Source organism: Opitutia bacterium ISCC 52 (assembly GCA_014529675.2).
In the GTDB taxonomy this organism is placed as follows: domain Bacteria; phylum Verrucomicrobiota; class Verrucomicrobiia; order Opitutales; family UBA2995; genus UBA2995.
This window is the reverse complement of sequence record CP076040.1, coordinates 1,557,131-1,672,473: the sequence shown is the minus strand read 5'-3', so window position 1 is coordinate 1,672,473 and position 115,343 is coordinate 1,557,131. Positions and strand designations below refer to the sequence as shown.

Annotated in this window: 85 protein-coding genes and 2 pseudogenes (2 of these 87 running past the window's edge); 42 read left to right on the top strand and 45 right to left on the bottom strand. The window is 47.8% G+C overall.

All coding sequences use genetic code 11. The features are described from left to right. Together GA003_07215 and GA003_07210 are read left to right on the top strand one after the other, a co-directional pair. Positions 1-449, top strand: partial view of a c-type cytochrome gene (locus tag GA003_07215; GenBank protein QXD29748.1) — the final stretch only. The gene continues 3,811 nt to the left of window position 1, outside the view; the window shows 449 of its 4,260 coding nt (coding positions 3,812-4,260); its start codon lies off the left edge, out of view; its stop codon occupies positions 447-449. Next, positions 401-643, top strand: coding sequence for an amidohydrolase family protein (locus GA003_07210; GenBank protein ID QXD30365.1), 243 nt, complete (start codon positions 401-403; stop codon positions 641-643). The genes GA003_07215 and GA003_07210 overlap by 49 nt, the downstream gene beginning before the upstream one ends. A gap of 322 nt (positions 644-965) precedes the next feature. Here the strand turns inward: GA003_07210 and GA003_07205 are convergent, their stop codons facing one another. Beyond that, positions 966-1,955 (bottom strand): transposase, encoded by a 990-nt coding sequence (locus tag GA003_07205; GenBank protein ID QXD29747.1) that lies wholly within the window; start codon positions 1,953-1,955, stop codon positions 966-968. 350 nt (positions 1,956-2,305) lie between these two features. On the opposite strand from GA003_07205, the gene GA003_07200 reads away from it, so the two are divergent. Continuing rightward, positions 2,306-2,773, top strand: coding sequence for a hypothetical protein (locus tag GA003_07200; protein ID QXD29746.1), 468 nt, complete (start codon positions 2,306-2,308; stop codon positions 2,771-2,773). A gap of 29 nt (positions 2,774-2,802) precedes the next feature. Here GA003_07200 and GA003_07195 read toward each other — a convergent pair whose 3' ends face one another. Together GA003_07195 and GA003_07190 are read right to left on the bottom strand one after the other, a co-directional pair. Then, complete coding sequence (locus tag GA003_07195; GenBank protein ID QXD29745.1) at positions 2,803-3,822, bottom strand: zinc-binding alcohol dehydrogenase family protein; 1,020 nt, start codon at positions 3,820-3,822, stop codon at positions 2,803-2,805. Continuing rightward, the gene (locus tag GA003_07190) at positions 3,819-4,790 is read right to left on the bottom strand and encodes an aldo/keto reductase (GenBank protein QXD29744.1); all 972 of its coding nucleotides are present in this window, start codon (positions 4,788-4,790) and stop codon (positions 3,819-3,821) included. Before GA003_07190 ends, GA003_07195 begins: the two co-directional genes overlap by 4 nt. 464 nt (positions 4,791-5,254) lie before the next feature. Here GA003_07190 and GA003_07185 point away from each other — a divergent pair, with 464 nt between their 5' ends. The 8 genes and pseudogenes from GA003_07185 to GA003_07150 all read left to right on the top strand — a co-directional run bounded on the left by GA003_07185 (position 5,255) and on the right by GA003_07150 (position 13,241). Continuing rightward, on the top strand, positions 5,255-6,631 hold the full coding sequence (locus GA003_07185; GenBank protein ID QXD29743.1) for a sulfatase-like hydrolase/transferase: 1,377 nt from the start codon (positions 5,255-5,257) through the stop codon (positions 6,629-6,631). Between the two features lie 161 nt (positions 6,632-6,792). Further along, positions 6,793-7,416 (top strand): DJ-1/PfpI family protein, encoded by a 624-nt coding sequence (locus tag GA003_07180; GenBank protein QXD29742.1) that lies wholly within the window; start codon positions 6,793-6,795, stop codon positions 7,414-7,416. 387 nt (positions 7,417-7,803) lie between these two features. Continuing rightward, positions 7,804-8,193: pseudogene (locus GA003_07175) on the top strand (Dabb family protein). After that, positions 8,176-8,529, top strand: coding sequence for a Dabb family protein (locus GA003_07170; protein QXD30364.1), 354 nt, complete (start codon positions 8,176-8,178; stop codon positions 8,527-8,529). Before GA003_07175 ends, GA003_07170 begins: the two are co-directional and overlap by 18 nt. A gap of 38 nt (positions 8,530-8,567) precedes the next feature. Then, positions 8,568-10,094 carry a sulfatase-like hydrolase/transferase gene (locus GA003_07165; GenBank protein QXD29741.1) on the top strand — a complete coding sequence of 509 codons (1,527 nt, stop codon included), beginning with the start codon at positions 8,568-8,570 and terminating at the stop codon, positions 10,092-10,094. Between the two features lie 206 nt (positions 10,095-10,300). Continuing rightward, positions 10,301-10,771 (top strand): (2Fe-2S)-binding protein, encoded by a 471-nt coding sequence (locus tag GA003_07160; GenBank protein ID QXD29740.1) that lies wholly within the window; start codon positions 10,301-10,303, stop codon positions 10,769-10,771. Beyond that, positions 10,768-13,062, top strand: a complete 2,295-nt coding sequence (locus tag GA003_07155; GenBank protein ID QXD29739.1) for a molybdopterin-dependent oxidoreductase — start codon at positions 10,768-10,770, stop codon at positions 13,060-13,062. Before GA003_07160 ends, GA003_07155 begins: the two co-directional genes overlap by 4 nt. Positions 13,063-13,064: 2 nt before the next feature. Further along, on the top strand, positions 13,065-13,241 hold the full coding sequence (locus GA003_07150) for a CPXCG motif-containing cysteine-rich protein (protein ID QXD29738.1): 177 nt from the start codon (positions 13,065-13,067) through the stop codon (positions 13,239-13,241). A 318-nt stretch (positions 13,242-13,559) separates the two neighbouring features. On the opposite strand, the gene GA003_07145 is transcribed toward GA003_07150, so the two are convergent. Then, positions 13,560-14,282: a spermidine synthase gene (locus GA003_07145; protein ID QXD29737.1), complete on the bottom strand. Its 723-nt coding sequence runs from the start codon at positions 14,280-14,282 to the stop codon at positions 13,560-13,562. A 99-nt stretch (positions 14,283-14,381) separates the two neighbouring features. On the opposite strand from GA003_07145, the gene GA003_07140 reads away from it, so the two are divergent. Next, a complete protein-coding gene (locus GA003_07140; protein ID QXD29736.1) occupies positions 14,382-17,168 on the top strand; it encodes a DUF1080 domain-containing protein in 2,787 nt (928 codons plus the stop codon). A gap of 307 nt (positions 17,169-17,475) precedes the next feature. On the opposite strand, the gene GA003_07135 is transcribed toward GA003_07140, so the two are convergent. Beyond that, the gene (locus GA003_07135; GenBank protein QXD29735.1) at positions 17,476-17,925 is read right to left on the bottom strand and encodes an azurin; all 450 of its coding nucleotides are present in this window, start codon (positions 17,923-17,925) and stop codon (positions 17,476-17,478) included. Positions 17,926-18,020: 95 nt separating this feature from the next. Next, positions 18,021-18,671 carry an NAD(P)H-dependent oxidoreductase gene (locus GA003_07130; protein QXD29734.1) on the bottom strand — a complete coding sequence of 217 codons (651 nt, stop codon included), beginning with the start codon at positions 18,669-18,671 and terminating at the stop codon, positions 18,021-18,023. 502 nt (positions 18,672-19,173) lie between these two features. Between GA003_07130 and GA003_07125 the strand changes: the two genes are divergently transcribed. Genes GA003_07125 through GA003_07115 form a run of 3 tightly spaced genes read left to right on the top strand, consistent with a single transcriptional unit; the run spans position 19,174 to position 20,285 of the window. Further along, positions 19,174-19,551: a hypothetical protein gene (locus GA003_07125; GenBank protein ID QXD29733.1), complete on the top strand. Its 378-nt coding sequence runs from the start codon at positions 19,174-19,176 to the stop codon at positions 19,549-19,551. Beyond that, positions 19,552-19,974 carry a hypothetical protein gene (locus GA003_07120; GenBank protein ID QXD30363.1) on the top strand — a complete coding sequence of 141 codons (423 nt, stop codon included), beginning with the start codon at positions 19,552-19,554 and terminating at the stop codon, positions 19,972-19,974. Then, the gene (locus tag GA003_07115) at positions 19,863-20,285 is read left to right on the top strand and encodes a hypothetical protein (protein QXD30362.1); all 423 of its coding nucleotides are present in this window, start codon (positions 19,863-19,865) and stop codon (positions 20,283-20,285) included. The genes GA003_07120 and GA003_07115 overlap by 112 nt, the downstream gene beginning before the upstream one ends. A gap of 815 nt (positions 20,286-21,100) precedes the next feature. Here GA003_07115 and GA003_07110 read toward each other — a convergent pair. Further along, positions 21,101-21,715, bottom strand: coding sequence for an ABC transporter ATP-binding protein (locus tag GA003_07110; protein QXD30361.1), 615 nt, complete (start codon positions 21,713-21,715; stop codon positions 21,101-21,103). 189 nt (positions 21,716-21,904) lie between these two features. Between GA003_07110 and GA003_07105 the strand changes: the two genes are divergently transcribed. The 7 genes and pseudogenes from GA003_07105 to GA003_07075 all read left to right on the top strand — a co-directional run bounded on the left by GA003_07105 (position 21,905) and on the right by GA003_07075 (position 24,856). Next, on the top strand, positions 21,905-22,150 hold the full coding sequence (locus GA003_07105; protein ID QXD29732.1) for a GNAT family N-acetyltransferase: 246 nt from the start codon (positions 21,905-21,907) through the stop codon (positions 22,148-22,150). Positions 22,151-22,198: 48 nt separating this feature from the next. Next, on the top strand, positions 22,199-22,501 hold the full coding sequence (locus tag GA003_07100) for a GNAT family N-acetyltransferase (protein QXD29731.1): 303 nt from the start codon (positions 22,199-22,201) through the stop codon (positions 22,499-22,501). A 4-nt stretch (positions 22,502-22,505) separates the two neighbouring features. Beyond that, complete coding sequence (locus tag GA003_07095) at positions 22,506-22,949, top strand: hypothetical protein (protein QXD29730.1); 444 nt, start codon at positions 22,506-22,508, stop codon at positions 22,947-22,949. Positions 22,950-23,031: 82 nt separating this feature from the next. After that, positions 23,032-23,352 (top strand): hypothetical protein, encoded by a 321-nt coding sequence (locus GA003_07090; protein ID QXD29729.1) that lies wholly within the window; start codon positions 23,032-23,034, stop codon positions 23,350-23,352. A gap of 26 nt (positions 23,353-23,378) precedes the next feature. Beyond that, positions 23,379-23,792, top strand: a complete 414-nt coding sequence (locus GA003_07085) for a serine/threonine-protein phosphatase (GenBank protein ID QXD29728.1) — start codon at positions 23,379-23,381, stop codon at positions 23,790-23,792. 57 nt (positions 23,793-23,849) lie between these two features. Beyond that, positions 23,850-24,155 (top strand): molecular chaperone DnaJ, encoded by a 306-nt coding sequence (locus tag GA003_07080; protein QXD29727.1) that lies wholly within the window; start codon positions 23,850-23,852, stop codon positions 24,153-24,155. A gap of 38 nt (positions 24,156-24,193) precedes the next feature. Further along, positions 24,194-24,856: pseudogene (locus tag GA003_07075) on the top strand (nitroreductase family protein). A gap of 6 nt (positions 24,857-24,862) precedes the next feature. Here the strand turns inward: GA003_07075 and GA003_07070 are convergent. Together GA003_07070 and GA003_07065 are read right to left on the bottom strand one after the other, a co-directional pair. After that, positions 24,863-25,744, bottom strand: a complete 882-nt coding sequence (locus GA003_07070) for an NTP transferase domain-containing protein (protein QXD29726.1) — start codon at positions 25,742-25,744, stop codon at positions 24,863-24,865. Between the two features lie 91 nt (positions 25,745-25,835). Further along, complete coding sequence (locus GA003_07065; protein QXD29725.1) at positions 25,836-27,002, bottom strand: class I SAM-dependent RNA methyltransferase; 1,167 nt, start codon at positions 27,000-27,002, stop codon at positions 25,836-25,838. A 217-nt stretch (positions 27,003-27,219) separates the two neighbouring features. Between GA003_07065 and GA003_07060 the strand changes: the two genes are divergently transcribed. From GA003_07060 to GA003_07045, 4 genes are read left to right on the top strand one after another with little or no spacing between them, the layout of a single operon-like run. Continuing rightward, a complete protein-coding gene (locus GA003_07060) occupies positions 27,220-28,377 on the top strand; it encodes a DUF3570 domain-containing protein (GenBank protein QXD29724.1) in 1,158 nt (385 codons plus the stop codon). Continuing rightward, positions 28,368-29,360 carry an FAD:protein FMN transferase gene (locus GA003_07055; protein ID QXD29723.1) on the top strand — a complete coding sequence of 331 codons (993 nt, stop codon included), beginning with the start codon at positions 28,368-28,370 and terminating at the stop codon, positions 29,358-29,360. The genes GA003_07060 and GA003_07055 overlap by 10 nt, the downstream gene beginning before the upstream one ends. 58 nt (positions 29,361-29,418) lie before the next feature. Continuing rightward, positions 29,419-29,841, top strand: coding sequence for a redoxin domain-containing protein (locus GA003_07050; GenBank protein ID QXD29722.1), 423 nt, complete (start codon positions 29,419-29,421; stop codon positions 29,839-29,841). Between the two features lie 2 nt (positions 29,842-29,843). Beyond that, on the top strand, positions 29,844-30,065 hold the full coding sequence (locus GA003_07045; protein QXD29721.1) for a DUF4266 domain-containing protein: 222 nt from the start codon (positions 29,844-29,846) through the stop codon (positions 30,063-30,065). Between the two features lie 388 nt (positions 30,066-30,453). Here the strand turns inward: GA003_07045 and GA003_07040 are convergent, their stop codons facing one another. The 7 genes from GA003_07040 to GA003_07010 all read right to left on the bottom strand — a co-directional run bounded on the left by GA003_07040 (position 30,454) and on the right by GA003_07010 (position 49,895). Next, complete coding sequence (locus tag GA003_07040) at positions 30,454-33,678, bottom strand: efflux RND transporter permease subunit (protein QXD29720.1); 3,225 nt, start codon at positions 33,676-33,678, stop codon at positions 30,454-30,456. Between the two features lie 132 nt (positions 33,679-33,810). Further along, positions 33,811-37,044 (bottom strand): efflux RND transporter permease subunit, encoded by a 3,234-nt coding sequence (locus tag GA003_07035; GenBank protein ID QXD29719.1) that lies wholly within the window; start codon positions 37,042-37,044, stop codon positions 33,811-33,813. 50 nt (positions 37,045-37,094) lie between these two features. Next, positions 37,095-40,316, bottom strand: coding sequence for an efflux RND transporter permease subunit (locus tag GA003_07030; GenBank protein ID QXD29718.1), 3,222 nt, complete (start codon positions 40,314-40,316; stop codon positions 37,095-37,097). 134 nt (positions 40,317-40,450) lie between these two features. After that, complete coding sequence (locus tag GA003_07025) at positions 40,451-43,684, bottom strand: efflux RND transporter permease subunit (GenBank protein ID QXD29717.1); 3,234 nt, start codon at positions 43,682-43,684, stop codon at positions 40,451-40,453. 43 nt (positions 43,685-43,727) lie between these two features. After that, the gene (locus GA003_07020; protein ID QXD29716.1) at positions 43,728-46,946 is read right to left on the bottom strand and encodes an efflux RND transporter permease subunit; all 3,219 of its coding nucleotides are present in this window, start codon (positions 46,944-46,946) and stop codon (positions 43,728-43,730) included. Between the two features lie 105 nt (positions 46,947-47,051). Continuing rightward, positions 47,052-48,500: an efflux RND transporter periplasmic adaptor subunit gene (locus tag GA003_07015; protein QXD29715.1), complete on the bottom strand. Its 1,449-nt coding sequence runs from the start codon at positions 48,498-48,500 to the stop codon at positions 47,052-47,054. Positions 48,501-48,506: 6 nt separating this feature from the next. Next, complete coding sequence (locus GA003_07010) at positions 48,507-49,895, bottom strand: efflux transporter outer membrane subunit (protein QXD29714.1); 1,389 nt, start codon at positions 49,893-49,895, stop codon at positions 48,507-48,509. Between the two features lie 345 nt (positions 49,896-50,240). On the opposite strand from GA003_07010, the gene GA003_07005 reads away from it, so the two are divergent. Together GA003_07005 and GA003_07000 are read left to right on the top strand one after the other, a co-directional pair. After that, complete coding sequence (locus GA003_07005) at positions 50,241-50,918, top strand: hypothetical protein (protein QXD29713.1); 678 nt, start codon at positions 50,241-50,243, stop codon at positions 50,916-50,918. Positions 50,919-50,936: 18 nt separating this feature from the next. Beyond that, complete coding sequence (locus tag GA003_07000; GenBank protein QXD29712.1) at positions 50,937-51,755, top strand: class I SAM-dependent methyltransferase; 819 nt, start codon at positions 50,937-50,939, stop codon at positions 51,753-51,755. A 1-nt stretch (position 51,756) separates the two neighbouring features. Here the strand turns inward: GA003_07000 and GA003_06995 are convergent, their stop codons facing one another. From GA003_06995 to GA003_06975, 5 genes are all read right to left on the bottom strand, one after another. Then, a complete protein-coding gene (locus tag GA003_06995) occupies positions 51,757-52,863 on the bottom strand; it encodes a fatty acid desaturase (protein ID QXD29711.1) in 1,107 nt (368 codons plus the stop codon). A gap of 328 nt (positions 52,864-53,191) precedes the next feature. After that, a complete protein-coding gene (locus GA003_06990; GenBank protein ID QXD29710.1) occupies positions 53,192-54,646 on the bottom strand; it encodes a sulfatase-like hydrolase/transferase in 1,455 nt (484 codons plus the stop codon). A gap of 69 nt (positions 54,647-54,715) precedes the next feature. Beyond that, positions 54,716-55,678, bottom strand: coding sequence for a mannonate dehydratase (locus tag GA003_06985; protein ID QXD30360.1), 963 nt, complete (start codon positions 55,676-55,678; stop codon positions 54,716-54,718). Positions 55,679-56,315: 637 nt separating this feature from the next. Continuing rightward, the gene (locus tag GA003_06980) at positions 56,316-57,635 is read right to left on the bottom strand and encodes a hypothetical protein (GenBank protein QXD29709.1); all 1,320 of its coding nucleotides are present in this window, start codon (positions 57,633-57,635) and stop codon (positions 56,316-56,318) included. 129 nt (positions 57,636-57,764) lie between these two features. Further along, positions 57,765-58,775, bottom strand: a complete 1,011-nt coding sequence (locus GA003_06975) for a glutamine synthetase beta-grasp domain-containing protein (GenBank protein QXD29708.1) — start codon at positions 58,773-58,775, stop codon at positions 57,765-57,767. A gap of 188 nt (positions 58,776-58,963) precedes the next feature. Between GA003_06975 and GA003_06970 the strand changes: the two genes are divergently transcribed. From GA003_06970 to GA003_06950, 5 genes are all read left to right on the top strand, one after another. Continuing rightward, positions 58,964-59,410 carry a serine/threonine protein phosphatase gene (locus GA003_06970; GenBank protein QXD29707.1) on the top strand — a complete coding sequence of 149 codons (447 nt, stop codon included), beginning with the start codon at positions 58,964-58,966 and terminating at the stop codon, positions 59,408-59,410. Further along, entirely contained in the window at positions 59,403-60,218 is an 816-nt protein-coding gene (locus tag GA003_06965; GenBank protein QXD29706.1) for a protein phosphatase 2C domain-containing protein, read from the top strand. Before GA003_06970 ends, GA003_06965 begins: the two co-directional genes overlap by 8 nt. Positions 60,219-60,260: 42 nt before the next feature. Continuing rightward, a complete protein-coding gene (locus GA003_06960) occupies positions 60,261-60,995 on the top strand; it encodes a Bax inhibitor-1/YccA family protein (protein ID QXD29705.1) in 735 nt (244 codons plus the stop codon). Between the two features lie 5 nt (positions 60,996-61,000). Continuing rightward, positions 61,001-63,130, top strand: coding sequence for a PQQ-binding-like beta-propeller repeat protein (locus tag GA003_06955; protein QXD29704.1), 2,130 nt, complete (start codon positions 61,001-61,003; stop codon positions 63,128-63,130). 187 nt (positions 63,131-63,317) lie between these two features. Then, positions 63,318-63,665, top strand: coding sequence for an RNA-binding protein (locus GA003_06950; GenBank protein QXD29703.1), 348 nt, complete (start codon positions 63,318-63,320; stop codon positions 63,663-63,665). A 56-nt stretch (positions 63,666-63,721) separates the two neighbouring features. Here GA003_06950 and aroE read toward each other — a convergent pair whose 3' ends face one another. From aroE to GA003_06930, 4 genes are all read right to left on the bottom strand, one after another. Next, positions 63,722-64,582, bottom strand: coding sequence for a shikimate dehydrogenase (gene aroE / locus GA003_06945; protein ID QXD29702.1), 861 nt, complete (start codon positions 64,580-64,582; stop codon positions 63,722-63,724). Positions 64,583-64,634: 52 nt separating this feature from the next. Next, entirely contained in the window at positions 64,635-66,266 is a 1,632-nt protein-coding gene (locus GA003_06940) for an ATP-binding cassette domain-containing protein (protein ID QXD29701.1), read from the bottom strand. A gap of 69 nt (positions 66,267-66,335) precedes the next feature. Beyond that, positions 66,336-66,680, bottom strand: a complete 345-nt coding sequence (locus GA003_06935; protein QXD29700.1) for a biopolymer transporter ExbD — start codon at positions 66,678-66,680, stop codon at positions 66,336-66,338. A gap of 354 nt (positions 66,681-67,034) precedes the next feature. Next, positions 67,035-67,355, bottom strand: coding sequence for a response regulator (locus tag GA003_06930; GenBank protein ID QXD29699.1), 321 nt, complete (start codon positions 67,353-67,355; stop codon positions 67,035-67,037). Positions 67,356-67,558: 203 nt separating this feature from the next. On the opposite strand from GA003_06930, the gene GA003_06925 reads away from it, so the two are divergent. Next, positions 67,559-67,876: an SRPBCC domain-containing protein gene (locus GA003_06925; GenBank protein ID QXD29698.1), complete on the top strand. Its 318-nt coding sequence runs from the start codon at positions 67,559-67,561 to the stop codon at positions 67,874-67,876. 32 nt (positions 67,877-67,908) lie between these two features. Here the strand turns inward: GA003_06925 and GA003_06920 are convergent, their stop codons facing one another. Further along, positions 67,909-69,585: a dihydroxy-acid dehydratase gene (locus GA003_06920; protein ID QXD29697.1), complete on the bottom strand. Its 1,677-nt coding sequence runs from the start codon at positions 69,583-69,585 to the stop codon at positions 67,909-67,911. Positions 69,586-69,758: 173 nt separating this feature from the next. Then, the gene (locus GA003_06915) at positions 69,759-71,192 is read right to left on the bottom strand and encodes a GntP family permease (protein ID QXD29696.1); all 1,434 of its coding nucleotides are present in this window, start codon (positions 71,190-71,192) and stop codon (positions 69,759-69,761) included. Positions 71,193-71,415: 223 nt separating this feature from the next. Here GA003_06915 and GA003_06910 point away from each other — a divergent pair, with 223 nt between their 5' ends. The 4 genes from GA003_06910 to GA003_06895 are packed head-to-tail and all read left to right on the top strand — an operon-like array spanning position 71,416 to position 76,130. Continuing rightward, on the top strand, positions 71,416-72,801 hold the full coding sequence (locus tag GA003_06910) for a TolC family protein (GenBank protein QXD29695.1): 1,386 nt from the start codon (positions 71,416-71,418) through the stop codon (positions 72,799-72,801). Positions 72,802-72,806: 5 nt separating this feature from the next. Beyond that, positions 72,807-74,141 carry an efflux RND transporter periplasmic adaptor subunit gene (locus GA003_06905; protein ID QXD29694.1) on the top strand — a complete coding sequence of 445 codons (1,335 nt, stop codon included), beginning with the start codon at positions 72,807-72,809 and terminating at the stop codon, positions 74,139-74,141. 18 nt (positions 74,142-74,159) lie between these two features. Then, complete coding sequence (locus GA003_06900; GenBank protein QXD29693.1) at positions 74,160-74,900, top strand: ABC transporter ATP-binding protein; 741 nt, start codon at positions 74,160-74,162, stop codon at positions 74,898-74,900. Positions 74,901-74,909: 9 nt separating this feature from the next. After that, a complete protein-coding gene (locus GA003_06895) occupies positions 74,910-76,130 on the top strand; it encodes an ABC transporter permease (GenBank protein QXD29692.1) in 1,221 nt (406 codons plus the stop codon). A gap of 6 nt (positions 76,131-76,136) precedes the next feature. Here the strand turns inward: GA003_06895 and GA003_06890 are convergent, their stop codons facing one another. The 4 genes from GA003_06890 to GA003_06875 all read right to left on the bottom strand — a co-directional run bounded on the left by GA003_06890 (position 76,137) and on the right by GA003_06875 (position 85,270). After that, positions 76,137-76,427, bottom strand: coding sequence for a YiiD C-terminal domain-containing protein (locus GA003_06890; GenBank protein QXD29691.1), 291 nt, complete (start codon positions 76,425-76,427; stop codon positions 76,137-76,139). Between the two features lie 193 nt (positions 76,428-76,620). Further along, on the bottom strand, positions 76,621-78,084 hold the full coding sequence (locus GA003_06885; GenBank protein ID QXD29690.1) for a sulfatase: 1,464 nt from the start codon (positions 78,082-78,084) through the stop codon (positions 76,621-76,623). A gap of 7 nt (positions 78,085-78,091) precedes the next feature. Beyond that, a complete protein-coding gene (locus GA003_06880; GenBank protein ID QXD29689.1) occupies positions 78,092-79,375 on the bottom strand; it encodes a xylosidase/arabinosidase in 1,284 nt (427 codons plus the stop codon). 51 nt (positions 79,376-79,426) lie between these two features. Beyond that, on the bottom strand, positions 79,427-85,270 hold the full coding sequence (locus GA003_06875; protein ID QXD29688.1) for a PKD domain-containing protein: 5,844 nt from the start codon (positions 85,268-85,270) through the stop codon (positions 79,427-79,429). 190 nt (positions 85,271-85,460) lie between these two features. Here GA003_06875 and GA003_06870 point away from each other — a divergent pair, with 190 nt between their 5' ends. Continuing rightward, on the top strand, positions 85,461-86,654 hold the full coding sequence (locus tag GA003_06870; protein ID QXD29687.1) for a Gfo/Idh/MocA family oxidoreductase: 1,194 nt from the start codon (positions 85,461-85,463) through the stop codon (positions 86,652-86,654). A 5-nt stretch (positions 86,655-86,659) separates the two neighbouring features. Here GA003_06870 and GA003_06865 read toward each other — a convergent pair whose 3' ends face one another. From GA003_06865 to GA003_06850, 4 genes are all read right to left on the bottom strand, one after another. Beyond that, on the bottom strand, positions 86,660-87,946 hold the full coding sequence (locus GA003_06865; GenBank protein QXD29686.1) for a response regulator: 1,287 nt from the start codon (positions 87,944-87,946) through the stop codon (positions 86,660-86,662). Continuing rightward, a complete protein-coding gene (locus GA003_06860; protein ID QXD29685.1) occupies positions 87,943-88,986 on the bottom strand; it encodes a HAMP domain-containing protein in 1,044 nt (347 codons plus the stop codon). Before GA003_06860 ends, GA003_06865 begins: the two co-directional genes overlap by 4 nt. A gap of 150 nt (positions 88,987-89,136) precedes the next feature. Beyond that, entirely contained in the window at positions 89,137-90,498 is a 1,362-nt protein-coding gene (locus tag GA003_06855; protein ID QXD29684.1) for a DUF1552 domain-containing protein, read from the bottom strand. Position 90,499: 1 nt separating this feature from the next. Continuing rightward, entirely contained in the window at positions 90,500-93,811 is a 3,312-nt protein-coding gene (locus GA003_06850) for a DUF1592 domain-containing protein (GenBank protein QXD29683.1), read from the bottom strand. A gap of 260 nt (positions 93,812-94,071) precedes the next feature. Here GA003_06850 and GA003_06845 point away from each other — a divergent pair, with 260 nt between their 5' ends. From GA003_06845 to GA003_06835, 3 genes are read left to right on the top strand one after another with little or no spacing between them, the layout of a single operon-like run. Continuing rightward, positions 94,072-96,720, top strand: coding sequence for a PQQ-dependent sugar dehydrogenase (locus GA003_06845; protein QXD29682.1), 2,649 nt, complete (start codon positions 94,072-94,074; stop codon positions 96,718-96,720). A gap of 21 nt (positions 96,721-96,741) precedes the next feature. Then, on the top strand, positions 96,742-97,779 hold the full coding sequence (locus GA003_06840) for a cyclase family protein (GenBank protein QXD29681.1): 1,038 nt from the start codon (positions 96,742-96,744) through the stop codon (positions 97,777-97,779). Positions 97,780-97,786: 7 nt separating this feature from the next. Next, positions 97,787-99,220, top strand: a complete 1,434-nt coding sequence (locus GA003_06835) for a sulfatase (protein ID QXD29680.1) — start codon at positions 97,787-97,789, stop codon at positions 99,218-99,220. A 16-nt stretch (positions 99,221-99,236) separates the two neighbouring features. On the opposite strand, the gene GA003_06830 is transcribed toward GA003_06835, so the two are convergent. From GA003_06830 to GA003_06785, 10 genes are all read right to left on the bottom strand, one after another. Further along, the gene (locus GA003_06830) at positions 99,237-100,787 is read right to left on the bottom strand and encodes a sulfatase-like hydrolase/transferase (GenBank protein QXD29679.1); all 1,551 of its coding nucleotides are present in this window, start codon (positions 100,785-100,787) and stop codon (positions 99,237-99,239) included. Positions 100,788-100,845: 58 nt separating this feature from the next. Further along, positions 100,846-102,414 carry an arylsulfatase gene (locus GA003_06825; protein ID QXD29678.1) on the bottom strand — a complete coding sequence of 523 codons (1,569 nt, stop codon included), beginning with the start codon at positions 102,412-102,414 and terminating at the stop codon, positions 100,846-100,848. Between the two features lie 112 nt (positions 102,415-102,526). After that, positions 102,527-103,471 (bottom strand): RraA family protein, encoded by a 945-nt coding sequence (locus GA003_06820; protein QXD29677.1) that lies wholly within the window; start codon positions 103,469-103,471, stop codon positions 102,527-102,529. Between the two features lie 30 nt (positions 103,472-103,501). Continuing rightward, positions 103,502-104,734 carry a mandelate racemase gene (locus GA003_06815; protein ID QXD29676.1) on the bottom strand — a complete coding sequence of 411 codons (1,233 nt, stop codon included), beginning with the start codon at positions 104,732-104,734 and terminating at the stop codon, positions 103,502-103,504. Then, on the bottom strand, positions 104,731-106,227 hold the full coding sequence (locus GA003_06810) for a tripartite tricarboxylate transporter permease (GenBank protein QXD29675.1): 1,497 nt from the start codon (positions 106,225-106,227) through the stop codon (positions 104,731-104,733). The genes GA003_06815 and GA003_06810 overlap by 4 nt, the downstream gene beginning before the upstream one ends. Positions 106,228-106,436: 209 nt before the next feature. Then, a complete protein-coding gene (locus GA003_06805; GenBank protein ID QXD29674.1) occupies positions 106,437-107,768 on the bottom strand; it encodes a tripartite tricarboxylate transporter TctB family protein in 1,332 nt (443 codons plus the stop codon). An 18-nt stretch (positions 107,769-107,786) separates the two neighbouring features. Further along, positions 107,787-108,788 carry a hypothetical protein gene (locus tag GA003_06800; GenBank protein ID QXD29673.1) on the bottom strand — a complete coding sequence of 334 codons (1,002 nt, stop codon included), beginning with the start codon at positions 108,786-108,788 and terminating at the stop codon, positions 107,787-107,789. Positions 108,789-108,904: 116 nt separating this feature from the next. Continuing rightward, positions 108,905-110,779: a hypothetical protein gene (locus GA003_06795; GenBank protein QXD29672.1), complete on the bottom strand. Its 1,875-nt coding sequence runs from the start codon at positions 110,777-110,779 to the stop codon at positions 108,905-108,907. Between the two features lie 6 nt (positions 110,780-110,785). Continuing rightward, positions 110,786-114,286, bottom strand: a complete 3,501-nt coding sequence (locus GA003_06790; GenBank protein ID QXD29671.1) for a TonB-dependent receptor plug domain-containing protein — start codon at positions 114,284-114,286, stop codon at positions 110,786-110,788. 321 nt (positions 114,287-114,607) lie between these two features. Continuing rightward, positions 114,608-115,343: the 3' end of a TonB-dependent receptor plug domain-containing protein gene (locus GA003_06785; GenBank protein QXD29670.1), read on the bottom strand. The gene runs 2,735 nt beyond the window's last position; 736 of the gene's 3,471 nt are visible here — the last part of the coding sequence; its start codon lies beyond the right edge, outside the window; its stop codon occupies positions 114,608-114,610.

The following is a 115,343-nucleotide window of genomic DNA, read 5'->3' as shown; positions in this document are numbered from 1 at the left end:
GTGGAATCCTCTTTGACGGAGATGCTTCACGCGGCCGCAGAGTATTCCAAAACACCTGCGGCACTTGCCACAAACTCTTCGCAGGCGGCATAGATATTGGCCCCAATCTTACCGGTTCCAATCGTGCGAACCTGGACTACATCCTCGAAAACGTATTGGCACCCAATGCCGTGGTTTCCAAAGACTACCTGATCAACACCTTCAACTTAAAGGATGGCCGCGTAATCAGCGGCATGATTCAGGAAGAGACTCCCGAACGCATATCGGTCGCCATGCCCGGAGGCACTTACGTTCAGATTTCGCCGAAGGACATCGTAGAAAGACAACAATTGAATCAGTCCCTCATGCCAGCAGGCCTCTTTGATGCCCTACCGCTTGAAGATGTCAGCGACCTGATCAAATACTTGGCCAGCCCGGAGCAGGTTCCTCTCCCCGGAGGAAGGCTTTAACGAAGGCACGAAGTTATCAGGACACGACATTTGATAAACCAGAACTGCGCAAACTCTGGCAAATGGCCAGTGATCATGGACTGGCAGTCCAGATTCACATGGAACCAAGGTATGCTCCTGGATTTGAGCCGCTTATCAAAGAGTTCAAGGAGACAAGGGTGATCATCGACCATCTGGGTCGCCCCTTCCAGTGAACTCCGGAGGAACATGAAACGGTTATGCGCTGGGGACAATTACCGAACACGATTATTAAACTCTCCTCTATTCCACCACAGGATAAGTTCCCCCACCGAGACATCACTCCGGTGATCAAAAGATTGGTAGCTGAATATAGCCCCGATCGCATGATCTACGGAGGCGGTTTCAACGCCGATGCCACCGGCAATTCCTACCGTGCTGCCTTTAAAAGAGCTCGCGGCTACATCGCCTATCTCTCCGCAGCCGAACAGGCAAAGATACTAGGGAAAAACGCAGTTCGTCTGCTTGCCCTCAAGGGGTCATCTTGCCCTCCAGGGGTCATATCTTCATTCTTGACAGAATTCTTTCCTTTTTCTTACACGCCTTGCCTTTTATCAACTCCAACCGTCCAACATACTGACTCACTGATGCCGGTCGCCCCATCTCTAATCGATCGGCTAGCCAACCATTGCTGACTGAACTCCGCGCCTTCATCAAACTAGCCAAAATCACTTTGTCGGGAGCAGACTTCTTATCAGGCAACTTGGGGATTTCGATTCCAGCCTCCCTCGCCAATTTCTTTAGCATCAATTCCCACTGCAGCTCTTTAGCTTCCTGAATGTTCCCTGAGTCTATTCCCAACAATCCAGATTGGTCCAGATCGGCACCCTTTTCCTTGATTTGCAAAATTGCCTCTTTCTTAAACTCTTTAGATCCGTAACACCACCCCTTACTCAATTCATCAAAGGCCAAGGCCTTCCTCTCAGGTTCGTTTTCGGCCAGAAACTTCAGGTAATTGAGGTATTTTTTATGAGCATACTTGCTATCCTTGATACCACCAATGGCAGACAACACGGCATCCATATTCAGAAATCCCGGCCGAGGCTTTTTAAGATACCAGCACAAACTGCTCCATCGGTATTCCCCCATCTGCTCAACCGATTCAATACCGGCTCTTTGAGGATTGAGATGAATATAGCTTGTCACAGGCGCAAGGGCTTCTGGTTCGAGGAGGATCCCTTTAAAACGGCCTTGAAACGGTCGTCCGGTCCGACGCCGAAACCGGTTGTTGCGCATCACCCAAGTACCCTGCAGCCATTTCATACCGAGGCTCAGATTCGGCTCCGGAGTTTCCACTGCTAAGTGGAAGTGGTTGCTCATGATTACAAAAGCACTTAGTTTCCAACCAAAGCGTTCGCAGGCTTGAAACAAGGTTCTTTCAAACGCCTCTGCTGCACCCTTGGATAAAAAGATGTTGGATTGGAAATTACCCCGGTTGATAACGTGATAACACGCTCCAGGGTACTCTACTCTCAGCTTCCGTGCCACCCAGATAAAGAAAGATGCTTAAGTGATTTTTGTTAAGAATGAAGGTATGACCCCATATGTTACGTACAAACGTGCATAATGACTTTCCCAAGAAAGCTAGGGAGCTTGAGGATCTTCTGGATAGTTACCGACAACACATTCCCGAAGAGAAAACAATTGGTTGGATCAATCTTGGACAATAGCACTCGCAAATTACCTAAAAAGTAACTCGAAACCGCTTGTGTAATGTCAACTTAAGGAATACATCTATGAAGCAGGTCCGGACCCAGATCGTAGACGCTGCTGAATCCATGATTCGTGATGGTGGCTACAATGGGTTTAGTTTGGGAGAAGTCGCGTAGGAACTCAACTTGGAACTACCACAGATTCACGAACACTTTCCGATGAAGGGAGACCTGGCTCTAGCAGTAGCCATCCGTTACACGTTTAATTTTTTAACTGCATTGGGTGAACCTTCACCCTCCGAAAGTACTCCCAAAGATCAGCTACGTCTCTACTGTAAGGTATTTCAAAAAGCCTTTGAAGATTCCGGTCAAGCCTGCCTCTGTGGAGTGCTTTCAAAAGACGTGGAAGTCATGCCTGAGAAGGTAAAAAACGCAGTTATCGATTTCGTTGGAGCCAATATTGATTGGCTTACAAAAGCTCTTTCAGTTCCTGACCATCTAAAATCCGAAGAAGAGCTTAAAGAGAGTGCACGATGGATTTATTGCTCACTTCAAGGTGCCATGACTGCCGCTGCGTTGACAGGCGACAAGTCCTGGATTGAGTCGGCTTCAAATTCAGCCTTCAATCGTTTTTTCGAAGCAAGCAGCAGCTAAGCTAACGCCGGTGCCATCCCATTGGCACACTAGAAGGAGACAATCCCCTTCACGAGGCCCGACTCCGGCTTTAGCCACTCTTCAATCAACCCTGGGAATTCTTCTGCCGTGCAATGATGCGTAATCCACGTATCCGGATTCACACTACCATCCTCTAGCTGGGCAATTACATCTTTGAAATTCTTAGCGGTAGCATTGCGCGAGCCGATCAAACTCAACTCGCGTTTATGAAACTCGGGATCATTGAAGTTGATGTCTCCATCATAGATGCCCACAAAAACCAACCTGCCACCAAAGTCGGGCAGTAGAATGGCCGCTTCCATAGAGTGATTGTTTCCGGTACATTCGATGACGACTTCCGGGCGCCCATTAAACTGGTTAACGTACGCTTCCAAAAGAGATTCACCTCCAGGAGTCAGTTGCAAGGTTTCGACATCGGGAAAGGACGCCTTACATTTCGCCAAGCGTTCTTCCGAAATATCCACCGCGACTACCTTGGTTCCGGACTGACGCGCAAACTGAATGGCGCCGAGTCCGATAGGTCCTGCTCCGATAACAGCGATCGTTTCATCACCCAAGAGCGTTGCTCGTTCAACCGCATGATTTCCAATACAGAGCATCTCAACTAATGCCAGGTGCTCCGTACTGAGAGAGGAGGTATGTATTTTGTTGGCCGGAACAATAAACAGTTCTCGCATGCCACCATCCACGTGGACGCCCATACATTGAGTGGTCGAAGTGCAATTGGTTTTTCCTCTGGAGAATGCAAGGTCTCCCGGTTGAGCCAAATACGCTTCAATTGAACAACGCTGCCCAATTTCCAAGCCTTCAACTCCTTCACCCAGAGCCTCTGTGATCACTCCAAGTTCATGACCTGTGATTCGTGGATAATCAAAGAACGGCTGCCTGCCATGATAGGCGTGGATATCGGTACCACAAATACCGACATGCTTCACCCGCACGCGCACTTCGCCAGGACCTGGCAGAGGCGTTTCGGGAGTTTCCTCAAATACAAATTCACCAGGTTGTTTTAGTATAACCGTTTTCATAAAGCATATCGGGATTCAGGTGACCAAAGGTCGGGATTGGGGCCTAAAAATGTTTTAACTGTGTCCGTGACCTCAGCAAGGCTTGTTAAAATGTCTTCGCTCAAGTGAAGCTCCATCGCTCCTACGTTTTCTTTTACTTGGTCCGGATTACGTGCGCCTATAATCGTGGAAGCAAGTCCAGTTTGTTGGCTTACCCAGGCAATCGCAACTTCCGTCATCGACGCACCCACTTCCTCAGCGATACGGCCGACTTCGGCAATGGCTACAAACGTATCCTCCTCACAACCAGGACCCCCGTGCCGTGCTAATGCACGATCAGTGTTGAAGTGACGTGAGCGAGCACGGCCATCCGGAACGTCATCGGCCGTCTTGAACTTACCTGTAAGCAAACCTTGCATAATGGGACTGTAGGCCAGAACACCCACCTTGCTTTCCAAACACTGAGGAATGATATCAAATTCAATAGCGCGACTGAGGAGTGAATATGGCAATTGATTCGAATAAACTTCTCCTCCCAGGGAGATCCATTTTCTTAAATCAATCGCACTAAAGTTACATACGCCAACATGCTTGATTTTACCTGCTTCCTGGAGAGCTTTGAGAGCAGCGATCGTTTCCTCAAACGGGACATCATGGTCCGGCCAATGAACCTGCATGAGGTTAATCACATCGGTCTGGAGCAATGCCAGGCTTTCGTCACAGGCTTTTTGCACATCTGCTATTTTAGATACACCGGGGGATATCTTGTCTGCGATAAACACCTGATCTCTCTTGCCTTTGAGAGCTTTACCTAGAATCCGCTCAGAAGCTCCTCCTCCATACATGGGTGCCGTATCCAGGGAAGTAATTCCATGATCGATGGCCGCATGGATGGTATCGATCGAAAGCGTTTCGTCCTGATCCCCCCATTCCGTTCCCCCAACAAGAGCCCAACAACCGAGTGTAAGTTTTGATAGATCACTACTCATAGGAGTATTTGCTCGCTTCAATGCCGAGATGTCAAGGGATCACAAGAGGGTAACTATCGGACTTGAGCTACAATGGCTCAAATCCGCTCCAGGGATCTACACCCCAAAGCGTAATAGATTCTCCGTTCCACATCTTGTCGTGCATAGCAAAGACGAACTTCTCTCACCGTCGTGAAATAAAGAAGGAAGCATGACGTGTGTAAGGTTGCCTAAAGGCGGAGTTGTAAATTCGAGATTAATGAAGGCGGAAAGTGATTTCTGGATCATTGACAAGGCGACGATTCATTTCTCTTGTCAGAATTTAAACAAATTTTCATTTATGTTTTTATGTTTCACCTTGAAATGATCGGTGGGTTATTAAATTTCTAAACTAGCACTAGCAATAAGATCAAACTGTATTGCGCTGGAGAGAATCGATTGAATCCACCTTGGCGTGTGAATTGAATACAAAAGAAAATTACCCCATGAATCGTCGCACCTTTATCAAAACAACCGGAGCAGCCGTTGCAGGCAGCGCCGTAACAGGAAGCTTGCCTGCCCAGACTTCAGATAAGCCCAACATCCTTTTCATCATCACCGATCAACAGCATGCGCGCATGCTCAGCTGCACGGGCAACCCTTGGCTGAATACACCAGCCCTGGACGAATTGGCAGTTGGAGGCACTCGTCATGAGAAAGCTTATGCTGGAAATCCGGTGTGCTGCCCCAGCCGCATCGGGATGGCAACAGGTATGATGGCAGGCCGCTTTGGCATTCTGGATAATGCGACCTCCAAAGGGACCAGTACGAGGTCGGTGACGGGTAAAAACGGGTCCATGGGACAGTTGATGAAAGAGGCTGGCTACGATACTTTTTATGGAGGCAAGGTCCACATGACCCCCGATCTGGTCCCTGAGAGAGCCGGCTACGATGAGTTTAACAATGACCAGCGAGCAAAACTTCCAGGAGCGACCGTGGATTTCATTAAACGGAAACGCAACAAGCCCTTCTTCGCCGTCGCTTCCTTCATAAACCCACACGACATCTGCTTTGCTTACAATGCATACAAAAAGCGGGAGAAGATGATGAAGAATGTAAATGAGCTCTATAAAGAGGCATCCAAGATTCCTACTGAAAAGCTCCCTCCTCTCCCTGACAATTTTAAGATCCCTGAGGAAGAACCGGACGCCATTCAAGCCAACGGAAAAATCACCGCAGTGACACCCAGCCGACTCATGCGACAGGATTACGACGAGCGCGAATGGCGGATGTATCGTTGGATCTATTGTCGACTCACCGAAGAAGTCGATGGCCATATTGGACAAATCCTCCAAGGACTAAAAGAGTCCGGCCAGGAAGATAACACCTTGGTTCTTTTTGTAAGCGATCACGGCGATATGGACGCGAGCCACGGACTGGCATCCAAAGGAGTCATGTACGAAGAATCGGTTAACGTCCCACTGATCATTCGTTATCCAAAATCCGTCAGAGAAGGTCACGTCAATTCCAGCTTGGTAAACATCACTTTGGATATCCTGCCCACCTTCTGTCACTACGCCGGTATTCCCGCACCCAATCATATGCTCGGAAACAATATCACTGGTTTGAGCAAATCTCGCCCTTATGTGGCCTCTGAAAATTTGTGGTCCCGTATGATTCGAAGCAGCCGCTATAAATATTGTGTCTACAAAGACGGCGACATTCGAGAATCACTGGTCGATCTGGAGAAGGATCCAGGTGAAATGAATAACCTGGCTTTAAATAAGCGCTATCAAGCTGCCCTCGATCATCACCGCGCATATCTAAAAGACTGGGTAAAACAGTCCGGTGATGAGGATGGTAGACAGTACATGGTCGCATAAATAAAGTAATGAAACTGTGTTATTTCAACTAATTAGACTACGGACGGTGCTGGTGTCGTTTCGTTCGTAACGGCGATCGAGCCCTGCCAACAGAATCATCAGGGAGGAATTTCTCTCAATCTACTCTTTCACTACTCAAGCCTTTCTGTTTCCTTGAGCCAATGAATTTCGCCTTCCTCGCTTTTAACGATCTTGAAGAACTGGATCTGATGGGTCCATGGGAACTCCTTGGTGGTGGCCTTAAAACGGAGGGGATCATCAATGAGGCATTTATCGTTGCCGAGACTGACCAAACCATCACTTGCGCCAAAGGACTCAAAATCGAACCGCACTACTCATTCGACACGTGCCCGAATTTCGAATACATCCTAGTCCCGGGCGGCTGGGGCACACGAGCTGAGGCAAAGAATCCTGTATTACTTGATTTTCTCAAAACCAAATCCGCTAACTGCAAGGCCGTGCTCTCTGTCTGCACAGGCTCCTTTCTTCTGGCAGAAATTGGACTTCTTGAGGGTAAACGCGCTACCACTCATTGGGGATCACTACAGCGCCTACGTGATTTTGGCGGTATCGAAGTGATCGAAGAGCGCTACACCCACGATGGAAACGTCTGGTGCTCAGCCGGGGTATCGGCAGGCATGGACATGGCACTTGCTTTCATCAACGAAACCTTTGGCGAGGAGGTTGCCAGCAAGATCCAGTTTTATAGGGAGTATTATCCTCAAGGAACTATTTACGGTATGTCGAAAGAAAACGAGCAAGCACCTGGATATCTTAGATCCTGAATAAGTTAACCACGAATGGACCCTGATGAACACGAATATTTCATAGAAGCGCGTTGCGGAAAGTTGTCAGTTTTCATCAGAGTGATCAGTAGTTAGTTTTTCAAGCGTAACACGGAGCGAGGAAAACAAGTTAATCTATTTACAAATGAATAGAGACGACCTGACAAAGGACACCAATCTCCGCGAACGTGAGAACAATGTATTTGGAATTCGTGTCCATTGATGTCCATTCGTGGTTAACTTCTTTTCCTCGCTTCTGATAAAGAAAGATTTGAACAGGAGATTACTGAGATATCGTGATAAATACACTTCATACTTGTCGCATCCTGCGTTGATAACCACTCTGAGTGGTTTCGAACCTTTTCAGTTAACCTACCCACCATTGTGATGCTCACTCGACTAACCGCTCTCATTACTATTCTTGCTATGACCTTTGGCTGTTCTTCATCCACCGATTCAGATTCCGCTTCGGCAGACAAACCACTGCTTCGGCATGTAGTCCTGTTTAAATTTAAAGATAGTGCGAGCGATGCCGACGTAGATGCCATTGTGAAAGCATTTGGTGAATTGCCTTCGAAGATCCCAGAAATTGTCGCGTATCAATGGGGATCTGACGTAAGTATTGAAGGCAAAGCGAATGGGTTTACGCATTGCTTTTTGGTCTCATTTGCTAGCGAAGCTGGACGAGATGTCTATCTACCCCACCCAGCTCATAAGGCGTTTGTAGAATTACTACTTCCTTCACTAGACAAAGTAACCGTGGTTGATTTTTGGTCGACCGATCCGCAAGGTGCATCCAACACCGGTGGTAAGCTCCGCCACGTAGTACTCTTCGATTTCAAAGATGGCACTACTGAAGAGTCCCTCAACGCGATCCAAACCAAATTCACCTCACTCCCTGGCGACATTCCTGAAATTGCAGCCTATGAATGGGGGACGAACAACAGTCCCGAAGGATTGGACGACGGTTACAGTCATTGCTTTCTGGTCAGCTTCAACGACGAGGCGGGACGAGGCGTTTACATCCCCCACCCATCGCATAAGGAGTTTGGCGGAATCGTAAGACCCAACGTGGAGAAGGTTCTAGTCTTCGATTTCTACAATGGTAAGTAAAACATCACTTCCCCCATAGCTCTATCTCACTTTCCATTATGAAACGGCCCAATATCATACTCATTATCACAGACCAGCAACGCTATGAGACGATTGCTGCTTTAGGTTTTCCCCACGTCAATACTCCACACCTCGATAAGTTGGTGAATGAAGGAGTAGCCTTCTCCCAATGTCATGTCACGGCGCCCTCTTGCGGACCTTCTCGAGCCAGCCTGTTCACTGGCTACTATCCACATAACAGCGGTGCACTGAAAAACAATGACAAGTGGCCACGCACTTGGGTGCAGGATCTGAAAGATAACGGTTACCACTGCGTAAACATCGGTAAGATGCATGCCGATCCCTACAATGAACTTCATGGCTTCCATGAACGTTTCGTGGTTGAAAATAAACAACGTCGTGAGTCCGAACTCATGTGGAAGGGCGATCCTCACATCTTTGAAGATGAATGGGACAAAGCCCTGGATCTCCGTGGCTTTGACCGACCCGAAAAACCCTTTTATCGCGACTGGCCCGATACCAAGGAGCGCCAAGGCGCCTACGAATGGAAACTCCCCGATGACCTACACCCTGACACTTTTGTCGGAGATATGGCTGTACGTTGGATCGATAAATCCGCATACGCCACCGACCATTCCAAGCTGATGCAATGGATCGATAAGGACAAGCAACCCAAGCTGGGCGATGAACCACTATTCTTAGAAATAGGATTCCCCGGACCTCACCCACCCTTTGATCCGGTGGAGAGTTATGCAGAAGAATACATGGAGAAGGATCTGCCCATCCAACCGGTCACACAGGAAGAGATGGATGCTCAACCCGAGACTTTGGATTCCTTCCGCAAACGGCTCACGCAACGATTTGCTGATTCGATTGATTTCGATCCTAACGCATCGGACGAAGCGCGAAAACTCCAGCGCGCTTACTATCTGGCCAATGTGACGATGATTGATGAAAGCATCGGCAAGATCCTTAACCGCCTGGAAGAAACCGGAGTTCTCGATAACTCGGTGGTCATATTCTCCTCCGATCATGGTGACTGCCTCGGGGATCACGGTCTGGTCGAAAAATGGACGATGTACGATTCCTCCGTTCGCGTCCCTCTCGTCGTGTGGAGTCCCGATCGTTACAAAGGTGGCCGGACCGTCGAATCGTTGACCCAGTGGTTTGATATAGGTCCTACGATTTTGGAGTTAGCTGGTCTGGAACCACCCGCCAAAATGGAAGCAGAATCCTTAATTCCTTTCCTCGAGGGCGATCCGAATGCCGAGGAGCGTGAATACGTCTTTTCCGAGCATGCTCAAGATCTGATGCTGCAGGACCTCGAACATTCGCTCATGATTCGAAGTAAGCGTTTCAAACTGATCGAATACATCGGGAAAGACTCAGGACAATTGTTCGACGTCGAAAATGATCCCGAGGAGGTGAAAGACCGCTGGATTGATCCGGATTTCGCCGAAGAAAAAGCTAAACTGAGAAAAGCGCTTCACGAATGGTTTGTAACCAGCACGACGAAAGCCACTGGTTGGTGGAAAGACCCGGCGGCGAAGCCGAAGAGCGGTTAGAGATTAACCTGATCCTTCAAAACGGCGCCCTCGGCGTGGACGGTTCAACTTATTGGGCATGATCATCCACGGTCTTACGACCGTGGCTACTTTTTAAGCTACATTTATAAATTGCCTGCTGCCTTCGCGGAATCCATGCTCACTAGCGTCTTGAATGGGACTTCGTTGTCCGTTCTTACCCATCTTCAATCTACATCGGTCATCTTATGCACTCGATCTCACTTAATGGTAAAACATACCAGCTAGACGTCCCAGACGACATGCCCCTACTCTGGGCCATCCGTGACGTCCTTGGTTTTTCAGGAACAAAATTTGGCTGCGGCCTCGGTCAATGTGGTGCTTGCACCATGCACTTGGATGGAGAACCGATTCGCTCCTGCATAACACCCATCACAGACGCCAAAGGGAAACAAATCACAACCATTGAAGGAATCGGGGACGATTCTACAGGAAAGAAAGTCCAGGAAGCCTGGGTGGAAGAAGGTGTTCCCCAATGTGGTTACTGCCAGAGCGGCCAGGTTATGTCGGCCACCGCCCTACTCCAAAGTAATCCCAACCCCAGTGATGAAGCGATTGAAGGCGCCATGACGGGTAACATTTGCCGCTGTGGAACTTACAATCGGATCAAAACCGCGATTCACAGTGCGTCATCCAAAATCAAGGAGGGCTCCAAATGAAATCGTCATACACACAATTTTCGGTCGCAAAGAAAGTCTTGGATCGTCGCGATTTCTTGAAAGGTATCGGTGCTACTGGCGCACTCTTCTTCACAGCCAATTGGAGCTGGTCACAAGAAGAAGAGCAGAAATTCGGTGGCTATGGGATGCCCGGTGGTATCGTTGAAGACCCAAAAGTTTATCTTCGGGTCAATACGGATGGATCTGTAGTCGTAGTTATTGCGCGCTCAGAAATGGGACAAGGCATCCGAAGTAGCCTCGCTCTGGTGGTAGCCGATGAGCTCGACGCTGACTGGGATATGATGCAGGTCGAACAGGCGACGGGAGACCAAAACCGTTACGGCAATCAAAACACCGACGGTTCACGCAGCATGCGCCATTGGTACATGCCCATGCGACGATGTGCGGCTACCGTCCGAACGATGTTACAAAACGCAGCCGGCGAACTTTGGGGTGTTTCTGCTGACGAGGTCATTCCTTATCGTCACAAAATGGTCCATGCCAAGAGTGGACGCGAAGCAAGCTATGGAAAACTTGCGGAAACGTTGAGCGATCAAGAGATCCCGGACTCAGACTCCATCCAACTCAAAAGCTCAAACGATTTTCGTTTCATCGGCAAAAACCAGACCCGCAGCGTCGATGCCACCAACATGGTTTCCGGTAAAGGTGTATACGGAGCTGACATTCGTTTTGACGACATGCTCTACGCGGTTGTTGCCCGTCCACCGGTTTTCGGAAGCAAGATGGAATCTTACGACGATGCAGGAGCGTTGAAAGTGCCAGGCGTGGTCAAAGTCCTCTCCATTGAAGGTGCAACCGCCCCATCTGAATTTAATCCACTCGGCGGCCTCGCAGTAGTAGCCGAAAATACCTGGGCAGCCATCCAAGGCCGCAAGGCACTTAAAGTGAGCTGGAGCAGCAGTCCAAACGACAGTTACGACTCTGACAACTACCGGGATCAAATGCGTGAAGCATCTCAGAATCCAGGTAAGGAATTAAGGAATGTCGGCAACATTGAGGCCGCATTTTCTTCTGCAGCTAAAACCCATTCAGCTGATTACTACCTTCCACACCACGCTCATGCTCCCATGGAGCCACCGGCGGCAATTGCCCTTTTGAAAGATGGGAAGCTCGAAGCCTGGGCTCCTTCTCAAAACCCTGCGAGTGCTCGCGCAAAAGCGGCTGAACGAGCTGGCGTTTCTTTCGATGACACGACCCTCAACGTCACTTTGCTAGGTGGCGGATTTGGTAGAAAGTCAAAAGGAGACTTCGTAGTTGAAGCGGCCGAATTGGCCAAAACATTTCCTGGACGTGCCGTGCGCGTTCAGTGGACCCGCGAAGATGATATCGCCCACGATTATCTGCACACCGTTTCTGGAGAACATTTGGAAGCAAGTTTGGACAAAAACGGAAAAACAACCGGTTGGTTGCACCGTTCGGTAGCGCCAACCATCACCTCCATTTTTGCACCCGCTCAACGCCACCAGGCAGCGTTCGAAATCGGCATGGGAGTCATCAACACTCCCTTCGATGTGCCAAACATGCGTATGGAAAACCCAGGTGTCGATGCTCACACACGTATCGGATGGTTCCGCTCCGTTTCCAACATTCCTCATGCATTTGCAACACAAAGTTTCATTGCTGAACTAGCGGATAAAGCGGGGAAAGATCACCTCGAGTTTTATCTCGATCTTCTGGGTCCAGACCGGGAGATCAATCCACTCGACCAAGGCGATACCTGGAATCATGGCGAAGACCCTGAGATCTATACCGTGGATACGGGTCGATTAAAGAACACCATTAAGAAGGCCACAAAAGAAGCTGGTTGGGGCAATAAATTGCCCAAAGGCCGCGGCATGGGACTAGCCGTTCATTACAGTTTCGTTTCTTATGTGGCAGTGGTTCTCGATGTCGAAGTTGAAAGCGGCGGTGGGATCGTCGTCCACAATGCAACTATGGCCATCGATTGCGGTAAAGCGATCAATCCAGACCGTGTGCGTTCCCAAATGGAAGGATCGTGTATTATGGGTCTGAGCATTGCAGCCACCAGTGAAGTCAGCTTCAAGAATGGCTCGGCAGTTCAAAGCAACTTCCATGACTTCCAAGTCGCACGCATGCCACTGGCTCCCAAATTAATATCGATTCACATCGTGGAACCAGAGGGAGTCGATTCGCTTGGCGGGGTCGGCGAGCCAGGAGTGCCACCGGTTGCTCCAGCCCTATGCAATGCGGTTTTTGCGGCGACGGGAAAACGGATTCGTTCACTGCCTATCGGAAATCAATTGGCTTAGAAATGGATATCACTTGCCCCTATTGCTGGGAGCATATCGATATCGAAGACATTCCCTACGCAGAGGAGACAGTCGAGCTCGTGCTTGATTGCGAAGTTTGTTGTAGGCCGATCGCGATCACTGCTTCTTGGACGGATGAAGACCAAGCTCCCTGGTTAGACGTGAGAGCTGAATCGTAAGGAGACGGCGCCCTTGTGTAGCCACAGTCGTAAGACTGTGGGATTTGCTATTCGAAAGATCGACGCAGTTGTCAGGCCTGTTGTTCGCTTCGCTGTCAGAAAAACCCTCGGTACTTCCTTCGGTCGTGAACGACCATCGCGACAAGATGAAGATGTAGCCACGGTAGTGACACCGTGGAATCCCTACAGCATTCCATTAGACAAAACAATGCTATCCGCGGACAGCTCTAAGCAGTGAAACGTATGCAGGCGGCGCCCTACGGCGAGGTCGCCCTACCCTGATATATCCACGGTGGGCGACACCGTGGAATTCGATTTCTATGCTTTCTGCGCCAGGTAGACCGTGTTCGTGGATTCCTTGTCTTGAATCGGATTATAGAAAGGAACGACCACCGCTTCGGCTTCATCGAATACCGTTTTCAGAAGCTCGGTAAAGTGGGCGTCCGGAGGATCATCAGACCAAAGTCCAAATACCCCGCCTGGATGAAGTTGCTCCGATAAAGCGGTGAGGCCAGCGACGGAGTAAAAGCCTTGATTTTCATCATCAAGTTGATGACTCGGAGTATGGTCGATATCGAGTAAAACCGCGTGAAACTTTTTACCGTGATAGTTAGGATCGAGCCCCTTCTCAGCATTCACTGCTGCAGCAAAAAAGTCCTGCGCCACCAATCGACAGCGATGATCCCCCGCCAGTTGAGCACCTAAAGGCACCAACCCTCTTTGGTGCCACTCAATCACTTGAGGAAACAGCTCCACCACGACCATAGACCTAACAGAGGAAGACTCCAATGCAGCAGCGGCGGTGTAACCAAGCCCCAGACCACCGACCACAATGTCCCACTCTTCACCCGCCAACTTGGCTAGTCCTAAGTGAGCCAGTTTTTTCTCTGCCTCAGGAAACAAACTGGACATTAGAAACTCTTCACCGAGTTTCACTTCGTAAATTTCCTGCCCATCTAAAGAAGGCATCGTTCGCCTCCGAAGCACCAAGTCTCCGAGATGGGTTGTTTGAGCATCAAGTATTTCCAGGCTGGGAATCATTTTCCAGGACTGTGTCAGGACTCCCCACACTCTACAATAAACAATAATAGATTCTTTGCCCTTGAAGGAGCTGAACGCTTAATAAAACATTCAGCAGACATGACGCCCCTAAGAGTTACCCTATCAGCATTCCTCGTTCTTGTTTATACTTCCCATTCCAGTGCCAACCGACTGGACAACTACACGGATTGGGGCATCCACAAGGGTGATCAGAAAAGCAATCAATACTCCGAGCTTGCCTATATTCATGCGGCTAACGTTCACCGACTGGAACCTGCCTGGGAATATCAGGTCGACGACGCCACGGAGCGTTCCAACATGCATAGTAATCCTATCATCATTGATGGATTAATGTATTTTACCACCTCCTCGTTAAGGGCGGTCGCGATTGATGCGGGATCGGGAGAAGAAGTTTGGAAGTTCATTTCAGAAGAACATCATCCGGAAAAGCAAGTGTTCCGAGGACGCAACCGTGGGCTTGTTTACTGGGAATCGGAAGATCGATCTGATAGACGCATATTTCACGCAGTCAAGGATCGCATGTATGCCCTCAATGCAAAGACCGGTGAATTAATTACCTCCTTCGGCCATGGCGGTCACATCGACCTACGGCATCACCTGGGAGTAGATCCTGAAAGAGCATCGGTCGAAGTCACCAACCCGGGAGCCGTCTACAAAAACTACCTCATGGTAGTTTCGCGAGTGCCCGAAGGCTACGATTCAACACCTGGCCACATTCGGGCCTTCGACACGATCACCGGTGAATTCAAATGGATCTTTCATACGATACCTCAAGAAGGTGAATTTGGCTACGACACCTGGGAATGGGTGGAAGGAGAAAAATACGGAGGCGCCAATTCATGGGGAGGCCTAACGGTAGATGAAGATCGTGGCTGGGTCTTTGCCTCCACTGGATCTGCCGCCAACGACTTCTATGGCGGATACCGCAAAGGACAGAATCTGTTTGCGAACTGCGTGCTGGCCCTGGACGCGACAACGGGGAAACGACAATGGCACTACCAAACCGTTCACCACGATATCTGGGATTACGACAATCCCCCACCGCCCAATCTGGTTACCATACAAAAGGACGGAAACGAACAGGATGCTGTGGTTCAGTTTACCAAGATGGGGTTCACCTTTGTCCTGGATCGTGACACCGGTGAACCGATTTTTCCGGTGATCGAAATGCCCGTGCCTCCATCTACGGTGGAGGGAGAGGAAGCCTGGCCTACCCAACCTTTTCCCCTTAAGCCGAAGCCGCTCACGCGAACCTCAATCACCGAGGCGGATCTTACACGGATCAGTCCGGAGAGTTACCAGTATGCCAAACGACTGTTCGAACGCTACGAACCAGCCACCTTTTATGCGCCGCCCTCTGAGCAAGGTGTGATCGCCCAACCCGGAACGTTGGGTGGTGTAGAGTGGCATGGAAGTTCTTACGATCCCTATAACAATATCATCTATGTAAACACCAATGATGCACCAGGATTGCTTAAACTTAAAAAGAGTTTTGAGCCTGCCGATAGCACCAAGCTCTCGGCTGAGCAACGAGGGCGGGTTGTCTACGAACGCAACTGCACCAGTTGCCATGGACCGGACAGAAAAGGTATTCCCCCGATTTACCCAAGCGTGTTGAAACTTGATAAGAGCGAAGAAGAGATTGCCCAATGGATTCGTACGGGAGGTAACATAATGCCTGGCTTTCCTCACCTAACCAAAAAGGAAGTTGAGGACGTTTCAAAATACATGTCTTCGGATAAAGTGGATCCTGCAGCGGACTCCATGGAAGGCGGGAAAGTCCGTTATCTCTACGAAGGTTACGGTTTTCTCAATGACCAGGACGGTTATCCAATTATCAATCCTCCATGGGGTACGCTCAATGCCATCGACCTCTCCACCGGAGATTATGTCTGGCGTGTACCATTGGGAGAATTCCCCGAACTGGTTAAGCGCGGTATCCGCAACACCGGTACGCCCAATTTCGGCGGTGCAGTAGCGACTGCTGGTGGTATTGTATTCATTGCAGCTACTGCCGACGAAAAGATACGAGCGTTCGAAAAGAGCCGCGGCAAACTACTCTGGGAGTATAAACTTCCCGCTGGAGGTTATGCGACTCCCAGTGTTTACCTAAACGATGGCAAACAGTATCTGGTGATCGTAGCAGGAGGAGGAGGAAAGAATAGAACCCCATCTGGAAAATCGATCATTGCCTTTGCGCTACCCGAAGAAAAAACCGCAAGCTCTACACTTACTTCTATAACAGATAAGGATGGTTGGATTGATCTGTTCGATGGGGAGACCCTGGATGGCTGGGTCCAGATGAATGGATATCACAGCTACTCTGTGGAGGATGGCGCTATAGTAGGACGAACAAAGCCCGGAAGTAGAAACTCATTCCTGTGCACCACGGAAGAATTTGGAGATTTTCAATTGGATTTGGAAACCATGGTGGATGACGTCACGAATCAAGGCATTCAGTTCCGCTCATCAGTCAGGCCCGTAACGGAAAAAGATCATCATAGCTGGCGTGCAGGACGTGTGTGGGGGCCGCAAATGGAAGTACGTCGCAATTTTGGAGAAGGCAAATTTACCAGTGGCATTCTATATGGCGAAGCCTTGGGAACCGGATGGCTGTCCTCCAAAGAAAAGCAGGAGAAAGGTCACGACCACTTCCGTTCAGAAGGATGGAATCAAGTTCGCATCATCGCTGAGGGACCTCGCATGCGTACCTGGGTCAATGGACATTTGATTGAGGACCTGGTTCGGGAAGACGTATATAAAACCCACCCCAAGGGATTCATAGGGCTCCAGGTTCATGGGATTCAAGGCGAACGCCAATTCGTGATGAAGTGGCGGAACATTCGGATTGCGCCGTTGAATTGAGTCGGGCTGCGGAGGAATGCAGTCGACTGTAGGCTGCAGTTACAATGTTAGATGACGTGAGATCGGCAGCAAGCTACCCTCCTACATTTGGATACCGATACTGATTTGCTTTGAAGCTTGCTCCGGAATAGGTATTTTGAAGTCAAAGCCGATCCACAGTGTATCCACTATGGCTACAAATATGATTTGCCGAGCTGTTGCCTGGCGTACCCTCGATACTTTCTGTGGTGTCACCACCGCAGCTAAATAAAAAACAAAAAGGCTGCACACCGGAGCATGCAGCCTTCGAAAGATTAATTAAGATCGTTTACTTCGCGGTGATGATTCCTTGCATCAATGCAAAGTGACCTGGAAAGGAGCATACAAAAGGATACGCACCAGCCTCAGGAAGGGTAAATGTAATAGTTTCTTCTTCACCGGGACCAAGCAGTTTTGTATGCGCAACAATCAGCGCCTTCGTCGCATCGTCTTGCGGCACATACTCGGTCGCAGCCGCAGCAACAGCACCCATTCCAAACTTAGGCACATCTGAGCCTGGCTTAAGAATAACTACATTGTGCCCCATGGCCGCCTTTGGAAGTTTTCCAAGGTTTTTGAAAACCAGGGTGACTTCTTCACCTGCAGGCACTTCAAAAGCCTTGGAGTTGAACTGCATGGTATCGTTAGCGGCAATCTCAATGGTAGCTCCGTTCACGGCGGAAGAAAACAATGCGGAAATGCCTAAAACCAAGAGAATGGTAGTGAGTTTTGATTTCATAAATGTAATGCCGGTTAAATTAGTATTAATGTTGGAATTTACTGATTTGATTAAAAAAGCAAGCCGAGGTTCCTTAATTATTTAAAAATGGCTATTCAAATCCGCTCGATAATCTGATCTTTCGGGTAACGCACTTTTGGAAGGGTGGCATATTTATCGTCTTCGGAGCGATACCCCAATGCACAAGCAACCATGGTTTTAAAGCCACTATTCTCCAATTTGAGCACTTTGTCGAATTCAGAAGGCTGAATACCCTCCATGGGACACGTATCGATTCCAAGAAAAGCAGCACTCGCCATCAATTGACCTAAGGCGATGTAAATTTGATTCTTACACCAATCGTCAATAGTAGCTCCATCGATGGACCGTTGAACAAAGCTAACCATCTGTCCTTTAAGAGCATCGTGATCGGAAGCCTGCCCTCCCCTTGCCTCTAAGGTTGCGTCGATGTATCGATCGACCTCAGAAAGCTCGAAGGAGTCATCGTAGCAAAGTACGACAAAATGGGAACAATCGCGTGTCTGGGGTTGGTTCCAGGACAACGGGAGTAATTGATCCTTGGTTGCCTGATCCTCCACAAAGATGAATTTCCAGGGTTGCAGACCGAAAGACGAAGGCGAAAGGACCATGGAATCTTCGATGGCCGTAATCGTTTCGGCATTAATTTTTCGACCCGGATCAAATAGCTTAGTGGCGTAACGCCAATTCAGTTGCTGCAATAGTTCTTCGTTTGTGAATGTAGGCATAATGTGGAAACTTTATCATTCATTGTTTAGCAGGAATGGGCTTTGTCTTTTGCACCCGTAACGTTGGGATAATTGAATTTCAAAATTTTGTGTCTGATTCGACTGGCAATCGCGAGAGGAAATTTTTCCTGCAAATTACTGATTAAGCGAAATGAATTTAAAAATGGAATTTACATCAGCGTTACAGGAAAAACCTCAATAGGACAGGATTCAGAAATTTGAGCACTTTCGCACTCAACTCTGTCCTTCGAGGGTATTTATTAATTTCCAAGGAATCTTTTTCTCTTTCTCATTCAACTACTTACAAAAAACGTCTACTCTTAATATTGGCAAAAGAACGATCCTCAAAGCTCAATAGAAGAGGCAGGATCCATCCTCAGTCTTAATTTAAAGCCTCAAAACGATGTAATCAAGGTGTAAATTCCTGCCATTGTTCAGCGGCTCAATTGAAGCTTGAAGCCTAAGGAATTGTCATTGCCTTTGAAATCCCTGCTTCTCATCCATGAATCGTTCAAACAAATGCGGATTGTTTGCATCGCCCATGCAGACTAGTATGCTCCTGCCTAGTCTACTTGGCCATGAATCGCAGCCGTATGTACAGCAATTCCGATGGACGTTTTTAGAAACCGTTAATCAGGACCTCCTAGAAAGAGCCTGGAAGCGCGTGTTGAAGCGCCACGACACCTTCTACCACACCTTTGAGTTTGGAAAGGGCGATCGTCTACGTATTCAAAAGAGCGGAAAACTACAGGTCGAATTTAAATTCCTGGACTGGAGCCATTTGCCACGGACTAAAAGACACAATCAACTGACTTCCTATTTAAACCAAGACCTGTCCCGTGGCTTCGATCCTTTAAAAGGCAATTTAAGCAGACTGTAACTGATCCGCATTCACTCCAGACGCTCCGAGCTTGTTTGGACGACACACCATGCATTGTTTGACGGTCGAGCCAGATTGAAGCTGATTCAGGAATTCATTGAGGTCTACAAAGCGCTGAAAGTAGGTAGGTCGGTTCGCCTCAAGAAATGTCCGTCCTACGAGGAGTATCTCAAATGGACGGAAAAACAATCATGGAAGAGCTCCAGCGCCTTTTGGAATAAACAACTCGAAGATCTTAAAGAGACTACCGCACTCAATTTTGGAATGGGGTTCAAAGGAGGTAAACCTTCAGGGAATCAGCAGTCTCTCAAATCTCGATTCCTAAGCAGCAAGCTGTCGACGCGCTTATCAAACTGGTCAGAAAGTCAGAAACCTCACTCAATATACTTGGACAAGCGGCCTGGGGAATGTTTCTACATCTGAGCACTGGACAGGATACGGTGATGTTTGGAGCTCCCAGGGCTTGCCGAAAATCCAATATCTTGGACGCCGAATCAACAGTCGGACTCTTTGTAAACACGGTCCCAGTCATCGTCAAAGTCGACTCCTCCGAAACAGTTGATGAATTTACAAGAAGGATCCAACAGAATTGGGTCCAATTGAGAGATCACGAAAACACACCCCTCCCCCTCGGTATTATCCGCCATAATCTTCCTAAAATCTGGGACAAAACTATCTTCCTTGAAAACAGAACGAAACTTCTCTTCTGGCACATCAAACAATTCTTCAACTAAATCCGCTATAGGACCCACAAAAGCTTCAACCACCTCAGGATCGGCCTTCAATATGGGGAGGTCCCAAATGTTTTCGAAGTAAGCCATCATTAGGTTCTTTTGAATCAAGCCCTCGGTCGTCTGAGTCTCTATTTGATTCCGCGGATTCTGAAGGAGTTTTACTTTAAATCCGAATCCATTCCCAAAAGCATCCACGGGAAATACCAATGCATAGCGGTATTGATTACCCTCTATACCCGCTCTTACTTCGGACTCCGTTAGAGGAATTTCCTCACCGGTATTGGTCGTACGTGTTTGAATTGTTCGGAAAGCTTCATCTTCATCGATAGCGTCAATCATCGCTTGAACGATTTTCGGTTCAGTCTGGTCAACGACACCTAAGCGAATCCCCGCAGGGCCACCCATGCCGAAGTTCTCTTTACTCGGAGAGATCCCAAATATATTTCCCATCAAGTAGATGATGAAAAATGGAACCAAGAAGGTAAGCAGTACGGCTACCTTGTCTCCCCAGAAGGCCTTCCAGTCTTTAGCCAATAATGCGAAAACTATTTTCATTCTCTTAGTTCCTTCCCTGTTAAGTGCAGAAAGAGGGTTTCCAAGGACGGTTGCCGAATCTGAAAACGGTGATAAGGCACTGCTTTACTCTCCAGAAGCTGAAAAAACTGAGAGAGTTTAAAATCATCTCCCGGATTCAGAGTCCCAATATTTCCCTCTATGCTAAGCTCACCGAATTCAGAAAGAGCCTCTCGGATCTCCGATTCAACTCGATCCACTTCAAACGAAATGGAAGTATCATAAGGCAATTGGCTGACCAGTCAGTTCCGTGATCCTTCAGTAATTATGTTTCCGGAGTCGATAATCGCGATGCGCTTGCACATCCGTTCCACCTCTTCCATGTAGTGCGTGGTATAGACTACCGTAAGGTCTTTTTGATTTTGCTCTTCGAGAAAGTCGAAGATGGCATTTCGCGATTGTGGATCTATTCCAACCGTTGGTTCATCGCAAAGCAGTATCTCTGGATCGTGTAGTAAGCTTGCGACAATATTGAGGCGACGTTTCATACCCCCGGAGAAGCCTTTGACTTTATCCTTTCTCCGATCCCACAACTGAACCTTATTAAGCCAAAAGTGAATTTTCTCTTTCAGCTCTTTCTTTGGAATCTCATAGATACTCCCAAACACTTCCAGGTTATCGAAGGCTGAGAATTCCTCATAAAGAGCAAGGCTCTGAGGTACGAGTCCCAAAATACGACGCCCTTCCGGATCGTCTTCCTGCAAAGTCTTGTCGTTTAGCTGAAGAACGCCTTCGTCAGCGAATGTGTAGCCCGACAAAATATTCATCAGTGTGCTCTTGCCGGCCCCATTGGGACCCACAAGGCCAAAGAATTCACCTTTTTTAACCGTTAGGCTAACCCCATCGAGAGCGGTTATGCTGCCATACCTTTTGGTAAGATTTTAAATGGATATCATGGTGCCGACTATCTCTATAACGGATTCAGGTATTTGTTTTGTCTATAGCCGTTTCGGTTTTTCTAACAATTGGCAAACCCTCCGTTCATAAGACCTACAATTAGCTTGGTTTCTCAGCTTCTGAACTTCAACATTTCTCTACTACAAGTAATGAACACAGCTTCTATTCCACCTGATTCTTTCCAGACCAATCGTGTTATGGGCCGAAAGCCAGTCATGGGCGATGCACAAGCAATGTTCGATGTCTACGCAACGGACCCCGAGGTAACCCGTTACCTGGTCTTCAAGCCTTACGAGAAGCTAGAAGACCTCCAGTCCTGGCTCAGCTATATCATTAAAGAATGGGACAGCAAACCCGGCATCGCGTATCTGCTTTTCAAGCACGACAAGCCGTAAGAGCTTATTGGATCCTTCTCCATAGGCGTTGATCAATTCAAAGCTGAGGTGGGCTACTTGATAGCACGCCCCTACTGGGGACAAGGTCTCATAACCGAGGTACTTCAACACTGGACTGACTGGGCTCTAAACCAGCCAGAAATCTACCGAATAAGTGCATTATGCGATATCGATAACCCAGCATCCGGGCGAGTCATGGAAAAAGCAGGTTTGTCTCTCGAGGGAACCTTCAAACGATATGGCATCCACCCAAACATCGGTGACGAACTCGTGATCTCCATTGTTATGCCAAGACCCGCTGACAAAATGCGCACTGAAGCATTGCAGCCAGACTCTTTCCTGAAAAGCTAGCTCCATGGAATTACTCACATCAGTCATTTGCGATTCCGCCTCTGATTACAATGGCAAGCTCTGTATCCTCGGTGCCTTTGACACTATCTGGAGCAGCAAATACCCGAACCAACACCCGCATTGCACGCTGGCGCTAAGGTTCTTGTTTAATCAAACAGACCTCGGGAAGCATCAATTTAAGGTAATCTTTGTAGATGCGGATGGCAAAGAACTGCTCCCCAAAGGTCCGCTCAAATTCGGTATTCAGATTGGCGCCATTCCGGACGAGCAGTATTTTATATCAAGAAACCTAACCTTGAATATGCAAGGTCTACCGATTCCTGCACCGGGACAATATTCATTCGATGTTTATTGGAACGAGGAAGTGCTAGCCAGCATACCCTTGCAGGCGGTTCAGGGACCCGCAGCCAGGCCGGGAGGCCCACAAAAACCTCCAAACGAAGCCTAAACTCTATTTGTAAAAGAGTCAAAAAAGACTGCAGATCACTCGCTTCAGAGGCTGGCTGGCGATCAATCTTTCCGATGATGGGATGATTGACTTTAATATTCCGACTACTCACTTACAACCGTTTATGAATTTCACAGCTGCCGGCATGACCCACGTGGTGATGGTTCGCAAAAAGAACGAAGACAGTTTCTTTTGCGACACGGAGAACTATATATATGCAGTGGCAGATGGACTGGGCGGCCTTACTTTTGGCGACCTTGCGAGTAAAGCCGTCGTTCAGTATCTGGAATTGTGGACGAATGCCCGAAAAAATGAGGACTGGGAAGGCATTTATTGGCCTACCTTAATGAAAGAGGTGAATCATCAAGTGATTCAAACCGGCAGATATCGGCTCATGGGTTAGGCATCGGCACGACCCTTTCGATGGGGATGATCCGCAACAATAACCTCGAGGTTTCCCATATAGGCGACTCACGGATCTACCTTGTTCGGTACGGCAAAATCGAGCAAATCACTACCGACCACACTTTGGAAACATTTGCGCGAGAACAAAAGCAAATCCCAGATAGCCAGGAAGTCCCGGAGCACTACAAACATACCCTTACACACTGCTTGGGACAACGTGAGCTCATAAAGCCAGATTTCACAGAACACCGAATCCTCAGTGGAGATCGACTCTTATTCTGTTCTGATGGTATAAGCGGCCCGGTCCCAGAGGAAGAAATCCTACGCATCCTAACCGCTCGAAATACTCCCGAAGCTACTGTGGAGCAACTGGTGCAGAAAACGCTCGATAATGGTGCACCCGACAATGTCACCGGCATCGTTGTATTTGCCGAATAATCGAATTGTGCTCCTGCCCAGTTCTGATAGATTCCCTCTTACCAACCTATCAATAAAATGAGTTCCGAAAAATTCGCCCCTCTTATCCAATCGAATCCTGATAACGAAATGTTCCGCTTCAGTTACGGCGAAGCATTGTTTACCGAGGACAAATTTGAAGCGTGTATTGAACACCTCGAATTTTGCGTCGCCCAGAAAAACGACTGGATGATCCCACATATCCTTCTTGGCAAGGCTCTCATCGCCTTAAACCGAAGGCCTGAAGCAGTGCTTCATTTAGAAACAGCCCTCGCGTTGGCCAAGGAGCAACATCATGAAGATCCGGAGGCTGAGGTCACGGCCCTCTTGGAAGACTTGCGCTAATCCTTGATTCAGTCGCATACGACTTGTTGGATGGAGGGATGCCATTTACGCCCATTCCATACCCAAACAAGAGCTCTTATTCTGACGATGAAATGTTAACCCGGTCGGAATCGTTTTTGGCTGAGCTAAAACAACGCAGAACGATCCGAGAATTCTCAGATGCTCCCATACCTCTTGAAGTCATAGAAAATTGCTTGATGGCAGCTGGGAGCGCTCCCAGTGGAGCCAATCGACAGCCCTGGCACTTTTACGTAATCACTAACCCTACCATTAAACGCGAAATACGCGAGGCTGCCGAGGAAGAGGAGAAATCCTTTTACGAACAACGTGCTCCACAGGATTGGCTAGATGCATTGGCTAACCTTGGAACGGACGAGCATAAGCCCTTTCTTGAAATAGCTGCCTACCTGATAGCCATATTTTCGGAATCCAAATCCCCCACTGAAGATGGTTTTGCGGAAAACTACTACGTGTCAGAATCGGTCGGAATCGCTACAGGCATGCTCATAACCGCACTCCATCATGCAGGCCTCTCAACTCTCACTCACACCCCTAGCCCTATGGGTTGCCTGAATTGAATTCTTGATCGCCCAAAACATGAAAAGCCTTTCCTCCTCCTGGTAGTTGGGAAGCCAGCTCCCAATGCCATGGTTCCAACCATTCGTAAGAAACCATTGAGCGAATTTGTAAGCTACGCATAGGCGGAGTTAATCCCAGAGCTTGGCTGGATAAACCCCTATGGCGATCTGATCCATCAGCTTGGCGACCGCATCTAATTTATCTTCAGGATTCGTCAGTCCAAGCCATTGCTCTTTAGAGAGTAGTAACTCCACGGCAGCTCCCTTCGATTGTATCCAGTTAAAGACGGCCGCAGGGAGAAAGAACTCTTCTTTCATCGGATCTTTAATATTTTCCAAAAAGGACACAAATTCGACTTCTAGAAAATCGAGAAAGTCCGGGGAGAATCCCCACAGATTTAATGATACAATGGTATCTAATCGTAGGCTTCTTTCATGCCCGTCAACAAAACCGCTAATACCATTCTCACGAGAAGCGATGTCGAAGGTCTCTTCAATACGGGTTAGAATTCTATCCGTAGAGGCTTCACACACCGCACGAGTAACACTGCCATTCGGAGAAAGCGTATTGGCCAGTTCGAAACCAACAAGCACTCCCGAACGCTTCGGAATTCCAGACAGGTTCTGAGCAAGAAGGCGAAAGGAGGATGGCCCATAGAAGTCATCGGCATTTATCACAGCAAAGGGTCCCTCAATATGCCCGACAGCAGAGAGCAAGGCGTGGCCTGTTCCCAATGGTTTGGTGCGCCCTTCTGGAGCTCGATCAAGTCCTTGAAATGCGAACTCTACTTTTACACGCTGCTCAAACCTCTGAGTGATGCGATCATGGAAGCCTTCCTCCATTTCCTCCCGAATCACGATGACGACCTTATTGAATCCACTTCTCACCGCATCGTAGACCGAGTAATCGAGAAGCACCTCGTTGGAAGGCCCAAGCCCTTCCATTTGTTTAACTCCACCGTAACGACTGCCCAATCCGGCAGCTAAGATAACCAAGGTTAAATCACTCATAAATCAGAAACAAAGCTTTCCCACTTGATCACTTCAGGTCCAGCAAGAAACCAAAATACTGTACCGAATTGTGAATCCAGTTGGTATAGTGTCAGCGATCTTTGCGAAACGATATCCGCTTAGTACCAGAGTACAATTCGTATTCCAAAAGCCGACAATCGATCGGCCCATTATAAAACTCAATACGCCTGGATGCCCGCAGACCAATACGTTTACTGAGCTTCATATTACCAGTAAAAACATAAGCCCAATATCCGGCCGCCTTTTGCTTAAAGAAGTCTCCAATTTGTCGATACAAACCTTCGAGTTTCTTTTCCTCACCTAAGCGTGCGCCGTATTCTGGGTTCATGACAATCACTCCCGGCTCCTCTGGTAAATCCAGGTCTCTGAAGTCTCCTACTTGAAAATCAATCAGATGCTCTACCCCCGCCAACTTTGCGTTGTACTTTGCTGCATCAATAGCTTCGGAATTGATGTCAGAGGCCTGAATGGTAAACGGCAATTGTTTCCTGGTAGCTTTAGGAATCGAAGATCGGAACTCTTTGAACCTCTCTGTATCGAAGGACAGCACATGCATGAATCCAAAATTTTCCCTGAGAAAGCCTGGCGGTCTCCCAAGGGCCATGAGGGCGGCTTCTATGGCTAGGGTCCCACTTCCGCACATAGGGTTGATAAAATGAGATTCCTTGTCCCAACGGGTTGCTGCGATCATAGATGCTGCGAGCGTCTCTCGTACTGGAGCTTTCCATGGGTGGACTCGATAGCCTCGGTTGCTCAGAGGCCGGCCTGAAGTATCAAAATAGAGCATCACCCGATCATCCCTCCAATAAAGAAAAACCACGGTCGCATTCTGATCGGGGCCTGAATCAGGTCGTTGGCCCGTTTTATCACGAATTTGATCAACAACGGCATCTTTGAGCTTCATACGGGCAAACTGCGTATTATCGATACACTCTGTTAACACAGAACTGATGATGCACACATAACCATCGTTCGATATCCACTCATGCCACGGCAGCTTTCCTGCCTTTTGATAAAGGGTCTCGGCATCGGCAGCCCGAAACTCCGCAAATTGAAAGAGCACTCGTAACCCGGTGCGACTTTGCAGGTTGAGCTGCCAACAATCTTCCAGCGACCCTGCGGTGAATACGCCTGTTTCAACCGTATCCTTAATTGGAAATCCGAGGGCTTCCAGTTCTGCTTCCAGGTAGGGTGTGCTTCTCTTTGGGCAAGTCACCAATATCGGTTGATCCGGCATAAAAACTGAGTAAAAACGCAAATCTGTCGGGTATATCCAAGAAGAAAAGGCTTAATTGGCAGAATTAATTTAATTGATGAAAGAAAATCTGAACAAATGCCACATTCGCGCATCCAATAGAAGAAGGATCGCGTTTACTTCTTAAAGAATAATCATTTGTATCAGGACTGCTCTTAACTTAAGTTCATTTTCTCTCATTCTGACTACCACCTGTTACATGCCGTTGAAATCCCGGATCCATTGCCTGCTCTTGGCACTTTATCTTTTTTCAAGCAGTCCTAAGCCTATTCGGGCGGAAGATTCTCTCACCTACAAATACGAGGATTATCAGGAGGATAACGATAGGATACGGGTGGAAGCCCACTATATTAGAGCTGAAAAGCAGCTCAGTGTTAATACAAACCTCAGTGTCGTAGGATTGATTGACACCATTACGGGTTCGACTCCGACAGGTGAGCCTATTCAACCGGACGGTGATCCTAACCAAGTCCCTTTGGAGAGTTTGGAGGACCGTCGAAAGTCAATCATTACCACCTTGGACCACAAAACGGGTGACCATGCCTTTACCTTCGAGCTGAGTTACAGTAATGAAAGTGACTATGAATCCAAAGGAGGATCCATGGTTTACAAGCGAGAGTTGAATAAAAACAACACAACTCTGCAAGGTGGCTACTCCATGCTAAAGGACGACTTAACCGCCCCTGTCCTACCCGAACCTGATGAAAAGACCTCTCACGACCTGTTCATTGGAGTGTCGCAGGTGATCGATCCGGCGACCGTGTTGACGACCAACATTAGCTATGGAAAAGAGTATGGATTTCTAGGTGATCCATACAAGAGCGTGCAAAAGACCGTAGAGATACTTCCCGACTTCTTCTTGCCTATTACTTTCCGGGAGAATCGTCCTGATGAACGTCACAAGTGGATTTTCTACACGGAGCTGTTGCGTGATTTCGAAAAAGCAAAAGGTAGCCTTCAAACTTCCTATCGCTTTTTCACAGACGACGCGGGCATAGACGCACACACCTTATCCGTGGAATGGTTTCAGAAGTTGAGTGAACACGTTGTACTTCGCCCAAATTATCGCTACTATAAACAATCAGCGGCTAATTACTATTACTACGACCTCGATTCCGCCAACGCAGATTTTGATTTTATAAATCCCGAGAATTCCGCCTTCTATTCCTCAGACCATCGTTTGTCCAAAATGGAGACGCACACCTATGGCGCCAAGCTAATCTGGTTCGTGAACGAGAACTTGGAATTCAACATCAAATACAATCGCTACGAAATGAAAGGCCTCGATGGGATTACCCATTTCAGTGCCTATAGCGATGCGAACATTTTAACCGCAGGGGGACGCTGGTGGTTCTAAGGCAGCAAAACGACAATCTCCGGATAGAAAGCTTAAGCACCGGAGATATTCAAAAGGGACTGTTTAAAGTCAGTTTCCCCGCCATGGGCTGTCCATGCGAGATTCAGTTTCGTTCGACTGATTCTAATCTGGCCAATCAATTTAAGGATAAGGCAATTCGGTGGGTTAGGAATTTTGAAAACACATACACCCGTTTTAGAGAGGATAGTCTACTCAGCAAAATCAATCAGGCCGCAGGGAAGGATTGGGTGGAAATCGACGTTGAGGCTGAGGCTCTTTTCGACCTGTGTGATCAGTTTCATTTTATAACGGAGGGTTTGTTTGATCCCACCAGTTTACCTGTCATCAAACTCTGGGACTACAAAGCGAAAGAACCACGCATACCCAGTCAGGATGAGATAGAAACTGCAAAAGCACTGGTGGGATGGGACAAGGTTCACCGTGAGCCCGGTCGCATCAAATTAAGTGTTTCCGGAATGGGGCTCGATCTTGGTGGGATTGGAAAAGAATACGCAGTCGATCGCGTTTCACTCATCGCCAAAGAATTTGGACTCACTGACGTGCTAATCAATTTTGGAGGAGATATTGCCGCATTAGGTAAACCGCCGGTATATACTCATTGGCATGTGGGCATCGAAGATCCTGGTAAGCCAGGAACCTGTTGGGGAAGTCTCGCTTTAACAGATCTTTGCGTGGCTAGTTCCGGGGACTACCGGCGCTTTTTTGAAATCGATGGCAAGCGCTACGGTCATATGATCGACCATCGAAAAGGCTATCCCATAGCGAACAAAGTGAAGCACACAACGATTGTGGCACGTACCTGCACCGAAGCAGGGATCCTGGCCACTGCCTGCTGTTTATTGGGCGAAGAGGCCGGCATGGAACGAATTAATACCTTTTTTGGAGCCGAAGGCTGCATACACACCGAATTCAAACGTCTAGATTCATATGCAATACATCAATACATGGTTTCGGGCATCTAAGATTAGCCTTTTTATCCTGGCTTTAACCTGCTTCCTTGCAGGTCAAGTCCAGGCAAAATTGAACGAGTCAGATGTACTCCCTGACCTGTCTACCTTCGAGATGACTGGGGAGCTCCCCGACTTGGAGGGAAAAGTAATTCTTCTCGATTTCTGGGCAAGCTGGTGTCCACCTTGCAAAGCCTCCTTCCCTGCTATGGATGAAATCTACGCCGATTATAAAGATCGTGGGCTCGTCATTCTCGCCGTCAGTGTCGACAGCACTGAAAAAGCCTACCGGAGTTTTGCTGATAAATCAGGCGTCAGTTTTCCGCTGGTCCATGATCAGGCTAAGAAGCTCGTCAGCACAGCTGAAATTGAAGCCATGCCCACTTCCTTTCTGATCGATAAAAAAGGAGTGATTCGCTCCATCCACAAAGGTTACCAAGGTAAGAAAACAATCGCCAACTACCGTGAAGAAATCGAAACCCTTTTAGCTGAGTAAGTATGAAAAAACACTTATTAAAAGCCACCATCCTTACTGCACTCGCATGTTTACTCTGGGGTTGCGATACCGTTGAACCGTGGGAAAAAGGAGCGCTCGCTCAATACACGATGCTTCCGGACAGAGATCCTCTTGAAGCTTCTATGGCAGACCATGTGTTCTACACTCGGGAAGCCGCGCACGGCGGGGCTGGAGTCGGGGGTGGTGGTTGCGGCTGCAACTGATCAGGAGGGCTGAGCGGGTGGACTCAAAGAGACTTAATTGTTTTGTGAAGTCCAAAAGTCTTCTTCGTAAACCTTGTCTACGGAATGCATTTTGAGTCCACCCTCGGGCCGACTTGCTTGTTATCCTCACTCCTGGCTCAGTCACGCACCAATGTGCGCTCCATCCCCTATCGATCGTCAAAGCAAACAACTCGATTCCGTCAGCCCTCCTGATCCATTCGTACGTCGCGGGTGGATTCAAAGAGGTCCACTGTTTTAGAAGCCCACAAGTCTTTTTCAAATTCGATTTTCTGGTAGATGTTTTGAGTCCACCCTCAGGGCCAACATGTCGAGTGTTCATTCTTCACGGCTACAGTCACGCACCGAAATGCGCTCCCCAAGCTTGGAGCTAGGCCGGTGACAAGGTTTCCTCTTTCACTTCGTGAGAATGAGGAGTGATACCATATATGGCACAGAATACTCGCTTAATGTCGTTGTAGATTAAAACGAGCACGGGGACCAAGACCAGGGTGATCACAGTAGCAAATGCGATACCCCAGGCCAGGGAGATGGCCATGGGCACAAGAAACGCCGCCTGCGGACTGTCTTCAAACATCAGAGGTCCCAGACCAAAGAAGGTGGTCATTGATGTAAGCAAGATCGGACGGAAACGTCGAACGCCCGCCATGCGAACGGCCTCATTAATTGGCATGCCTTCTTTCACTTTACGGTTCATAAAGTGAACCATAACCAGGCTATCGTTTACGACTACACCCGACAGAGCCATCATCCCGAAAATTGATTGGAGGGTCAAAATGGGAGTCCCTCCGTTCCAACCAAATACCGTGGCCATGATCCAATGACCAATTATGGCACCCACGACACCAAAGGGTATCGCCGACATTACAATGATCGGCTGCATATAACTTCGAAACGGAATGGCCAGAAGCGCGTAAATCACAGCGAGAATAAAGAAAATGCCCTGTACCATCTCGGCTTGTTCTTCCCGACTATCTGCTGAAAAGCCCATCACTTGAAATTCCAAACCTGGGTATTTTGTTGCGGCTAATTTCGGTAAAAATTCCTGCTCTATTTCTATTTCGATTGCTTCTGTATCCGTGGTCAACGTATCCGCATCGGCCATCACAGAGATAATGCGTTTCCTATCAATTCGGGTAATGGTAGGAAGGCTCTTACCTGGGATAATTCTCGCCACGGTATCAAATGGAACCTCAGTTCCATTGGCTGTTCGAATCATCATGGCCTGAAGGGAACCTAAGGAACGACGAGCCTCTTCTGGATAACGCACCATTACTTTTATTTCGTCTCTTCCTCTTTGAATGCGTTGAGCTTCAGCGCCAAAGAATGCCGTTCTAACTTGTTGGGCAAGGTTAACAGTATTAATCCCTAGATACTCCGCCTCAGGTTTCAACTCCAACTCATACTCATCACTGGCCCGTTCATAGGAGTCTTTGATATCGTATAAGCCATCGTAGGTTCCATAATGCCGCTGCAGCTCTGCTGAAGCAGCCTTCAGCATTTCCATATTTGGATGAATGAGTTGAAAGCCAATCGCCTGCCCAGAATCAAAACGAGCAAAGTTAAAACTCAAGGTCTCCGCTTCTGGAATAGGTGGAACACGGTTACGCATATCCGTGGCAAGCTCCATACTTCCATAATTAGCTTTTCGAGATTCTGATGGAGTCAGCTCGAGGACAACTTCACCTTGTTCAGGTACTCCAGCAATCCCTCCTCGAAAACCTCCACGTGATGAAAACGGTTGACCACCTGCGGTTGCAAACACGTTTTGGATGACGACTTCATTGAATCGCTCATTGACCTCTTCCTTTAATTCCAAGGCGATTTTCTCTATGATTTTCACCTTTGAGTGCGTTTGTTCAAAGGTAGTTCCCGCTGGCATTTCCAAGTAGATTTTGGTGGTATCATCCGGGACGGAAAGAAAACGCCTAAACCCTACTCTATCGCCAATAACCAACGCGAGAAAGACGAAAAGAAAGCCAATAAAGATCGATACGGATACATAGCGATTGTTTAAGGCCACATTTAAAAATGGTCGGTATATTTTTAGAATAAACCGTTCTAAGCCATCCGCAAAACTACGCTGAAAGCGGATAAAGATATTGGACTTCTTTTCAACCTTGTCCCCCAAGTGCGAACAATGCTTCAGGTGTGCCGGAAGGATCAACTTGGATTCGATCAAAGAGAAGAAAAGTACTGGTATTACGATGAGAGGGATATTCCTGAAGAAATTCCCCATAAACCCAGACATCATCATCAGAGGAAAGAATGAGACCATCGTGGTAATCACCCCAAACATTACTGGAATTGCCACTTCGTTCGTTCCTTTAATGGAAGCCGCTAAAGGCTTCTCTCCGCGCTGCATGTGTTGAAACACATTTTCCCCCGTAACAATCGCGTCATCGACCACAATCCCCAGCGTGGTGATGAAGGCCATGAGGGTAACGATATTGATCGTCAGCCCAAGAAAGGGCATCATCAAAAACGTACCCGAAAAGGCAATCGGGATACCCCAGGCTACCCAGAACGCCAGAGTTGGTCTTAGAAATAAGGAGAGTATGAGCACCACTAAGATAAAACCAATGGTGGCACTATCCATGAGGGTTTGAATACGAACTTTGATACGTACGGTATCATCATCCCAGTAGCTCAAATGAATACCTTCCGGCAGTTGATCCTCCTTAACTTCGATAAACTCTTTAATACTATCACCAATCTCGATGGCGTTTTGCATTCCCGTTCGGAAGATATCAATCGCGATGGCCCGCTTTCCATTGTAATTGGAAACGATCGGGTTCTCATCAAACCCATCCTTCACATCGGCCAAATCGCCCAACTTTAATTTGGTACCATCAGAACGAGTGAGAATAGTAATAGCCGCGAAATCTTCATAGGTGTAGGCTTGTTGATTGGTCCGGAGCAGAATACGGCCTGTCTCCGTTTTTACACTGCCAGCTGACAAATCGACAGAGGATGTACGAATCGCTCGAGTAATTTGATCGAAGCTTAGACCATACTGACGAAGGGTGGGCTCTGACACTTCAATCGCGATTTCATAAGGCCGCACTGCTTTCAATGAAGCCAAAGTAATTCCCGGGATATTAGAGACCTCATCTCGGAGCTGCTCACCCAGAGTCTTTAATTCACGTTCACTCAGGTCGCCGGATACGACAATCGTAATCACTCGTTCTGCGAAGGAAAATTGACTGATCTGAGGGCGCTCTGCTTCAGGAGGAAAGGTACGAATCGTAGAAATCCGGTTGGTCACTTCATCGAGCTTCTCACTCATATTGTAACCATCCTCAATTTCCAACATAACGGTTCCAGAGCTTGATCTGGCAGTTGCCGTCATCTCTTTAATTCCTTCGATGTCGTAAAGACTTTCTTCGAGACGCGTTAAAATAGCTTCTTCAACTTCTCCAGGTGTGGAACCGGGATAAATCACTGTAGTTGTGATCATCTTTTGCGGCATTTCTGGGTACTGCTGCAATATGACCTGATTGGTACCTGACCATACTCCACCCGCCAGAATGGCAATCATCAGTAAATTAGCAGCTACTCCATTACGCGCAAACCAGGCTATGATTCCGTGCATATTTTAAGGATATTTATAAAAGAGGTTCTTAGGCTAGGATTCTGGGCATTCTGAATAAGAGCATCTACTCGACAATGCTATTCCTATTAAAATGCTTTCATCTTCGAGAATACCGGAAGTACAATCGAACACTTAAGCTGGCGTCATTAGCTTTTCTTTTTCCTCTGAATCATGCACCTCTGGCTCGATATCATAGAGCTTGAAGAATGCCTGCCTGCAATCGTCAGCTATTAATACCAGAACCGGTATAAGAATCAAGGTAACGGTGGTCGCAAAAATGATCCCCCACCCTAATGAGATAGCCATGGGAATGAGAAATGAAGCGGTAGAATGCCCCTCGAACATAAGAGGAGCCAATCCGAAGAAGGTGGTCAAGGACGTCAGCAAGATAGGACGGAATCGTCTAATTCCGGCTGTGCGAACTGCCTCGCCCAAAGTCATACCCTTTTTCACTTGAGAATTCATAAAATGCACCATCACGAGACTGTCGTTTACGACAACTCCGGATAAAGCCATCATTCCGAAAATAGAGGATTGGTACAATCTGGGATCACCGTCATTCCAACCAAATATCTTCGCCATAATAAGATGCCCCAATACGGCACCGACCATGCCAAAGGGAATTGCTGACATGACAATCAATGGTTGAAAATAACTTCTAAAAGGAATGGCCAAAAGCGCATAGATAACTCCCAAAACGAGATAAATCCCCATAATCATTTCGCGATTGTTATCCCGTGCTTCAGCTGCACGTCCACGCACATCGAATTCCAATCCCGTGTATTTAGTCGCAGCGAGTTCTGGCAGGAACTGTTCCAAGACTTCGGTTTCCATTCCGGTAATATCTAATTTCTCTGTATCACCATCGGCATTCACTTGGATGATTCTTTTCCTATCAACCCGGCGAATCGTGGGCATACTCTTGCCGGGAATGACTTGGGCAACCGTATCAAAGGGGACCTCTGTACCATTGGCTGTTCGTATCATCATCCTGGAAAGGGATCCCAGAGATTTCCTATCTGCCTCAGGGTAGCGGACCATCACACGAATTTCATCACGTCCTCTTTGAATACGTTGAGCTTCTGCACCAAAGAATGCGGTTCTAACTTGTTGTGCCAAATTCGAAGCGGTAACTCCCAGGTATTCCGCTTCCGGCTTTAGATCCAATTCAAACTCATCATTAGCTCGTTCATAGGAGTCACTAATATCATACAAGCCTTCAAAGGATTCCAATTTCAGTTGTAACTCAGCAGAAGCAGCTTTCAACACATCAATATCCGGATGAATAAGCTCAAAGGTCATGGCACCGCCTCCTCCACCTCGTTCGAAGGAAAAGGTGAGTTCCTCGGCCTCCGGAATAGGAGGAACCATTTCGCGCAATTCAGTTACAAACTCTCGGGTACCATAGGAGATGGCCGTGGCACCAGATTCAGCTAACTCAACAATTACTTCGCCGATTTCATCAACACCTGCGGCAGCATTACCCGCAGTACCAGGACGAGACCTACCAAACGGTTGGCCCCCGGCTGTCGCAAAAATATTTTTAACCACACTCGCATCATATCGATCATTAACCTGCTGTTTAAGTAGCAATGCCTGCTCTTCGATCATAGTAATTTTTTCCAGGGTCCTTTCAAAGGTAGTCCCGGAAGGCATTCGAAGCGTAATGGTTGTAGTATCGGAAACGGATGAAGGTCGTTCACGATATCCAATTCTCTCCCCGACAATCATGGCTAAAAAGATAGCGAGAAGTCCTACAAAAATGGAAAAAGAGGTATACCGATGCACCAAAGCTTTATTGAGCACGGGTTTGTAGATTTTAACGACAAACACCTCAAGTCCTCCGGAAAATAAGCGCTGGAATCGCATGAAAGGATTCTTGCTTTTATCTTTTTCTCCCAAGTGCCTGCAGTGCTTCAGGTGAGCCGGCAGAATGAGCTTTGATTCAACTAACGAGAAAAACAGAACGGGGATAACCACCAACGTTATTTGACCGAAAAATGCGCCATTCCTTCCGGACATTAACATCAACGGATAAAAGGCAACCATGGTTGTGATTACTCCAAAAAATACGGGGACGGCTACTTCCTGAGTTCCAACGATTGAAGCCTTCAAGGGCTTATCTCCACGCTGCATGTGCTGGTACACATTCTCCCCCGTAACAATCGCATCATCCACCACAATCCCCAGGGTCGTGATGTAAGCCAAGATGACAGGCAAATTGATCGTAATACCCAAGTAAGGTAGTAACAGAAAAGAACCTGCAAATGAAATGGGAATCCCGAGTGCTACCCAAAATGCCAAGGTGGGTCGTAAGAATAATGACAGGACGACGACCACCAGGAAGAATCCCATAATAGCACTGTCCACCAACATCGATAATCGGACTTTGATGCGTTCGGCACTATCCCCCCAATAGGTTAAGGTAATTCCTTCGGGTAATTGCTCCTGCTTGACCTCAATATATCCTTTCACCGCATCGCCAATTTCCAAGATGTTCTGCATTCCTGTTCGGAAAACATCTACAGCCACTGCTCGGTCACCATTGTAACGAGCCACGATAGGCGTCTCATCAAAGCCATCGATAACGGTCGCTATATCACTCAAGGTAATTTTAGTGCCATCTCCACGGGTCAGAATAGTGATAGCCGAGTAATCTTCATAGGTGTATGCCTGTTGATTGGTCCGCAGAAGAATTCGCCCGGTTTCTGTTTTCACCGATCCCGCAGAAAGATCAACCGATGAAGTACGTATAGCACGCGTAACTTGATCGAATGATAATCCATACTGACGCAATGTCTCTTCCGATATTTCAATGGCAATCTCATAGGGTCTAACAGCTTTAACAGCAGCCATCGTGATCCCGGCAATGTTCGAAACTTCATCTCTGATTTGCTCAGCCAGGATCTTGAGTTCCTTTTCACTTAGATCGCCTGAAATGACCATAGTGATTACTTTTTCTGATCGACTTGCTAAACTGACTTGAGGCCGCTCTGCTTCCGGTGGAAAGGTACGAATGGTAGAAATTCGATTAGTCACCTCATCCAGTTTTTCGCTCATGCTATAACCTTCCTCGATTTCCAAACGAAGGGTGCCTGAATTGGAAGAAGCGGTGGCGTCCATCTCCTTAACACCTTCGATATCGTAGAGGGCTTCCTCCAATCTTGTAATAATCGACTGCTCAACTTCACCGGGTGTGGAACCACGGTACTCTACCGTAACAGAAATTCCTCTATCAGGTATATCTGGGAAATCTTGAAGAATGACTCGACTCATTAACGACCAAGCACCACCCGCCAGGATAGAAATCATTAATAAATTGGCCGCCACTCCGTTTCGAGTGAACCAGGCTATAATTCCATGCATAAAATTAAACTTAAGAAGTTAATGTATTATTCTTTTTTCAATTCGATAGATTATGCAGGGTTCATCATCTCTTCCTCCTCATCTTCATCAACGTGAGGATTAATATTATAGAGTTTATAAAAGGCTTGCTGAATGTCGTTGTAAACAAGAACCAACACAGGGATCAGCACCAAGGTAATGCTCGTGGCAAACACGATCCCCCATGCCAGGGAGATCACCATAGGAACAAGGTCGGCGGCCTGTGGGCTCGTCTCAAACATCAGCGGCGCCAAGCCAAAGAACGTAGTTAATGAAGTCAGCAGAATGGGTCGAAAACGTTTAACACCGGCAAGCCGAACCGCTTCATTGAGGGGCATCCCCTTCTTTACTTTGGAATTCATAAAGTGAACCATTACCAAACTATCATTAACAACAACTCCGGAAAGAGCCATCATGCCGAAGATAGATCGCTGGGTAATAATAGGAATACCATTATTCCAACCGAAGATCTTGGCCATAAAGTAGTGACCCAAAATAGCTCCTACCACTCCAAATGGAATCGCAGACATCACGATGATGGGCTGAAAATAACTGCGAAAAGGAATGGCTAACAGAGCATAAATTACACCCAGAATGATATAGATTCCAACAATCATTTCACGCTGATTGTCGCGAGCCATGGCTGAATACCCCCGCACTCCAAATTCCAATCCAGGATACTTGGTCGCCGACAGTTCCGGTAAATACTCTTCGAGTATTTCTGTCTCCATCGATTCGATATCCAACTCCTGGGTATCGCCATCAGCACTGACTTGGATGACACGCTTACGATCTATCCGTTCGATAGAAGGCATACTCTTGCCAGGAATAATTTCGGCAACGGTCTCAAAGGGAACTTCCGTGCCATTGGCAGTTCGAATCATCATGTTCTGTAAGGAGCCAATAGAACGACGTTCGCTTTCCGGATAACGAACCATCACTCGAATTTCGTCGCGACCACGTTGAATCCGCTGTGCCTCCGATCCAAAAAACGCTGTGCGCACTTGTTGGGCAAGCTGTGTAGCCGTTACCCCCAAATACTCAGCTTCTGGTTTCAAATCCAACTCGTACTCGTCATTGGCTCTTTCAAAAGAATCCGTGATATCGAATAAACCTTCAAAGGTTCCAAGTTTTCTTTGTAGGTCGGCGGAGGCTTCTTTAAGTATCTCAACATCCGGATGATTAAGCTCTAAGGATATGGCTCCTCCAGAACTGAATCGGGAAAATGAAAAACTCAGCTGTTCAGCTTCCGGAATGGGAGGAACGAGATTACGCATTTCAAGTACAAGTTCACGGCTTCCATAATCAGCATCCCGCGTCTCGGATGGGGTCAGCTCAATAATAACTTCTCCGACTTCTGCCTGGCCAGTACTGCCCCTCCTGCCAAACCCATCTCCAAAAGGCGAACCGCCCGCGGTGGCAAAGACGTTTTGAATCACCGTGGTATCAAAGCGCTCATTCACATCATCTTTCAAGCGGAGAGCTACCGCTTCGATCAAATTTACTTTTTCCTGAGTCACCTCAAAAACTGTTCCCGCTGGCATTCTCAAGGAAATGGTCGTCGTATCCACCGGCGTAACTGCCCGCCGTTTATAACCAATTCGCTCACCTAAAACAAGCGCCACAAAGATGAAGAGAAAACCGACAAAAATGGAAGTTGAAATGTAGCGATTGATCAGCGCCCAATTCAACACCGGTCGATAATACTTTAAGATCGAACGTTCCAATCCATCCGCGAAAAAACGCTGAAATTTCGTAAAGAAATTTTGCTTCGGTTGTTTGTCGGCTAGATGCTTAAAATGCTTCAAATGAGCCGGGAGAATCAACTTGGACTCGATTAATGAAAAAAACAAAACCGGGATGACCACTTTGGGGATGTTCGAATAAATAGAACCCAGGGTGCCTGATTGCATCATGATCGGAAAGAATGCCACCATCGTAGTAATCACACCAAAGAAAACCGGGATTGCCACTTCTTGTGTTCCCTTGATTGCTGCACTCTCAGGCTTTTCACCCCGCTGCATATGCTGAAAGACGTTTTCGCCCGTCACAATGGCGTCGTCGACCACAATTCCCAAGGTCATGATAAAGGCCATAAGGGTAATGACGTTGAGTGACAACCCCAGGAATGGGAGTATCAAAAATGTCCCCGCAAATGCGATGGGGATACCCCAGGCTACCCAGAACGCAAGTGTCGGTCGCAAAAAGAGAGATAGAATAACAACGACCAATAGGAACCCCATGATTGCGCTGTCCTGAAGCGTCGCCAAACGGATCTTAATTTTCTCCGAATCATCACCCCAGTAACTCAACTTGATTCCCTCTGGCAATTGCGTCTGCTTCACAGCCAGGAACTCCTTAACATCATCTCCGATCTCAATGATGTTTTGCATGCCCGTTCGAAACACATCGATAGCAATCGCACGTTCCCCGTTGTATTTGGAAATGATTGGCGTTTCGTCAAAGCCATCAATAACCGTAGCAATATCACCTAATTGAATTTTAGTACCATCAGGGCGAGTAAGTATGGTAATAGAGGAATAGTCCTCGAAATTATAGGCCTGTTGATTGGTACGCAATAAGATGCGTCCCGTATCCGTCTTCACACTACCAGCTGATAAATCAACCGAAGACGTACGTATAGCTCGAGTGACATCATCAAACGAAAGCCCATACTGTCTGAGAGTTCCTTCAGAAATTTCGATAGCAATCTCGTAAGGCCGAACCGCTTTAAGTGACGCCAGCGTGATCCCAGGCACATTGGATACTTCATCTCGAATCTGTTCTCCTAGTTTGGTGAGTTCTTTTTCACTCAGCTCACCGGATAACACCATGGTTATAACACGCTCCGTCCGGGTATAGAGACTGATCTGCGGGCGTTCTGCTTCGGGCGGGAACGTGCGGATGGTAGAAACACGATTGGTCACTTCATCCAGCTTTTCACTCAAGTTATAACCCTCTTCAATTTCCAGTTGAATTGAACCGGAGCCGGACCTCGCCCTACCGGTCATTTCTTTTACACCTTCAATATCGTAGAGGGCTTCCTCAAGACGCGTAACAATAGCTTGTTCAATTTCTCCAGGTGTAGCTCCACGGTATGAAACAGAAACGGATATGTAGGGATATGTCCTATCCGGGTACTCTTGTAAAATTACTCTGCTGGAACCAGCCCAGATTCCTCCGGCCAGAATGGCTATCATCAGCAGATTTGCGGCCACTCCATTACGAGCGAACCAGGCTATTATTCCGTGCATATTTCTTGGGGATTAGGGGTTAGCACAATCATTGAAAAACCTGAAAAAGGTAGGCGCATCCACTTTATTACACAATGACAAAACATACTCCAAAAAAGCCGTAGAGTATGAGAAATTGCCACTTTCATAATGTATTAAGCCGGACTTAAAATTTCTTCATCCTCCTCTTCGTCATGGGTATGAGGATCGATGTTATAGAGCTTATAAAAGGCTTGCTGAATGTCATTATAAACGAGCACTAACACCGGAATCAGGACGAGCGTTATTGAGGTGGCAAAAACGATACCCCAAGCAAGGGAAATGGCCATAGGGACCAGGAAGGCCGCTTGCGGGCTCGTCTCAAACATCAGAGGCGCTAAGCCGAAGAACGTAGTTAAAGAAGTAAGAAGGATGGGACGAAAACGTCTGACTCCCGCTATTCGCACGGCCTCATTGAGAGACATGCCTTCCTTCACCTTTCGATTCATAAAGTGAACCATCACAAGGCTATCGTTCACTACAACCCCCGACAATGCCATCATTCCAAAGATGGATGGTTGGGTGATAATCGGATCTCCATCGTTCCAACCAAAGAGCACAGCCATGAAATAGTGTCCAAAAATAGCACCCACTACTCCAAATGGAATGGCCGACATAACAATGATAGGTTGAAAATAACTTCTGAACGGAATGGCAAGTAATGCATAAATCACCCCCAGAATGATATAGATCCCCAGAATCATTTCCTCGGTATTCTCTCTAGCGGATTGAGCAAACCCTCGAACGCCGAATTGCATGCCCGGATATTTAGTAGCAATCAATTCAGGAAGGTATTGTTCCAGAATCTCAGTTTCCATGGATTCGATGTCCAGTTCCTCGGCATCTCCATCTGCCATAACATGAATGATACGCTGGCGGTCCACCCTCTGGATACTAGGTAAGCTTTTTCCAGGCACGATGGTTGCCACCGTCTCAAAAGGCACCTCCGTTCCATTCGGGGTTCGAATCATCATGTTTTGCAGAGCGCCAATGGATTTACGCTCTTTTTCCGGGTAACGAACCATGACTCGAACTTCGTCACGCCCCCGCTGAATCCTCTGAGCTTCGGACCCAAAAAATGCGGTGCGCACCTGCTGAGCAAGGTTGACGGCAGTTACACCCAAATATTCAGCTTCGGGTTTGAGATCCAACTCATATTCATCACTCGCACGCTCGTAAGTATCTTCAATGTCATATAATCCATCAAAGGTTACCAACTTCCGCTGTAAATCCGCAGAAGCAGCTTTTAATATGTCAATATCCGGATGGATAAGCTCGAAGGTCATCGCAGATTCCGAACCTCCACGAGCAAAAGAGAAGTTGAGTTGTTCCGCCTCCGGAATGGGAGGAGTCATGGTGCGCATATCCAGAACGAGATCACGACTACTGTATGCCGCCTTCCGTGTTTCTGAAGGGGTGAGTTCAATGAGTATTTCGCCTAACTCATCAACCCCCGCAGCAGGACCACCAGGACGAGGTCCACGGGAGCTGCCAAAGGGTTGCCCCCCAGCTGTAGCAAATACGTTCCGAACGACTTGTTCATCAAACCGTTCGTTGACATCTTTTTTTAGCTTTAAAGCAACGGCCTCGATCATATCCACCTTCTCTTGGGTAACCGAAAAAGAAGTACCGGCAGGCATCTGTAATGTGATGGTCGTGGTATCTTGTGGAATAGTAGGACGACCACGATAACCGATACGATCTCCCAAAACGAGTGCGATAAATACAACAAGGACACCTACAAACAAAGCAGCAGATACATAGCGATGATCCAATGCCTTATGCAAAACAGGTCGGTATACTTTTACAATAAACGTCTCTAACCCATCGGCGAAGAACCGCTGAAAACGTGAAAATATATTCAACTTGGGATTCTTATCTGCCATATGCGTGCAATGCTTCAAGTGAGCAGGCAAGATAAGTTTGGACTCAATCAGAGAGAAAAACAGAACGGGTATTACTACGATAGGGATGTTTTTAAATACACTACCCCGTGTCCCTGACTGCATAAGCAGAGGAGCGAAAGCCACCATGGTTGTGATGACCCCAAATATAACGGGCACTGCCACCTCCTGAGTTCCTTTAATGGAAGCCGTTAACGGATTTACACCCCGTTGCATTTGCTGAAAGACATTTTCGCCCGTCACAATGGCATCATCCACCACGATACCGAGCGTCGTAATAAAGGCCATCAATGTTACCAAGTTGATGGAAACATTCATAAACGGAAGTAACAAGAAGGTGCCTGAGAATGCGATAGGGATTCCCCAAGCCACCCAAAACGCCAACGTCGGCCGCAGAAACATCGATAGTACGATTACAACCAGAAGAAACCCCAATAAGGCACTATCCCTTAACGTGTTCAGCTGGAGCTTGATCCGCTCCGAGCTATCGTCCCAATAGGTTAACGAAATCCCTTCAGGTAATTGCTGCTGTTTCTGAGCCACAAATTCCTTAACCGTCTCACCAATTTCGATGATGTTCTGCATACCCGTCCTGAAGACATCTATGGCAATGGCACGTTCACCATTGTAACGAGCAACGATGGGGGTTTCATCAAATCCGTCCTTTACCGTAGCTACATCACCGACCTTAATCTTGGTTCCATCTTCTCTCGTGATGAGTGTGATGGAGGAAAAATCTTCGTAATCGTACGCTTGTTGATTCGTGCGTAGAAGAATCCGGCCGGTTTCCGTTTTCACACTTCCGGCGGATAAATCGACAGATGATGTGCGAATGGCACGCACGACCTGATCGAAGGTAAGTCCATACTGGCGTAGCGTCTGTTCAGAAATCTCAATCGCTATTTCATAAGGCCTTACCGCCTTCAGAGAAACTAAGGTAAGTCCTGGAAGATTGGAAACTTCATCCCGAATTTGCTCACCGAGGGATTTTGCATCTTTCTCACTTAAATCACCGGATAACACCAAAGTAATCACACGTTCGGATCGACTGACCAGACTGATTTGAGGACGCTCAGCCTCAGGGGGAAAGGTACGAATGGTAGATACTCGATTGGTCACTTCATCGAGCTTCTCACTCATATCGTAACCTTCTTCAATCTCCAGCCTAACCATACCAGTGTTCGAATTCGCCGTAGCATCCATCTCTTTAATACCTTCAATGTCGTAGAGATTCTCTTCCAGACGAGTAACAATAGCCTGCTCGATCTCTCCCGGAGTTGATCCACGGTAGGAGACCGAAACCGTTATATTCCGAAAGGGAATATCTGGAAAATCCTGAAGGATGATTTTGCTGGATCCAGCCCAAAAGCCACCCGCCAGGATAGCGATCATTAATAAATTTGCCGCAACACCATTGCGTGCAAACCAAGCTATTATTCCGTGCATAGGATTGGTTGTATCAAAATATTTAAGGGCCTACATGAAATCATCATGCAGGACTCAAAGCTTCGTCTTCATCATCATCGTGAGCATGAGGATCAATATCGTAGAGCTTATAGAAGGCCATTTGCAGATCGTTATACACCAGCACGAGCACAGGAATAAGCATCAATGTGATGGCAGTCGCAAAGACGATACCCCAAGCCAAAGATATTGCCATAGGAACAAGAACTGCAGCCTGTGGACTTGTTTCAAACATGAGTGGAGCAAGCCCGAAAAATGTCGTTAAGGAAGTAAGCAAAATAGGACGAAAGCGTCGTACTCCTGCCAGACGTACCGCTTCTTCAAGCGGCATACCTTCCTTCACTCTTGAATTCATGAAGTGAACCATCACCAGAGTATCGTTCACTACAACTCCAGACAAAGCCATCATACCAAAGATCGATTGTTGGGTAATAATCGGCTGACCGTTGTTGTAACCAAAAATCTTGGCCATAAAGTAGTGTCCCAAAATGGCACCGACCACCCCAAAAGGAATGGCTGACATAACGATTATCGGCTGAAAGTAGCTTCTAAATGGTATCGCCAACAGGGCGTAAATCACAGCTAAGATCACGTAAATACCAATACGCATCCGACGTTGATTCTCACGCTCCTCAGCAGCCCTCCCGCTCACTTCATACTGGAGTCCAGGATATTTGGTTGCTGCCAACTGAGGCAGGTATGAGTCCAGGATTTCGGCTTCAATGGCTTCAATATCCAATGTTGCAGTATCACCATCAGCCTGAACTTGAATAATCCGCTTTCGGTCAATCCGTTGAATGGATGGTAAGCTTCTACCGGGAACAATATCGGCCACGGTCCCAAATGGAACCTCGGTCCCATTCGCGGTGCGAATCATCATACTTTGCAGTGACCCCAGGGAGCGTCGCTCACTCTCGGGATAACGAACCATGACTCGAATTTCATCGCGACCCCGTTGAATGCGTTGTGCCTCGGATCCAAAAAATGCGGTGCGAACTTGCTGCGCAAGATTACTAGCTGTGACGCCTAAGTACTCAGCCTCGGGCTTCAGATCCAACTCAAATTCATCATTCGCCCGTTCGTAGGAATCAGAAATATCGTAAAGTCCCTCGAAGGATGCTAACTTCCTCTGCAAATCACCGGAAGCTTCCTTAAGTAAATCCACGTCAGGATGAATAATTTGGAAGGTCATTGCCGCTCGGCCTCCTCCCCGCTCGAATGAAAAACTTAAAGTTTCCGCTTCAGGCATTGGAGGAACAAGATTCCGAAGTTCGGATACCAGCTCACGACCTCCGTATTGAACGCTGCGAGTCTCAGATGGAGTCAGCTCAATTAATATCTCACCCATTTCAGCAACGCCCGCCGAGGGCCCACCACCGCGACGACGTCCATCACCGAAGGGTTGTCCTCCAGCTGTCGCAAACACGTTTTGGATGACAATGGTATCAAAGCGTTCATTGACGTCCTTCTTTAATTTCAAAGCAGCTGCTTCAATGATATCCACCTTTTCCTGAGTGACCTCAAAGTTGGTGCCCGCAGGCATGAGTAAAGTGATAGTCGTGGTATCCTGAGGAGTGCTCGTTCGGCGACGGTAACCAATACGATCACCAAAAACCAGAGCCAGGAACACCACGAGCAGTCCAATAAAGATGGATAATGAAACATACCGATTGATTAAAGCCTTATTCAAGGCAGGTCGGTAATATTTCAGAACGAACGATTCCAAACCATCGGCAAAGAAACGCTGGAACTTTGTAAATATATTTTGTTTGGTTGTTTTGTCAGCAAGGTGAGTGCAGTGCTTTAGGTGAGCCGGCAGAATCAATTTAGACTCGACCAAAGAGAAAAACAGTACCGGAATCACCACCATGGGGATGTTCTTATAAATACTTCCACCGGTGCCTCCTTGCATGACAAGCGGGAAGAAAGCCACCATGGTAGTTATAACTCCAAATATTACAGGAATAGCAACCTCGTTAGTACCTTTGATCGAAGCGGCCAGTGGTTTTTCACCACGCTGCATATGTTGAAAGACATTCTCCCCCGTAACAATGGCATCATCCACCACAATCCCCAAAGTCATGATGAATGCCATCAAGGTGATTACGTTCAATGAAAGTCCAAGGAAAGGTAACAAAAGGAAGGTGCCCGCAAAAGCGATAGGAATACCCCATGCGACCCAAAAAGCCAAGGTAGGCCGGAGGAACAAAGACAGTATAATAACAACTAGAATAAAACCAAAAATGGCACTATCCTGAAGTGTAGCTAAGCGTACCTTAATTCGTTCTGAATCATCGGACCAGTAACCCAAGGTAATGCCTTCGGGTAACTGCTGTTGTTTTATGGCAATGAATTCTTTAACGTCATCCCCAATCTCAATTATATTCTGCATCCCGGTCCGGAATACATCTATTGCAATGGCTCGCTCACCATTATATCGAGCAACAATCGGAGTCTCGTCAAAGCCATCAATAACATTGGCGACATCACTCACCTTAATTTTCGTTCCGTCAGGTCGCGTAAGAATAGTAATTCCTGAGTAGTCTTCGTAATCGTAAGCCTGTTGATTAGTGCGGAGTAAGATTCGGCCTGTCTCCGTTTTTACACTACCGGCAGATAAATCAACCGACGACGATCGAATCGCACGAGTAACTTGATCGAAGGTAAGACCATACTGCTTGAGCGTAGACTCTGAAATTTCGATGGCGATTTCGTAGGGACGAACTGCCTTTAAGGATGCAAGAGTAATACCCGGGACATTAGAAACTTCATCGCGGATTTGTTCTCCAAGTCGTGTAAGATCCTTTTCACTTAATTCGCCTGAAAGAACCATCGTGATAACTCGCTCAGACCGTGACCTCAATTCGATCTGAGGGCGTTCCGCTTCTGGAGGAAACGTCCGAATCGTAGAAACTCGATTGGTTACTTCATCCAGTTTTTCACTTAAATTATAACCGTCTTCGATGAGCAGAGTAACAGTTCCAGAACTACCACTAGCGCGACCCTCCATTTCTTCAATACCTTCAATATCGTAAAGAGCCTCCTCAAGCCGGGTAAGAATGGCTTGTTCAATTTCACCAGGAGTAGATCCTCTGTAAGAAACAGAAACTCGAATTTCGCGCGGTGGAAATTCAGGATACTCTTGAAGAATAATTTTGTCTTTTATGGACCAAAACCCTCCAGCTATAATTGCAAACATTAACAAATTTGCGGCTACGCCGTTCCGCGCAAACCATGCGATCATTCCATGCATTGTTCTTAAAGTAAGGGTTAACTCTGATCCGAAGACTGAGACATAATTGTTTCTATAGGAGACTTACTGAAAATATGAGATGTGGAGAATGGAAATTTAGCCTCGACCTCCTCGGCCACCTCCGCCTCCACCACCACCGGGCAGTTCAATACCTTCTTTCTCGGCCCAGGCGCGGAGCTCCTGCATGGCAGGTCTCATCTTGGAGCGATCAGAAGAAGCAGCTTCCAGCTTGGCCTTTAAATCCGCGGGGATCGGTTTGTCTGCGGGTATAGCCGACATCAATTGTCCTAAGAATCCGCCAGCTCCTCCTTGAGGTGCGGCAGCCGCTCGGCGAGCCACGACAGCTTCTACATCCACCTTTTCAACTTCAAAGGGAAGCTTGTCCAATTCGGTAGCTTCTACTGGTAAGGCTTCAAGTGCAAATGGAACGTCGGTTAAACAAATCCTGTCTCCTGGCTCCAATCCACCATTCACAATAATCGATGAATCATTCTGCCAAACAATATCCACTGTTTTGCGACGGAGCGTATCATTCTCATCTACCGTTAACAGAAAGGAGTTTTCCCGAAGCAAACGGCGTGGTACCACAAACACGTTTTCAAGAACGGCACCACGAATCTTTGCCTTCACAAAGGAGCCCACTTTTAGAGGTGGCTTTTCGTCATCAGTCCGACCATACGGATTGCGGACTTGCGCAATGATAAATAACTGACGCGTACGGGTATCGAAACTACCTTCTGCTCTCGTGATGCGTCCATTCCAATCATGCGTTTTGTCGGCAACGTTCGAAGAAAGAACCACATTGGGTCCATCTCTGAAGTTAGGCTGCTCTCCGCGATAGATTTCTGGTAAGTCTAAAAACGTAAGTTGAGTTTCTGTAAGCGGCAAGCGCACCTCAGCAAAATCGACGGCATAAATTTCAGCCATTTGATTTCCAGGAGAAACATACTGCCCCACATCTACGTTCTTGGTAAGAATTCTTCCTGCGTAAGGGGCTTTAATTTCAGTCTTCTCAAGATTGCGCTTGGCTGTTTCCAGGCGAGCTTCAGAGGAAGATACATTCGCTTTGGCTCGTTTGAGCTGTGGAGTACGAAGCACCAATTCTCCAGGTTCCTCACCAAGCCCCAGACGTATCCAGTCTTCGTAAGCTTGTTCCGCACGAGCCTCTTCTTCACTCAATGCCAGTTGCATTTGAGCCAGGTTTGCATCCGCAACCACCAGCTCGGTTTGATAATCGCGGGGATCAATTCGCATGAGCACATCCCCTTCTTCAAAGAAAGCACCTTCACGGAAGTTAGCTCCGATCTCCAGGATACGACCACGCACTTCGGGAATCAGGGTACTTTCAGTGCGTGCTCGCACCGTGCCCTGCGTTTCCAGTTCTACCTGGTAGCTACTCGGCTTAAGAACGAACACCTCCACTTGCGTGGCACCCGGTGTAAAGTTTCTTTGCCGTGGCTCCGGCTTCGTAGAGATGATCCAGTAGGCGAGAAAGCCAGCTCCACCAAGGATAACTAAGGGTAATAAGATTCTGAGTATTTTCATGGGAAATTAATAAGTTTCGGGTTCCTCTTCCTCGTCAACGAATCCTCCACCCAAGGCCAGGTAGAGTCCGATTCGACTTTGAATTCTTTGGTTGCTGATAACAATTAGAGAGCGTTCGGCATTGAAGAGGCGACGCTGGGAATCCAGGACGGTGATAATATCAACCAAGCCTCGATTGTATTGTTCCCAGGCTAAATCAACCGCCGCATTGTATTCCACGACCGTCTCACGAAGCGCTTCTTCATCACGGAAAAGAGAGTCTTCATCTGAAAGCGAAGTTTCAACTTCTTCAAAAGCTCTCAAGACCGATTGATGATAGTTGGCCAGTGATTGCTTATAGACAGCATAGGTTCGATCCTTGGTCGCGTTGATTCGTCCACCTTGGAGCACCGGAAGACTTATATTGTAACCATAGCTCCAAACTTTAAATCGTTCATCTGTTAGAAGATCAAATTCCCGGGTGCTCGTTCCATAGCTTCCATTAAGATTAATTCCTGGTAACAGCGCTTTCTTCGCGACATCGACACCCTTCGAGTCTGCAGCCAACCGGCGTTCAGCAGAACGGATGTCGGGACGACGATTCAGGAGATCATCGGGAAGCCCCACAGGAATCGACTTCTTTATCTGCGGCAATTCTTTGGCGATCGCTATCTCATTCGCAGGATATCTCCCGAGAAGAATTTCAAGCGTTCGGCGATCACCTTCGAAAGCTCTCAGACGAGTCTCATAACTACTCTTAGAATTGGCGACATTCGCCCGCATCAAATGAAGATCGAGCGCGCGCGCGATACCTCGCTTAAAGTTTTCCTCAATAATCTCTAAATTGGACTCAAAGGTTTCCAAGCTCTCAATGGATATCTGGAGTTGTAGCTCCGAAGAGATAGCCCGATACCAGGCACGAGCCACATTGGCGGCTATTGAGAAACGAGCATCCCGGTAATCTTCAACCGAAGCCTGATAGTCAGCCAGACCAGCAGACGCTTGGTCTCTCACACGTCCCCAGAGATCCAACTCCCAATTGGTCCTTCCGTTTAAACCAAAATTCTTACTCTGATTACTCGTGATAACTACCCCTCCCGCATTATTACGCTGCGATCGGTTTCCCGAGGTATTGAGTGTCAGGCTGGGGTATTTACCAGAGCCCTGAATCACAGCCGTTGCACGTGCGGCTTCGAGACGCCCTTCAGCGGCCACTAAATTATAGTTATGCTCCAATGCTTCAGCAATAATCTTAGGAAGCATGGGGTCCTGGATATCCTGCATCCACCCGTCGTTCCAGAAAGGAGCTCTGTCGTTATCGGAAACGAAACTGGCAGGGGCGGTAATATCCAATTTATCGGACTGGTTTGGTGGAGATTTCGTAACACACCCACTGAGTAGCAACAGGGAAGACAAGGCTACCGTAAGGGCAAGTTTTATACTCCGTTCAGCATGTGAGCTGTTATCCAAACAAATGTCTGGGTACAAAGAATGATGTTTTGGCATCAGGTATATCAGAGATGGCTAGGGTTAAACGCAATTTCGTCTATGTTTCTGAAACGTAGACTTCCAAACTTAGGTTACAAACAATTAATAATATTTGTAATTAAGAATACGAGTTAAGTAAGTATCTTATTTTCAACGTGTTATAGTCCTAGGATTTATTTAAATGAAAAGATTTTAATATTAGTTCCAATCATACCGTAAAATCCGTGTTTTGCCTCGACGACGAACTGCGAAATCACAGGCTAGAAATAGCCTATGAAATTCTCGATTCGCCTATTCTTAGCCCTCTGTACTTCCTTGCTTATTCTGCAGCCTCTTTACTCACAAAGGGCTGCAGATCCAGATCCCAAGCGCTACGCCAAGGCCATCGCTGAATTCGGGGTGGATGATGCCGAGAACTTTCATGGTAAAGGCGGCATTGTCTTTGTCGGCAGCTCAAGCATTCGCCGCTTGAACATTCCAAAAGTCTTTCCCGGGCTCAAGGCTCTCAACCGCGGATTTGGAGGCTCACAGATCTCCGACCTTAATCACTACATTGAAGAAACGGTGCTTCAGTATGAACCAGCCATTACGGTGATGTATTGCGGAAGCAACGACCTATGGGCTCGAAAACCCGCACAGCAGGTCATCGAAGATTTCAGGAAGTTTACGCAACAGCTATTCAAACGCGTCCCAAACGGAAGACTATTAGTTCTGGCATCTCGACCCAGTCCAAAACGCGCTGCCATTTTCGAAACCGAACTTGCTTTCAATTATTTACTGGAAATGGAAGCCATCAAGGATGAGCGAATAAGCTATATCAGAGAGGCCTGTGATCGGTTTTTTGACGAGGATGGCAAGTTCCATTTAGATTTGTTCGCTGACGACATGCTTCATATGAGTGACGCCGGATATGAAGTGTGGAACGAAGCGCTCACACCTCACCTAAAATAAAGAAACCCACCTTGGTGGATGCATCCTGCGACCATGCTTAAGTCCTTAAAGTCGCCAACACTCCAAAACGCAGTAGATAAACTTCTCGAGAAGGAGAATTATAGTTCAGAGGAAATAACCTGGCTCAGACAAATATCTCCTCGAGTTCATAAGAATGAATCCGGATATGTTACGGATGGCGGAGAGCATTACTTGAAAGTAGGCCTGTCAGCAATGAAGTGTATCCAACAAGTGATTGCTTCTTCCGGATTAACTAGCCCGAGTTCTATCTTAGACTTTCCATGTGGCTATGGTCGTGTGATGCGCTTCTTAAAAGCGGCCTTTCCGCACGCTCAAATCGAAGGAGCCGACCTGGATAAAAAAGCTAATCGATTCTGCTCCCGCATTTTTAAAGCCAAGACGATGACTTCCAGGCCAGATTTTGACGAGCTAGAACTCAATTGTAGGCATGACCTGATTTGGTGCGGCTCACTTATCACGCATTTGGATAAAGGAGGAATAGCATCTCTGCTCCACTTCTTCTTTCGGCATCTAAACCCAGGGGGCACGTGCGTTTTTACCAGTCATGGGATCCGCGTTGAAAATCTTCTGACACGCGGTGAAATCAATTATTCTTTAACCCCGGATCTCGTTGAGAAACTCCTACAAGGCTATCGAGAATCAGGTGCTGCTTTCTCTGAATATAATAAAAGCAAAGAGGGCTATGGGATCTCCCTAACCAGCGACGCAGTCATTAGAAAGCTCGCCGCGGAAGCCGGCGATTGGTCATGCGTAGGTTTTGAGCCTGCCGGGTGGGATAATCACCAGGACGTTTATGCGTTCCGAAGAGACTCCTAAGCTAATGGGCGTGAGAGAGCTGATAATTTCTTACCACATACTGGGTAAGCTCGATCCATTCTTTCCAGTGAATGTGAAGTTCGCGCTTTAGTTCACGAATCTCACGCTTCAATTCAGCGCGCTTGGCATCGGTCGCATCTTTGAGCTCACGGACTTTGCGTAAGACTTCTGAAGCCTTGTCCTCAAATGTTTTAGCCAACTCTTCGGCGCGCTTTTTAAGTTCGATCGTTTTCTCGTCGATCTCAGTTTTGAAACGCTCGAGAAGCAGGTCTTTATCTTTTCTTACTAGCAGCTTCTGAAGGCGAACTTTGTGAACACGTTTTAGGTCCGAAGTTATTCCAATTTTGCTGCAAGTCCAAATGAGCCATTTGGTCGGATCAAAGTGATACCATCTAATACCATTACGATAATCATTGGCCATGGCGTGGTGGTAATTGTGATACCCCTCACCAAAGGTTAGCAGTGCAAGTATACCATTATCCACCGCGGTCTGCTCTTTAGCATAGGTTTTCGATCCCCACATGTGAGCCAATGAGTTGATAAACCAAGTGCAATGATGGATTAAAAATACACGTAGTAATACACCAGCAACCAAGGCAGCGATTGGGTGCATAAAGAAGCAACCAATTGCAAAAACAAGTCCATTGGAGATCAACGAAATGGATAGCATGTGGTTAAACTGAAACATTACCCGAGGGTTCTTCTTCAAATCCTTCACCAATTTATCCTGAATAGGCTCATGATGAACAAACAGCCAACCAACGTGCGCATAAAAGAAACCTCGATGAATATTGTAGGGGTCCTTCTCTGTATCCACATGAGTATGGTGAATACGATGATCGTTGGACCATTGGAGGGCAGAAGCCTCTACGGCCAAGGTTGCGCAAAACAGATTTAAGTTCTCCCAAAAAGGACTCGCTTTGTAAGACCGATGAGAAAAAAGGCGGTGATATCCTGCTGTGATCGCCAATCCCCCTAAGATATAGGTCACTCCACATAGCACGAGCGCTGACCACTCAAAGTGCTTAATGAATAGAGGAAATAAAAGGAGCAAAAGCAGGTGATAACCCGCAATAAAGGCAAAATTGTCCCAGTGCTTAATACGCATGTTTCGTTAAGTAAAAATGTAATCAAGGGGTCATATAAATGACCTTAACCAAGTAGAGTTTAGAACAAGTAGTAAATGGATCTGTTCCAATAGGGACACAACCTAATCGAAATTTCAACCCTACAGAGGAGAAATTCTCACAAATAAAATTCATAAGAAAAAACGGCTGGAGCGTTCTATTTTAAAGGGAATCCTGAAAGAATCGAGACCTGACATCAGCCTGATCAGCCAATTTATAAGCATGATTATTTACCTCTATTAACTTCGATGTGCTCCAAACAACTACTCAAGAATTCGGTGAAAATTCCATCCGAGAGGATGATTTCCGCTATTGTTTCCTGGATTTTCTAGCCCATTGACCAAGGGATTCGCCCTTATCCTTCGGCATAGAGGCGTTCCATCGCAAAACAGCATGGGTGAGACGGCCCGCGACCTCGGAATTCTCTGAAATCACGTTGGAGGTCTCTGACGGGTCTTCTTGAAGATTATAGAGCTCCGGACTTCCACCATCGTAATCACAAAACAATTTCCACTTCCCTTCCCTTACAGCCAGGTCTGGCAATTCGGTGTAGTGCCTGAAATCTTCACGATCCGGAGGCCGCCGAAAAAAGAGGGGTTGAGATCGGGATGCATCAGAGTTTCCCAGAAGCGTTTCTTTCAAGTTTTCACCATCGAAGTCGGCTTCTGCACTTACTCCAGCTATCGATAAAAGAGAAGGAACCAAGTCCATAGCCGAAAAGACAGAGGAATCGTTCCGGGTGCCATGCACTGCGCTTTCCATGAATCCAGGCGCCCACACAATCAAAGAGGACCGAATCCCTCCCTCAAACAGTGTAGCTTTGTGTCCACGCAGATGACCGGCAGAACCAAAGCCGACTTCAGGGCCATTATCTGAACAAACTACGATGATGGTATTTTCACGCAGTTTCTTGTCTTCGTGGATCAAGTTAAACAAAGGGGTAAATTGCTCGTCCATGGCCTCCAGCACTTTGAGATAAAGATGCCTGTCACTTCCATCTCCCCATTCCTCCAAAGGTGGATGCATCGGCGTGTGCACATCATCCGGCCAGAGATTAAGGTAAAAGGGTTGATCCTGTGAGGCTGAAAATTTGGCAAAACTCACAGCGGCCTCCGCAAACTTCTCAGTTACGTAGGCTCGATCGTGCCAGATGATAGGACCATGGCCAAGCTCGTGCGAACCCAGGTTATGCTGGACAGGTGGTTTGTTTCCAGGAGAGTACTTCAGGGGCAAAACTCGAGCACCCAATCCTTCGAAGTTTGTGATGGATTCATCAAATCCATAGTCCGTGATGAGCGGAGCTTCATGAACGTCGCGCTGCCCGCCCATATGCCACTTTCCAAAATGACCAGTCGCATACCCAGCGTCTTTTAAGAAACGAGCCAAAAATGGAGCATCGAGATCCAACCAGTTTCTAATACCTCGATCCGCATTCAACTTTCGGTGCGCGAGGTAAGATGTGATCCCCCATCTGGCCGGATAAGTCCCGGTCGATATAGCCACCCGCGATGGCGAACAGATGGGTGAGTTCACATAAAACTGCTCAAAGGCAATTCCCTCTGAAGCAAGGCGATCTATATGGGGAGTCTCAGCTTCCGTATTCCCAAAGCTGGAAAAGTCGCCCCACCCCATGTCGTCGATAAATACGACAATGATATTGGGCTTGGATGATTTTCCTCCGTGGTTTGCACCGGTTAGTCCACAACAAAGGAGCGTGAGACCAAGCGTGAATACAAAGAAGAAGCGAAAACGGAATAGATTCATGGTTAGAAGTGGCAAATCGAGAATCACTTAAACTGCCGTAAAAACGAGGACGGTATCAATGATTTATTCTCACTGACCGAGTGCGGCCTGAAGCATAGCCCGAGCGTAGGCGATGTTGTAAGCGAATCCAGCGTATCCGCCTCCGCCTGGATATGAATTGGTCGTAAGCGGATTACCCCAGTCGTAATCCAACAATCGCGGATGCTCGGGATAGATACCAAGATTATAGCCCTGATTCACTAGTTCATTCATCACCGCAAACATGTCGGTCTTTCCCTCGTCGGGAAACACTTCCACGTAATCGACCGCTTTCTTATGCACCACAACATTGCGATAATGCACGTGATTTATGCGGTCCCGCTCTCCCATGTATTTACACACCTCGACTGGATCGACGTCGATCTCACTGGTCACACCGCTGTGATAGGTCATGCCATTGGAAGGACTATCCACAATAGCAAGCAGTCGTTTCCAATCTTCGAAACTCTTTACGATTTGATCATTGCCCCGACTTACAGGCACCGGCGGATCGTTAGGGTGTAGCGCCATCCGGACTCCGGCCTTCTCTGCTATCGGAATGATCGCCTCCAACAAGTAAGTTAAGTTCGCCCATAAGGATTCCGCATCATGTTCTCCCTTTTCGGGGATTGGCGGTAGGTCTTTCACATCATCATAACGATAACCAGTATATCCAGCCCCACCCCGACCTTCGACCTCGAAGTAACCTTCAGTTAAACGGTGAGCGTAAAAGTTGTACTCGATAACCGGAAGGCCTACATTCCCGGCAGCAACGATAGACGCTTGCAGTTTTTCGATTTCTTCATCCCTTCCCTCGCGGCCATAGATGACATTAGGAAATCCCCCAATCATCATATTGATGACCGACAGCCCCAGAGCCGAAAAGCGATCCATAATCTCAGTTAACGAAGCCTCCGTCCATGGTTGCGCGGGACCTCCCATTAATACGTGGTCCACACCCAATTGTTTGATTCTTCGCATGCTTGCAATATCAGCAATGCGAGATGCGCCCATGCACAATTTAGGGGTATCATCTCTTTCCAAGATAGGCCAGGGCTTTGAGACGTTCTCGGTTTTATTACAACCAACGATGGCTGGAAAGATGGGAGCAACAGCAGCAACACCGGCTGCTTTAAGGATATTTCTGCGGGATAACTTGTTATTCATGGGGTATAGTAACTTTTCAGTGATACGATTCACTGATAGCCTGAGGAAGCGTCCCACGGATGCCAATGATGTTTTATCTCTTACCGTAACTGTCTCCGTCCCATCCCCATTATCCAGAACTGAAACAACCTCGACATGGTCGTCGCCAGCCAACCAGTTCCCTAGATCGTCTGTAACTTCGATGGAGAACTCCAGATCCAACGCATCGGTTGGGCGCAAGTAAATCAACCCAGCATGCTCTTGGCTCGTTCCAGGATGTACCAATACTACTGATACAGGAACGTTTTTGTATTCGTTGCTGTTAGGTGTCACGCCGAAGGTGTGCTCAAGAACCAAGACCAGATCATTCCGGTCAGCATCACTGTCATCACCGGTAATTGCAGGATCCAGGGTAACGGAGTAAAGGTGGCTCACAGCCTATGAGAAATCTGGCTAAAGAAAAATCCCTATCTCGAGGTTTACTGATCAAAGAAACCAGGGCGACTCAATGAAGATCGTATTTCTCAATGAGCTCTATGGCTCGTTCGTCATTAACTCCTTGAAAGCACGAAATGGAGATCGCTTCCGGATCAATATGCTCAGCAGCTGCAGCTTCACGAATTTCAGTGCCACGGGATTCTGACCAAACTGGTGAATGATACTCCCATTGATCATAAACTCGACCTGAAATCCACAAAATGATAACAATCTGTAGAGCTAGGCGTACGGTTGAAATTCGAATCAAACCAAGTAAACGGTCAAGTATGATGGCTACAATCGGCGCAAAACAGAGCAGGACCCCGTACTGATAACGCCAACTTGCAACGGTATCAATCGAGGTGTGGCTTCGTCCCGATGACAAGAGAAGTCCATTCCCCACAAAAAAGAACACAAAAAAGACAACGAATCCCTTTAGCCTGGAACGGGCATACAGAAGGCCCATTGCCAAAATCACAAGATTGGCAATCAGAAGTTTCACCGATAATCCAAGACTGATTTCCAAGCCTCCTAACTGCTGAAATAATGGATTCAAAGAGAGGTGGTAATAGAAGTGCTTTCCTACTTCAGAGATCTGCAGTCCATTTAAACTACTCCCTGTTTTCCCAAATACTGCAAATGCAGTCAAAAGAGCCACAGCCAAACATGGAACCAAGGCTGCAAATGCGGGAGCCAGCCACCGCTCAGTGATCGGCTTCTTAAACAGACGAAATAAAGCAAAGGTAGCAAACACGGCGCTCCCATTTAGTAATCCTCTGGAAAAACTTAAAGCTCCCAACAAGGATAATATAGCAATCACGAGACAGGAAGAGTTCGTGAATTCTTTTTTATTCAGAACACGATCAGACACATAAATCGCAAGTAACAACAAGAATGAGTAGGAGAGCAAATTAGACATCTGTACGCTCTGCATCATAATCTCGATGTGAGTATGACTCAGTGCCATTACCCATTGAGAGAAAAGAACGACGAACCCATTCAATCCCCATTGCCTCAACAAGTATCCCACTAGAAATACGACCAACCAGTGCATAAGAAACAGGACAATGACAAATAGGAAATAGCTCCCATCGCCCAGAAGGAGGATCGCTGACCAAACCAGTTTAAAGACTGGCATAAAATTCTCGCCAAAGAAACTGAACACCCAGGTCCAATAGCCCCACGCATCTATCTGATGAAGCTGCGCCCATTCGTCTCCCATATAGAAGTATTTGGAGAAGTCCCCCCAGTATTGGACCAAGGGCAGAAAGGCCGGAAACGCTCCCACCAGAATCCAAAAAAACGGAAACGATTTTGTGAGCGGTTGGCTGGAATCAGATTCAGTCATGTTCAATTTCAAGCGAACGAAATTTGCTCCCCCTATGGAAGGCAACGCAATTTTCAGAAACAGTGTCGCTCACCTGTGCACAAAAAAAAGGCGCCCCAATGGGACGCCTTTTGAAAGCGATCGTAAATACTACGAAGTAGGAACTTCGGCGATCGTCTTAAGAACACGTGAGCAGATCTGGTATGGATCTCCTTGTGAGTTTGGACGTCGATCTTCGAGGTAACCTTTGTAATCGTCATTTACAAATGCGTGAGGCACACGGATAGAAGCACCACGGTCAGCAACTCCCCATGAGAACTTGTCGATAGACTGAGTTTCGTGGAGACCGGTCAGACGCAGATGATTGTCTGGGCCATAAGCAGCAATGTGCTCGTCCTTGTTCTTTTCAAAGGCATCCATGAGTGCGAGGAAGTAATCTTTACCACCCACTTCACGAAGATGCTCAGTTGAGAAGTTACAGTGCATTCCAGAACCATTCCAATCACCTTGGAAAGGCTTACAGTGGTATTCCACACTGATTTGGTATTGCTCGCAAAGACGATCAAGAAGATAACGTGCTACCCACATATCGTCTGCACATTTCCTAGACCCCTTGGCAAAAACTTGGAATTCCCATTGTCCTTTGGCCACTTCAGCATTGATACCTTCGTGGTTGATTCCCGCATCGAGACAAAGCTCAAGGTGCTCATCCACAATCGTGCGGGCAATATCACCTACGTTTTCATATCCAACACCGGTGTAATATTGTCCTTGAGGACTTGGGTAACCATCTTCCGGCCATCCAAGCGGACGTCCATCTTGGAAAAGGAAGTACTCTTGTTCGAGTCCGAACCATGCATTCTCATCGTCAAGGATGGTGGCACGGTTGTTACTTGGGTGTGGATCGCCATTGGGCAATGTAACCTCACACATTACGAGGAAAGCATTATTCCGTCCGCTGTCAGGGTATAGGGCTACTGGCTTCAGCATGCAATCAGAGTCGCTGCCATCGGCCTGCTGAGTAGAACTACCATCGAATCCCCATAAAGGTAAATCTTCCACAGAAGTTGGAGCTTCAGAAGCGATTCTTGTTTTTCCACGGAGGTTCGGCACGGGTTGGTATCCGTCGAGCCAGAGGTATTCAAGCTTGTATTTCGGCATTATCTTGTCGTTTTATTTTTTAGTTGAAAGTGCCCTGGTTCTTCTGGCCTACCGCGGAACGGAGATCGTCAATTCAGGGACGCGAACGAGAGGGAGCAAATAATATGCCTATTTTCAATATAAAATGTAATTCTAAGCCTAAAATGGGGGAAATAACTAATTTTGATTAGGGGTTTGAAGAATCGTAGATGAGGGAAATTAAAGATACGAAAAGAGCTGAAGTTCACATAGGCTTTGATGGACGCGTGCATAAACGCTACAAAGGCCCCCTTGCAAAGCAACGTTTCGAGAACGAAGTTAGGATTTTGAAATACCTGGATGCCGTAGGCTGTACATTTGTGCCCAAATTGCTCGAATCCGACCCCGAACGACTTTACATCGTAACCACCAATTGCGGACAGCTGGCCCCAAAAATCAGCGAAGAAAAGGTCTCACAGATGTTTAAATCCCTGGAACAATACGGCGTTCACCATGAAGACGCCTTTGCCAGGAACATTACCTACGATTCCCATAAAGGCTGTTTTTGCGTTATTGATTTCGAGTTTTCAACCAATTTGGAAACCGGAGAAGGACTCACCATCGAGGATGCCGAAGAGCATATGAGGCAGCAACGGGAGGCTGAAAAGCATGGATAAGATCAGCTGGTCAGGTGGGACCCATCCCGGCAGATTCAGGAAAAACAACGAAGACTCCTTTCTCGCAATTAACATCCAGGGCCAGGAAGTTCGCCTGTTGGGTAAAGAAGGGTCAGCTTCCTTAGAAAAAGATGGAGATCTTCTCTTTGCCGTGAGTGATGGGATGGGAGGAGCCAACGCGGGAGAATTTGCCAGTCGAATCGCCATTGATTATATCACCCGGCGCCTACCGCAAAGTCATCGACTCGGAGCCATGGGACTCTCCGAAGGCTACCACGACTTCATGACCGAACTCTTTGAGGAAGTGGACAAGGAGATGTCGAGCATGAGCTTTCACTACGAAGAGTGTCGCAATATGGGCGCCACCCTGAGCCTATGCTGGTTTACTCCTGAATGGATGTATTTCGCCCATGTAGGTGACAGCCGCATCTATTACTTACCTAAAGATGGCGGTTTGAAACAGATCTCTCACGATCACACACATCCTGGTGAATTACATCGCAAAGGGAAACTTAACGAACGTGAGGTCCGAACTCACCCTGAAAAACAAATTCTCTGGAGATCACTCGGAGGAAAATCCAACGAAGTTGAACCTCAGCTAGGAGCGGTTGGGTATGAAACAGGCGATCGATTCATTATCAACTCCGATGGTATAAATGATGGAATCTGGGACCGTCGTCTCGAGGAGTTGGTCCGCAATCCCCCTGCCCGTTTTCAGGACCTTCCTCCATCCGAACGTCTGATAAAGGATTCAATGGAAGAATCCGGACGTGACAATTTAACCGCGATCATTGTATCAATATCTTAATTACGAACCCCGAAGTCAGCTAATAACCAAACCGAGCAATCCATGAGAACAAGTAATCCGACCCTCAACGAAAAAGCCTTCCGCGTCGACTACACGGGCACAAACACGATGACGGTTGGCGGCACCGTTAACAAAACGTTCATCCTGCTTCTTGTCCTGACCATGACCTTTATCTGGTCCTGGAAAAAGGTGATCAGCTTTGGAGATACCGCAGCCATGATGCCCTGGATGATCGGAGGCGCCATAGTCGGACTTATCTTTGCCCTCATAACCGCATTTGCTCCGAAAGCCTCCCCCTTTACCGCTCCGCTCTATGCACTGGCTGAAGGTGTTTTCCTCGGCGCGTTCTCCGCATTCATGGAATTGCAATATCCAGGCATTGCTTTTCAAGCCGCCTTACTCACCTTTGCGACGCTATTCGCCATGTTAGGCGCCTACAAAGCAGGACTGATTAAAGTCACTGAAAAATTCAGAACGGGCCTTATCGCAGCCACTGGAGCCGTCTTCTTAGTCTACATGGCCAGTTTCATCCTGGGCTTTTTCGGAATTAATATGCCGTTCATCCACGGCAGTGGCCCCATTGGTATCGGCATCAGCTTAGTCATCATTGCTATCGCGGCACTGAACCTCGTGCTTGATTTCGATTTTATTGAACGAGGAGCAGCCCAAGGAGCCCCCAAATACATGGAGTGGTACGGTGCCTTTGGCCTCCTGGTCACCCTGGTCTGGCTCTACATCGAATTTTTGAGACTCCTGTCTAAGCTAAGGAATCGTTGAAACACATGTTACATAAAGCCATCAAACTACTCGCACTCTCGTTCGTTTTTTCATTTCAAATATACCTTTCGGCAGCCGACGTTGATTGGCCTGTCTATCTCGGGGATAAGGCATCAAGCCAATATTCCGAGCTGGATCAGATCAATACGGAGAATGTGAAGCAGCTGAAGGTGGCATGGATCTACCAATCAGGCGATGCCAGGGAAGATAACCGCTCTCAGATTCAGTGTAATCCACTTATTATTGATGGGATACTCTATGGAACGACCGCTGGGGTCTCCGCAATTGCATTGAATGCGGCAACCGGTGAAGCGCTGTGGAAGTTTAGCCCTGCCTCAGAAAAGCCAACCTCCTCTCAGCCAGATATAAATCGAGGCTTGGCCCATTGGAAACAAGGGAGTGATGAACGTCTTCTTTTTGCTACCGGTCATTACCTATATGCGATCAACCTAAAAACAGGAAAACTCATTTCAAGTTTCGGAGAAGCAGGAAAAGTTGATTTGAAAAAAGGCCTCGGACGTAATGTCGACAATCTTTCCTATACTATCCGGACTCCAGGAACGGTTTTTGAAGACCTTATAATTATCGGGGGTCGCATGAGTGAAGGCCTACCAGCCATTCCTGGTCACATTCGCGCCTACAATATAGTAACCGGGAAACAGGTCTGGCGCTTCAACACGATTCCCCACCCTGGAGAATATGGATACGAAACCTGGCCCAAAGACGCCTGGTTAAATAGTGGTGGGGCCAATGTATGGTCGGGCATGACTGTCGACGAAAAGAACGGGCTTGTTTACTGCCCCACTGGCTCAGCCTCAGCTGATTTCTATGGAGCCGACCGGATTGGCCAGAACCTTTTCGCCAATACCTTGCTATGCCTGGATGCCCGCACTGGTAAGCGAGTCTGGCACTTTCAATTTGTTCACCACGACCTTTGGGATAGAGATCTCCCCACTCCGCCCAACTTATTAACGATCGCAAGGAACGGAGAAAAGGTTCCAGCCGTAGCCCAAAGCACCAAATCCGGCCATGTATTCGTATTCAATCGCCTGACGGGTGAACCGCTCTTTCCCATCGAAGAGAAGCCCTACCCCTCCTCTGATCTGGCTGGAGAAAGCGCCTGGCCTACTCAACCACTTCCGACCAAGCCGGAACCCTTTGCCCGCCAGGTGTTGTCTTATGACCTGGTGAATGATCTGTTTCCAGAAAAGCAGAAAGAGCTACAGGACCAATTCATTCGGCTGCGCCCCCACATGCCGTTCACTCCTCCGAGCGAACAAGGTACCATCATTTTTCCTGGATTCGATGGAGCCGCCGAATGGGGAGGACAAGCCACTGACCCTGAAGGTATTCTATACGTAAACAGCAACGAAATGCCGTGGATATTAACCATGATTAATGCGACCCACGGAGCTTCCAATGGAGAACGTGTATTCCTGCAAATGTGTTCTGCCTGCCATGGACAAAACAGACTTGGTAGTGAAAATCAGGGTACAATCATCCCTCCTCTTACAACCAACAAGCTGGCAGAGAAAAACCTCGATCAAACAGGAGTGAGAGAAAAGATCCAACAAGGAGCGGGAATCATGCCCTCCTTTGGGTTCTTGCCTGAGAAAGATCTTGATGCCCTCATCAAATACTTATTTGTGGAAGCTGAAGCAGAGTCCGTTAATCGAACGGCAGCTGACAACGAATCATCTGATGTACCGGTCGTATATGGTCACACGGGTTACAATAAATGGAAAAACTCTGATGGCTACCCAGCCATAAAGCCACCTTGGGGAACCCTTAATGCGATTGACCTGAACACAGGGGAATACGTTTGGAAAACCACCTTGGGTGAATTTGAAGAACTTACAGAACAAGGTATCCCGCCCACTGGATCTGAAAATTATGGTGGACCGGTAGTCACCGCAGGAGGAGTGCTATTTATAGCCGCTACCTTGGATGAAAACTTTCGCGCTTTCGATACCGCTACTGGCAAGGAGCTCTTTAAGCAGAAGCTACCAGCAGCAGGCTATGCGACACCAGCCACTTACTCCGTAGACGGCAAACAGTATGTAGTCATTGCTTGTGGCGGTGGAAAGCTGGGGACCAAGAGCGGTGATGCCTATGTCGCATTTTCGCTTCCCTAGGGTAAAACCACCCTTTTAAACCCCTCAAAACAGGCCAAACAAAGCCCTTTATTTACCTTGCTATAGGAGATTAGCAGGCTATGAATGCAGCCTTAAATTGAAAGGGCACTGAAAGCCCTTTGGCAGAAGTCGGTCTTTGGCGTCGTAAGTCGGTTCTGTTTTTAACAATGACGCAAAGTGTAATAAGATGGAAATATACGTAGGAAATCTACCTTGGTCTGCAGAAGACCAAGACCTGAATGATGCTTTCGCCCAATATGGTGAAGTGACATCTGCAAAAATCATTACAGACCGAGACACTGGAAGATCCCGTGGATTTGGTTTTGTATCAATGACCAATGATGACGAGGCCAGGCAGGCAATTGAAGCCCTGCACGATCAAGACTTCCAAGGTCGCAACATGAACTGTCGCGAGGCCACTCCTCGCCAAGAACGTCCACGCCATGGTGGCGGCGGCGGAGGCGGTGGAGGAAGAGGCGGATATAACCGTGGAGGTGGAGGTGGACGCGATCGCGATCGCGGTAACCGCTACTAGTCTCGATTAATAATCGCAACTTTCTTAAGGCTCTCCCAATCGGGAGGGCCTTTTTTTTATCCAAATACTTCTTCAAGTGCTTTGCGCATGACGGATACCGGAGCGTCGTGCCCGGTCCACATCTTCAAACCAATAGCACCCTGCCCGACTAACATACCAAGACCATCCAATGTCTTGGCTCCTCTTTTTTCAGCTTCTTGCAGAAATGGAGTATGGGGAGGGTTAGGAATGACATCACACACCACCATGCTGGATGCAATCGAGTCATAATCAATATCGGGCCTGTCATCAACATTCGGATACAACCCGATTGAAGTAGAATTTACTAAAACATCAGTTCCTTCAGGAACAGAAAAGATTTGATCCCAATGAACAAACTGAGCTTCCGCGGGAGTCTGATCATTCAATAATTGGGCGAGAGACTCTCCACGATTGGCGGAACGGTTTACGATAATAATATTCTCCGCGCCAGCCAAAGCCATCTCAACGGTCATGGCCCGGGCAGCACCGCCCGCACCGAGAAACACAACTCGCTTCCCTGCTGGATCTATCCCCGCATCTTCTCGGATGCTTCTAAGAAATCCCTTACCATCTGTATTTTCTCCAATCAATCGATCGCCTTCACGACGAACAGTATTCACTGCCCCCATCAATTTCGCGTCAGGCGCGATCTCATCTAAATACTGTAGCACTTCCACCTTGTGCGGAATCGTAAGATTGATGCCTTTAAAATTCATGGCTCGAAGACCGGCAACTGCGGCTTCCAGATCCTGAGGAAGTACTTCAAAATTCACATACCGCCAATTCAAGCCAAGCTCACGGAAAGCGGCCTCAATCATGAGGACAGTTGGGTTTTCAGAAACGGGGTGCCCAAACACACCCACTAGGTCGACTTTATAATTGGGTTCTTCTGACATTGAAGAAACCTTGGAAGGCATAGTGCCTGGATGCAATAATAAGGTCTAAAAATCAGAGAGCATTCACTGCCTGCTCCTCTTGAATACGCGCAATATATTCACTTACATTACAAGTGAGCATCCGGGTTCCGTCCTTCCGAACTTCCAGCACTTTATTGACCAGCGGGTCCAGGAAGTCTCTATCGTGACTTACCAGAATGACCGTTCCCTTGAATAATTGAACGGCTTCTTGAAGCACTTCTTTACTTCGAATGTCTAAGTGGTTGGTCGGCTCATCGAGGATAATGGCATTCGCCCTCTTGGTAAGCATCTTTGCCAACGCGAGCCGGTTACGCTCACCTCCAGATAAGACAGAGGTCTTCTTCAGAGCATCGTCACCAGAAAACAGTAGAGCCCCTAGGACAGCTCGCGGATTGGTCTCCTGATTATTGGCATCGAAGGCGGCCTTTTGAACCTCTTCCAGAACCGTATTCTCCGGATTCAATTCGTTGGTTTGTTGCTGAGCGAAGTAAGCAATCACCGTATTGATCCCCGTGGTGCGCTCACCACTCTGATAGGGTTCCACTCCGGCAAGTATTCTTGCCAGGGTAGATTTTCCGGCACCATTTACACCTACAATAGCGATTCGGTCCCCCTTCTCGATATGGAAGTCCAAGTTATCGAAAACTCGGATATCACCATAGGTCTTCGTGACCCGTTCTAATTCAATTACCTTAGCACTGGCAATGGGAGGCTCTGGAAAACGAAAGTACATTTTCTTCTCCTCCTTCGGCAATTGAATACGCTCCATTTTGTCAAGCGCCTTGATACGACTCTGCACTATGGATGCTTTTTTACCGTTGGAACGAAATTTATTAATAAACTCTTTCTGACGAGCGATTTCCTTGTCCTGATTGTCACGCGCCTTGCGCAATTGGTCTTTATGCGCCTGACTTTCCTTCTCATAAAAAGAGTAATTTCCAGAGTAGGAGTTCATCTCCCCCATACTTAAATGAAGTGTGCGGTTCGTGATAGCATCCAGAAAGGCTCTATCGTGAGAGATGACCATGATAGATCCCTCATAGCGAATGAGGTACTGCTCCAACCAAAACTGGGACAGGATATCCAAATGGTTAGTAGGCTCATCTAAAAGCAACAACGACGGCTCTTTGAGCAGGAGTTTGGCTAGAGCAATGCGCATCTGCCAACCCCCGGAAAACTCTCCCGTGTCCCGATCCAAATCAGACATTCCAAAGCCGAGTCCCAAGAGCATTTTCTCAATATTGGACTTCATCTTTTCCGGCTCATGCTCCTCGAGTTTGTGTTCCCACTCCCCAATCATATCGATCAGTTCATAGTACTCCTCTGAAGAAGTATCCATCTCGAGCATCTGAGCATCGGCTTCATCGATCTTCCCTTGAAGCGAAAGCATATCTTCAAAGGCGGTTTCAACTTCCTGGTATAAAGTCCTGCCAGAAACTTCGATGCCATCCTGAGGCAAGTAACCAAGAGAGACATAACTGGGCTGAACAATATTGCCCTTGTCGGCTTCTGTTTCACCAAGCAGGAGCTTGATTAGAGTAGACTTTCCCGCACCGTTGGATCCCACCAGGCCAATGCGATCACGCGTCCCGATTACTGAGGAAATATTATTAAACAGCACCTTTGGGCCGTACTGGAGAAAGACTTCTTGTATTTCGATCATAGAAAACGGCAGGACCCTACGAAGGATTTCTACGATATCAACACCGAAACGCAGCCAAACCAGGGTCGGCTACTCCTCAGCATCCACTGAAAGACTGATGAGGTCGACTCCTCCAAAACGAACTTGATCTAATACTGACACCATTATACCGGCATCAGTCAAGGGGGCTGCTCGAACAATCACATCCAATTCAGGACTCACACTCAGGCGTTGTGCGACTTTCGAACGTATTGAATTTAACGATGAAAGCTTCTGCTCCAGGTAAATAAGGTTTTTCTCATCAATGCGAACACCCATGGGAGGCGTTACTTCCTGGCGTAAACCAGGTACTCCACTTGGGGTCGTTGCTTCAAAGCCAATTTCTTCAACAAAGACGGCCGCTACAACGAAGACAATCAGTAATATAAAAACCATATCGATCATGGGAGATATGTTTACTTTTACCGAACCAGACTCTTTGTTTATCGCACATCGGAACATGTTGAATAAACGGAAGAGTGGACATAATTCTTAGCGTCTTTTATCGGTTTTACAAAAGTGATTAATTTATAATTATAGAATTAACAACTTGATCCCCTACACATTTACTGTAAACTTTCGCATTCAATAAACAGATAGAACGAAAGCTTCAATCTGCCCTCATCCCTCTTTACCAACCCTCGTAAAACGACCCCTCAAACACTTTCTAGTATGGAATTGGAAAATTCCTAAGGTAACAAGCGGCGCAGCCAGAAATGGTTTGCGCCGCCTCTTTTATCTCAATCGAAGCTAATGCTGCTTCAAATGATGATCTATCGAGCTCAAGAGACGCTCCCGATCGAGGGGTTTTGTTACGTAGTCGTTGAAGCCGCATTTCAAAGTTTCCATCCGTTCATGACTCACCCCGAAGGCAGTCTGTGCAATAATGGGCACATCCCTATTGAATACACGAATGGCTTCGGTTGCCGTAATGCCGTCCATAATGGGCAGCTTCAAGTCCATTAGCACCAGATCGATGGATGAATCAGACTTTACACGCGATACTGCCTGGTCTCCATCTTCGGCGTAGACAACCTTCGCTGCGGTCGGGGTTAAAAACGCTTTGATCACTTCGACATTCGAATACTCATCCTCAACGACTAAGATGGTGTACCGCTTCCAATCAAAAGATCGAAATTGAGGTCTTGTTTCGGATGCGGCCTTTGAGTGGCTTCCCGCTTATTCCATTCAGAAGGAGACGATCTACTTTGAAACGATCATGGGCTATGAGGAGCTGCCCAATCTCTCCGTAAATACTATCCTTCAAGACCGGCATGGACGAAGGACATGCAAAGGTTGAATACGATCTTCGACCCGGAGGTAAATATGTCCTTAAAATGATTCGTCCCGACGGTGAGATTGCCTATGCCCCTGAAGGAAAATATCTGGAGATTGATCCGCCAAGGAAACTCTCCATGACCTGGAGCTCGGAGGGTTTTATAGACCATAGTGTGCTCAGCTTTGAACTTTCAAAAGTAGACGGCGGCACAGAAATCATTCTTCGTCATGAACTGCCAGAGTTTACGGTCGCCGATCACCGCGATGGTTGGACTACCTGCTTGAATCATTGCGAAAAATTCTTTGAAGGCTAGAGACTTGGAAAGGAGGCGTCATAGAGCCCCTATTAATTGGTTATCAACGATTTATTGACGCATCCGTGATCGGCCTGAGCGACACTACTGGCAAATTCGCGCAAATACACTCGAGGCCCATCGTAGGGTTTGAAATCTCCGCCTGGCTTACCCTCAGGCTTTCCCTGCCAATCGATCTCGCCCTTCAAAAGGTCGATTCGAATAGGCTCATCGTCCTGAACAAATGCAATGGGGCCTCCCACTGCTGCTTCAGGAGCGCAGTGAACTCCAATCGCTCCATGAGATACGCCTGACACACGAGTATCCGATACAAAGGCCACCTTGCCGTCCAACTCAGGAGTCGATAATGCAGAGGTCGCGACAAGCACTTCCGGCATACCCATGGCAACCGGCCCCATACCACGAAGGACCACCACGTGTCCTGGCTGAATTTTATTATCTGTCACAGCCTGAACTAAGGAAGGGACATCATTAAAACAAATTGCGGTGCCCTCGAAGACAGGATCGGCCCGACTTGAAACTTTGAATACAATGCCATCAGGTGCTAAGCTTCCAAAACAGATCTGCATGTCGGCAAACGATTTGTAGGGCTGCCCAGCTGGAGCAATCAAATCATTTCCTTCAGGAACAACTGGCGCATCCTTTACTTGATCAGCCAGGGACTCAGCAAACAACGTCGGTACCGAACCATCCAATACACCCATCTCAATGAAGTGCTTTATCAGCATAGGCGTGCCACCCATCTTAAAAAGATCGATCATAGTTCCACGACCACGGGGAGCAAAATTGCAATAGACAGGAATATCACGTAGAATTGCTTGCACATCCCGTAACCCGAAATCCACCCCTGCTTCAGCTGCCAAAGCCATCAGATGAAGGATACCATTGGTGGACCCACCAGAGGCTCCAATCATGGCGGTGGCATTGCGTAGAGCTGCTTTGGTAACGATGTCTTTGGGGCGCTTCCCTGAAAGTAAGATGGATTTCATCCATTCACCGGTCTGACGACATTCGTCACGCTTTTCCTCTCCTTCCGCTGGATTCGAGGAACTGAAAGGAGGCATCAAGCCAATAGCTTCCATGGCCAATCCCCAGGTATTAAACGAAGCGGCGATTCCACAGCCACCCGCTCCAGGGCAGGCATTCTTTACCACCGCCAACAACTTTTCAGGAGTAGAGCTACCGACTTCAACTTTTGCCTGCTCATCGTAAACATGCTGAATCGTGAGATCCTCTCCATTCAAGCATCCCGGCTTAATGGTGCCACCACTTAGAATGAAGCCAGGTAAATTCGTTCGCACCAGAGCCAGAGCGAAGCCAGGACCATTTTTATCACAATGATGAAGTCCGATAAATCCATCAAATCGATGCGAAGTCGTCACCATTTCAGTACTCGTAGCAATGACATTGCGTGAAGGTAGCGAAGCATTACCTCCACCATGCCCTTGCGTGATATTGTCACTTACAGAGGGAACACCGAACCGGAACCCATGCATGTCAGAACCTTCCAGCCCTTCCTTGATCGATTCCCCAATTTCATGGCTATGCATATTGCACAAGTTGATCTCATGCAATGGGGTCCCGATGCCAATCTGTGGCTTCTGAAAATCATCCTGATCCCAGCCTAAACCATAGTAAAAAGCTTGGATGCCAATATTCTCGCCGTCGGTTAACTCGCGACTCTTCCAATTCAAATTGTCGTTACTCATATAATTTAAAATACTTTTTGCTATAAAACCTAGGAGCTGCTTCGGCTGCGATCCATAACTTGTGAAAAATCGCAGCTTACCGAGGAGCTATACGACGACACATATACCAGCGAAGCGCAGTTTTGAGCAACGCGACACCAACATAACAAGCAGCTCCTACAGATATGTTTAAATTAACCGTTAAACGGCAAAATCTTCGCTACGATAAATACCTCGATCAAACCGAATACACCCAGGGAGGCCAGCATCACAGTCCACGTTCGAAGCGTCTCGCTCTCAGTAAACCCACTCAATTTACAGACCACCCAGAATCCACTGTCGTTCATCCAGGATCCGACATTTGAACCGAAGGCAATGATCGCGAACAGATAAACAGGGTGATAAGGCAGCTCCATTACTTCCCCCGTTCCAACACCGATAATCGCCGCAATAATACTCGAGGTGGTGATCATCGAAACGGTCCCAGAGCCTTGTGCTACTTTCATCACCATCGCGATGATCCAGGCCAGTAGAAGGAGGGAAATATTTGAACCTTCCATCACCGATTTTACAGCATCCCCCACTCCAGCATGACGGATCATGGCACCAAAAGCTCCCCCAGCTGACGTGATTAGAATAATGGTTCCGGCCACAGCAATGGGCGCATCCATCTCAGACCACAGTTTCTGCATGTTGATTTTGCGCCTCGAAGCCATCAACCAAATCGCAATCAGCGTTCCAATTGCCATCGCCAGGTTTTTATTACCCAGGACCTCAATCGTTGAATACAAAGCGGAATCACTCTCGCCACCAAACGCTTTCACACTGGAAAAGAGAGCAATCAGAAAGACCGGCAAGACAACGGGAAGAATAGAAACAAAAAAAGGAGGTAAATCACTGGTATCTTTATGAACGATCTCTTCCAGGTCAGCGATTTTGACCATGGGGCTTTCGCGGAGGCTAAGATTCAGTTTCTTGTCCATCCGGCCAGCCAACCAAACACCAAACGCACCCGCGGGTAGACCCAAGACAATTCCCATCACCATGGCGAAGCCAAGATCTAACTGAAGGGTCTCGATCATAACCAGTGGCCCCGGAGTCGGTGGCACCAAGCCGTGAGTCAAAGCACCACCAGCCGATACGCACATCACAAAATAAACATATCGTTTCCCCAGTCTGAATGCCAGGGCCTGAGCCAAGGGGATGATTAAGAAAAAGACGGTATCGAAAAATACCGGGATCGAGAGGAAGAAAGCGGCAACCATCATGGCCCACCCAGCCTGTTTCTCGCCCATCACTCCGATGAGTCCACGCACGATCCGGTCGGCAGCCCCACTCTCCATTAAGGACAAACCAATAATCGCCGCCACACCGATCACCCAGGCGATCTTTCCAGCCGTGGAACCAAATTCGGCCATTGAAAGCTCGATCGCTTTAATAACGTGATTTCCTTCACCTGGCAGCGAGCTGGATAGCACACCGACAAGAATGGCAGCCAAAATCAGCGCGACAAACGCATGAAAACGGAATACACCAATGGCCAGAACCACAAAAATAATACCGGCAGCCAATACTAGAAACGGCCAGGAGGAAGATGCACCAAAAACAAGAAACGAATCAAGAAGCATAGATGGATATGGAGTGAGTTTTACGGAGTGCGGATCTGAAGTATCGATCAGCGGGGTATAGGCCTAAAACGGTGAATTTTCGGGGGCTTCGGCGCAATGAAAATCTGAATACTCGGACCCTAGTCAGCACAAACATCAAAAAATCCATTTATTTCCCATTAAAGTGAAACCTTATTTCAAAGCGTAACGTTATTCCGACAGCTCGAACCTTCGGCTATACCCTATGCCTAAACCTATTCTCATTTCCTATTGCATTCTGTTATTGAGCATCTGCGCCCATGGACAAGAAGCCCAGATTGCCAACGCTGAGACTCGAACGCTTGCCCTGTCCGATGTCATCTCCCTGGCCTTGAACCAGAATTTGAGCCTCGAGAGATCCAAACTGCAGGTAGAACTAAGAGAAAACGACCTAGCCTTCGAGGAAGCGGATTCGAAACCCAACCTCACCGGATCAGCAGGAGGCACAGTTCGCTTTTTTGGCGAAGATGGTGAGCCCGTTTGGGAAGATGCCGATACCTCTCGCTCTCTGAATGGTAGCCTCAATTCCAATATGGTGCTTTATAATGGTGGAGCCCGACAAGCCGCGATCAACCAAGCCCAATCAGTCTTGGAAGCCAGCCTACAAGACTTGAATCGATCTAAGCAGATTGTACTCTTCAATTCGATTTTCCGCTACATGGAAGCCATCCTGCGCTTTAAGGAAATTGAGATCCAGGCTGAGGAGCTCGCTTCCAGGATGGAAAACCTTGAGTTAATCCAGGTGAGCTATGAAAACGAGATTCGGATTGAAGCAGATGTGCTTCGCCAACGCGCGCTGGTAGCCGACAGCGAACGTCGTCTCGCCCAGGCCCGCCAGGCACACCAAAGAAGTCTATATTTCCTAAAAGAGCTTCTCTTACTCCCACCCGAAACCAATATTCTCCTCGATATCGACAATAGCGGTTGGGGAAACACAGATTACTTGCCCGATCCCGACGTCCAATCATCCTGGAGCCGGATAATCAAACGTCCTGACCTGCTCGCACAAGAGTACCGCATCGAAGCAGCCAATCAGAGTATCCGGATCGCTGAGTCAGGAAAAAAGCCAACGGTGAGTGCGTCGGCCAATCTCCGAACCAACTATGCCAGTCAGAACCGTAGTGCTGGATTCGGCAGTCAGTTTTTCAAACGGGAACCTGAAGTGTCCGGAGGTCTTACCCTCTCCGTTCCGATTTTCGATCGCCGAAGAACCGAAACCAACGTGGCCCGAGCTAATATTCAGCTCCGCCAGGAAAAGTTCGACATGGTGGATCTAAAACAGAATGCACGCACCGACCTGCTACAGGCCGTGTTAGACTTCAATACCGCCAAGGCACAACTTTCCTTTTCCCAAGAACAATTGGCTTCTGCAGGTGCCGCCCTGGAAGCTGAACTGGCACGATTCGATGCCGGTGCCGCCACCCTGCTGGATGTAAATTCTCTCCGATCCAATCGCCTCGATGCAGCAGTCGCGGTTGAAGAATCCTGGTTCAACCTCTTTACCAACCGCCTGGATATTACCCTCCAGGATGGAACACTCGAAAACTTTCTGATTAATCGCCTGAATACCCAAGTCCCCGAATCACAGTAATTCCCATGAAAAAATTCATTATTATAATCATCCTGCTCGGTGGCGTCGGCTACGGTGGATATCGTTTCTACTTTCAAGAAGAAGAAACGAGCGAGACCACAGAGAATTACAACTACGCCAAGATTGAGCGAAAGAACATTCTCAACATGATAACCGCCACCGGTTCTCTGGAAGCGCGGGAGCTCGTAGAAATCGGAAGTCAGGTCTCTGGTGTCATCGAAGGCGTCTATAAAGATTTTAATGACACCGTCGAGGAAGGCGACCTGATCGCACTTATCGATCCTCGCACCCTCGATACCCAGGTCAAAAGCGCAGAGGCCGACCTGACGCGCCAACAAGCCAATCTCAAAAGAGCCACGATCCAATACGAGCGGTTCAAGCCTGTTTATGATAAAGGCTTCCTTTCAGGAGATGATTTCCTCAATTACGAAATCGGCAAAGAAACGGCAGAAGCCAATGTGAAGAGCTCTGAAGCCTCAGTGGATCGCGCCAAACGAAACCGCGAATTCGCCGAAATCCGAGCTCCTATCAGCGGAGTGATCATCAACCGCGATGTCGAAGAAGGGCAAACAGTAGCTTCAAGCTTCAATACGCCTCGTCTGTTTATCATTGCAGAGGATTTGAATCTCATGGAAATCCTGGCCAATGTGGATGAAAGCGACATCGGCCAAATCAAGAAAGATCAGGAAGTCCGTTTTACCGTAGCCAGTTACCCTGAGCGCAACTTTACAGGAACTGTAACCGAAATCCGACTACAACCAACGGTTATTCAGAACGTAGTTAATTACACCGTAGTAGTCGAAACAGAAAACCCAAGGCGCCTACTCCTTCCAGGCATGACTGCGACACTCGATTTTGTAGTCGATGAAGTGGAAGAAGTCCTAAGTGTTCCTGCCTCAGCTCTCAGTCTGAAAATGAGCGACGAAATGGTGGAAGTACAAGCCAAGTTTCGCGAGGAGATGCTAGCCCAACGTCAAGCAAGTCGTGGTGGCGAAGGTGGACAGCGTGGCCAAGGCGGTGATGGTGGACAACGCAGACAACGCCCAGAAGGGTTTGCCGGAGGAGGCGGAGCCGGATTCGGTGGAGGTCAACGAGGAGGAGGCGGCCGAGCAGCGATCGGCACGATCTGGTATAAAGATGATGCAGGAGAATTGAAGATGATGATGGTCAGAACCGGAGTTACAGACGGCATAACAACCGAGGTTTTGCCTCTACGAGACGAAGAGATTCCTGAAGGTAGAGAAATCATTTCCAAAGTACTGACACCATCCACTTCAGAAGCAGCGACTCGAGCGCAAAATCCATTTGGAGGTCGTGGACGCGGTGGAGGAATCTTTTAATTTTACTCAGACTTCCTTATGGAACATGTCATCGAAACCATTGATTTAAAGAAAACCTACGAACTGGCTGAGCCGGTTCATGCACTACGCGGGGTTAACCTCACGATCGATCCAGGTGAGTTTGTAAGTATCATGGGTGCGTCGGGTTCCGGTAAATCAACCTTCATGAATATCATTGGTTGCTTGGACAAGCCCACATCTGGCGGTTACCTCCTTGATGGAGTCGCCGTGAACAAGCTCTCCCGCAACCAACAAGCCAATATCCGTAATGAGAAAATCGGGTTCGTTTTCCAGGGTTTCAATTTGTTATCTCGAACCTCGGCTCTGGAAAACGTTGAGCTGCCCCTGGTATACCAACGAAAAAGATCTAAAGTCAGTCCCAATAAAAAAGCCGCACAATGCCTCGAGCGCGTTGGCCTGGCCGATCGGATGGATCACCAGACGCAACAACTTTCAGGCGGTCAGCAACAGCGGGTAGCAGTAGCCCGCGCCCTGGTAAATGATCCGGCTCTGATCCTGGCGGACGAACCCACTGGAAACCTGGATTCTAAAACTTCCCTCGATCTCATGGGACTATTTCAGGAACTCAATGATCAGGGGATAACCATTGTCCTGGTAACTCACGAACCCGACATTGCCATGTTCACCAAACGCTGCGTGGAAATGAAAGATGGTCTCATTGTCCGGGACACCCAAATCACAGATCGCAGTAATGCCCGCAAAGAACTGGAGGAATTCTCCGGTGTAATCGGAATTTAAGCACGAAACATGAAAATATTTAAACTTCTAGCCATCGCCCAAGGCAGTCTGCTTAAGAACCGCACACGGAGTATCCTTACCATGCTCGGTATCATTATCGGTGTAGCGGCGGTGATCGTCATGCGTGCGATTGGGGATGGTGCTCAGCAAAACATTGAGGAGCGAATTAATTCACTGGGGACTAATCTGCTCATGATCCGTTCCGGCTCCAATTCCATGGGCGGAATCCGGAGAGGCGCCGGCAGCAGCAGAACACTCTTTATCAAAGATACAGATATCATCCGCGAACAATGCAACCTCGTGATGGCCGTTTCCGGCATCGTCACAGCAAGCGGACAAGTCATCGGCGGTGGAACTAATTGGTTTACTTCCGTCCAAGGTGTCGACCCGGAGTATTTGACCATTAAGAGCTGGGAAATTGAGGACGGAACCATGTTTACTGAACGCGACATCCGTGCAAAAACCAAAGTAGCTGTTCTAGGAGCATCCGTCGTGGAAAATATGTATGGAGGGGTAGCCCCCGTGGGACAAACGATACGTATTCAAAAAACCCCTTTTAAAATCATCGGTGTATTGAAAGCCAAGGGACAGAGCTCCGGTGGCCAGGATCAGGACGATACGGTGCTGGTCCCGTTAACCACTGCCGCCTTTCGGCTTCGCGGAGATTCTCAATATGTCAGTCAAATTTACGTAAGCGCCATCAATGTCGACCAAATGGAGCAAGCCAAAGAGGAGGTCACCCAAACCTTACGTTTGGCCCATAAACTGATCGACGGCCAGGAGGATGATTTTAGTGTGCGCAGCCAATCGGAACTTACCGAAGCCTTTACATCGACCACTGAGACTATGACCACTTTTCTTACGATTGTGGCAGCCGTATCATTGCTGGTGGGTGGAGTTGGCATTATGAATATCATGCTGGTCTCTGTTACTGAACGTACGCGCGAAATTGGTATTCGAGTAGCTGTCGGCGCAAGATCAACCGACGTCCTAACACAGTTTCTCATCGAGGCCGTGGTATTAAGTGTCGCGGGTGGAGCTATAGGTATCGGCATCGCCTATGGTGTGTGCGATATCGTACAGGACAAATTTGGCATGACCACCATCGTCAAGACCTGGATCATTGGAGTATCCCTTGGTGTCTCTGCGGCCATCGGTGTAATATTCGGCCTTTATCCCGCGTTCATGGCATCGCGACTCGATCCGATCGATGCCTTGAGACACGAATAGTTTTTGTTAAGTGGTTTTGGCCACAAACCACTCAAAAGTATCGGTCGCAACCAAGACGTTTTCTAGAGCCAGGAGATCCACTTGGATCGACATAAGCGCTCGGTTTCTTCGTTCTAAGGTTTCGAGAAAGAGCTTCCACGCCTCAGCATCGAATATCGCCTTTGCATAAACGGCACCTTGCGCAGGTTTTCTGTATTTCATCTCAGTGCGCCTAAGAGCGGGAAATAATGCATCCTCATCCTCTTTCAATTGATCTGGAGGAACTTGACCGCTCGTAGCTTCAGCCAAGGCAAACAAAGCACTGGCATGTACCGTCTTCAGATGATTGAGGTATTTCTCATCAGAGACTCATTCGAAGATACCATCTTCCTTTGATTCACACTGTTGGATTCCAAAGAACCAATTAAAGAGGAGCCAAGTGACGTCCATAGATCTCTTTGCTTAAGCAATGACCATGACCGGCACCATTTATTGAACGAAAGGTTTCAATTCAGCGAAATTGAACCGCTTCTCTCTGCTTATCGTTTAACAATCTCCGGACCTCTCCCAAGGTGTTGCGATAGCTTTCCAACTTGGCGAGGTTGTGATGTTCTTCAGGATCTTTATGAAGGTCATACAATTCTTCTCCATCAGCCCATTTGGAATAGCGCCATCGATCTGTACGGATGGCTTTCCCCAGGTTCTTGCCACGCGATACAATCGTGTAGACGACCTCTTTTCCAGATTCATTGGGATCACGGAGCATAGGCACCAAACTTTGCCCATGCAGGTAAGCAGGAGTATCAATCCCACAGAGATCGGCCAAAGTCGGAAAGAGATCGACCAGTTCTACCAAGCCCTGACTAGAAGAGGAAGCCGTTGTCTGCCCTGGAACACGAATGAGAAGAGGGACCCGATTACAAACTTCAAACAAGGTCACCTTTCCCCACATGAAATGTTCACCCAACTGGTAACCATGATCGGAAGTTAAAACGATAATGGTATTTTTCCAGAGCCCGTTTTCTTTCAGGTCTTCAAAAATAGATCCAATCTGTGCATCAATAAAACTGATACAGGCGTGATAAGCCTGCATGTATTCACGTCGCAGATCATCCTTTTCAACACCCAACTCGAATCCAAATCCTTCGTACCGCTTGGAGATAGAGCTCTTCGGCACGGTGTCCCAGAAATTAGAAGGTGGCTTACCAAACGTCAGCCCTTCCTTTGGATACTTTTCAAAATACTTATCGGGTGCGAGAAACGGAACATGAGGCTTATGAATACCCACCGCCATGAAGAACGGTTTGTCACCATAACTCTCGTTTTGAATCCACTCGCGAGCTTGCTGAGCATTCTTTCCATCACGATGTTGTTCATCGGTGAGACCTGAAGGCCCCCACCCCGGTTCTTGATTCATCGTCTGAGGTGCATAACTGAGCAGGAATTCTTTCCACAACTGTCTGTTCTCTCTCTTATCGATAGATCCGTGCTTTGCCTCGAATTCTTTGCGTGCCTGTTTCTCAAGCGGCATTTCGTCATTCGTATAAAAGGCCCGCTCATCCCAGACTGCTTCGCCGGGATCAACCTTGGAGTTGTGAAAAATCTTCCCTGTCGCCGCAGTCCAGTAACCTTGCTCCTTAAATGCCTGAGGCATAGTAAGCGTGCCGGGTCTTTCATCACGAATGTCAGCCGTATTATTAATCACGCCGGAGGACTCAGGATAAAGCCCACTCAAAAATGAAGCCCGCGACGGGCCACAAACCGGATACTGGCAATACGCCCGCTTAAAGGTCATGCCGTTTTCCGCCAGCTCGTCGAATGCAGGAGTCGAAATGTAAGGGTAGTCGGACGTCGAAACATGCGTGTTTAGATCATCGCAAACGATAAACAATACATTAGGTCGGTCTTGGGCATATAAGTGGGATGCGGCCATTGCCAAACACACCGCCAGGAATTGCTTAAGTTGATTTCTCATAGGATCGTTAATTTCTTATGGGCAGATTGTTGCTCAAGGGCAATTCGCCGCGGAGTAGCTCTCCTGCTTTCCCTGTAAGCTGAAGATAGAAGTCACTCACCAAGCCCTCATAAGTCAAAAATGATGTTCCATTCGCATTAGGAGGATTGTTCGTGCACTTGAAAATAGCAGTCCCCTCGTCCACCTCGTCAAACATGGCAACGTAGATCATTTCACAACCAGATCGTTTCGCCTCAACGATCTGAGACCAGAGGAACTGACCCTTTAATCGAGGTATGGCAGCCAACTCAGCTCCTTTTAGATTGTGCCAACTAAATCCAGGGAACACTACGGGCAGGTAATCGAGTCCCTTACCCTGGGTCCATTTTACATCGGGTTTCCAATAGCGTTCTCCATGTCGAGATATGCCTTCAAGATCCCGGTAGCGCCCAGGTGTCCAAGGACTCACAATATCGGCCATTTGCAGAACTTCGTGAAACTGCTTATCATCAATCGCATCTCGATCCAGAGATCGCCAACCCGCAGGAACGCCCAACATAACAGTGCAACCATCAGCTTTCAGGAAAGCAATCAGTTCACGGCACTCTTCCAACGAATATGCGCGTGGTTTGCTGCCACCATGAAATCCCACACCCCAAACCGTGACCACAGGGTTACCCTTATGGTGAAGGTAGGCAGGATCTTTGGTGATATGCATTTTACTACGCAGTAGCTGCCAATCCTTGCGGACGCGATCTACACCTCCTGAAGGAAGCCCACTCAAATCGTACATCACCGCGTAGGTTCGACCGTGCTGATTGGCGGCTGCTCTTGCATTAGACAAAACGACATCTTTATGATGCCGCTTCTCCGGATCCGACACTCCGTTGGCAAATCGCTGCACAAAGGCACCGTCGATTCCATACTCCTGCATCCATTTAAAATGAACATTCACGGTGCTTGCCGAATAAGAGCTGAAGACTTTGGCTTTTTCTCCATTGGCGAATTCAAATCCTGTCTCAAACAAATCGTCCTGATTGTATTCTGAAACCTCTGGCCACAGATCCACCGTAACATTGCCGGGTGCAAACGGTTCAGATCTATTCCTGCTCCAGTGAGTCCAACCTAAATTTGCACCGTCTCCCTCCGCATTAAACCATCCCTGATATCCACACATGACTTTTCCGGTCAGTGTACTCGTATCGACGCCTGACTTGGAAGGACCTTGGTAAGGAACCCGAACTTCATCCGCACAGAATAGTGAAACTGAACCGAGTACAAATGCAAAAACTACTATTAATGGCCGAATCATCTTATGGGAATGTACGCATAAATCATTTCAAACGTAACGCACAAATTATTCTTATTCGTTTAATAAAACTCTCACACGCCCAAATAAAGGTGTAGTAGAAGGCGTCATTGCCTGCTCCAAACGAACTCTTACTTCCTCATAATTTTGATCAATCGGAAAAATGCTCATCTCAGAATAACTTTCTTCCATCCAAGAATTTGCGGACAAGTCTTCTGAAAACTCGAGGTCGTAGCGCAGCCCACGTAATCCAGCATCCTGCCTTCGAGGAAAACGAAATTCGAAAAACAGTTGTCCCGCTTCTCGAACTAGCTCGGAACGAATGTGAAGCTGGAAAGAGGTATCGGAACTATCAGGTGAACCCCCAAATCCATATTCTTCCACATTCGTCCATACATCCAAGTCTGGATCAGATAGGTAGTCCCGTTCGGCTCCCTCCAAGTTAGGATAACTATCCATATATAAATCGAAATAAGTCGGCTGATCGACACTGACTGTAACCGTATCGAAGGTTGTCACCTGACCATCAAATGCGGCCAAGGCCACCGGATAAGATCCCCCGGCATTCAATTCCAGTTGAGTAGTTAGCGAGTCCCCAGGGTTAAACGACCCAGCGCCTGGTCGTCCTGCAAATAACCACTCATACTTCAGGGGACTTTCCCAGCGACCGTCATCCGTCGCGCTTCCATTTAAGGAAATTTCCAATTCGGAAATTCCTTGAATATCCTCTCCGGCATCCACCAGTGGACTTATATTGCCTAAGGCGTATAAACGACCGACCTCTTCAATGGAAAGAGCATATCCATCAAATAGATGCACTTCATCTATCATACCGGCATAAGCTTGTTCTACCGGTCCGTCTTCAGCTATCGCACCAAACCAGGCGATTTCGTTCACATTGTCCAATTTCCCAGCTTCGCTAAATTCGCAAAGCACACCATTGAGATAGAAACGAATTCCCTCTTCAACTATTTGATTCTGTTCCCCATCTAAGACAACGACAACGTGATTCCACATATCTCTCTGTAGAGAAACTTGGAGAATAGCACCCCAGCTAGGCTCACGGTTGTTCCAAGCAGCCAAAGATAATAAACTCTCATTAATCGACAGGCTCCATCCGCTCAAGGTGCTTCGCTGAAAAAATATCATTTCCTCTTCCCCAGAAGCATTCTCAGATGGATTAAGCCAGAAGGATAGTGATCGTTTGACTGGATCAGTACCCATGCCCCCCGACGTAGGGATCTGCAAATAATCATTGTCCCCATCGAAGATCAACGCGGCACCTGAAATGCCATCGCCTGTATCCGACAAACTTGCCCCGTTAAATAATTCACCAGGATCGAAGCCTTCGTTTCCATTTTGAATGAACGTACCACTTGTTTCATCCAACGAATAGTACAGCGTTTGTTCCGATAAAGATAATCCAGGTTCGCTGATCCCAGCATGAATGTTCAGATCGATCGCCGATTTTTGCCGCCCATCGTCAGCAGAAAGCCGAAGACCGTAAAAGCCCGGCTCCGAAAAGGAAACCAAACTGCGTCCCTGCCCGCCATCTACAAACTCCACGGAGTCCTCTTGACCAGGAAAAAGCACTGTCCAATCATTTTGTACATCATCGTCAGTTTGATTCACCGATATTAAAAGCCCCGTTGCTTCAGGAATAACAACGGCCCGATTGAACGATTTAATGGATGCCAGAGACACTTGAGGGCCTGAATAACCCACTCCAAACAGTTGTCCCATCTCACTGTTGCTCAATACACGGTTCCACAAATGAAACTCATCTAAATACCCAGCAAATCGATCTTCAGTCCCCGAACTATTACCATCGTGATAGCGGGTATTTCCACGATTCGCACCTAGAGCGATATTGCCACTGTGGGCATCCAGCGGAGCAGCCGTTCCACGGGCAAATTCCACTCCATCCAGAAAGACTCGAAAAGCCTCAGGCTGTGCATCATTGGATTCCAAAGCGTCAAGCACCAAACCCACTTGATGCCATTCTGTATCCGTTAACTCAGTACTAAAATAAGTTTCTTCCCATCCACTACCGCCACTATTCCAACCTCCAACATAAAGAAGCCCATTTTCCAAGTAAAAGTTGAGCCCGCGAATACCACCCCCTTCTTCGTAGATAACTTGCTTACCAGATTTCAGAGGGTCTTCCGCCTTAAACCAAAGAGATATCGATCGAGCCCGATGGTCTATCAGGTTTATTTCGTTGGCGTTTTCTATATTGATCTGGCTATCGACTCCATCGAGATAAATAGCCACATCCGAAACACCGGCCTCAGCATTCTCCCAACTGACCCCACCTTCGAAGGTCCCGTTGTTATCTCCGCCACGTGCGTCCTCCAACACAAGACCTGCCCCTAAGCTTATCGGCAAATACACAACTTCTGCTTCCGAGGAAGGATTGGTTCCAGCAACCAAACCTGCATGCACACCGAGATCCACACTGCTTGAATTGATCCCATCACTGGCCTCAATACGAATTCTATAAAATCCCGACTTGCTAAATTTAGCCACGCTTTCGTTGTTGCCAGCCGAGGAGAAGTCAACGGCTCCACCGACTGGCGAATCAACCACTGACCAGGCAACGGTCGTTTCTCCAGGAGGATCTGGAAAACCGTCATCCGTAACATTTGCACTTATCAAGAGCCCCACACCTTCCGGTACCATGGCAACTGATCTTGTGGGCGAAGTAATCTCGATCAGAGGAGCTTGATCTCCTTCATCAAGAATCTCGATAGTAGCTACGGCCTCAGCAGAATACACCGTGTAGGCAGTGTCCGATTTCAAGGTCACAGAAATTTCTTCCGAAGACTCAGCAATCGCATCGTCTATGAGTTCAACCATCACATCTACAGAGGTCATTCCATCAGGAATATCGGCGAAGTCTACCAACCCATTATAATCTTCCAAGTTGGTAGCGGATCCGCCCCAACTGTAATAAACACGAAGTACCCCTTCTGTACTTCCATAACGTCGTATCTGGAAGATTCCAGATTCACCACTCGCTTCAGACAGTTGTGGAGTTAGTGAAACAATTCCAACGCCTTTGACATCTTCAATCGAAACAAACGCTTCCGCCTCTGAAGTTCCTTGGATTGCCGTTATGGTATGGGGTCCACCAAATTGTTCCGGGGTGTATTTTCCATCCTGGTCGATCGTCCCACCACCAGATACAGACCAAGTTGGATTGGTAGTGACGGACTCCCCGCTTTCATTCCAGGCAAACACCTTCAGGGCCAATATCGCACCCAATGGCATCGTACTTTCATAGGGAGTTATCGCCAATTGAAGAGATCCCGTCCCTTTCCCATTTTCCAAGGCAATCCAATCTCTCCCATTTGCATCAAATGGAGAAAGAATAACCGGGTTGGTAAATTGTGCTTCAAAGCTCAGCCCTGCTTTTGCAGCGGACACCAAATTGCTAGTCCAGCGAACTCCAGGTAGTGTGTAGCGACCTCTGCCATCCGTCCAGGCCTGCACATTACCCCCAATATTCACCCGTGCATTTTCAACAGGGAGTCCGGCATGAATAACACGGCCCGAAATGGAAAAGCTATCAGGAACAGTACCGACTCTAATTATAATCTCTTTCGTATCTGTTCCTCCCTTACCATCTGAAACGGTAACCCTAACTGGATAATACCCATTCGAATCCCAACTTTTTGAAGCTGTGGCAGAATTTAGGCTCTCAACCACCATGGCATTATCTCCAAATGTCCAAGCGTAGTAAACAGTTTCGCCGTCAGGATCTTCGGCATTAACAGAAAAATCAACTTGCTCGCCAAGCCCTACCTCTAAGACAGAAGCAGAAAAAGCTTCGATCACAGGCTCCTGATTGTTTTCCTGTGTCCCGAGATGAACAAGGACATCGATCCATTCGTTCGGGTTCTCCCCTCCTTGTGCGATGGGGGTAAAATGAATGTCGCCAATCTCATCGCTATAGGTTCGGCCAATGATGAGCGCTCCATCTTCTTTATCGTTATTGTCTCTCCTTGCATTGGGGTTTATATTCGTATCGTCACGACTGAACGGTGTCATATCCAGTTGGATAGATCCGTCACCTCCATAATTCTCCCGTTGCCAGTCGATCTCTAGTCCATGCCTCAGCCAATCCTCAGCAATTCCGTTGGTGGGCAATCGACGGTAACTTAACCAATAGCGGCGCTTGTTTGTTTCGGAGTAATCACCCGAATCTTGATTGATCTTGATCGCTCGAGGAACGCCTGAAGTCATGCTAGCAAAAAATTCGGACTCCACATCATGACGATAAAGCCGGATAGGCTCCGGAGTCGTCTGATCGATACTCACCCAATCATTGTCGTCCGCGACCAACCAATCGAGAAAGACTTTCTCACCCGTCGTGTAGTGTCCACGACCCTCATTCAAGTCACCACCGCCGTTCTGGGCACCCATCACGGAGAACTTGTGACCGTATTCGATGCGTTCGTCTCGTTCGGCATCTCCGACATAACCTCCAGGAATACTATCTCTACCTATAGGTGATGTAGAATCGGTTCGCCAGTAGTTGGCATGACGCAGACCCAGGTTATGACCAAATTCATGGGAAGCCGTTCGGACATTGGATGACCCAGCACCATTAAGATGCGAACGTCTTCCCCCCACACCAGCCACCCCAGCGTACCCCCAAGTGCCGCCCGTTGTGAGCATCGTGTAGAAATCATAGTTGGCTTCGTCCCAGTCCAGCCCCTTGGCCTCACCCGCTGCTTTCACCAGTGGCAGCGCATCGTTAAACAAGGCATTTAAACGACCCGACGTAAGATCGGCATAGTAGGTAGCCGAGTTGGGAAGCGTGATCACATCGGTGAAGGTCGTGGTCAGACTCGATTTACCGTAAGAGTTTTCAAACCAGTAAGCTTCACAATCCGCCTGACGCTCCATCACGGTCGCAAGACTGTTGGGTTCATAGTTGGCATCCTGGTTAGAAAATCGTGCCCGTATGTAGAGCATTTTCTTTGGACCTTCCGTGTGCTCGGATTCCATCTCCGGAAGCTCAAAATCAGCTCCGCCAGAAGAGCCATTTAACAGGACCCGACTGAGCCCTTCGACTTCGTTATCCTGAAGTGCTAGTCTTTTGCTGGTAGGAAATGGCCCAAGAGCACGCTCGTCTGCTTGTACAATTTCACTTAACCTCTGCAAGTCGTCTTCGCTCTTGAACGAATAATACTGATCTCCAACAAGTGCAACATTCTCGAAAGCAATATCCAAATCTATAGCTTCCGTTTCTGTAAGCAATCGAACAGGATTATCATCCATGGCAATCACTTCATCAATCGCAATCCCATGAAGAGACAAGTGATTTTTTGTCGATACATTGAGTCGATCCCCAAAGGTGAAAACTTCAAATACATCTTTACCCCAAGTTGCAATTCGTTCCGTCCTTTCTTCCTCCTGATCGGGGTCTAGACAATACACCAAAAGCTCGTAGGAGGCATGGGTGCTTATAGGAGTTTCCAACTCTGCAATTACGACATCAGGTAAAGGCCTTCTAAGGTTATACGGAAGAGCCAGGCCCAGTGCATATTCCGGAGCCTCCCGGATAAGCACCTTCATCTCAGCCCGTCGAGACTTTGCGATGGATACCCCCATTTCAATCAAGGTGTCCCGATCGCCAGGCTCGGATTCGACAAACCCTTGAACCCATTCCTCAAAGTCATGGATAGACTCCATCGAATAAGAAGCTAAACTTAAAGGCGGCGAACTTGAATGATGCGATGATTCATCATTCAGCGAGATATCTTTATTAGCCCCAGGCCCATCCACCTTTTGTGTATTCCCCTCAGGATCCGCCCACCTAGATACGACCCATGAAGATACAATCATCACCAGACATACGACAATAGCAGCAAAAGGTCGGAATTTCATAAAAGGGCGAGGGAAATACTTGGGATAGTTGGAATGAAGCATGGCCTAGTAATCATGCTAGACCATCAAAAATTTGGATGATTGGCTTTTGATTTACCCCAAAACTATGGATCAAAGCTGGTTTACGTTCGCTAATTTCGGTCTATTGCTCTTGAAACGGCATACTCCTACCCCATCCTTCAACACTTACATGGCAACTAATCGACCTTTAAATATTGGACTCATAGGTGGAAACAAAGGCTTCATAACCAACGCACATCAACGAGCGATATTTATGGATGGCACCAGAAAGGTGAGCTGTGCAGCTCTATCTTCCAATCCAAAAAAAGCCTTAAAAGCAATAGAGACATGGCCGTATCCGATCCAGGGATACGAAAACTACAACGCAATGCTGGAAGCAGAATTACGCAAGCCGATCAGTGAACGCGTTGACTACGTATTAATTCAGACGCCAAACCATGCACACTTCGATCCTGCCAAGAAATTTGTCGAGGCCGGAATTCCCGTTTTCTGCGAAAAGCCTCTCACCCTAAACTTCGAGGAATCACAATCGCTCAGTCAACTAGTCCAAGAAAAACAAATACCTTTCTGTGTGGCTCATACCTACCTCGGGCACTGGACGACTCGTCTTGCACGCCACATCGTTCGATCTGGTTTACTCGGGGACATTCGTTGGGTCGATAGTTGTTATCTTCAAGCTTGGATGGCGATTCGTTCTAGCAATCCAGATTTCAAAGAAAACACCTGGAGATTAAGGAAAGAAGTTTCCGGTATTTCAAATTGCGGAGGGGATATTGGCACCCATGCACTAATGCAGCTACGCTACATTACCGGCTTGGAAGTTGAAGCTGTCAGTGCTCACCTTGAGAGCTTCTTTAAGTGGCACGAAAATGAAGAGGATAATCTAGATGATCACTTTACCGCTTATTGCCGTCTAAACAATGGGGGTAAAGCGCTGGTGAGGGCATCCCAGATTTCAATCGGCCATAAGAATGACTTACGAATCGAAGTCGTTGGATCAAAGGGATCGCTTAGCTGGGCACAGGAGGAATCGGAAAAACTAATAGTTTCTCCGCTCGAAAAACCTGTACGGACCTACTACCGGGACCCAAATTTAGCAGCAGACGATTTCTTGGGAACATTGCCTGCTGAACTACTACAGGAAAATACAATTCCCTGGGGACACAGTGAAGGCTTTCACGATGCCTTTGCACGACTCCATAGATGCTTCGAATCAGATGTTCGCGCGTATCAAGAAGGAGATTACAAAGGTGCTGATGGGTCGAAGTATGCAACCGTCGATGACGGCATGGCAGGCATCCGATTTGTTGAAAAGGCGGTTAAGAGCAGTAAAAACCAGCAGGCTTGGTTTTCTTTAGCTTAAACTTTTCACATCGCTTGATCTATACGTTCTCCGAGAACCGCTGTAACATAGAAAGAGACACAAGTCCCTTCAACGCCTGTCGATTCAATCTCAAGATTAGAACCAATCAGGCCTAATAGCCGACGAACCAAAGGAAGTCCGATTCCTATCCCATCATTGCTTCTCGTATAGGAGCCATCTATCTGGGCGAAAGGAATATTGATTAATTTCAACTGCTCTTCGCTCAAACCTACTCCAGTATCTGCAACTTTGAATAATAAATCGGAAGCATTCTGATCACTAGGCTCCACCGACAAGGTAATGGTGCCAGACTGCGTAAATTTTATGGCATTCTCTACCAATATGGTCAGAACACGGCCCACAATATTATCCGGCATGTGATAGTGATTATGAACGCTAGCGGCTACATCTATAGAAATACCTAGACTCTTCTTTTTCGCCTCCTCCTGAATCGCATCATTGACTATACCAGGAAGCCATTCATGCACATTCACCGAAGTCGCCAAAGGCTTCACTTCATCAGCTCCTGCTTCATTGTATGCCAATACCTGATTTATCAATCTTAACAGGTGTTCACCGCATCCTTTGGCTTCCTGTACATACTCACCTTCTTCATCTTCATCACAGGGTTCAGACAGGAGATCTAAATAACCAAGGATACCATTCATGGGAGTCAGCATTTCGTGACTCACATGATTTAAAAAATCAGAATTCGTTTGTAGTGCAGCCGTTAGCTGCTCAGTGCGAGACATCACCACCTGCTCAAGTGCTTGCTCTCGAAGCTCTGTAGCTTTCTTCAAATCCCATTTGGATGTAAGTGCATGCGCCAGCTGTAAGACCTCTATTTGATCAAAGGGTTTTTTCACAACCATCCAACGATCACGTTCGGTCAATGTATCTCGAATCTCTTTCCAGCTTTTATCTGAATAAGCGGTACATATTACGATCTGAATGGAGCTATCCACCTTCCATATTTCTTCAATGGTCTTCAAACCGTCCCAGCCGGGAGGCATTCTCATGTCTACAAAAGCCAGCGCATAAGGATTATTTTCGGCCAGCGACTCCTTAACTTTCTCTAATGCATCCTCTCCTTGGTGAGCTGAATCTAGATCAAATGGAGTATCTCCAAAATCACACGATTCTTCTTCGTAGCCAAATAAAGCCGCTGCATCTGCATCCAAATCTCGGGCTTTGGAATCATCTTTCAAGAGTACACGTTTAAAATCTTCGTGGATCGCTGGATTGTCGTCCACGAGTAATATTCTTCTGTTGGGTTTTAATAGACTGCTCATACTAATGCGGGTTCAGTTGCGAGTGGCATACAAAGTGTAAATTCAGCTCCCCTTCCATAACCTTCACTGTGGACGTTCAATGAACCACCCATCTCTTGAGCACTTAATGCACTCATGTGTAGTCCAAATCCATGTCCGTCCGCTTTGGTCGTGAAACCATGGTGGAAAATGTTAGGTAAATCCGATGGTTTAATTCCTAAACCAGAATCGATAATTTTTATTCCAACCGACTCATAATCCATTACTTGAATACGAATGGTGATCTTTCTGCGGTATGTATCAATAACTTGCATGGCATCCCTAGCATTCGTTAGCAGGTTAACAAGAATTTGAATGATTTTATGTCGGTCACCTAAAATGGTCGGCACACCCTCAAATTCTTTCACTAATTCGATACTATGCTTTTCAAATATATCCTTATTTAAGGATAAGGCTTCTTCTACTATTGAAACGGGATCCAAGTCATCGGATACCCCTAGTCCTTTAGCCAAATTCTGTTGCGTAGAGACAATCTCCTTAATGTGCTCAATATTACGGACCAAGCGTTTTACTTCGTCTCGCATCTCTTCGTTTTCAGCCCTTAAAAAGGATGTTACCTTAGCGAGAAAACCCGGGAGAGCTATCCCGCGTTTGTCAGTCGTTAAAAAATCGGCCAGAGCACTCTGATGAGACTCTAAGATATCCACCACCTGGCTCAGGTGGGTTAGACGGCTGGCTCCTGATTGGTCCTCAATACTGTGAACCGACAAATTCACCGTATTTAGCACATTCCCTACATTGTGTAATACTCCGGTAGCTACCTCCGCCATACCCGAAGCAACACGGGAGGTTTTCACCAAATCATCCTGAAGACGCTCACGTTCTGTAACTTCGCTCTCCAGTTGTTTGTATGCCTCACGCAAATCACTATCAGAATCTTCAATCCGGCTAAGCATATCATTAAAGGTGCTAGTCAGAACCCCTACCTCATCATTCCCATCGACTTGTGCTCGCATTGAATAATCACCTTTACTAGCCACTTCATTTGCGACTGTGGCCAACCGGGAAATCGGTCCGATGATCATTTCCCCTTAAGATGAAGTTAAAATGAGGAAATCCTCCCGGAGTACCTTTAAATTATTTTTTACCAGAATAGCAGTAAATCAGCTTAATTCCGGCTATAGTTTTACTTCTAGGAGAACCAACTACCTTCAAATATTAGCTAATCGCCGCGTGGTATCTCCAAACTGCGGCAAGCTAACTCCCATACGGTCCATGACCGAAAGGTAAAGACTACACGCTCTTCGATTCGCGTCACCAGAATCCTTATAGTCAAGGATACGGCCCGTTTTCAGTTTTCCACCCGCTTGGCCTGCGAGTAAAATGGGCATGTGATCTGCCTGGTGTTTGTCTCCATCGAATAAGTTGGAACAGAACATAATCATCGAATTGTCCAGTAGAGAACTACCGCCTTCGTCGATATTCTTCATTCGTTCGAGGAGATAAGCAAATTGCTGAGTGTGAAATTGATTGGTCCTTAGGTACATTGCCTCAAGCTCAGGATCCTTGCCATTGTGCGTCAGGTCGAGGTGCAAGCTACCTTGCACTCCTTCGAGGAAACCGAAATTCATTTGCGACAAATCATTATTTAACATGCATGTGGCAATTCGTGTCTTGTCCATCTGAAAGGCCAAGACAATCAGATCCATCATCAGCTTCATGTGATCCGGAATATTTTGAGGAAGCTGCTCTGCCGGTCGCTCCATATTCGGTGCTATCAAAGACGGTCTCCATCCCTCCAAGCGCTGCTCACGATTTGCATGTTCGATCCGTTTCTCAACATCACGAATAGAGTCTAAATAGTCATCCAATTTTTCCTGATCGTAACGACCCACTTTGCGTTTCAGCCCTTTTGCGTCCGTTAAGACTTCATCGAGAATACTGCGGTCCCAACGGCGATCTCTACCATCACCGACTAATTGATCAAACACGCGAGCCGGATAGATTTCCTTCATGGCCGGCTTCGTATCTGAAGTCCAGGAAATGCAAGATCCATAAAGCATCGACAGGCCGTCTTCGAGACGCAGCTCAGTCGGCTCAATCCCAAGAATCAAACTAGGGATCTGTGTTTGTTGACCTATTTGTTGCGCCAGCACTTGGTCCATGGTCTTACCCACACGAAGGTCGCTCTGTTCCGTACTTACCCAGGCACCTGAAAGCAAATTTGGCACACGGCCTAGATGGGCACTCTTGTGCAATACAGCCTGCTCATTGTAGAGCCCGCGAATAAAATTCAGATCATTAAGGTAGGGAGCGATCGGGGTGAGCCCCTGCCCGATCTCTGTTCCTCTCCCTTCATTCTTAGCCCACCAATGAGCGGGCTCCACTCCATTTGAAAAATAGATACAACCAAAACGAACCGGAGGACTGTTCGAAACCTTGCTTGCGGATTGTGCTACTGTTTCGGCAGCTCTCAGAGGTAAAGATTCCATCCAAGGCAAAGCCAGGGCGACACCCGCCCCTCGGAGAAAGTTGCGGCGTGAAATAGATGTATTGGATCTAGGGGATTTCATCTTAGCCTTCTGTTGGGTCATTCTTAGGTTCAATGGCGGCCATATCTGCATCCATACCACGGCCACGTTGATTGAGAAACTGAGGACTTGTTACCACTTGCACAACAAGATTTGAAAATCGCTCATCCTTTGAGATGCTTTTCACCATCTGATCGATCAAAGGACGATCTGAAATAATTTCAGCGCGTCCAAGGGCATAACCCAGCAATTTAGCGCTCAAATTGCGGTTTACCTGGGTTTTATTCTCGCCCAAGTAACTCAGTAAACCTTGGAGATCCGGTATTTCGACTCCGGTATTGAGAGTCCCTGAGGTTTCGATTGCTTGCCCGTCCGCATAGGTATCTCGCCAGCGTCCTACAGGATCAAAATTCTCCAATGCAAACCCTAGTGGATCCATACGCGAATGACAATTCACACAAGAGGCATCGCTTCGATGCGCTTCCAACCTCTGTCGCACGGTGAGACCATCCGGTAACACTTCGTCCGCAGGAATCGACCCAACATCAGCAGGGGGCGATGGTACGGGAGTTCCCAAAATACGCCGAAGAATCCAATCGCCTCGTTTGACTGCACTTGTCCGCAACGGAGCGGATGTCACTGTAAGTACTGCACCTAACTGAAGCAATCCGCCTCGGTGCTGATCTCCCAGATCAGATACTTTCACGAGTTCTCCCTTATCTGTATTCGCCAGATCGATACCATAATGGGAAGCGAGTTCCTCGTTTAAGAAACTATGATTCGCAAATAGGATATCCGAAACAGATCGATCTTTTCTCACTAAGTACTCAAAAGAAGAGACAGCTTCTTCATACATGGAAGCCTTCAAAGAATCAGTGAATTCTGTAAATTTGGTTGTATCGACCCCCTTGTATTCATCAAAACGATAGAAACCAAACCACTGACCAAAAAATTCAGTGGCAAACCTACGAGCATTGGGATGCTTCAACATTCGCTTGGTCTGAGCCACCAGAACATCGGGCTTTTTCAATTTACCTGAAGCAGCCACGCGAAGAAGTTCTTCATCAGGTTGGGAAGACCACAGAAAATAACTTAAACGACTCGCTAAGGCATAATCAGACAACGGAACCATCTTCTTTCGATTAGGCGATTCTTCTATACGGTATAGAAACGCAGGAGCTGTTAGAACACGAGCCAGCAACAAGCGAGTCGCCTCGTCATGTCCTAACTCTCCTTCTTCACGGATACGCTGATAAAACGTTTTAAGACGTTTCCGCTCATCGCGCGTTAAAGGTCTACGCCATGCTTGTTCGGCAAATACCAGGGTATCTTCCAAGTGTCCTTTCTCGGCTGCTTTCAATTTTGCCTGAGCATTGCTATGATTGTCATACAAACTCTGAATATAATCGCGAACTTCGACCGGCTGCTCATCAATCCAGCTCTGACTCAAATCAGCCATCGCAAGATCCCCTAACTCCAAATCAAACTTATCGGCGATAAAGCGAATGAAGGTGTCATGGTAATCAAAGGATGTCAGCAAGTCTACCCAGGCATGATCGAGCTCCTCCTGACCGTCGGAATCGAGAATACTCTCATAAATAAACCGATCATCGCGGTGATACTTAATGATGTAATGGAAGGCATTCCGCTCCGGTTTGTTGTAAGTATTGTCAAAAGGTTCAGGGATAGGATCGCGATCGGAAGGAGCAGGTTTGCGATGTGACACCTGAGGCAACTTGCGAGCGAATTCGGCTACCCCTCTTTTTCGAGCTTCGGTTTCGGCTCCATTAGGATTGGCCAACAAAACGGATGCAGCTCCTGTTGCAGAAACCTCCTCGCCCTCGACGCGCGGAACAAAAACAACACAACGCACCATACTATCATCCCCATGCTCAATATCGAGTTCTACATCAACATGCAGTGCCGTGCCGCGAACTTCGCCCGACACCTCATATTGAACGGTGAGTACCTGAGAACCTACGGTAACGAACTCGTTTGGCTCAACAGGCATCCCATCTACACCATGGCCGAATTTGAGGGCAGCACGTGTTTCTTCAGTCACAACCTCTGCTAAGGGAACGACGGTGGATGTGGTTTCACCCGATTCACGGAAAACGATTTCAGGATCCTTCCATCGCACAACGGGAACTTTACCTTCACCACTTGCAGAGACCACTGAAATCTCAACAGTTGAATATTTGGCATTCTCCGCTTTGTTTACTCGCGTGCTGAATGAGTAGTCCAAGGTTGGCCGAAAGTTCTTTTCTGTCAAAGCGGGAGCTTCTTCATCGTCTATTGAGTTTGCCGCCAATGCTTTTTGCCAACTCTGCAATAAGTCATAAAGCTCAGAACATGCTCGTCGAATGGCTTCTTCTTTGGAGTCAGGTCCCGAGTTCGGTAGAGGAAGTTCATACCAGGCTTTCACAATTTCCGTAGAAGGAAACCTGAGACCCTTTTCATTTAGCACTGACCAGATATGTTCTAAAAATCGAATTTCGAGGTTTTCTGATTCGGCCAAGTCTTTCAGTTTTAAAGATCGTTCCCCCAGAGCACGACGATGTTTGTAGCGCCATGCAGCAAAGAAGGCCTTCGGATAGCGCTCCAGTCCAAAGGCTTCAGCTCCCTCACCTGCACCCGTGCTAAAGCCATGCTCTTGGTATATAGATTGGATACGATTAATCGCAGAGAGCTCTTGTCCGGTTTTCCCAGGGTTGTCGTAGAAGGTCAATGGTCCGGCTCCGATCACCGCATGAGAAGCCACTTGTTTGGCCGCTTTCAAATACTGCTCAATCGTAGAGTCTTGAACAAACTGAACATCACCCACATTAGAAAAGCCTTCTCCGCCAACGGCATCCCCTAATAAGGTTTTCTCCAAGCCCAGATTCAATCCAGTCAAATCCTGAATCGTGTAAGCATACTCAGCACTGGTGAGCCGACGCAGCACCACCTTCCCTGGATCTCCTGCATTTTCCTCAATTGCTGATTGCACACCGCCTCTAATAAAGTCCACTAACTGCTCCCGCTCCTCATCATTTGGTTGCTCTTCCTCGACCGGAGGCATGTCTTCAAATTCCAGCATCTCTGAGGCTAGCTCCCAGAGTTTAAAATCTTTTCCAAAATCGTGATTCGCCAAAAGAGGCTCCAGATTCACATTTCCTTTTCTTTTCTCCTCATTGTGACAGTCAAAGCAGTATTCTTTGATGACAGGGAATGCAGAAGCAGCGTCCCAATCCGCTCCCAGAGCCAGCTTGGTGCACAACACATACATCATAGCCAAAACGCAGCCCAAACGGATGAATTTACCAGCCGTTACACCTGGGGCAGAGGTAGCGAAATGAACGGATCTCAGGGTCATTTTCTCGGGCAGATCAGATCAAGGAGTGCAGGTTCATTACACAATCAGTAAACAAAGCGGTGTCAACGAATTATAGCTATTCGTAAATCGCCGATCTGGGTATCCGAATACCACATACGATCCAAAATATTTTTTTAAGGAAACAAATATCGTTCGAATGCTGGCAAAAGGCTTGAGGAAGCCCCAACAACTGAAATAGTTTAGAGGTCGGCCCTTTGCGACCAAACCGCGAAACGGCTTCTTCTCAATCAACCGCTTTCATGAATTCGATCCTCAAACTTCGTATCGTCCTCTTTTCATCGATCCTGTGGATGGGATTCAGCCAGCAGGAAGCCATCTCCCAGGATTACGACCCTGACCGCTTTGAACGAGAGATTTTAGTGCCCGCCAGTCTCGACGCCATGCAGCTGGAGGTTCTACCCAACGGAGATATTGTGTTCGTGGAATTTCGAGGTACCGTAAAACGCTGGGATCGAGTATCGGGAGAAGTACTCCAGTTAGGAGGAGTAGATACCTTTGCCAAAGGCGAAGTCGGTCTTCTCGGTATGGCCGTGGCCAAGGATTTTCTGGAAAGCGGTTTCCTCTATGTTCTTTTCTGCCCTGCCGACAAACCAACCACTATGCGCGTCAGTCGATTTACGGTTAAAGACGATCATATGGCTTCGAGTTCAGAAGTTGAACTGCTCAGCTGGCCGTACGACGACGAACACATATTCCACATGGGTGGCGCCATGTGGATGAGTGACAACGGAGACCTTTATATCGGTAATGGTGACAACTGTCACTTCGACCCTGGATTGCCGGTAGACAGGCGACCTGATCGAATCAACTGGGACGCCTATCGTTCGGCTGCCAATTCTCGCGATTACCGCGGAAAAATCTTGAGAATTCATCCCGAAAAGGACGGCAGTTATACGACTCCCAGGGACAACCTCTTCCCGGATGGGAAGGACGGCCATCCAGAGATCTATGCCATGGGCTTACGCAATCCCTTTCGCATCGCCGTCGACGACAAAACCGGGGCGCTTTACATCGGTGACGTTGGACCAAATATTCTACCCGAGCTGGGCATCAACCCCTTGGGGTACGACGAACTCAACGTTGCCACCGAAGCTTCTAATTTCGGCTGGCCTTCCTTTGTGGGGGACAATGAAGCCTTACCTGTTTGGGACTTTGAAAAGAACGAGGAAATCGAACGCTACGATCCCGCTAGCCCCAAAAACAACTCTCCCAACAATACGGGCACCAAAGATCTTCCACCTGCCAAGGCGGCGCTCATTTGGTACCCCAGCACCGAATCGAAAATGTTTCCAACTATGGGTAGCGGTGGCCGTTCCATGATGGCGGGTCCAGTATACCATTTTGATCCTTCGATTCCATCGACCATCCAGTTTCCCAAGGCCTTTGATGGACGTGTTCTAATTTATGAATGGATGCGTAACTGGATCCAGACCATTGACCCAACAACTGAGGACCTCGATTTTCGACCTTTTATGCAAAACCGGGATCTTCGACGCCCCATCGACATCAAGTTCGGTTCTGACGGTGCATTGTACATGATCGAATACGGTGACATGTGGTGGGAAAACCAGGATAGCCGCATCGTCCGTATTATTTACCGTCGAGGGAATCGAAACCCTGTGGCCAAGTTAAACGCGCTGGAAACAGCGGGCCGGCACCCGCTGACACTCGAGTTCGATGCATCCGAGTCAACCGATGCGGACGGCGACCAGCTCAACTACACCTGGTCTGTAGATGGCCGAGCACAGAGCAAGGGCTCTACCTTTACTCATACATTCAGAGAACCCGGCTCGTACAAATTGGGACTCACAGCTGAAGACCCTGGTCGTGGCTCGCATACCGTCACAGAAACGATTCAGGTGGGTAATGCACGGCCTCAATTAACCTTCACTCAACCTGCCCACGGTTCCTTTTTCGATTGGGAAACAGAGATCGCTTATTCCGTCGAGCTAAGTGATGTTGACAGCGAGGCCGTAAATCCTTCATTAGTCGCCGTTCAAGGGGAGTATCGAAACCGTCGGTACGCATCCAAGGAGGAGGACGAATTCACCCACCCCGGATTGGCATTGATGCGTCAAAGCACTTGTTTCTCATGCCACCTATCCGACGCTGCCTCTGCAGGACCGCCTTACCAATCCGTTACGGATAAATACACCGGTGATTCAGCTGCCTTAGAAATGCTGGCGCAAAAAATCCTGTCTGGCGGAACCGGGATCTGGGGAGAACTTCCGATGCCCCCTCATCCGCAACACAATATCAACCAAGCCCGCCAGATGGTGAACTGGATTTTGTCACTCACGCACGAATCCGCTAATGCTCCCAAGTTAGGAAATCAAGGAACGTGGACCACGCCACGACGAGCCACCACTAACAACTGGACAGTACCGCCCGTCCCCGGAGAAGGCATCCGGACTGACGGAGGTGTTTTCGTCCTCACTGCAGAATATACTGACCAAGGATCTGGTAACGCTGCTCCCCTAAGAGGAGAATCCTCAGTCATTCTTCACGCTCGTAAGAAGAAAGCGGCCCTTTACGATGAAGCCTCGGGCATGGAATACGTAGACATGGCTGGCGACGGGGGTATTCTCGGCCATTTCACAGATGGCGACTATATTATCTGGAAAGAACTCGACCTTGAGGGCATTACCGACATAACCGCTAACGCAGCCAACCTGGGATCCAGAACGGGCCGTATCGAACTCCGCAATGGATCCCCCAACGGCCCCCTCCTTTCTAGTATCCAAATTCCCGTTACCGAGAACCATGCATACTCCGAGATCGGCGCCTCCCTCCAAAATGCGAAGGGACTTTCGAATGTCTGCGTCGTAGTGCACTTTGACCAACCTGATGGACAAACCATCGGCCTCAACTGGATAGAATTTAATTAATCCGACAAACAACCACAGCTCATGAAACGCATATTTAAGATATCTCATTTGGCTCTACTAACTGTCTTCGTATTTCTACCCTCATTAACTTACGCCGGCGATTCTGGCATGAAGAAATGGAAAAAAGGAAACGGTTGGGGTTGGGTCTGGGGAGCGGAAGACGAAGTGGGGTCACTGAACGAAATGACGGATGCCAGCAAACTAGCCGCACTGAAGCTGGCGAAGTCGGGCAAGTCCTATGACCTGGGCGTGACCTACGATCGTGATTCATTCAAATGGCCGGGACACAGTCCCGGAGAGATCATGACCTTCCGTACTCCGGAAGGCGTAAAACGCCAGGGCGGCTTTCCTACTGATGAAGGAGGAACGGCTTGGCATAGTTGCGCTTTATTTATTAACGACAACGTCGCCACTCAAATAGATGGCCTGGGTCATGTGGTTGAAGGCAAAGACAACCATTGGTACAACGGCTTTACAGAAGCCGACTGGGGTGGTGATTGGGGCATTCGCAAATGCGATGCGACAACCATCCCTTCTATTATCGCTCGCGGAGTACTCATCGATGTAGCCAGCTATAAAGGCGTATCCGTCCTACCTCCACACTACGGGATAACAATTGAAGACCTGCAAGGTGCTCTTAAGAAACAAGGTACGCAACTAGCTCCCGGCGATGTGGTCCTCCTCCGGACGGGATCGATCCGATATTGGGATAAACTAGAAGATCGGGAGAAGATTCTCGCCCACGACACAGCAGGATTGACGCTCGAAGGTGCTAAGTGGCTCGTTGAAGAACAAGGTTCGATGTTGATCGGAAGTGACACGAGCGGTTTAGAACGAGCCCCACGACCTGAGGAAATGGATGCCCTTGTCAAAGAGTACAATACCTTCATTCCCGTCCACAACTACCTGCTCATTCGCCAGGGAGTGCACATCGGAGAGTTACACTACCTGGACGATCTAGCGGCTGATAAAGTTTATGAGTTCGCCTACGTGTGCTCAACCAACAAGATCAAAGGAACCACCGCAGGATTCACACTGCGACCTATAGCCATTCGCTAAGTTTTCCATGCGACGTTTTATCCAACTACTTATCATACCCGTTCTGTTTCTAAGTTCGGTATTAACTCACGCCCAAGATAAACCAAACATCGTGGTCATCATGGTCGATGATATGGGTTGGACTGGATTGAGTTCCTACGGCTCCGACCTTCATCAAACTCCTCATATCGATCAGTTAGCTTCAGACGGCATGAAATTTAATCAGGCCTATGCCAGCGCCCCCGTCTGCACCCCTACACGGGCAGCTTTTATGACTGGCAAATCTCCAGCCCAGTTGAACATGACCATCTGGCACGAGGCTAGCCGTGTGCCACAAAAGAATCGTCCTCTTACCCCACCTGTAGTTGAAGGCAATCTACCCCACAAAGAAGTGACCATTGCGGAAGTTCTGCGTGAAGGAGGTTACCGAACAGGCCATGTAGGCAAATGGCATTTAGGCGAAGCGTCCCACTATCCGGAAACTCACGGCTTTGATTTTACTTTTGGAGGCAGCTTCTGGGGAGCACCCCCCACCTTTTATTTTCCGTATCGAGGTACCTGGGGATCAGGTGAACGTGCTCACCCGCGCTACATTCCTGGAATAGACGCAACGGAAGATCGTGAAGGCGAGCATCTAACCGATCGGCTGACTGATAAAGCTGTACAATTCATCACACAGTCTGCGGGCGAGCCCTTTTTTCTCTATATGTCCTATTATACCGTGCACACACCGATCGAGGGAAAGCCTGAGGTCGCTGAGAGATACAAAGATGCCATCCACCCAGGCATGGATCATGACAACGCACACTATGCGGCCATGCATGAAACACTCGATGACAATGTCGGACGCATTCGACAAACGATTGAAGACAGTGGAGTAGCGGACAACACCATCGTGATTCTCACCTCAGACAACGGTGGATTCATTAATAACTACGACGGTCAAACCGTTACTTCCAATGCCCCTCTTCGATCTGGAAAAGGTTCTCTTTACGAAGGCGGCGTTCGAGTTCCCCTCATTATTCACTGGCCCGGCGTGACCAAGCCTCAATCGATCTCGGAACAAGCGGTAATAACCGCCGACCTCTACCCTACTATTTTAGAGATGACAGGATTGACTGGTGATTCCGATCACAATCGTGACGTCGAAGGCATTAGCTTAACACCCACCTTGCAGAATCCTGATTCAAGTCTAAGACGTACTACACTCTACTGGCACTACCCACACTACTACCAGACGACGAGTCCTGTAAGCTCGATTCGCCAACGGCAGTGGAAACTCATGGAGTTTCATGAAGATGGTCGCCTCGAACTATACGATCTTATTTCCGACCCGGGAGAGACAAACAACCAAGCTGATACTCGCCCTCCCCTAGCCGCCAATCTTCAAGCCAAACTGCAAGCTTGGCGCGACAAAGTAAAAGCACCCATGCCAAAGCCGAATTTGGACAATAAGAACTAACAGTATCGATTGTGATTCATTCCCCTGGCACGGATTCGTGTATGTGAATGATGTTCCCATTAGCGTCCAGAGCGGGAGCGGCTGTTGGCCCACCTCGGCCTCCACCAGGGCCACCTCGACCTCCACCAGGGCCACCACGGCCTCCAACAGCATCTGTATTCCCTCCAGCCCCACCTTGAGCATTTGGACCTCCACGGCCACCGCCGCCGGGACCTCGACCCCCAAGGGCACCGCCGGCACCACCACGGCCGCCACGTCGGTTGGTTCGCTGAGGTGCCTCGCGGACCCATTCAGCAACCTGTGTTGAACGCGCCATCATTTTCTTGACTACATCCGGATATTGATCTGCCAGGTTGGTTTCTTCATAGGGATCTTCGAAGATGCTAAATAATTCCACGGTTTCAGTTACATCAGTCTGATGCTTGTTGATATTGGAATGAACCAGTTTGAATTCACCAGAGTGGACCGCATAGGCTGTTGAGTTCCCAATGAGCATGTCCGTTTTACGAGGACGAGCTTTTCCTGTTTGCAAGTTATCCCAAAGGCTTTCTCCATCGAAGGGTGTATTGAGATTCGTGGGTAATCCTATCGCTTCCACCAGAGTTGGAAAAAGATCATACACAACCATAGGCTGCTCACTTTTCACTCCGGCCGGAATTTTGCCGGGCCAACGAATGACTGCCGGTAAGCGCGTGCCACCTTCATAAACAGTACCTTTTCTTCCACGAAAATTCCCGTTATCGGCACCTGCAGCACCTCCGTTATCAGAAAAGAACATTACGATCGTGTTATCGCGGATGCCCTCGTCATCGACCGTCTTGAGAATGTTGCCGATGGCCACATCCAAAACCTCAACCATAGCGCAGTAAATACGGCGGGATTCATCTTCAATGTGAGCGTACTTATCAATGTATTCCTGCGGAGCCTGCAAAGGAGTATGGGGAGCAGTGAATGCTGCGTAGGTGAAGAAGGGTTTCGACGTATCACGCTCACGAATCAAGCGACAAATCTCATTTCCAAAAAGATCTGTCATGTATCCGCTTTCAAATACAGTCTTACCATCACGCGCCCAGTCCTTTTGCTCACCTCGCCCATGGGTCCAATAGTCTGGTCCCGCACGCAAGGAACCATAGGTATGATCAAACCCACGGTTGATAGGAAAATCTCGTTTATGAGTCATTCCGAGGTGCCACTTGCCAGCCGTCATGGTCATGTAGCCAGCATCTTTAAAGACATCACTCATCAGCTGCTCATCATGCGGAATGGTCATATTACCTGGAATCGGCGAAAAAACACCATGACGCATGGACATATGACCGGTGAGCAAAGACACTCGAGTGGGAGAGCAAATCGGGTAGGAATACCATCGATTCAACTCCATACCATCCTTGGTCAATTGATCTATATTAGGAGTAGATATCTCGCCGCCGTGATACCCCACATCCATCCAACCTTGGTCGTCGGAAACAAGTAGAATGACGTTGGGTTTTGTCGTTGTGGCAATGAGGTTCGAAACGGCGATCAGAAATAAGCCACCCATCAGGGGCAGTAGAGTTTTATTGTACATGTTCGAGCTGGGTATATGATTAAGAAGATTACAGGCTAATAGAGTTTTAAATCACAGACTAATCGCCTGAAATAGATTCGTGAAGATGGATGATGTTGTTGTCACTGTCACGGGTCACTGGAACCGAATCGGCACCTCCACCTCCACGACGAGGGCCAGCACCTCCGCGACCGCCACCCCTAGGACCACCAGGACCTCCCTGACCGTTTTGAGCTCGAGGACCAGCAGCATTTGGACCTGCACGTCCACGACCAGCAGGACCACCTGCTGCAAAGCGTCCGCGTGTCGGCATGCTAGATTCGTAGATCCAAGGTGTAACGTATTTCGTGCGTGAAATCATTTGACTAACCACTTCCGGGTAATCCCCGGCCACGTTGCTGTTTTCGTTAGGATCTTCGTAAATTTTGTATAGCTCAACCGATTCTTCGAGGTCGGCTTGGCTCTTGTTCAGGTTCGTGTGAATCAGCTTAAAATCCCCTGAGTGAACAGAATACCCATAAGGAGCAGTGATCACAAGATCCGCTTGGCGTGGCCGGGTTTTCCCGGTCTGCAATACATCCCACAAACTCTCTCCATCAAACGGAGTATTTAGATTTGTTTTGAGACTCAAGGCATCCACCAAGGTTGGAAACAGATCATGGACCACCATAGGTTGTTCGCTTTTTGCTCCGGCAGGAATTTTGCCAGGCCAGCGAAAGATAGCAGGAAGTCGAGTTCCCCCTTCGTAGAGAGAACTTTTACCATCCCGTAATTCACCATTGTTAGCTCCCCCAGCACGGACATTACCCCCATTATCTGAAAAATATAACACCAGAGTGTTATCACGAATACCTTCATCGTCGACCGTCTTCAGAATATTGCCAATGGCCACATCCAGAACCTCAACCATGGCGCAATAAATGCGGCGATTCTCATCTTCGATATGAGCGTATTTATCGATATATTCCTGCGGTGCCTGAAGTGGCGTGTGGGGTGCGGTGAATGCCGCGTAGGTGAAGAAGGGTTTGGAAGGATCCCGTTCCCGGATCAGCCGACAAATTTCGTTGCCGAAAAGATCGGTCATATAGCCATTCTCAAATACGGTTTTTCCATCACGAGCCCAATCCCTCACTTCTCCGCTGGCATGGGTATAGTAATCAATTCCAGCACCCAGAGAACCGTAGGTATGATCAAATCCGCGGTTGATAGGGAAATCCGCTTTCGTCCTGTTTCCCAAGTGCCACTTTCCAGCGGTCATAGTCATGTAGCCCGCGTCTTGCAGCACTTCATTCAATAATGGCTCATCATGAGTCAGATTCGCGCCACCAAAGAAGGATCCATGACGACCCGCAATGTGACCGGTTAAAAGAGCGGTACGAGTAGGACCACACCAGGGGTAGGAATACCAACGGTTCATTTCCAGGCCTTCCTTGGCTAGCTGGTCGATATTCGGCGTGGAAATTTCACTGCCATGATAGCCGACGTCGCCCCAACCTTGGTCGTCAGCAATAAGAAGGATAATATTGGGCTTCTCGGTCAGACCCCACAAACCAACTGAAGCGCTTAAAAAGACCAAGTGAAGAAAAGTAGCCAGAGCTTGCTTAATGCGGGTACGGCCCGGCACACGAACAAGTAGATCGAATTCCATAGAGTAGAGACTGGGTTAACTGTTGGTGGTCGGGGCAACTTCCAAACATGCGGAAGCCTATTCGGATATCAAGGGTTTAAATCCGATCACAAAAACTCTCACGAACTGTAACCTACCAGGTTCTCTCCTTAAGCAGCTCCTGAATTTGTTCTTTAGGAACCGGCAGACGATCCATGTGATTTTCGAGCCAACCGGAAAAATCCTTTTCAACCGCATCCGACCAACGAGCGTCGATTTGACCTGCGGTATAGGTGCCCGCCTTTATTCGCTCAAAGCCAAATTGGTCGCGTAGGCGGATAAGCTCCGCAGTTTTCACAACCTTCTCGGCCAAATGCGCTGGAATAACAATGATACCGGAACGCTTACCCAAGATAACATCGCCCGGCATGACGGTTACGCCGCCCACATTCACCGGGACATTGATACCAGTAATCATGGATGCCCAGTAGAAGCTGGGATTCCAGCCACGCACGAAACCGTTGAATCCCTTGATTTTCTCAAGCTGCTCCAGATCGCGAGCCACTCCGTTGAAAAGCACTCCGTTTCCTGAATTTGCAAAGATGGTCGTCCCCAAGCTCGCTCCAATAATAGGGCCACCATCATTCTGATTATTGTAAACATCTGCCACATAAACATCACCCTGCTGTAGCATGTCGATGGGCCAGGTAACCTGGCCTCCGGAATGACCGTCCACCTCAGCTTGCGCGTCTACCACTTCATTGACGTCTTTTCGCAGAGGCATGTACATCGCTGTCATCGCTCGACCACAGAGTATCTCACCAGGGTGAACATGCTCCCAGCCTTCCTCAAATTGATATTCGTAGCCTTCATTTCTCAAAACCACCCAGGCAGCTTCGATATCCACAAGCTTCATACGCTCAAGAATACTATCGGATACCTTTGGACGCCCATTCGGGAAACGTTCTCCCTCCCAATGAGGCGTGAATTTGATCATCGCTTCCCTTTCCAAGGAAAATGGCATGGCCGAAACCGACCCTGCGGCTGCAAGAATATAAACAACACAGATGATTGAACGGGTAACTTTATTTAAGATCATGATGATTGGATTGATTATTAAATGATTGATTCAGCTAACAAAATCAGAACTCGCTCCGGGTTCCTGAGGCGTTTTGTAAATGCCAACTTCAACGATAGCCGGATGCAAAAAGTAGTCTCGTAAATGCGGGATATGTTCCAGGAATAAGGCATCCTGCCCAAGCGTAATATGATTAAACAAAACAAGATGTTGGTGGATCTGTCCCATATCACCCACGTGTGGCACGACGGTCAGTCCAAATTTGCGTGCCAATAAACTCACTGTAATGTATTCACTGATACCCCCTACGCGAGTGCAATCCACTTGCACATACTTTACCGCTTTGGCCTGCATGAAATTCTTAAACATCACCCGGTTCGAAACGTGCTCGCCTAGAGCGATATCAATCGGAGCTATCTCCTTGGCCAAGGCTTGATGGCCAATCACATCATCGGGTTGAGTCGGCTCTTCTATCCAAAACGGTGACATGTCAGCCAAAGCTTTGGAGGTTGAAATGGCCTTTGGCAGGGACCAGCTCTGATTCACGTCCAACATCACTCGTGCGTCGTCACCGGCAGCTTCTCGCACCATGTAAGCCCGACGAACATCTCGTTCCGTCTCAGGAGATCCGACCTTTAACTTCATGGAATCGAATCCAGCCGCGACAGCCTTCTTAACGTTTTCTTTTACCTGCTCATCCGAGTAATTGAACCAACCAATTGAAGTATCATAACCCGGGTAGCCTTTCTCAATGATTCCGGCACGTTCTTCACTACCAGCTTGATTTTCCTTCAACAATTGAATCGCGTCTTCTCTCGTCAGCTCATCCTCAAGGTAGCTCAGATCCAAAGTATCAACGATTTGCTCAGGAGTCAGATCAATCAGTAGTTTCCATAAAGGCACTCCCCTAGCCTTTGCCCAGAGATCATAACAGGCGTTGGTGATGCTGGCCAATGCCAGGTGAATTATACCCTTATGTGGGCCCAACCAACGATATCTAGGATGCTCAGCCAACTGCTTAACCTGCTTCCCAAACCGAGACATCAGTTCCTCTACCTCGCAACCGACCAAAGGTTGAACCAGGCCCTCAATCAGAGAACGAATCTCCTGATTTCCAGCACCAAGCGTGAATACAATACCGGTTCCACAGATAGAGGTATCCGTATGCAAGTAAGTTACGATGTAAGAATAGACAGGATCCGTGTGAATGGAGTCGGTTCCGTCCCCTTCTTTGAGCGGGAACTCTTTCACATCAGTTGTGATTTTGAAAATGGTGTGGGTCATGGGCTTTTTGTTGGGCCGTATTTAAATCTCTTATACAATGGGACTGTGAGTAACAGCAACGAGGTTACCACAAAAATCAAAGATACAGGGCGTTGAATCAACGGCAGAAAACTACCACTCGAAGCCATGAGGCCGGCTTGCAAATTCTCTTCTGCAATAGGGGCTAAAATAAATCCAATCACAAAAGGTGCCAGAGGGATTTTCATCCGCTCGAAAGCAAATCCGAGTAACCCAAAGAATATCATGGTCCACACATCAAACATACGCGTAGACAGAGCAAACGATCCAATGATACAGAAAACCAAGATCACCGGCATCAACAAGCTCCGCGGCAAGGAAGCCAACTTCGCGATATGCTTTACCGCCACTAGCATGAACAGAAACATGAAGACGTTGGATACGAACATCGAACCCATGATGGTATAGACCATCTCTGGATTCTGTTGAAACAGTAATGGTCCCGGTTGAAGTCCATGAATAAGCAATCCGCCGAGTAGGATCGCATCGACCACACTGCCGGGAATCCCTAATGACACCAATGGGATCAAGGCGCCACCAATGGTTGCGTTATTGGCGGATTCAGATGCCACTATGGCCGTCTCGGAACCTTCCCCAAATTTGGCTTGTTCTTCAGGCTTCGCTAAGGACCTTGCCGCACTGTAGGCAGATACCGATCCGATATTGGCGCCAATGCCAGGAAGAATTCCCACCCACGTTCCGATGAAAGAAGAACGGATCAGGTTGATTGCCTGATCCTTCCAGTCTTTCAAACTGAACAACATCTCACGAGCAAGCTTTAATGGGATGATGGTGATCTTTTCTTCCATCCTGGTGAGATCAGAAATGACCTGACTAATGGCGAACATTCCGATGAGCACGGGTAATAACTTAAGCCCCCCATTCAGCTCTTCGAAACCAAAGGTCATGCGCAGATTTCCCGTTGCCTTATCGATACCCGGCAGTGATGCCAAAACGCCCAGTGAAGCTGAAAGAAAGGCCCGACTCATTGACTTGCCTCCTATTGATGCAATCAACACCAGAGCCAATAATACTAACGCGAAGAAATCAAAAGGCCCCAGCTTAGTAGAATAGAGAGCAATTGGCTTGGATAGAGTAATAAGGAACAACCAGGAAATACAACCTCCTACGAATGATGCGGTAATTCCCAATCCGAGTGCTCTGCCAGGCCTGCCCGCTTGAGCCATGGGATAGCCATCCATCGTCGTCATGATCGACGCAGGTGTCCCAGGCATACGCAACAAGGTAGCTGTAATCAATCCACCACTGATGGCACCGACATACATGCTGATGAGCAGGATGAAGGCATTGATGGGATCCATATTGAAGGTCAACGGCAACGTCAGTGCGATGAGCATAGCACCAGTCAGCCCGGGGATGGCTCCCATGGTAATTCCCAGTATGGTGCCGATCACCACGAGCATCATTCCTTGGACGCTAAAGATATAAGCCGACGCTGTTTGAATTGCTTCCATAGTTTAAGCAGCAGAGGTACTCTTTTGACCTGACAATGTCGTAGATGCGGCACTGCGAGGACGCAGTAGCCCTAACTCATAATTGCCAGAGATGGTAGGGCTACCGAGGCGAATGCCGACACATCTACAAGCGAAGCGCAGAATAACATCGCGTCCTCGCGATGCCGTACGTTGTTGTAAGGAATAACTCAAAGTAGATCTAAAAATCATCAGGGCAGATCGATGGTGAACAATTGAGTGAAGACATAATGCAGTCCAAAGGACATGAGCAGAGCGACTTCTACGATGGAAACCCACTTACGCTTATCCATGCCTGTCAAAAATAGCCCAGCAACCATTACAAAGATGATGGTCGCCCAAATAAATGGAACTATCCCCAGTCCCATGATCAATACGTAAACAATCGTCATCGCTAAGGTCCCAAAAGCGAAATCGTAACGCAATCGTATCTCAGATGTCGTATCGACTTTGGTTTGCTTGTTTCGGAAGTGGCTTACCGATACAAGCAATACGAACAATAACACAAATCCCATCGTCCAAACTTCAAAGTCAGGCAGTTCAATTCGATGCTCGGGTTTGATTTTTCCAAACGCTTCCATGCGATCGTCAATGCGTTGACTCAGCTCATCTCCCACGATGATTCGTGGAAGAATCTGCAGCTCCTCCGTACGTTGAAGCACGTAATCGGAGGCCATCACCTTGCCCATGACATCAGCGAAGAAATTTACGATCGATGCATCTGTACCCTTAGGAAACCACCAATAGTGAAGATTCGCACTGAAAACAGGAAAGCCCAACTCCGCACTGGTTGGAATGTCGGGAATAGAATCTAGACGATCTTCCCCAAGATAAGCGATGGCCTTCAATCCGTTCTCCTTAAATCGGACATACTCCCCGATAGACAAAATGATGACGTCGAGATGTCCTCCCATGACTCCGGCCAATCGATGCGCACCTCCACCTGTTGCGACAAACCGGAAGCGAGCTCCCGGTAGCGTATTCTCTAGCATAATAGCTGAAAAATGCGTCGGGGTATTGAAATTGATGCCAAAATTCAGGGTCTCAGGTTGAGCTTTGGCGGCTTCCATTAGATCTCCCAGGTTTTGGTAAGGAGATTCATTGGAAACAAGTACCACTACACCAAATTCCCCGGTGGCAGCAGCTACTTCATAATCGTCGGGACCGTTCGGTGATTGTCCGTTAGACTTTGCCACCATCAAGGCTTCGTGCAAACAGAGCACTGCATAACCATCGGCGCGCGCGTCTTTCACATAGCTGCTTCCAATCGACGTTCCCCCACCCGGCTTGTTGACCACTACCAAAGGTTGAGGCATGAGTTGATCATCATTGATAGCCTTTTGAACAATCCGAACAAAGGTGTCCGATCCTCCGCCGGGTTGAAAGGGTACCACGACGCGTATGGGTTTTCTGGGATATTCTTCTCCTAAGCCAGATCCTAACTTCACATACTGAAAGATCGAGACCAGGATGAGTCCAGCAATGAGGGTGTGCTTAATAGCGTTTCGTTGAACGTCAGTCATTCGATCAGGTACGAGACGTTAAGGTCTAATAGGCCCTGTCACATCCCACTGGACGCCGCGAGTCGTCGTCTTAAGAACTCCTCCCACTCCTCCATAATACAAGGTCGGTGGGTCTGTTTTCGCATCAAAAATTAGCGTCCAAGCCATGTTGGACCAACGGAGTCCGGCTGTCACAAACGTATCCGCTTTATCGGTACTTACAAACACACCTGCTCTCGTACCTACATAGACATGCCCTGGATTTGCTGGATCGATGGCCATCGATTCAATATGCTCCATCAGAGGATTTTTTCCTCTCGCCCAGGTCTTCCCACCATCTTCGGATCGATAAACACCGCGAGGCTGAGTACCTGCATAAACGATATCCGGGTTCGATGGATCGAGCGCTATCGCTCGCACATCGACATCGAAGAGCCCTTCAGGATCAGCCGACCAATTTTTTCCACCGTCCGTTGTTTTATATACTCCATGCCAGGTGCCTGCATAGATGACATCGGAGTCACGAGGATCCATAGCCATCGAACGAATGACCTTGTCGATTAGACCATGATTGATCTCTCTCCAGGAATCGCCGCCATTAAGCGTTTTAAAGACCCCTCCTCCGTCGGTCCCAGCATAGACAATATTATCATTCTTGGGGTGGATGAGCATCGCTCGAATTTCAGGGTAAGTAATTCCCAAATTCACTTCGTCCCAAGAATCGCCCCCATCGGAAGACTTGTAGACTCCCACTTTATGAGTGCCTGCATAAACGATGGAAGGATTCTTCTGACCGACGACTATCGCTCGAGGAGAATAAGTATCGAGTCCTACGGTCGGCCAGTTGTCTTTTCCTCCGATGGTTGATTTACACAAGCCTTTGGCAGCTCCTGCGTACAAAATCATTGGATTGGTCGGGTGCAGACCTATGGCTTGGGTTTCTCCGTGCCCGGGAGAGCCCATTTGCGCAGATAAGTTGTTACTCATCAGAATCGATGAAAATAACAGGAGAAACAATTTCCAATAGCTACTTTCTGGCATGGTTCTTTTGTCAAACGACTTTAACCACAGATTTGATCTGATCGGCAGCAAGCTACCTCCTACATTCAAATAGCCGAATCGAGGAGTAGGAGGTAGCTTGCTGCCGAATGGAATTCTTAGTCCTTCCATGGAAAATCGTAACTGGGTTTGTTCTTATAACGGTCCAAAGAAAGCTTAATTGAAACACCTGCTCCGGGTCCCAAGTCGAGAGTCAACGCCTGCCCATCGATCACTTCCTTGGCTCCATCACCTATCTGAATCGATTTGATCTGATGCTCCCCGTAGGTGCCTCCCTGAATCATCAAGTGCCTGCGTTCGAACTGATTGAGATTGCTGATGTCAATCTGAACCCAATCAGCCTCGATACGTGATACAAGAACCGCTACATCCTGAGGGAGCCCTGCCCGTTTGTTTTTCGGATCAAAATATCGAACCTGGGCATGGAGCATCTCACCCCGTTTATGAATGGGCATTCCGCCAATCGTTAAGCGGACCAAATTGTCCATGCGAACGGGATCGTGATTAATCCATTTATTATCAACAAAGGTTTCCGGATCACCGTTTTCCTCCCGGATGGTGTTCATCCTATCTGCCACAAAGCGAAAATCCTTTTGGAATGCTTCAACGGGATAATCCGGATTCCTGCCGCGCACGAAATAAGCCCAGCCCAAATCAGGGTCACTGATGTGGCCGCTTCGTTTTAGCTCTGCCTCTGCCAAACGCTCGATGTTATTCCAATCATCGTCGTCATGATAAAGGTACCAAAGATTCACATAGGGATAAGGTATTTCAGAAGAGAAGTTATACCAACCCCGTTGGTCATGGCGAATCGGCATTACATACCTGCCGTTTTCCAGTTTACCTTCTTTGCGCATGACCGCCATCTGGCTTCGGGGCAATTCTCCATAGCTTGTGTCCCCGGTCATCAGTGTAGCAACCTTGGCAGAAGTTAAGGTCGCGTAAACAACATCCGTTCCACCGCGCGGCCATACCCAACCATAGTAGCCACCCCACCAGTAACCGGTGTATTCACCGATCTTTCCAGAGAGCCCCACATTGTCGGGAGTAATGCCACCATTCTCTTTGGTTAAGCGTTCCCATGTGCCCACATAATCCTTGACCCATTGAACGTATTTTTCCTCACCCGTATAAAGGTAGGCATTGGCGATTAAAGCGGTCGCCGCTAGGTTGATGGGGACATCACCTTTAGCCATGCGATCGCTCATCGCTTTAACCAACAGTGCAAATTGATCGTTATCCGGGTGATCATTGATCCAAGCTGTTGAAGCGTCCACGCCTGGGATATCAAAGAAGGGTAACGGGTAGTAAGTGAGATTGGCATTGGTAGGAATCCAGTCGCGTTTCACCCACTCCATTTTTGGGCCTCTGCTCCCGTTCATGACAGACCGAATGATTTTATGCTCAGGATCCCAATTGGGAGATTCAGGATCCTCACCCGTATACATCGCAGCGAACCTCACCGATCGATCGATGAATTTACTATCGTCAGGCTCCACCATCCCCATCGGATAAAGTGAAATATATCCCTCTCCGTGGTGCATCCAATCCCAGTTCGAATCAAACTCCCGGTAGATTTGCCCGTACCGTGCGAACTGCTTGGTAATACCTTCCCACACGTAGCGGTGTCGCCGGTCGATCTCTTTAGAGCCACCGAGCGCGGTTAATAATGAATACCCGCGAAACGCTTCATAGGCATCGTCGGACGAATTCATCCCACCCTCATAACGTTCCTTCCACTCTAAAGTGCCATCTTCCAATACATAAGTATCATAAAACTCGATACCGGCTTGATTGAGCGTATCGATCAGCTGCCGCTCATAGAGTGCCCAAGTAGGCGGCTCTTTTTGTTCATCTACCTGAAAGGCAGGTACCTCAGCTGCGGACAGAGAACTGATAACATGCAAAACCGTCACCGCAATTGCGGTGACGGCAAAGCATATAGAACTACAATACAAACGCTTTATGTACAATTTAACTTAGAACTTAAAAGTATTAGAAAGGTAGACAGTGCGTGGATTCGGAATTCGAATTACAGCCACTTGACCATCGGGATTAGTTTTCACTGGAATGTCATCACTTTCACCCACCAGGTTTCTGATATTGAGCCGGATGCTCCAATCAATTTTGTCATCCCAGATACGTTGTCCATAAGTGAACCACAGGTCCCCACTAAACAGACCGTCATCAAAATATGGGCGTGTTACGTCAGGAACAGGCACTCCGCTTTCGGGCTCGAGTTGAAATACATAACCGGTAGCTGCTTCATCTTCCCAACGGAAGGCTCCACCAATACCGAATCCATCCAGGCGACCTTCAGTGAACTCATAATTGGTTACACCGGTAATACGCCACTCACGTTGTTCGTTCGAAGCGGTATTATCCAAAGCTTTGGCACCGCGGATAGGCGCGAGCAATCCGCCCAACAGTGAAACTTCATAGGCTTCTGAGTCAGCTCCCAAGGATCCATCTTGTTCGGTTTCTCCGAGTCGAGCTGATTGAACAGCAGACACATAATCTTCTGCAAGCCCTGCCAAAATCGTGGCGGTATTCGACTGAACCGTTTCCTGCTGACTGATATTCATCATCATGCGCCAGTTCGGAGTGAAATTAGCTACGAGCTCAACTTCGAATCCTTCTGCGACACGATCCTGAGTAGACTGAACGTTGGGGATGCTGTCTGTTTCATAACGATCCCACTCCCCGTCTCCGTCATCATCAACAGGTCTAGGATTAGCAACAGAAGCGAGTTCGGAAGGAATGGTAGCCAATGAAGCGGCATAAAACTCTTCGAAGCTCTGATGCGGATAACTTTCTAGAGGACCTTCTACCCAAGTTAGCTCGTCTGCCCAAGTGAATCCTCCTTGCTGAGCATCGCGGTACGCATTGATTCGACCAACCACATGGTTCGCGAAGTTTGTTGTAAGTGCAGGATCTGTATTAGAATTCGCTAATCTCGTTTCGAACCAGTTAAACTTGATCGCATACTTGTTGTCATCCGAGGAAATTTGAAATCCATATTCCTCAGTCGTACCAGTAGGCTGACCGATAGGAACTCCCAGCGGACTATTACGAAGGCCAATCGGGTTGAAATTCTCGGATTCTGCATAATGCACTTGGAGATTAAATGGAAGCTCTCCAAATAAGACTTCTGGATAACGACCGACTACACTCCAAGTGGTTGTATCCCCGGTTTCTTCCAAAGAAGGCGTATTGGAAAGTCGTGCGTAATCCGGATTGTGCGTCAGGTCTGGCAGTCTCTGCGAAAACCCAACTTCAGTTGCATTGGCACGGGCAAAGCTCTTGGTGTCATCTTCGCGCCAGCCATAAAGACCTACAATGTGATCGTCCAAGAAGTAACCCTGCCAAGCGAAAGCTTTCGCTTCGATGCTGTTTTGGCTGATGTTTTCGTCCTGCAAGTAGCTAGTCGTATAAATAGTACCGGTTTTAAGACTGCGGTCTCTAATACCGTTGCTATTTGCATTACTCGCGGGAGTGGTATCCACATATAAATACTCAAAGGTATCTCCCACTTGTGGTCTTGGAAAATCAATGGGATAAAGGCGAACATCATCCATGGACTGAACTCCAATAAGAGAGTCACTGGTAAATACTGTGAGATTGGTATTTCTGCGACCTCCACCCAGTTGGTGTTGCATAGCTGAATTCATAGAGAACTCATCACTGCCCGTCGCGTCTCTGTTGGTCCACCAATGACGGTCCTTGGTATGGTCGTTGTAGAGGCCGGTAAAAGTGTGTCGCCCCAACATTCCAAGAAACCCGTCGTTCTCTGTTAAATCAAGTTTGGCAAAAGCCGTGACCCGAAATGTTTCACGATCAATTTGCTCAAATTGTTGTTGAGTTCCCGCGTTAGCGGTAAATGCACGACCCAGATTTGGGTTAGGCTGACCATTGATCAAGTGGGTGGAATTCATGACATAAATATCATACTCTCCACGACTACTATGCTGGAGTCCTCCCGAAAAGATGAAGTCCTGATAAGTATCGTAACTTTGTTCGTCGTAAGCAATTTCGATACCGGCATTATTGTTAAAGAAATTTTGTTCCAATGCTAAATTCATTACATCAAAATCACGAATCGCCAGGTCCAATCCGTTGGTATACATCTTGTTTCGGTAATCGAATACATCTGTGTTCCTTAAGGTAGGAACCGCAAAACCGATAGCATAAGATTCGGCATAAGGACTATTGGTAGCAAATTCCCGAAAATCATTAACCCCAGTGTCGCCTGGTAATCCAGCAGCCAACGGACTACCTGCTAATCCTGTGCTGTCTATGGTATCACCCTGGCTAGCTCTCCATGGGATCAAGGACGTGTAACCTTGAATGTTTGATCCAGGAATACCTACATTCGCAGGAGCGCCTTTTCCGGGGTAATAAATCGCATTGTGGCGAAAATTACTGGGGTGAACATTGGTACCAACGGCGGCTTCACTACTTCCCACAGAACCAATATGAAGTGGATCATCGTGGAGAGCTTGAAACTCCCAGGTTCCTCCATCGCCAGGAGCACGAGCGTTTGCGGCGGGCACTGAACCTGTATACTGTGAAATCGAAGAGGGAGTAGGTTCGAACCAACCATGGTATGCAACAGATGGAGGAATAACCTCCACCGGTGAACCTGAGCGCTCACCTCTTTCGTAATTGGCTCTAAAAATGGTGGCATCCAGAAAGTCGCTCGCTTCATTCTCAGATAAGACGACATTCAGTGCAGCGTATACGCGATGTTGGTCCTCGTGCGCTGGCTCCTGCTTGTATTCTTGGCTTTCCTCTAAAAGTGCAACGCGCAAGGAGACCCGATCTTCGACTATTACTTTGTTATAATCAACTTCTGCGCGCCAACTGCCGTAGTTATCAAAACGGATTCCCAGTTCACCAAAGTTGTTATTGTGAATGGCTTGCTTTGTCGCGTTATTGATCACACCACCAGGACTACCAATACCAAAAAGTAGTGAATTGGGTCCACGGCTGACAGTTACCCGCTCAGTGTTGTAACTATCAAAAGCGATATCCGTCAGAAAATATCCTCGAGTCAAATCAGCGGCACCTAGCCCACGAATACGTTGGTTACGTTGGGGATTAGTTCTCGAGTCATTATCAACAAAACGACTTCGGTTGCTGGCCTGGGCTCCACTAAAGTTTCCCTGAAAGCCGCCGACTTCCGTATTACTTGTATAAGACAAGAGCGTTTGAGCATCGGTAGCGGATATATCATCCATGAATTCAGAGGTAACCACCGAGATAGCAGCACCTAGATCTTTCAGGTCGGTTTTAATCCGCGTTCCAGCGAGCGTACTGGTAGCCAAGTAACCCTGAGTTTCTTCTTCATCAATCTGGAACAGACTCAGATTGTAGACATCATCGTCTTCTTGAGCGGATGCAAAGGGCATCACGATCACGCAAAAAAGCGGCAGTACATAGGCAAGCGCTTTGCTCGCTTTATGGAGTATCGTTTTCATAAGTAGGAGTTTGTTTTGGGTACGTCGGACCTTGTTTGAGAGGTCGGGGTAAGCTTTGTTGTAGAAATTCGAGGTAGAATTGGGGATGATCACTTTCTAAAATCTAACGTTCGGAGCGAATCTCAAGGCACCATCTGCTAAACACGTTTAACAACTGATTCTATCCGTATCGACCTACCAAGGAAGGATTATACAATACACACAGAACCATGGTTCCACAGGAGCATTTTGAGAGTATCCTGCCTCATTTCCTAAAAACATTTAGCTCCGGATATTATAAAATACCCGGAGCTAAATTAACTTAATAGACTATAAACGAGACTAGAACTTAAAGGTGCTTGAAAGATAAACCGTGCGAGGATTGGGGATACGAATAACAGCCACTTGTCCGTCCGGATTGGTTCTGACCGGAATGTTTCCACTCTCACCGACCAAGTTGCGGATGTTCAACTGTAGGCGCCAGTCTACCTTATCATCCCAAATCATGGTGTTGTAGGTAAACCAAAGATCTCCACTGAACAGTCCATCATCGTAATAGGGACGATTGACATCCGGAAGCGGGGCACCGGTCTCGGGATCCACACTGAATACGTAGCCGGTTGCTGCTTCGTCTTCCCAGCGGACGGCACCACCAACTCCCCAGCCTTCTAGTGCTCCTTCCCGGAATTGATAGGTGCTTACTCCGGTAAAGCGCCATTCGCGCTGTTCGTTGGATACGGTTCCGTCAAGAGCTCTGGCTTGAACAATCGGACCTCTGATACCTCTTCCGAGATTAATGCTGTAAGTCTCTTCATCCCGTTGGAAGGCTCCATCCTCTTGGAGTTCATCCATACGGCTGGCCTCGATAGCGGCAACGTATTCCTGTGTAAGTTGAGCCATGACGGGAGCGGTATTAGAAAATACCGTCTCTTGCTGTCCGATGTTGGCCATCAAACGCCAGGACGCGGTTGGATTGGCCACAAATTCGATTTCAAAACCTTCGGCCTTTTGATCCCGGGTTGAACGAAGGTTGGGAATGGAATCAAATTGATATTCATCCCACATCCCATCTCCGTCG

What these genes read in the sequence shown, in the direction of transcription:
- GA003_07105 (QXD29732.1), top strand. Translation starts at nt 21,905, where the DNA reads ATGAACACAGCTTCTATTCCACCTGATTCTTTCCAGACCAATCGTGTT.
- GA003_06900 (QXD29693.1), top strand. Translation starts at nt 74,160, where the DNA reads ATGGAACATGTCATCGAAACCATTGATTTAAAGAAAACCTACGAACTG.
- GA003_06855 (QXD29684.1), bottom strand. Translation starts at nt 90,498, where the DNA reads ATGAAATCCCCTAGATCCAATACATCTATTTCACGCCGCAACTTTCTC.
- GA003_07085 (QXD29728.1), top strand. Translation starts at nt 23,379, where the DNA reads ATGATCCGCAACAATAACCTCGAGGTTTCCCATATAGGCGACTCACGG.
- GA003_06870 (QXD29687.1), top strand. Translation starts at nt 85,461, where the DNA reads ATGGCAACTAATCGACCTTTAAATATTGGACTCATAGGTGGAAACAAA.
- GA003_06995 (QXD29711.1), bottom strand. Translation starts at nt 52,863, where the DNA reads ATGCGTATTAAGCACTGGGACAATTTTGCCTTTATTGCGGGTTATCAC.
- GA003_07060 (QXD29724.1), top strand. Translation starts at nt 27,220, where the DNA reads ATGCCGTTGAAATCCCGGATCCATTGCCTGCTCTTGGCACTTTATCTT.
- GA003_07155 (QXD29739.1), top strand. Translation starts at nt 10,768, where the DNA reads ATGAAATCGTCATACACACAATTTTCGGTCGCAAAGAAAGTCTTGGAT.
- GA003_06980 (QXD29709.1), bottom strand. Translation starts at nt 57,635, where the DNA reads ATGACTGAATCTGATTCCAGCCAACCGCTCACAAAATCGTTTCCGTTT.
- GA003_07015 (QXD29715.1), bottom strand. Translation starts at nt 48,500, where the DNA reads ATGAAAATACTCAGAATCTTATTACCCTTAGTTATCCTTGGTGGAGCT.
- GA003_06940 (QXD29701.1), bottom strand. Translation starts at nt 66,266, where the DNA reads ATGATCGAAATACAAGAAGTCTTTCTCCAGTACGGCCCAAAGGTGCTG.
- GA003_07150 (QXD29738.1), top strand. Translation starts at nt 13,065, where the DNA reads ATGGATATCACTTGCCCCTATTGCTGGGAGCATATCGATATCGAAGAC.
- GA003_07190 (QXD29744.1), bottom strand. Translation starts at nt 4,790, where the DNA reads ATGAGTAGTGATCTATCAAAACTTACACTCGGTTGTTGGGCTCTTGTT.
- GA003_06835 (QXD29680.1), top strand. Translation starts at nt 97,787, where the DNA reads ATGCGACGTTTTATCCAACTACTTATCATACCCGTTCTGTTTCTAAGT.
- GA003_06920 (QXD29697.1), bottom strand. Translation starts at nt 69,585, where the DNA reads ATGAGTAACGACAATTTGAATTGGAAGAGTCGCGAGTTAACCGACGGC.
- GA003_06915 (QXD29696.1), bottom strand. Translation starts at nt 71,192, where the DNA reads ATGCTTCTTGATTCGTTTCTTGTTTTTGGTGCATCTTCCTCCTGGCCG.
- GA003_07165 (QXD29741.1), top strand. Translation starts at nt 8,568, where the DNA reads ATGAAACGGCCCAATATCATACTCATTATCACAGACCAGCAACGCTAT.
- GA003_06850 (QXD29683.1), bottom strand. Translation starts at nt 93,811, where the DNA reads ATGACCCTGAGATCCGTTCATTTCGCTACCTCTGCCCCAGGTGTAACG.
- GA003_07080 (QXD29727.1), top strand. Translation starts at nt 23,850, where the DNA reads ATGAGTTCCGAAAAATTCGCCCCTCTTATCCAATCGAATCCTGATAAC.
- GA003_07095 (QXD29730.1), top strand. Translation starts at nt 22,506, where the DNA reads ATGGAATTACTCACATCAGTCATTTGCGATTCCGCCTCTGATTACAAT.
- GA003_06965 (QXD29706.1), top strand. Translation starts at nt 59,403, where the DNA reads ATGGATAAGATCAGCTGGTCAGGTGGGACCCATCCCGGCAGATTCAGG.
- GA003_06985 (QXD30360.1), bottom strand. Translation starts at nt 55,678, where the DNA reads ATGGGCGCATCTCGCATTGCTGATATTGCAAGCATGCGAAGAATCAAA.
- GA003_06960 (QXD29705.1), top strand. Translation starts at nt 60,261, where the DNA reads ATGAGAACAAGTAATCCGACCCTCAACGAAAAAGCCTTCCGCGTCGAC.
- GA003_06935 (QXD29700.1), bottom strand. Translation starts at nt 66,680, where the DNA reads ATGGTTTTTATATTACTGATTGTCTTCGTTGTAGCGGCCGTCTTTGTT.
- GA003_06830 (QXD29679.1), bottom strand. Translation starts at nt 100,787, where the DNA reads ATGTACAATAAAACTCTACTGCCCCTGATGGGTGGCTTATTTCTGATC.
- GA003_07040 (QXD29720.1), bottom strand. Translation starts at nt 33,678, where the DNA reads ATGCACGGAATCATAGCCTGGTTTGCGCGTAATGGAGTAGCTGCTAAT.
- GA003_07070 (QXD29726.1), bottom strand. Translation starts at nt 25,744, where the DNA reads ATGAGTGATTTAACCTTGGTTATCTTAGCTGCCGGATTGGGCAGTCGT.
- GA003_07020 (QXD29716.1), bottom strand. Translation starts at nt 46,946, where the DNA reads ATGATCGCATGGTTTGCGCGGAACGGCGTAGCCGCAAATTTGTTAATG.
- GA003_07180 (QXD29742.1), top strand. Translation starts at nt 6,793, where the DNA reads ATGAATTTCGCCTTCCTCGCTTTTAACGATCTTGAAGAACTGGATCTG.
- GA003_07035 (QXD29719.1), bottom strand. Translation starts at nt 37,044, where the DNA reads ATGCATGGAATTATAGCCTGGTTCACTCGAAACGGAGTGGCGGCCAAT.
- GA003_06810 (QXD29675.1), bottom strand. Translation starts at nt 106,227, where the DNA reads ATGGAAGCAATTCAAACAGCGTCGGCTTATATCTTTAGCGTCCAAGGA.
- GA003_06845 (QXD29682.1), top strand. Translation starts at nt 94,072, where the DNA reads ATGAATTCGATCCTCAAACTTCGTATCGTCCTCTTTTCATCGATCCTG.
- GA003_06815 (QXD29676.1), bottom strand. Translation starts at nt 104,734, where the DNA reads ATGACCCACACCATTTTCAAAATCACAACTGATGTGAAAGAGTTCCCG.
- GA003_06885 (QXD29690.1), bottom strand. Translation starts at nt 78,084, where the DNA reads ATGAGAAATCAACTTAAGCAATTCCTGGCGGTGTGTTTGGCAATGGCC.
- GA003_06805 (QXD29674.1), bottom strand. Translation starts at nt 107,768, where the DNA reads ATGACTGACGTTCAACGAAACGCTATTAAGCACACCCTCATTGCTGGA.
- GA003_07125 (QXD29733.1), top strand. Translation starts at nt 19,174, where the DNA reads ATGAATCGTTCAAACAAATGCGGATTGTTTGCATCGCCCATGCAGACT.
- GA003_06800 (QXD29673.1), bottom strand. Translation starts at nt 108,788, where the DNA reads ATGCCAGAAAGTAGCTATTGGAAATTGTTTCTCCTGTTATTTTCATCG.
- GA003_06910 (QXD29695.1), top strand. Translation starts at nt 71,416, where the DNA reads ATGCCTAAACCTATTCTCATTTCCTATTGCATTCTGTTATTGAGCATC.
- GA003_06905 (QXD29694.1), top strand. Translation starts at nt 72,807, where the DNA reads ATGAAAAAATTCATTATTATAATCATCCTGCTCGGTGGCGTCGGCTAC.
- GA003_06955 (QXD29704.1), top strand. Translation starts at nt 61,001, where the DNA reads ATGTTACATAAAGCCATCAAACTACTCGCACTCTCGTTCGTTTTTTCA.
- GA003_06970 (QXD29707.1), top strand. Translation starts at nt 58,964, where the DNA reads ATGAGGGAAATTAAAGATACGAAAAGAGCTGAAGTTCACATAGGCTTT.
- GA003_07195 (QXD29745.1), bottom strand. Translation starts at nt 3,822, where the DNA reads ATGAAAACGGTTATACTAAAACAACCTGGTGAATTTGTATTTGAGGAA.
- GA003_06975 (QXD29708.1), bottom strand. Translation starts at nt 58,775, where the DNA reads ATGCCGAAATACAAGCTTGAATACCTCTGGCTCGACGGATACCAACCC.
- GA003_07030 (QXD29718.1), bottom strand. Translation starts at nt 40,316, where the DNA reads ATGCACGGAATAATAGCCTGGTTCGCTCGTAATGGAGTGGCCGCAAAT.
- GA003_07065 (QXD29725.1), bottom strand. Translation starts at nt 27,002, where the DNA reads ATGCCGGATCAACCGATATTGGTGACTTGCCCAAAGAGAAGCACACCC.
- aroE (QXD29702.1), bottom strand. Translation starts at nt 64,582, where the DNA reads ATGTCAGAAGAACCCAATTATAAAGTCGACCTAGTGGGTGTGTTTGGG.
- GA003_07135 (QXD29735.1), bottom strand. Translation starts at nt 17,925, where the DNA reads ATGAAATCAAAACTCACTACCATTCTCTTGGTTTTAGGCATTTCCGCA.
- GA003_07090 (QXD29729.1), top strand. Translation starts at nt 23,032, where the DNA reads ATGATTGACTTTAATATTCCGACTACTCACTTACAACCGTTTATGAAT.
- GA003_07145 (QXD29737.1), bottom strand. Translation starts at nt 14,282, where the DNA reads ATGATTCCCAGCCTGGAAATACTTGATGCTCAAACAACCCATCTCGGA.
- GA003_06825 (QXD29678.1), bottom strand. Translation starts at nt 102,414, where the DNA reads ATGGAATTCGATCTACTTGTTCGTGTGCCGGGCCGTACCCGCATTAAG.
- GA003_06925 (QXD29698.1), top strand. Translation starts at nt 67,559, where the DNA reads ATGGACGAAGGACATGCAAAGGTTGAATACGATCTTCGACCCGGAGGT.
- GA003_07140 (QXD29736.1), top strand. Translation starts at nt 14,382, where the DNA reads ATGACGCCCCTAAGAGTTACCCTATCAGCATTCCTCGTTCTTGTTTAT.
- GA003_06895 (QXD29692.1), top strand. Translation starts at nt 74,910, where the DNA reads ATGAAAATATTTAAACTTCTAGCCATCGCCCAAGGCAGTCTGCTTAAG.
- GA003_06875 (QXD29688.1), bottom strand. Translation starts at nt 85,270, where the DNA reads ATGAAATTCCGACCTTTTGCTGCTATTGTCGTATGTCTGGTGATGATT.
- GA003_06840 (QXD29681.1), top strand. Translation starts at nt 96,742, where the DNA reads ATGAAACGCATATTTAAGATATCTCATTTGGCTCTACTAACTGTCTTC.
- GA003_06950 (QXD29703.1), top strand. Translation starts at nt 63,318, where the DNA reads ATGGAAATATACGTAGGAAATCTACCTTGGTCTGCAGAAGACCAAGAC.
- GA003_06880 (QXD29689.1), bottom strand. Translation starts at nt 79,375, where the DNA reads ATGATTCGGCCATTAATAGTAGTTTTTGCATTTGTACTCGGTTCAGTT.
- GA003_07000 (QXD29712.1), top strand. Translation starts at nt 50,937, where the DNA reads ATGCATCCTGCGACCATGCTTAAGTCCTTAAAGTCGCCAACACTCCAA.
- GA003_06865 (QXD29686.1), bottom strand. Translation starts at nt 87,946, where the DNA reads ATGAGCAGTCTATTAAAACCCAACAGAAGAATATTACTCGTGGACGAC.
- GA003_07185 (QXD29743.1), top strand. Translation starts at nt 5,255, where the DNA reads ATGAATCGTCGCACCTTTATCAAAACAACCGGAGCAGCCGTTGCAGGC.
- GA003_06790 (QXD29671.1), bottom strand. Translation starts at nt 114,286, where the DNA reads ATGAAAACGATACTCCATAAAGCGAGCAAAGCGCTTGCCTATGTACTG.
- GA003_07025 (QXD29717.1), bottom strand. Translation starts at nt 43,684, where the DNA reads ATGCACGGAATAATAGCTTGGTTTGCACGCAATGGTGTTGCGGCAAAT.
- GA003_07130 (QXD29734.1), bottom strand. Translation starts at nt 18,671, where the DNA reads ATGCCTACATTCACAAACGAAGAACTATTGCAGCAACTGAATTGGCGT.
- GA003_07005 (QXD29713.1), top strand. Translation starts at nt 50,241, where the DNA reads ATGAAATTCTCGATTCGCCTATTCTTAGCCCTCTGTACTTCCTTGCTT.
- GA003_06990 (QXD29710.1), bottom strand. Translation starts at nt 54,646, where the DNA reads ATGAATCTATTCCGTTTTCGCTTCTTCTTTGTATTCACGCTTGGTCTC.
- GA003_06820 (QXD29677.1), bottom strand. Translation starts at nt 103,471, where the DNA reads ATGATCTTAAATAAAGTTACCCGTTCAATCATCTGTGTTGTTTATATT.
- GA003_07160 (QXD29740.1), top strand. Translation starts at nt 10,301, where the DNA reads ATGCACTCGATCTCACTTAATGGTAAAACATACCAGCTAGACGTCCCA.
- GA003_07045 (QXD29721.1), top strand. Translation starts at nt 29,844, where the DNA reads ATGAAAAAACACTTATTAAAAGCCACCATCCTTACTGCACTCGCATGT.